Genomic DNA, 112,305 nt, shown 5'->3' with positions numbered 1-112,305 from the left:
TCGGCGCCGTGACGCAGGACGTCCTGACGGAGGCGGCCGGCCGCAAGGCCTGGCGGGACCTGGCCGCCGTGCGCCACCCCGACGACCCCTACGACAACGAGAAGGGCTCGGGCCTCGGGCGGCGCATCCTCTTCCAGCGGGTGCCCGAGGCCAAGACGGCGAAGAACCGGCTGCACATCGACCTCCACCCGGGCACCGGACGGCTGGAGGCGGAGGTGGCCCGGCTGGAAGGGCTCGGCGCGACGGTGCTGCGGCGGATAGCGGAGCCCTCCGGCACCTGGGTCACCATGGCCGACCCGGAGGGGAACGAGTTCGACGTCGAGTAGCCCGCCGGCCCTCCGGGCCTGCGGCACCCGCCTTGACGGCGGGGGCGGCGCGGTGACAACATCTCCATGCGTACGCAACTAATGCATACGCAAGGAGATGACGGGGTGTCGGACTCAGAGCGGACCTTCCTGTTCCTGGTGGGAAGCAGCCGCGCCGACGGCAACACCGAGACGTTGGCGCGGCACGCCGCCGAGCAGCTTCCGCCCGCGGTGGACCGGCGCTGGCTGCGGCTGAAGGACCTGCCGCTGCCGCTCTTCGAGGACCTCAGGCACGACGGCGACGGCCGCTATCCCGCACCGTCGGGGCACGCCGCCACACTCCTGGAGGCCACCTTGGCGGCCACCGACATCGTGGTGGTCTCCCCCCTGTACTGGTACAGCGTCTCGACCAGCACCAAGCTCTACCTGGACCACTGGTCGGGCTGGATGCGGGTGCCGGGGCTGGACTTCCTGGAGCGGATGCGCGGCAAGACCCTGTGGTCGGTGACCGTGCACGGCGGCCAGGACCCGGCGACCGCCGCCCCGCTGGTGGGGACGCTGCGCCACACGGCCGACTACGCAGGGATGCGCTGGGGCGGGGCGCTGCTGGGCTACGGCACCCGGCCGGGTGACGTGCTGCGGGACACGGCGGCCCTGGGCCGGGCCAAGACCTTCTTCGGCTGACCGGCGGCGGTCAGGCCGTGATGTCGCGGGTGGTGAAGCGGGCCCAGGCCGCGGAGCCGAACACGGCGACGTAGAGCGCCTGGAGCTGGAAGTTGCTGCGCATCTCGTCCCAGTAGACGGGGTCGCGGACCAGGTCGGCGAAGCTCAGCCAGTAGTGGGGGAAGAGGTAGGGCTGCACGGCGTGCAGTTGGGGGATGGTGTCGACGATCTGCACGGTGATCAGCAGGCCCACGGTGGTGGCCATGGCGGCGATGCCGCTGTCGGTGAGCGTGGAGATGAACAAGCCCAGCGCGGCGATGCCGGTGAGCGAGGCGGCCACGACCACGGCGACCAGCAGGGCGCGCAACAGCCCCTCGGAGAAGGGGACCGTCGTGCCCGACAGCAGGGTGACGTCGCCGAGCGGGAAGAGCAAGGCGCCGGTCACCAGTGCCGAAACGGCCACGACGAGGGTGCCGATCAGGCAGAAGGCCAGGACGGAGGCGTATTTGGAGACCAGCAGACGGGTGCGCCCGGCCGGGGCCACCAGCAGATAGCGCAGGGTGCCCGCGTTGGCCTCGCCGGCGACGGCGTCACCGGCCACGACACCGATCGCCATGGGGAGGAAGAAGGGCAGCGTCGCGGCGAGCGAGGCGAAGACCAGGAAGAGACCGTTGTTGGTGATCAGCGCGACGAAGGCCGGGCCGTCACCGCCCCCGCCGCCGGCCGAGCCGCCGTCACCGGTCTCGATCCGCACCGCGATCCCGATGAGCACCGGGACCCCGGCCAGGACGGCCAGCAGCGCCAGGGTGCGCCAGCGGCGCAGCACGGTCACCAGTTCGCTGCGGAACAGCCCTAGCGAGCGGATCGGCCACACCGACCTGGTCAGGGTGTCAGCCTGCGACATCGAAGCCCTCTCCGGTCAGTGCGACGAACGCGTCCTCCAGTGACGCCCGTTCGACGCCGAAGCCGCGGACGCGGACCCCGGCGGCGACCAGTGCGGCGTTGAGGTCGGCCAGTTCGGGGAGTGCCGCGGGGTCCTGCGGCAGTTCCCCGGTGACCCGGTCGCCGTCGGCGGCCAGGCCGGTGACCCCCTGCTCCTTCAGGACGCGCACCGCCTCGGCGGGGTCGGGGGTGGTGACCACCAGGCGTCCGGCGGAGGAGAGCGCCTCCACCGGGCCCTGGGTGATCAGCCGGCCGCGGGACATCACGGCGGCGTGGGTGCAGACCTGTTCGATCTCGTCGAGGAGGTGGGAGGAGAGGAAGACCGTGGTGCCGTCCGCCGCCAGCTCGCGGACGAGCGAGCGGATCTCCCGCATGCCCTGCGGGTCCAGGCCGTTGGTGGGCTCGTCCAGCACCAGCAGGTCGCGGGGCCGCAGCAGGGCGGCGGCCAGGCCGAGCCGCTGCTTCATGCCGAGGGAGTAGGCGCGCGCCTTCTTGCCCGCGGCGGCGGCCAGGCCGACCCTCTCCAGGGCCGCGTCGACCCGGTCCCCGCGGGTGCGGGGACCGGCGGTCGGATCGGCCGCGTCGAAGCGCAGCAGGTTGTCACGGCCGGAGAGGAAGCCGTACAGGGCGGGGCCCTCGATCAGCGCGCCCACGCGCGGCAGGACGCTGCGCACCGCGCGCGGCATGGGCTCGCCGAGTACCCGCGCCGTGCCTGAGGTCGGGGCGATGAGCCCCATGAGCATGCGGATCGTCGTCGTCTTCCCGGAGCCGTTGGGCCCCAGGAAGCCGAAGACGCTGCCCCGGGGGACGGCCAGGTCGAGGCCGTCGACGGCGAGCTGTCCACCGCGGTACCTCTTGGTGAGTCCGCTCGTGGAGATCGCGTGCTCACCGGTCTCGGCGGACGGCTCCCCCATCGGCGCTCCTTCGCTCTGTGCCGCTGCCTTGCTCCGTGCCCTACTCGGCGGCCGCGTCGGCGGCCTTGATCAGGGCGTCCTGGGTCACGGTGCCCACGTAGACCTTGCCGCTGTCGGTGATCAGGGCGTTCACCAGGCGGGTGCCGACCACCGTGCCGGTGCCGAACCCGCCCTTGACCTCCTTGCCGAAGGTGCCGAGCAGCCCCTGTCCGCCGAGGCCGGGGGCCTTGTCCCCGCCCTCGGACGGGCCGGCGTTCAGCGCCTCCTGAGGCAGCTTCAGCTCGGCGATCGAGTCCCAGCCCTTGCCGAGGACGCCAAGGCCCTCCAGGCCCTCCAAGCCGTCCAGGCCGCCGAGGTCACCGAACTCCTCGTGCGCCCCGCGCGCGTCCTGCCCGGCCTTCCCCTCGGCCTTCCCCTCGGCCTTCCCGTCCGCCTTCTCGCCGGCCTTCTCCGTCGTCACCTTCGCGCCCTTCGGCGGGGTGAAGTCGAAGACCGAGGCGGCGGGCCGGGAGAAGTCGACCTTGGTGAAGGCGACGTCGACGATGGCCTTGCCGCCGCCCCTCGGGGCGAGGGTGAACTTCAGCGGCACACCGGTGCCGGCGTCCACGCCGATCCGGATCGACCCGACCGTGGAGTCGGTGGCCTTGGGCCTGACCACCAGCTGGTAGGCGTCCCGCCCGGCGATGCGCGCGGTGCCGTCCACCGTGACGGTGGAGCTGTCGTCCGCCGCGTCGAGGATCTTCTTCGCGGCTTCCTGCGGGGTGGCCGGCCAGCCCTCGGGCAGTTCGCGGTCGCCCTTGGCCCGGTCCTCACCCTGCGCCTCCCGCGGGAGACCGGTGAGGTGGTAGGCCTGGTTGCTGCCGCTGTCGTAGGCCCAGACCTCGTCACCATTGTGGATGAGGCTGTACTCCGCGGCGTTCCGGACGATCGACACCTTCTGCTTCTGCGGGCCGTCGGCCGCGACGCGCAAGGTGTGGGAGCCGGCCAGCAGCTGGGTGAGCTGCTCCTTCGGGTCGGCCGAGGAGTCCCCGCGGCCGCCACCGCCACCGCCGAACGGCCCACCGGCGCCCGTGGCGCCGGTCAGCAGGGCCGGCAGGCCGAAGTCCGTGCTGATGCGGACCGAGCCGGAGATCGTCTGGGTGTCCGAGGCCGCGACCTTCGCGATCAGCTCCTCGGCCGTGATCCCGGGCAGATCCGGGCTGCCCGCGTTCGCGAGCGCCGGTACGAGCCCGATGGTCGCCGCGGCGACCCCCGCCGCCGCCACCGGGACCGCGTAACGTATCGCCTTGGTCCGCCGCCGGGGCTCCCGGTCGTCGTCCATGGGCTGGATGGGTGCCATTACGTCCCTACCTCCGTCGTCAACGGCGGGTTCCCGTCATCGTCGCACTCGTCCACCTCGGGCCATTGTCACCCGATCCGCCGTGTGGTGGTGCCTCTTATCCCATCAATCCGGCCACTCGGGCGCATCGCCCGCCGGGATCAACTCGGCGTACTCCTCTGGGATGACGATCCCTGACAACGGTTCAGGGCGGAAGGCACCCCTCGCCGCCGGTGACCGCGCGGGCGCCGGGGGGACGGCCGTCCGGGTCACCTCTGGGCCGACCGGGCCGAACTAGCCCGCGCGGTGCACCACGGCCTCGCAGAGCCCCTCCAGGGCCTGCTTGGCGGCACAGTCGGGGAGCGGCGCCAGCAGGGCCCGTGCCTCGTCTGCGTAGCGCACGGTGTCGCGCCGGGCCTGCTCCAGCGCCGGATGGGCGCGCATCAGCTCCAGCGCCTCGGCGTGCCGCCGGTCGTCCGTCAGATCGCCGTCCAGCAGTTCGCACAGCCGCAGGTCGTCCGCCGAGGCGAAACCGTTGGCCTTGGCCACGGCCGAACGCAGGTGCAGCACCGGCAGGGTCGGCACGCCCTCGCGCAGGTCCGTGCCCGGGGTCTTGCCGGACTCGTGCGAGTCGCTGGCGATGTCCAGCACGTCGTCGGCGAGCTGGAAGGCCGTGCCGACGCGCTCCCCGTACTGGGTGAGGATGTCGACGACGCTCTCGTCCGCGCCGGACATCATGGCGCCGAAGCGGCACGAGACGGCGATCAGCGAACTCGTCTTGCCGGCGATCACTTCCAGGTAGTGGTCGATCGGGTCGCGTCCGTCGCGCGGGCCGACGGTCTCCAGGATCTGTCCGGTGACCAGCCGCTCGAAGGCCTCGGCCTGGATGCGTACGGCCTCCGGCCCGAGGTCGGCCAGTATGTGCGAGGCCTTGGAGAACAGGAAGTCGCCGGTCAGCACGGCGACCGAGTTGTCCCAGCGGGCGTTGGCGCTCGGCACGCCGCGGCGCACCGCGGCCTCGTCCATGACGTCGTCGTGGTACAGCGTCGCCAGGTGCGTCAGCTCCACCACCACGGCCGACGGCACGATGCCGGGCGCGTGCGGGTCGCCGAACTGGGCGGCCAGCAGCGACAGCAGCGGACGGAACCGCTTCCCGCCCGCGTGCACGAGGTGGCGGGCCGCCTCCGTGATGAACGGCACATCGCTCTTGGTTGCCTCCAGGAGGCCTGCCTCGACGGCGGACAGCCCGGCGCGGACGGCGGACTCGAGGTCCTCGTCCATTACGCTCAGCCCGAAGGGCCCGACGACGGTCGTCACCTGGGATTCTCCTGTCGCTGAGATCACTTCTGCGGCTTGCGGCGTGGCGCTGCACTACACCTGGCAGAGTAACCGGTCGCCTCTCGATCACTGCGAGGGCATGGCCCCCGCGGGCCACTACGCCCGGTTTTGCCCGCGTGTACGGCAGGTCCTCTCCGGTGCCGCGCCCGGCCGCGGGGCCCCACCGCCGCCTCGCACACCCCCCGCACGGCACCCGGAGCGGGCTCCGCGAGGGGCCTGCGTCGCTGTTCCGCCTTCCCCGCGAGCCGCCCGCCATGCCGAGCCATGCCGAACGGCGCGGCCCCCGCCAAGTGCGGGGAGCCGCGCCGTGGATGGCCGCACGGGCCGGGCCGTGCGGTGGGGTCAGCGGACGAAGACGCCCGCCTGGCCGGCGAGGTCCAGGAAGTACTGGGGCGCGACACCCAGCACGAGGGTGACCGCCACGCCCAGTGCGATGGCCGTGGACGTCAGCGGCGAGGGCACGGCGACCGTGGGGCCGTCGGCCTTGGGCTCGCTGAAGAACATGAGCACGATGACCCGGATGTAGAAGAACGCCGCGATGGCGGACGAGATCACACCCACGATCACCAGTGGCACCGCCCCGCCCTGCGCGGCGGCGCTGAAGACCGCGAACTTCCCGGCGAAGCCGGACGTCAGCGGGATGCCGGCGAAGGCGAGCAGGAAGACCGCGAAGACCGCGGCCACCAGCGGGGAACGCCGTCCCAGGCCCGCCCAGCGCGACAGGTGCGTGGCCTCCCCGCCGGCGTCGCGCACCAGCGTGACGACGGCGAAGGCGCCCAGCGTCACGAAGGAGTACGCCGCCAGGTAGAAGAGCACCGAGGAGACGCCCTCCGGCGTGGCGGCGATGACACCGGCCAGGATGAAGCCGGCGTGCGCGATCGAGGAGTAGGCGAGCAGGCGCTTCACGTCGGTCTGGGTGACCGCGACGATCGCGCCGACCAGCATCGTGAGGATCGCGACGCCCCACAGCACCGGCCGCCAGTCCCAGCGCAGCTCCGGCAGGACCACGTAGAGCAGCCGCAGCAGCGCGCCGAAGGCGGCGACCTTGGTGGCCGCGGCCATGAAGCCGGTGACCGGGGTCGGAGCGCCCTCGTAGACGTCCGGCGTCCACATGTGGAACGGCACGGCGCCCACCTTGAACAGCAGGCCCATGCCGACCAGCGCGGCGCCGATCAGCAGCAGCGCGTCGTTGCCCGCGGAGTCGGCCAGCGCCGGGTTGAGCTTGGCGGTACCGTCCACGACCGACGCGATGCCGGAGTAGGAGACGGTGCCCGCGTAGCCGTACAGCAGGGCGATGCCGAACAGCAGGAAGGCGGAGGAGAAGGCGCCCAGCAGGAAGTACTTGACCGCCGCCTCCTGCGACATCGCACGCCGCCGCCGGGCGAGGGCGCAGAGCAGGTAGAGCGGGAGGGAGAAGACCTCCAGGGCCACGAAGAGCGTCAGCAGGTCGTTGGCCGCCGGGAAGATCAACATGCCGCCGACGGCGAACATCAGCAGCGGGAAGACCTCGGTGGTGGTGAAACCGGCCTTGACGGCGTTCTTCTCCTGGTCGCTGCCCGGCACCGCGGAGCCCTGCGCGGCGAAGGAGTCGACGTGCCGGCCGTGCGCCTTGGGGTCGAGCCGGCGCTCGGCGAAGGTGAACACCCCGACCAGGCCCACCAGCAGGATCGTGCCCTGCAGGAAGAGGGCCGGGCCGTCGACGGCGACCGCGCCCATGGCGGCGATGTGGGCCTTCGTCGTGGCGTAGCCGCCCGCCGCGAGCGCCACGACCGCGGCGAAGGCGGCGGCCATGCCGACGACCGCGAGGCCGACCTGCCCGGTGTAGCGCAGGCGCCGCGGCAGGAACGCCTCGATGAGGATGCCGAGGATGGCCACACCGAAGACGATCAGGACCGGAGCCAGCTGGGCGTACTCGATCTTCGGCGCGTTGATCTTGTCGGCGGCGAGCGGTGCCGCCGTTGTCCACAGGCTGTGGACAGCAACTGTGCTGCTCACTTGGATGCCTCCAGCGCCGGCTTGGGGTCGGTCTTGTGCACGTCGGAGAGCGTCTGCTGCACCGCCGGGTTGACGACGTCGGTGAGCGGCTTCGGGTACACCCCGAGCACGATCAGCAGCGCGATCAGCGGCGCCACGACGGCGAGTTCCCGGACCTTCAGATCGGGCATCCCCTGTACCTCGGCCTTCACCGGGCCGGTCATCGTCCGCTGGTACAGGACGAGGACGTACAGCGCGGCGAGGACGATGCCGGTGGTGGCGATGATCCCGACGGCCGGGTAGCGGCTGAACGTCCCGACGAGGACGAGGAACTCGCTGACGAAGGGGGCGAGCCCCGGCAGCGAGAGGGTGGCCAGACCGCCGATCAGGAAGGTGCCGGCCAGCACCGGGGCCACCTTCTGCACCCCGCCGTAGGACGCGATGAGACGGGAGCCGCGACGGGAGATCAGGAAGCCCGCGACCAGCATCAGCGCGGCGGTGGAGATGCCGTGGTTGACCATGTACAGCGTCGCCCCGCCCTGACCCTGGGAGGTCATCGCGAAGATGCCCAGGATGATGAAGCCGAAGTGGGAGATCGACGCGTACGCGACCAGCCGCTTGATGTCGCGCTGGCCGACGGCGACCAGGGCGCCGTAGACGATGCTGATCAGCGCCAGCACCAGGATCACCGGCGTCGCCCACTTGCTGGCCTCGGGGAAGAGCTGGAGGCAGAAGCGGAGCATCGCGAAGGTGCCGACCTTGTCGACGACCGCGGTGATGAGCACCGCGACCGGCGCCGTGGCCTCGCCCATGGCGTTGGGCAGCCAGGTGTGCAGCGGGAACAGCGGGGCCTTCACCGCGAACGCGAAGAAGAAGCCGAGGAACAGGGCGCGTTCCGCGGTGGCGGACATGTCCAGCTTCCCGGCCGCCCGGGCCTGCAGGATCTCCTGGAGGGAGAAGGTGCCCTGGCCGAGCTGGTCGGCGGTGACGGCGTAGAGCCCGATGACCGCGGCCAGCATGATGAGCCCGCCGGCCAGGTTGTAGAGCAGGAACTTCACCGCCGCGTAGGAGCGCTGACGGGCCGCCTCCTCCTCGCCGTGCTCGTGGGCACGGTCCCCGAAGCCGCCGATGAGGAAGTACATCGGGATGAGCATGGCCTCGAAGAAGATGTAGAAGAGGAAGACGTCCGTGGCCTCGAAGGAGATGATCACCATCGCCTCGACCAGCAGGATCAGCGCGAAGAAGCCCTGGGTGGGCCGCCAGCGGCGGTTGGGGTTCTTCTCCTCCAGAGGGTCGGCGTCGTGCCAGCCCGCGGCGATGACGAACGGGACGAGCAACGCGGTCAGCCCGATGAGCGCGACGGCGATGCCGTCCACGCCGAGTTCGTAGCGGACCCCGAAGTCGGCGATCCACGCGTGGGACTCGCCGAGCTGGTACCGGGCCCCGCCCGGGTCGAAGCGGACGAACACGATCGCGGCCAGCACGAGCGTCGCCAGTGAGACGGCCAGCGCCAGCCACTTGGCGGCCTCGCGCCGCGCCGCCGGCACGGCGGCGGTGGCGATCGCGCCGAGCGCCGGCAGGCCGGCGGTCAGGGTGAGCAGGGGGAAGGACATCAGGCAACACCCCTCATCAGCAGCGTCGCGGCGACCAGCACCGCGGTGCCCGCCAGCATCGACACGGCGTAGCTGCGCACATAACCGTTCTGGAGGCGGCGCATCCGGCCGGAGAGGCCGCCGACGGCGGCCGCGGTGCCGTTGACGACGCCGTCCACACCCTTGTGGTCCACGTAGACCAGACCGCGGGTGAGGTACTCGCCGGGCAGCACCAGGGCGACGTGGTTGAAGTCGTCCTGGAGCAGGTCGCGCCGGGCGGCGCGGGTGAGCCAGCTGCCGCGCGGGGCGACGGACGGCACCGGGCGGCGTCCGTACACGGCCCAGGCCAGGGCGACGCCGAGCACCATCACCACCATCGTGGCGCCGGTGACGGCGGCCGCGCCGATCGGCGGGTGGCCCTCCTCGTGACCGGTGACCGGCTCCAGCCACTTCACGAAGGCCTCGTTCCAGCTGAACAGGAAGCCCGCGAAGACCGAGCCGAAGGCCAGGACGACCATGGGGATCGTCATCGACTTCGGCGACTCGTGCGGGTGCGGCTCGTGGCCGTCCGCGTCCTGCTGCCAGCGCTTCTCGCCGAAGAAGGTCATCAGCATCACGCGGGTCATGTAGAACGCGGTGATCGCCGCGCCCAGCAGGGCCGCGCCGCCGAGGATCCAGCCCTCGGTGCCGCCCTTGGCGAAGGCGGCCTCGATGATCTTGTCCTTGGAGAAGAAGCCGGACAGTCCCGGGAAGCCGATGATCGCCAGGTAGCCGAGACCGAAGGTGACGAAGGTGACCGGCATGTACTTCCGCAGGGCCCCGTACTTGCGCATGTCCACCTCGTCGTTCATGCCGTGCATGACCGATCCGGCGCCGAGGAAGAGCCCGGCCTTGAAGAAGCCGTGGGTGACCAGGTGCATGATCGCGAAGACGTAGCCGATCGGGCCGAGGCCGGCGGCCATCACCATGTAGCCGATCTGCGACATCGTCGAGCCGGCCAGCGCCTTCTTGATGTCGTCCTTGGCGCAACCGACGATCGCACCGAAGAGCAGCGTGACCGCGCCGACCGTCACCACGGCCACCTGCGCGGTGGGCGCGGCGTTGAAGATCACGCCGGAGCGGGTGATCAGGTAGACGCCGGCGGTCACCATCGTCGCCGCGTGGATCAGGGCCGAGACCGGGGTCGGGCCCTCCATCGCGTCGCCGAGCCAGGACTGCAGCGGAACCTGGGCCGACTTGCCGCAGGCGGCGAGCAGCAGCATCAGGCCGATGCCGGTCAGGACGCCCTCGCCCGCCTTGTCCACCTGGCCGAAGAGCGGCTCGAAGGTGAAGGTGCCGAAGGTGGTGAACAGCAGCATGATCGCGATCGACAGGCCGACGTCACCGACGCGGTTGACGATGAAGGCCTTCTTGGCCGCGGTCGCCGCGCTGGGCTTGTGCTGCCAGAAGCCGATCAGCAGGTACGAGGCCAGGCCCACGCCCTCCCAGCCGACGTACAGCAGCAGGTAGTTGTCGGCGAGGACCAGCAGGAGCATCGCCGCGAGGAAGAGGTTGAGGTAGCCGAAGAAGCGGCGGCGCCGCTCGTCGTGCTCCATGTAGCCGATCGAGTAGATGTGGATGAGCGTGCCCACACCGGTGATCAGCAGGGCGAAGGTCATCGACAGCTGGTCCAGCTGGAAGGCCACGTCCGCGTGGAAGCCGCCGACGGAGATCCAGGTGAAGGCGGTCGAGTGCAGCGCGCGGTCCTCGCCGCCGCGGCCCAGCATGTCGAAGAAGAGCACCGCCGCGCCGACGAAGGACGCCCCCGCGAGCGTGGTGCCGATCCAGTGGCCCGTGCGGTCCAGCCTCCGTCCGCCGGTGAGCAGCACGCCGGCGCCCAGCAGCGGCAGGAGGACGAGCCATCCGATCAAGTAGTCCACTTTCGCTACCCCTTAGAGCTTCATCAGGCTGGCGTCGTCGACCGAGGCCGAGTGGCGGGAGCGGAAGATCGTCACGATGATCGCCAGGCCCACGACCACCTCGGCGGCGGCGACGACCATCGTGAAGAAGGCGATGATCTGGCCGTCGAGGTTGCCGTGCATGCGGGAGAAGGTGACGAACGCCAGGTTGGCGGCGTTCAGCATCAGCTCGACGCACATGAAGACGACGATCGCGTTGCGCCGGATCAGCACCCCGGCCGCGCCGATGGTGAACAGCAGCGCCGACAGGTACAGGTAGTTGACCGGATTCACTTCGACGCCTCCTCGGAGCGCTGTTCCAGCTCGGCGACCTTGGCGACCGCCTCCGCGGACACGTCCCGGTACTGGCCGCGGCCGCGCAGCGTCGGGCTGACGCTGAGCTCCGAGACCGTGCCGTCCGGCAGCAGGCCGGGGACGTCGACCGCGTTGTTGCGGGCGTAGACGCCGGGCGCGGGGAGCGGGGTGATCTGCTTGCCCTCGCGCACGCGCCGCTCGGCGAGTTCGCGCTGGGTGGCACGGGCCTCGGTGCGCTCGCGGTGGGTGAGGACCATCGCGCCGATCGCGGCGGTGATGAGCAGCGCGCCGGTGATCTCGAAGGCCCACACGTACTTGGTGAAGATCAGCGAGGCGAGTCCCTCGACGTTGCCGCCCGCGTTGGCCTGGCCGAGCCCCTGGAAGTTCTTGATCGAGGCGTTGGCGATGCCGGCGATCAGCAGCACGCCGAAGCCGAGGCCGGCTCCGGCGGCCAGCCAGCGCTGCCCCTTCAGCGTCTCCTTGAGCGAGTCGGCGGCGGTGATGCCGACCAGCATGACGACGAAGAGGAAGAGCATCATGATCGCGCCGGTGTAGACGACGATCTGGACGACGCCGAGGAAGTACGCGCCCTGGGCCAGGTAGAAGACCGCCAGGACGATCATCGTCCCGGCCAGCGACAGTGCGCTGTGCACGGCCTTCTTCATCAGCACGGTCGAGAGCGCGCCGAGCACCGCGACGGTGCCGAGCACCCAGAACTGGACCGCCTCCCCGGTGGAGGTGGTGTACGCGGCCAGCGTGGTCACGTCGTTCATGCCTCGCCTCCCGTCCCGGCCGGAGCGGCGCCGCCCGTCGCGGGGACCTCGGTGCCCGCCGTGCCGTCGCCGTCCCGCTCGCCCTCCACCGTCTCGTCCGGCTTCTCGCCCATGGAGACCGCGACCTGACGCTCGGTCCCGGGGGCCGCGTGCGTCACCGCGCCGCGGTAGTAGTCGCCCTCGTCCATGCCGGGGAAGATCGCGTGGGGGCTGTCGACCATGCCCTCCTCCAGGCCCGCGAGCAGCTGCTCCTTGGTGAAGATCAGCGACTCGCGGCTGCTGTCGGCGAGCTCGTACTCGTTGGTCATGGTCAGCGCCCGCGTCGGGCAGGCCTCGATGCACAGCCCGCACAGGATGCAGCGGGCGTAGTTGATCTGGTAGACGCGGCCGTAGCGCTCACCCGGCGAGTAGCGCTCCTCGTCGGTGTTGTCGGCGCCCTCGACGTAGATCGCGTCGGCCGGGCAGGCCCAGGCGCACAGCTCGCAGCCCACGCACTTCTCCAGCCCGTCCGGGTGGCGGTTGAGCTGGTGGCGGCCGTGGAACCGCGGCGCGGTCGGCTTCTTCTCCTCGGGGTACTGCTCGGTCAGCCGCTTCTTGAACATGGCCTTGAAGGTCACGCCGAAGCCCGCGACCGGGCCCAGGAACTCAGGCATCGTCGGCCTCCTTGCCTACGAGTTGACGCTCCGCGCGGGACGGCCGCCGCGGGACGGGCGGCAGCTCCTGGCCGGGCAGCGGCGGCACGGGGTACCCGCCCGCCATGGGATCGAACGGCTCCTGCGGCCCGGCCTGTTCGGCCGCCTCCTTCGCCTTCTCGCCGCGGTCGCGGAAGACGTCGAAGACCAGCGAGACCAGGAGCAGCAGGACGATCCCTCCGCCGACGTAGAGCACGATCGACTGGAAGTCGTAGTTCTCGTTGCGCAGCGCCCGGACGGTGGCGACCAGCATCAGCCACACCATCGAGACCGGGATCAGGACCTTCCAGCCCAGCTTCATCAACTGGTCGTAGCGGACGCGGGGCAGCGTGCCGCGCAGCCAGATGAAGAAGAAGAGCAGCAACTGCACCTTCACCACGAACCACAGCAGCGGCCACCAGCCGTGGTTGGCGCCCTCCCAGAAGGTGCTGATGGGCCAGGGGGCCCGCCAGCCGCCCAGGAAGAGGGTGGTCGCCACCGCCGAGACGGTCACCATGTTCACGTACTCGGCGAGCATGAAGAGCGCGAACTTGATCGACGAGTACTCGGTGTTGAAGCCGCCGACCAGGTCGCCCTCGGACTCGGGCATGTCGAAGGGGGCACGGTTGGTCTCGCCGACCATCGTGCCGATGTAGATGATGAAGGAGACCGGCAGCAGCAGGACGTACCAGCGGTCCTCCTGCTGGGCGACGATCTGCGAGGTCGACATCGAGCCGGAGTAGAGGAAGACCGACGCGAAGGCGACGCCCATCGCGATCTCGTACGAGATCATCTGCGCGCAGGAGCGCAAACCCCCGAGCAGCGGGTACGTCGAGCCGGACGACCAGCCGGCCAGCACGATGCCGTAGATGCCGACGGAGGCGGTGGCCAGGATGTAGAGGACGCCGATCGGGAGGTCGGTGAGCTGCATCGGCGTACGGTGACCGAAGATCGAGATCTCGTTGCCCGCCGGGCCGAAGGGGATCACCGCGACCGCCATGAAGGCCGGGATGGCCGCCACGATCGGCGCCAGCACGTAGACGACCTTGTCGGCCTTCTTGACGATGAGGTCTTCCTTGAGCATCAGCTTGATGCCGTCGGCGAGCGACTGGAGCATGCCCCAGGGGCCGTGCCGGTTGGGGCCGATGCGCAGCTGCATCCACGCGACGACCTTGCGCTCCCACACGATGGAGAAGAGCACGGTCACCATCAGGAACGCGAAGCAGAAGACCGCCTTGATGGCGATCAGCCACCACGGGTCCCGCCCGAACATGGACAGGTCCTCGGCGGCGAGGGTCGTCAGTCCCGTCACGGGGTCACCTCCGGTGCGGCAGCGGCGTCCACGGCGGCCGGGGCGATCCGGACGACCTGGCCCGGCAGGGCGCCGGTGTCCGAGGCGACTCCCCCGCCGGCCGAGTTGAGGGGCACCCACACGACCCGGTCGGCCATCGCCGTCACCTGCAGCGGCAGCCGGACCGAGCCCAGCGGGCCGGTCACCTCCATCAGCTCGCCCTCGGCGACGCCGATCTCCTGCGCGGTCGTCGCCGACAGGCGCGCGACCGCCGGGTGGCGGGTGCCCGCGAGGGCGTCGTCACCCTGTTGCAGCAGGCCCCGGTCGAGCAGCAGCCGGTGGCCCGCGAGGACCGCCTCGCCGCTGCCGGGCTTCGGCAGCTGGTGGCCGGTCTCCTGCGGAGCCTCGGCGCGCGGGCCCTCGTACGGGGCGAGCCGGGACAGCTCGGCGCGGGCCGAGCGGACGTCGGCGAGGCCCAGGGAGACGTCCATGGCGTCGGCCAGCATGGTCAGCACCCGGGCGTCCGGGTACTGGTGGCGCTGGACCTGCTGGGCCGGCTTGATCGCGGCCTCGAAGAGCCGTACCCGGCCTTCCCAGTTGAGGAAGGTGCCGGCCTTCTCGGCGACCGCGGCGACCGGCAGGACGACGTCGGCGCGGTCGGTGACCTCGCCGGGTCGCTGCTCCAGGCTGACCACGAAGCCCGCCGCGTCCAGGGCCGCGCGGGCCCGGGCCGGGTCGGGCAGGTCGGCCGGCTCGACGCCGCCGACCAGCAGCGCTCCGAGCTCGCCGCTCGCGGCCGCCTCCAGGATCCGGCCGGTGTCGCGGCCGTGGCGGGACGGGAGCGTGGTCACGCCCCAGACCTCGGCGACCTCGTCGCGGGCCCGCGGGTCGGCGACCGGACGGCCGCCGGGCAGCAGCCCGGGCAGGGCACCCGCCTCGACGGCACCGCGCTCGCCCGCGCGGCGCGGGATCCACGCCAGCCGGGCCCCGGACGCCTGGGCGAACCGCACGACCGCGGTCAGCGCGCCGGGGACGGCCGCCAGCCGCTCGCCGACCAGGACGACCGCGCCCTCGGCGCGCAGCGCCTCGTGGGCGGTCAGGCCGTTGCCGTCCAGGCCGACGCCACTGGCCAGGGCGTCCAGCCACTCGGTCTCGGTGCCGGGCGCGGCGGGCAGCAGGGTGCCGCCCGCCTTCTCCAGCCCGCGCGTGGCGAACGGCGCCAGCGCGAAGGTGCGCTGCTTGTGCCCCCGCCAGGCCTTGCGCAGCCGCAAGAAGACGCCGGGCGCCTCCTCCTCGGCCTCCAGTCCGGCCAGCAGGACGGCGGGGGCCTTCTCCAGCAGGGTGTAGGTGACGCCGTCGCCGGACAGGTCCCGGCCGCGGCCGGCCACGACGGCCGCCAGGAAGTCGGCCTCCTCCGCGGAGTGGGCGCGGGCCCGGAAGTCGACGTCGTTGGTGTCGAGGGCGACGCGGGCGAACTTGGCGTAGGCGTACGCGTCCTCGACGGTGAGCCGGCCACCGGTCAGCACGCCGGTGCGGCCGCGGGCCGCCGCGAGTCCGCGGGCCGCGGCCTCCAGGGCCTCGGGCCAGCTCGTGGGCTCCAGTTCACCGCTGTCGGCGTTGCGGACCAGCGGGGTGGTGAGCCGCTCCGGGCGCTGCGCGTAGCGGAAGCCGAAGCGGCCCTTGTCGCAGATCCACTCCTCGTTGACCTCGGGGTCGTCCTGCGCGAGCCGGCGCATGACCTTGCCGCGCCGGTGGTCGGTGCGGGTGGCGCAGCCCCCCGCACAGTGCTCGCACACGCTCGGCGAGGAGACCAGGTCGAAGGGCCGGGACCGGAAGCGGTAGGCCGCCGAGGTCAGGGCGCCGACCGGGCAGATCTGGATGGTGTTGCCGGAGAAGTACGACTGGAAGGGGTCGCCCTCACCGATGCCGACCTGCTGCAGCGCTCCGCGCTCCACCAGCTCGATCATCGGGTCGCCGGCGATCTGCTGCGAGAAGCGGGTGCAGCGCGCGCACAGCACGCAGCGCTCGCGGTCCAGCAGCACCTGGGTGGAGATCGGGACCGGCTTCTCGTAGGTCCGCTTGCGGCCCTCGAAGCGGGTGTCGGACTGACCGGCGGACATCGCCTGGTTCTGCAGCGGGCACTCGCCGCCCTTGTCGCAGACGGGGCAGTCCAGCGGGTGGTTGATGAGCAGCAGCTCCATCACCCCGCGCTGGGCCTTGTCCGCGACCTCGGAGGTGAGCTGGGTCCTGACGACCATCCCGTCGGTGCAGGTGATGGTGCAGGACGCCATCGGCTTGCGCTGGCCCTCGACCTCGACGATGCACTGGCGGCAGGCGCCCGCGGGGTCGAGGAGGGGGTGGTCGCAGAAGCGCGGGATCTCGATGCCGATCAGTTCGGCGGCACGGATCACCAGGGTGCCCTTCGGCACGGAGATCTCGACACCGTCGATGCTGACGGACACCAGGTCCTCGGGCGGCACCGCCGCCTCACCGGAGGCGGCGTTGGTCGTGACGGTCACGCGTTCACCTCCAGGTGAGACTTGTCGGCCCAGACCGTGGACTTGGACGGGTCGAAGGGGCAGCCGCGGCCCTCCAGGTGCTCCACGTACTCGTCGCGGAAGTACTGGAGGGAGGAGAAGATCGGGCTGGCCGCTCCGTCGCCGAGGGCGCAGAAGGACTTGCCGTTGATGTTGTCGGCGATGTCGGCGAGCTTGTCGAGGTCCGCCAGGGTCCCCTTGCCGGCCTCGATGTCCCGCAGCAACTGGACGAGCCAGTAGGTGCCCTCGCGGCAGGGGGTGCACTTGCCGCAGGACTCGTGGGCGTAGAACTCGGTCCAGCGCGTGACGGCCCGCACCACGCAGGTCGTCTCGTCGAAGCACTGCAGCGCCTTGGTGCCGAGCATGGAGCCCGCGGCGCCGACGCCCTCGTAGTCCAGCGGGACGTCGAGGTGCTCGTCGGTGAACATCGGCGTCGAGGAGCCGCCCGGGGTCCAGAACTTCAGCCGGTGGCCGGGCCGCATGCCGCCGCTGAGGTTCAGCAGCTGGCGCAGCGTGACGCCCAGCGGGGCCTCGTACTGGCCGGGGTTGGCGACGTGGCCGCTGAGCGAGTACAGCGTGAAGCCCGGGGACTTCTCGCTGCCCATCGAACGGAACCAGTCCTTGCCCTTGAGCAGGATCGACGGCACCGAGGCGATGGACTCGACGTTGTTGACCACCGTCGGGCAGGCGTACAGGCCCTCGACCGCCGGGAAGGGCGGGCGCAGCCGGGGCTGGCCGCGCCGTCCCTCCAGGGAGTCCAGCAGCGCGGTCTCCTCACCGCAGATGTACGCGCCGGCGCCGGCGTGCACGGTCAGCTCCAGGTCGAAGCCGCTGCCGAGGATGTCCTTGCCGAGGAGACCGGCCTCGTACGCCTCGGCGACCGCGTGGTGCAGCCGCCGCAGCACGGGGACGACCTCGCCGCGCAGGTAGATGAAGGCGTGGTTGGAGCGGATCGCGTGGCAGGCGATCACCATGCCCTCGATGAGGGAGTGCGGGTTGGCGAAGAGCAGCGGGATGTCCTTGCAGGTGCCGGGCTCCGACTCGTCCGCGTTGACGACGAGGTAGTGCGGCTTGCCGTCGCCCTGCGGGATGAACTGCCACTTCATCCCGGTGGGGAAGCCCGCGCCGCCGCGGCCGCGCAGGCCGGACTCCTTGACGAGGGCGATCACGTCGTCCGGGGGCAGGGCCAGCGCCTTGCGCAGGCCCTCGTAGCCCTCGTGGCGGCGGTACGTGTCGAGGGTCCAGGACTGCGGATCGTCCCAGAAGGCCGAGAGAACGGGTGACAGCACCTTCTCCGCCGAGTCGACCATGGTCACCGGTCCTCCTCACCTTCCGTCGGACGCTCCTGCGTGACGGGTCCCGCCGGGTGCTCCGGGTCGGAGACCGCGGAGTCCAACGGAGCGTCGTGGGAGCTGGGATGGGCCGGGGGCGTCTCGTCCTGCGGCGGGGCGGAGGTCTGCCGGGGCACGCCGGCCCCGGTGCCCGGCAGCGACTCGCCCCGGGCGAGCCGCAGGCCCGCCAGCGAGGCGGGGCCGGCGCCGCCGGTCGCCTCGACGGCGCCGGGGCGCTCGTCGGGGAACCCGGCCAGGATCCGGGACGTCTCCTTGTACGTGCACAGCGGAGCGCCGCGAGTGGGTTCGACGGTGCGGCCGGCGCGGAGGTCGTCGACGAGCCGCTTGGCCGAGGCGGGGTCCTGGTTGTCGAAGAACTCCCAGTTGACCATCACCACGGGGGCGAAGTCGCACGCCGCGTTGCACTCGATGTGCTCCAGCGTGATCTTGCCGTCCTCGGTGGTCTCGCCGTTCCCGACGCCGAGGTGCTGCTTGAGCTCGTCGAAGATCGCGTCGCCGCCCATGACCGCGCACAGGGTGTTGGTGCAGACCCCGACCTGGTACTCGCCGGAGGGCCCCCGCCGGTACATCGAGTAGAAGGTGGCCACCGCGGTGACCTCGGCCGTGGTCAGCCCCAGCTGTTCGGCGCAGAAGCGCACCCCGGTGCGGGAGACGTAGCCCTCCTGCGCCTGCACCAGGTGCAGCAGCGGCAGCAGGGCGCTGCGGCTGCCGGGGTAGCGCGCGATGACCTTCGCCGCGTCCGCGTCCAGTTGTTGCCGTACGTCGGCCGGGTAGTCCGGCGCGGGCATCGCGGGGATGCCGAGTGATACCTCAGTCACCGGTCGACGCCTCCCATCACGGGGTCGATGGACGCCACCGCGACGATGACGTCGGCGACCTGGCCGCCCTCGCACATCGCCGCCATGGTCTGCAGGTTGGTGAAGGACGGATCGCGGAAGTGGACGCGGAAGGGGCGGGTGCCCCCGTCGCTGACCACGTGGACGCCGAGTTCGCCCTTGGACGACTCGACGGCGACGTACGCCTGGCCGGCCGGGACCCGGAAGCCCTCGGTCACCAGCTTGAAGTGGTGGATCAGGGCCTCCATGGAGGTGCCCATGATCTTCTTGATGTGGTCGAGCGAGTTGCCGAGCCCGTCCGGGCCGAGCGCGAGCTGCGCGGGCCAGGCGATCTTCTTGTCGGCGACCATGACCGGGCCGGGCTGCAGCCGGTCCAGGCACTGCTCGACGATGTCCAGCGACTGCCGCATCTCCTCCAGGCGGAGCAGGAACCGCCCGTAGGAGTCGCAGGTGTCGACGGTCGGCACCTCGAACTCGTAGTTCTCGTAGCCGCAGTACGGCTGCGACTTGCGCAGGTCGTGCGGCAGGCCCGTGGAGCGCAGGATCGGGCCCGTGGCGCCGAGCGCCATGCAGCCGGCCAGGTCCAGGTAGCCCACGTCCTGCATGCGGGCCTTGAAGATCGGGTTGCCGGTGGCGAGCTTGTCGTACTCGGGGAGGTTCTTGCGGAACTTCTTCACGAACTCGCGGACCTGGTCCACGGCGCCGGGCGGCAGGTCCTGGGCGAGGCCGCCGGGGCGGATGTACGCGTGGTTCATCCGCAGGCCGGTGATCAGCTCGAAGACGTCCAGGATCATCTCGCGGTCACGGAAACCGTAGATCATGATCGTGGTGGCGCCGAGCTCCATGCCGCCGGTGGCGATGGCCACCAGGTGCGAGGAGATGCGGTTGAGCTCCATCAGCATCACGCGGATGACCGAGGCGCGGTCCGGGACCGCGTCGGTGATGCCGAGCAGCTTCTCCACCGCCAGGCAGTACGCCGTCTCGTTGAAGAACGGCGTGAGGTAGTCCATGCGCGTCACGAACGTGGACCCCTGGGTCCAGGTCCGGAACTCCATGTTCTTCTCGATGCCGGTGTGGAGGTAGCCGATGCCGCAGCGGGCCTCGGTGACCGTCTCGCCGTCGATCTCGAGGATCAGCCGGAGCACACCGTGGGTCGACGGGTGCTGCGGGCCCATGTTGACGACGATGCGCTCGTCGTCGGCCTTGCCGACGGTCTCGGACAGCTCGTCCCAGTCGCCGCCGGTGACCGTGAAGACCCGGCCCTCGGTGGTCTCCCGCTCCGATGCCTGCCGGGGTGCGTGGTGGGTGCTCACGAGTACGACCTCCGCTGGTCCGGAGCAGGGATCTGGGCGCCCTTGTACTCGACGGGGATGCCGCCGAGGGGGTAGTCCTTGCGCTGCGGGTGGCCCTGCCAGTCGTCCGGCATCATGATCCGCATCAGTGCGGGGTGGCCGTCGAAGACGATCCCGAAGAAGTCGTAGGTCTCGCGCTCGTGCCAGTCGTTGGTCGGGTAGACCTCGACGAGCGACGGGACGTGCCGGTCCGCGTCGGAGACGCTCACCTCCACCCGGATCAGCCGGTTGTGGGTGATCGAGCGCAGGTGGTAGACGGCGTGCAGCTCGCGGCCCTTGTCCTCGGGGAAGTGGACGCCGCTCACGCCCGTGCAGAGCTCGAAGCGCAGCGCTGGGTCGTCGCGCAGGGTCCTGGCCACCAGCGGGAGGTGCTCGCGTGCGACGTGGAAGGTGATCTCGCCGCGGTCCACGACGACCTTCTCGATCGCGTTGTCCGGGACGAGCCCCTGCTCCTCGAGGGCACCCTCGAGCTCGTCGGCGACGTCGTCGAACCAGCCGCCGTACGGCCGGCTCGCCGCCCCGGGCAGTCGCACGGTGCGCACCAGGCCGCCGTACCCGGAGGTGTCGCCGCCGTTGCGGGCACCGAACATGCCGCGCTGGACGCGGATCGCCTCCCCGTGGTCGCCGCGCTGACCGGGCAGCCCGGCCGCGTTGACGTCCTTGTCCGGGTTCGGGGTGTCCGGGGAATCCGTCATCGGAGGAGCCCCTTCATCTCAATCGTCGGCAGCGCCTTCAGCGCCGCTTCCTCCGCCTCGCGCGCGGCCTCTTCGCGGTTCACGCCGAGCTTGCTGTGCTGGATCTTCTGGTGGAGCTTGAGAATCGCGTCCATCAGCATTTCGGGACGGGGCGGACATCCAGGGAGATAAATGTCAACAGGCACCACATGGTCAACACCCTGCACAATGGCGTAGTTGTTGAACATCCCGCCGCTCGATGCGCAGACCCCCATCGAGATCACCCACTTGGGGTTCGGCATCTGGTCGTAGACCTGGCGCAGGACGGGGGCCATCTTCTGGCTCACCCGGCCGGCCACGATCATCAGGTCCGCCTGGCGCGGGGACCCGCGGAAGACCTCCATGCCGAAACGGGCCAGGTCGTACCGCCCGGCCCCGGTCGTCATCATCTCGATGGCGCAGCACGCGAGGCCGAACGTGGCCGGGAAGACCGAGGCCTTCCGGACCCAGCCGGCCGCCGCCTCGACGGAGGTGAGCAGGAAGCCGCTCGGCAACTTCTCTTCAATACCCATGGCTATTCTCCGCCCCTAGTCCCATTCCAGGCCGCCGCGACGCCAGACGTAGGCGTAGGCGACGAAGACGGTGAGCACGAAGAGGAGCATCTCGACGAGCCCGAAGACCCCGAGGGCGTCGAACGTGACGGCCCAGGGGTAAAGGAAGACGATCTCGATGTCGAAGACGATGAAGAGCATCGCCGTCAGGTAGTACTTGATCGGGAAACGGCCGCCCCCGGCTGGCTGCGGAGTCGGCTCGATGCCGCACTCATATGCCTCCAACTTGGCCCGGTTGTACCGTTTCGGGCCGATGATGGAGGCCATGACCACGGAGAAGATCGCGAAGCCGGCCCCGAGGCCGCCCAGCACGAGGATGGGCGCGTAGGCATTCACGTCCCCGCTCCTTCCAGTCGACGATGACTGATGACGGACCGTGCCCGGACGTGCGCCCCGCGCCACCTAGATCCTCTCCATGTGAGGCAGTTCACAAGCCCAGACTGCCCGCATCCTATGCCTCCTGGTCTGTGATCTGCGACACGGGGTTCACTCTGACCTTTGTGATCTCCGACACCAGTCGAACGATCATGAACGGGGATGAGCGGTGATCTTCTCACTCAGTAATCCCAAACGATCACCAGAAGTCACATTTTCCTGCGTTTCCGCTGGTAAACAGGGGTGCCGCACTATCAGGCGCCGACGATCGAAGGCAAATTGGAGCTGGACCGGGGGACGTGATAGCGCCCCGCCACTCCTGCGGGTGAGCCGCGGAACACCCCGCTGACGGCGGCCGGAGGCACGTGAACGCGCGCACGAGGATTTGGACTTGAATGTCCCGAACATCCTGAATAAGGAAGATCGAAAAAGGGACAATACCACTGCTCGACAGCCAACTGTGGCGCATCACACTTTTGTTGAACGGAACCGACCGGGCCTGATACCCAAGTCTTCATGTCCCTTCAGACCTCGCATATACGCCGCCGGCGACGCGCCGCGCAGAGCCCCAACTGGGTGCGCCGCGCAGGAGTCGCCGGCGGCGTCATCGGAACGCTCGCCCTGACCGGAATGTCGTCTTCGGCGAACGCCGAGCCCTCGGCCGCCGACCCGGCGACCACGGGGAGCATCCCCGTCATCCCCGCCCTCTCCACCACCGCCACCGCCGCGGAGGCCGCTGACGCCATCGACGAGACCGTCGTCGAGCAGCAGCTGGACGCCGCCCGTGCGGAGGCCCGCACCGAGGCCATGAAGGCCGCCCAGAAGAAGAAGGCCGCCGCCGACGCGCGCGACCGCGCCGCGGCCAAGGCCGCCAAGGCCGCCAAGGCGCGCGAGACCGCGACCGCGTCGCGCTCCGCGGGACGCACCGCGCTGGCCTCCTCCTCCAACGCGACGGGCAGCGTCGCCTCCGTCATAGGCTTCCTGAAGGCCCAGGTCGGCAAGCCGTACGTCTACGGCGCCACGGGCCCCAGCGCGTACGACTGCTCCGGTCTCACCCAGGCCGCCTTCCGCACCATCGGCGTCGACCTCCCGCGCACCTCGCAGGCGCAGTCGACCTTCGGCACCCAGATCTCCGTGAGCGCGGTCCAGCCGGGCGACCTCGTCTTCTGGGGCGGAGTCGGCTCCGCCTACCACGTGGCCGTCTACATCGGCGGCGGGCAGTACCTGGACGCGGCGAACCCGAGCAAGGGCGTCGTCATCCAGCAGATGTCCAACTACATGCCGACGTCCGCCGTACGCGTGCTCTGATCACGCGCCCCGTCCCCACGGAGGCCGCCGGCCCGCACCGGGCCGGCGGCCTCCTCCGTTCCGCCCCCGTGCGGTCCTCCGCGCCCCGGACAGGACCCACGCACCTGTGCGCCGGGCCACCCGGCGCCCTCCTCCCCCGCCGCCGCGAGGGGGAGCCGCCGCACCGCGCCCCGCGGCAGGCGGCCGCAAACGAAAGTCCGGCCCCGCCGCAAGGAGACGTACCGCACACGGGGCCGGACGACCGGGGAGCCCCGGACGGGGCTCACGGGCCGGAGCCCGGCTCCGCCGTGGCGGGGGACCGGGCTCCGGACGCCGGGTTCATCGACGGTGGCAGTCACGGCCCCCGCTGTGCCAGACCCTGACCCATTGGCCCGGCGTGCGGACCCACTTGACGCGGCCGTGGCTGGACACCCGCACCAGGCGTCCGGGACGGTACTCCAGCTTCCAGGAACCCTGCCCGATCGAGCACTGCCCCTGCCGGTCGCCCCGCCGGTCGTCGTCGCGCCGGCCGTCACCCCGGCGGTCGTCGTCGCGGCGGTCGTCGCCCCGCCGGTCGTCACCCCGCCGGTCATCGCCCTGTCGGTCGCCCGGGCGGTGGTCCGTGGGGGCCGCCGAGGCCGGGCCGGCGGCGAGCACGCCCCCTCCGGCGAGCAGGACCGATGCGGCCGCGGCGGCCAGGACCTGGTTTATGCGCGTGCTCATGACTGCACCCTTCTCTTGATCACGGATCCCCGAGCAGTGATCAAAAGTATGAGCACAACGCCTCAAATCCCGCATTTCGGGCGCGAGCTGACTCCGGGGCAGACCCATCTGACATCGATGTCAACGACATCGATGTCAAAGGATCGGCGACCTGCCCGGCCCACGCCCCTTCCCGCCGACCGGCGCCAACCGGGCCCGGCTACGGAGGAGTTCGCCGGTCCCTCCCGGCGGGCCGCTGCGCCGGGAGGGACGACGGGCGTCATGACGCGGGGAGTTCGCCCCGGGGGCGGGCCGGTGCCCGGTCAGCCCAGGCGGGCGTCGAGCGCTTCGAGGTCGTCGACGAACCACGTGCGGTCGCCGCGGTTGCACTCGCGGACCAGGTCGCGAAAGGCCGTACTGGCCGCGGTGTACGCCGAGACGTCACCCACGACGGCGAGCCGGATGCGGTAGTTGACGAACTTCTGCAGGATCTCCCCCGCCAGCCCGGTGCGCAGGGTGAAGAACCGCTCGTCGAACCGGCCGACGGGCACGGCCACCACCTCCGCCCGGGAGAAGGCGGATCCGATCACGTCGAGCGCGTCCTGGACGCCGGAGATCCTCGCGCCCTCCTCGCCGCAGACGAGGACGGGCACGCCCCCTCGCTCGGTCACCACGTCAGCCACGGCCCGCCTCCGGGTCCTCGGTGTGCTCCTCCGGGAACATGTCGTTCTCCCCTCCCAGGACGCCGTCGACGGTGCGCAGGACGTCCGCCGTCGCCGCGGTGCCGCCGAGCACCACGACCTTCAGCCGCGAGCGCTCGTCGTCGTACGCCGTCCGGACCCGGGCCAACTCGTGGGGGTCCCGCGCCATCTGGGCACCGGCCACGAGCAGGGTGCTCAGACGCTCCGCCGCGGCCGCCCCGATGCCGTCGACCTCGACGATGGCCGAGACCTCCACCCGGTGCCGGGCGGCGGCGGCCGGCGCACCGGTGAGGGCGTCCAGGTCGGCCCGGGCGACGCGGTACTGCTTGCCGATGCGCACGGCCTTCAGCCGGCCGTCGCGGATGTAGCCGCGGACCGTGCGCACGTGCAGGCCGAGCCGGTCCGCGACCTGCTCGACGGACAACCACTCCCTCTCCATGAGTACGCATCCTACCCTGTGAAGGTAACGATAGGGATGTTTGCATACCCCCCTCACGATGTGACGGCAGCAAAAAGCCGCGCCGGCCCGTGCAGCACGGGCCGGCGCGGCAAGCGGTTGCCGGGGCGTCAGGAGCGCGGCGCCACCTTCGACAGACCGTTGATCACACGGTCCATCGCGTCGCCGCCCGACGGGTCGGTGAGGTTCGCCAGCAGCTTCAGCGTGAAGCGCATCAGCATCGGGTGCGTCAGGCCGCGCTGGGTCGCCAGTTTCATGACCTTCGGGTTGCCGATCAGCTTCACGAAGGCCCGGCCGAGCGTGTAGTAGCCGCCGTAGGTGTCCTTGAGGATCCGCGGGTACGACTGGAGCGCCAGCTCCCGCTGGGCCGCGGTGCCGCGCGCGTGCGCCTGGACGATGACGTCGGCGGCGATCTGGCCGGACTCCATCGCGTAGGCGATGCCCTCGCCGTTGAACGGGTTGACCAGGCCGCCCGCGTCGCCGACCAGCAGCAGGCCCTTGGTGTAGTGCGGCTGGCGGTTGAAGGCCATCGGGAGCGCCGCGCCGCGGATCGGCCCGGTCATGTTCTCCTCGGTGTAGCCCCACTCCTCGGGCATCGAGGCGCACCAGGCCTTCAGCACCTCACGCCAGTCCAGCTCCTTGAAGGAGGCGGAGGTGTTGAGGACGCCCAGGCCCACGTTGGAGGTGCCGTCGCCCATGCCGAAGATCCAGCCGTAGCCGGGCAGCAGCCGCGGGTCGCCCGGGACGCGCCGGTCCCACAGCTCCAGCCAGGACTCCAGGTAGTCGTCGTCGTGCCGCGGCGAGGTGAAGTACGTGCGGACGGCCACACCCATCGGGCGGTCCTCACGGCGGTGCAGGCCCATCTGGAGGGAGAGCCGGGTGGAGTTGCCGTCCGCGGCGACCACCAGCGGCGCGTGGAAGGTGACCGGGGTCTTCTCCTCGCCCAGCTTGGCCTCGACGCCCGTGATGCGGCCGGTGCGCTCGTCCCGGATCGGGGCGCCCACGTTGCAGCGCTCGTACAGCCGGGCGCCGGCCTTCTGCGCCTGGCCGGCGAGGAGTTCGTCGAAGTCCTCGCGCTTGCGCACGAGCCCGTAGTCGGGGAACGAGGCCAGGTCCGGCCAGTCCAGCTGCAGCCGGACCCCGCCGCCGATGATGCGCAGGCCCTTGTTGCGCAGCCAGCCGGCCTCCTCGGAGATGTCGATGCCCATCGCGACCAGTTGCTTGGTCGCCCGGGGCGTCAGGCCGTCGCCGCACACCTTCTCGCGCGGGAAGGCGGTCTTCTCCAGCAGCAGGACGTCGAGTCCCGCCTTCGCCAGGTAGTAGGCCGTCGTCGAACCGGCGGGCCCGGCACCCACGACGATCACATCGGCGCTGCGTTCCGAAGCGGCGGTCTCGGTCACGGTGCTCCTCGCTGCTCTGGGCTGGTGCGGGCCTGTCTGCGACCGGCCGGCGGCGGCCGGACCGGACCCGTGCAGTCTATGTGGCCGCTTTCGCGCGGGCCGGGCGCCCCGGCTTAGAGGCCGCGCGGCCTCTCAACGCACCGCGCGGTGCAGTGCCACGATGCCGCCCGACAGGTTGCGCCACGCGACCTTCGACCAGCCGGCCTTCTGCAGTCGCGCGGCGAGGCCGGGCTGGTCGGGCCAGGCCCTGATGGACTCGGCGAGGTAGACGTACGCGTCGGGGTTGCTGCTGACCGCGCGGGCGACCGGCGGCAGCGCCCGCATCAGGTACTCGGTGTAGACCGTGCGGAACGGCGCCCAGGTGGGGTGGCTGAACTCGCAGATGACGACCCGGCCGCCGGGACGGGTGACCCGTAGCATCTCGCGCAGCGCGGCGTCGGTGTCGTGGACGTTGCGCAGCGCGAAGGAGATCGTGACGGCGTCGAAGACCCCGTCGGCGAACGGCAGCCTGGTCGCGTCGCCCGCGGTGAGCGGGAGGAAGGGGTGGCGGCGCTTGCCCTCCCGCAGCATGCCCAGGGAGAAGTCGCAGGGCACCACGTGGGCGCCCGCCTCGGCGAAGGGCAGCGAGGAGGTGCCCGTGCCGGCGCCGAGGTCCAGCACGCGCTCGCCGGGACGGACGGCGAGGGCCTGTGCGACGACCTTGCGCCAGCGGCGGTCCTGGCCGAGCGACAGCACGTCGTTGGTCAGGTCGTAGTTGGCCGCGACGTCGTCGAACATCGCGGCGACTTCGTGCGGCTGCTTGTCCAGGGAGGCTCGGGTCACGCCCCCCATTCTTCACCCGGCGGCCCCGCGTCCCGCGCAGGGGCCCTGGCTACCGCCACGGGAGGCCGGGCCGGCGGGTGGGCCGGTCAGGCCCTGCGGTGCAGGAGCCGGCCGCCGACGACGGTGGCGAGGCAGGCGCCCTGCCCGTCGAAGACGGCGAAGTCCGCCCGGACGCCCGGTTCCAGGGGCGGGGCCTGGCGGGCCGGCAGCAGCCCGCTGCGGTCCAGGGCGGAGCGCAGCGCGGGGTCGGCCGGGGCGGTGGCGACGGCGGTGACCCCGCGCAGCAGCAGTGCGTGCACGCGTTCGCGCGGGGTGGGCGCCTGCGGGAGCCCGCCCTCGTGGGTCAGGCCCGGACGCAGCGCTCCCGGCCAGCTCCGGACACGGGCGCCCGGGTGGGCCGCCCGTAGCGCGTCGAGCGGGCCGACGGCGGCCACGAGGCCGCCGTCCACCAGCAGGGCCGTGCCGTCGGTCCCGGAATGGATCGTCAGCATCGGCGGCGTCAGGAGGTGCTGAGCAGCTTCAGCTCCGGGTGCGCCGTGCCGCCCTCGATGGCGGTCGACGACAGGTGGGAGACGACGTGGTCGTCGACCGGGTCGTTCGCCGGGTCGTCGTGGACGACGAGGTGCTCGTAGGTGGTGGCGCGCTGGGCGGGGACCCGGCCGGCGGCGCGGATCAGGTGGATCAGCTCCATCCGGTTGGAGCGGTGCTTGGCGCCGGCCGAGGAGACCACGTTCTCCTCCAGCATCACCGAGCCGAGGTCGTCGGCGCCGTAGTGCAGCGACAGCTGGCCGACCTCCTTGCCGGTGGTGAGCCAGGAGCCCTGGATGTGGGCGACGTTGTCCAGGAAGATCCGCGCGATGGCGATCATCCGCAGGTACTCGAAGAGCGTGGCCTGCGTGCGGCCCTTCAAGTGGTTGTTCTCCGGCTGGTAGGTGTACGGGATGAAGGCGCGGAAGCCGCCCGTACGGTCCTGGACGTCACGGATCATGCGCAGGTGCTCGATGCGCTCGGCGTTGGTCTCGCCGGTGCCCATGAGCATCGTGGAGGTCGACTCGACGCCGAGGTTGTGCGCGGTCTCCATGATCTCCAGCCAGCGCTCGCCGCTCTCCTTCAGCGGGGCGATCGCCTTGCGCGGCCGGGCCGGCAGCAGTTCGGCGCCGGCGCCCGCGAAGGAGTCCAGGCCCGCGGCGTGGATGCGGGTGATGGCCTCCTCCACCGGCACCTTGGAGATGCGGGCCATGTGCTCGACCTCGGAGGCGCCGAGGGAGTGGATGACCAGCTGCGGGAAGGCCTGCTTGATGGCGCTGAAGTGCTTCTCGTAGTACTCGACGCCGTAGTCGGGGTGGTGGCCGCCCTGGAACATGATCTGGGTGCCGCCGAGTTCGACGGTCTCCGCGCAGCGGCGCAGGATGTCGTCGAGGTCGCGGGTCCAGCCCTTGGCGGTGTCCTTGGGCGCGGCGTAGAAGGCGCAGAACTTGCACGCCGTCACGCAGACGTTGGTGTAGTTGATGTTGCGCTCGATGATGTACGTCGCGATGTGCTCGGTGCCGGCGTAGCGGCGGCGGCGTACGGCGTCGGCGGCGGCGCCGAGGGCGTGCAGGGGCGCGGAGCGGTAGAGGTCGAGCGCCTCCTCGGGCGTGATGCGGCCGCCGTCGGCCGCACGGTCGAGGACGGACTGCAGGTCGGCGTTCTCGCTCACCGGGGCATCCCTTCCGGGGGTCGTGACGGACGCGCCCAGCCTACGCCAGGGGGTCAGCCGCCCTGCTTCCTGAGGTCCCCTTCCGGCTGACCGGCCAGGGAGTCGCCCGAGCGGTAGTGCAGCGAGCCGTCCGCGTTGAGCGTGAACCGCTCGTCCGCCGAGCCGTCCGAGCAGACCCCGGGATGCGGGTTGGTGCCGCCGCTGGTGTCGAGCACGACGCTCTTGCGGGTGGCCTCGGCGAGCTTCCAGTCGCCGCTGCAGTCGTAGGACTGGCCGAGCAGGTCCAGCACGCTCTTGTCGCGCCCGACGACCGCGCCGACCTTGCCCTCGCGGAGGGTGATCTCCATCGTCCCCGGCACGCCGTGGGCGGTGACGGTGTCGCCCTTCCACGTGCCGACGAAGCCCTTGGGGAGTGCGTCCAGCCGCGGTTCCGAGGCCGGCGGCGAGGACGGCGACGTGGCCGAGGAGGTGGCCGAGGTCGCCGTCGGGGACCCGGAGCCCGCGCTCCGCGAGGGGGTGCGCTCACCGCCCTTGGCCTGGTCCGCGTCGTCGCCGAGCCCCGGCAGCACGAGTGCCAGGGTCACGGCGGCCGCGACCAGCAGGATCCCCGTCGCGGCCAGCGCGGCGGCGCGGCCGCGCCGCCGGACGGGGGCGGGGGTGGGCGGGGGCGTGGCGGCGAACGGCGGCGCGTCCTGGGGCTCGGTCAGCGAGGGCGGCGGGCCGAACGACCCGTACGAGGGGTGCGAGCCGTACGAGCCGTAACCGCCGCCCGGCCCCCCGGCGGTTACGGCCGGAACGCCACCGACCGGGCCGTTCGCACCCGGGGGCGGGGTCGGTTCGAGGTCGAGCAGCTCCACGGCCTGCCGCCCCAGTCGCTCCGTCAGCGGGGACGGCAGCCAGCCGGCCCGCACCAGCGAGGCGGCGTCGCCGCCGGCCGTCAGCAGTTCGGCGAGCCGGCGGGGCGTCGGGCGCACCGAGGGGTCCTTGGCGAGGCAGGACTCCGCGATCCGGCGCAACTCATCGGGCATGCCGTCGAGTTCGGGCTCCTCATGGGCGACCTTGTAGAGCAGGACGGCCGCGCTGTCCCCGGTGAAGGGGCCGCGGCCGGTCGCGGCGAAGGCCAGCACCGCCCCGAGGGCGAAGATGTCGGCTGCGGGGCCGGTGGGTCTGCCCGTGACCTGCTCGGGCGCCATGTAGCCGGGCGAGCCGACGACGACCCCCTTGCTGGTCAGGGCGGCCGTGGCGTCCATGGCGCGGGCGATGCCGAAGTCGATCAGCACGGGACCGTCGAGCGAGAGCAGCACGTTGGACGGTTTGATGTCGCGATGCACCAGCCCCCGTTCGTGCACGGCCTCCAGCGCCTCGGCGAGTCCGGCGCCCAGCGCCCGTACGCCCTGCGGCGACAGCGGCCCGAAGGTGGCGACCGCCTCGGACAGGGCGGGACCGGCGACGTAGCGGGTGGCCACCCACGGCACCGGCGAGTCGGTGTCGGCGTCGAGGACCGGCGCGCTCCACGCACCGCCGACCCGGCGCGCCGCGTCGACCTCGCGCTGGAACCGGGTGCGGAACTCCAGGTCGTCCGCGAGCTCCGAGCGCACCACCTTCACGGCCACCGTCCGGCCACCGGGGCTGCGCCCCAGGTAGACCCGGCCCATCCCGCCGGCCCCCAGCCGGCCGAGGAGGCGGTACGGGCCGATCGCCGGGGGGTCGTTCGCTTGCAGGGGCTGCATCTGCGCGCCTCTCGCCGGTGCGGAAGGTCAGTGGAGTTGTACCCGTGGCCGCCGTGGTCACCCCAGCCGGGGCCGTCGCCGATCGTAGTGGGCCCGCGGGCCGGGCCCGGGCCGGCGGCGGGCTGCCGCCGGCCGTGCGGATCAGCCCCCGGCGCCCAGCAGTTCGACGCGCGCCTGCGCCGGGAAGCCCACCCGGCGGGCGAACTCGGCGATGCCGGTGAGCTGCTCGGGGCCGAGCGAGAAGTCCAGGGTGGTGAAGTAGCGCTGCAGGGTGCCGGCGTCGAAGGCCTCCCAGCGGGCGGCCTGTTCGGCGACCTTCTCCACCTCCTCCATGCTCAGGTCGCGGGAGGCGAGGAAGGCCTGGTGCACCTCGTGCACCACGGCGGGAAGCGCCTCCAGGTAGTCGCGGCGGGCGGCCCAGACGGCGAAGACGAAGGGCAGGCCGGTCCACTCCTTCCACATCAGCCCGAGGTCGTGGACCTCCAGGCCGAGCCGCGGCGCGTCGTGCAGCGAGGCGCGCAGCGCCGCGTCGCCGATCAGGACGGCCGCCTCGGCCTCCTGCATCATCAGCGAGAGGTCGGGCGGGCACGTGTAGTACTCGGGTTCGACCCCGTACTGCTCGGCGAGCAGCAGCTGGGCCAGGCGGACCGAGGTGCGGCTGGTGGAGCCGAGGGCGACCCGGGAGCCGTCCAGCGCGCCCAGCGGCACCTGGCTCACGATCACGCAGGACATCACCGGCCCGTCGCAGCCGACGGCGATGTCCGGGAGCGCGATCAGCTCGTCGGCGTTCCGGAGGTACTCCATGAGGGTGATCGGGCCGACGTCCAGGTCCCCGGAGACGAGCTGGGCGCTGAGCTTCTCGGGCGTGTCCTTGGTCAGCTCCAGGTCGAGCAGGGCACCCGTTCGGGCGAGCCCCCAGTAAAGGGGCACGCAGTTCAGGAACTGGATGTGCCCGACGCGGGGCCGGGCCCGGCGCACACCACCGGCGGAGGGAAGGGGCGCAGATTTGTCCACATCAGGAGGCTAGACCCCCGCCCCCGGGATCTTGCGGCGGGTACCGGCCTCCCACGCCGGGCCACCCGATTCCGGCACCGCGTCCACGCCGCATTCGCGCGTCCCGCGGCACGGCCGAAAACCGATCTTGTCGCTCTTCCCCGCCGCAGATGCTCCGTGCTACTGTCGTCGCAAGTTGCAGTTTGGTTTCCCTTGCAGTACAGAGCCTGCGGAGCATGTGACCGCGGGCTTTTGTAGTTTTCAGACTTCTTGCAGTGCGCAGGGCAGGTTCTGGAGCAGGGCAACCCTTTGGCCCAAGGAGGGCTTATGGCTACCGGAACCGTCAAGTGGTTCAACGCCGAGAAGGGCTTCGGCTTCATCGCCCAGGACGGCGGCGGCCCCGATGTCTTCGTCCACTACTCGGCGATCAACGCCTCCGGCTTCCGTTCGCTGGAGGAGAACCAGGCGGTGACCTTCGACGTCACGCAGGGTCCGAAGGGCCCGCAGGCCGAGAACGTCTCCCCCGCCTGATCGCGGACTGACACGTAGTACCCAACGAGCAGTACCCAAGGAGCCCCGCACGGTCGTGCGGGGCTCCTGCCTTTGCGGGGCCCCGGTCAGGACGTGGCGTAAAGCGCCTCGATCTCCTGTGCGAATTCGGCGGCGACGACCGCCCGGCGCAGTTCCATGAACGCGGTGGGACGGTCCGGCCGCTCCGCGAATTCGACGGGGAGGGCGGTGTAACGGCGTAGGAACTCGGCGCGGTAAACGGTGGAATGCGCGTCGTCCACGGCGGACACCGGGGCGCCCGGGCGGGCCCCGGTCCTGTGGCGCATCCGCTTCCGGCGCTCCAGCCGGGGCCGTTACGGCTGTTACTTCCGGTAACCTCATGTGTGGGTACATCTACCTCCGCGTGAGGAGAAGGCCGACGGGCCACCGGTCGTCCGCCGGGCGCCTGACCCCGACCGCCGACCGACCGCCCACCGACCCGTGCGGGAACCCACGATGCCCCTGCTCCTCACCCTCGTCCGAGGCGTACTGACCGGCCTCGGCAAGCACCCGGCCGCCGACGCGCCGCTGCCCGCCGGCCACGTGACGGCGCCGGGCGTCCGGGTGGACCCCCGGCGGCTCGCCGCGTACGCCGAGGTGTGCGGCTTCCCCCCTGCGGAACGGCTCCCGCTGACCTACCCGCACGTCCTCGGCTTCCCGCTCGCCGCCCGGCTGATGGCCCGGCGGAGCTTCCCGCTGCCGTTGCTCGGCCTCGTGCACACGTGGATCGAGATCGTCCAGCGGCGCCCGCTGCTGCCCGGCGACCGCCCCGACCTCACCGTGCACGCCGAGGAGTTGCGCGCCCACCGGCGGGGCGTGGAGGTCGTGCTCGTCACCGAGGCGTCCGTCGGCGGGGAGGTCGTCTGGCGCGACCGCAGCGGCTACCTCGCACGGACCCGCACGGGCGGTACGGGGGGCGGGGCCCCGGGCGGCGGCGCCACCGCGGCCGCCGAGGGGGCGGAACTGCCCAGCGTGGCGCAGTGGCAGCTCCCCGCCGGCCTCGGGCGCCGGCACGCCGCCGTGTCGGGCGACTGGAACCCGATCCACGTCCATCCGCTGACCGCGCGGCCGCTCGGCTTCCCCCGCGCCATCGCCCACGGGATGTGGACCGTCGCGCGCTGCGCCGCCGAGGCCGTCCCCGAGGACGCCGGAACGGTCACCCTGCGGGCCGAGTTCAAGGCCCCCGTCCTGCTGCCCGCCACCGTCACCTACGCGGCGTCGGCCCCGGACCCCTCCCGTCCGGGCAAGGGAAGGAGCTTCGCCGTCCGCTCCGGGGACCGGATCCATCTCACCGGGACCGTCGGACCCTAGGGTCCGGGCGCGGGCGCGGGTGCGTGGGACGGCGGCCTCACGCGAGGCGTCCGCCTCGGCCGCGAAGGGCTCGCCGGTGGTGCGCGCCTGACGGCAGGGGACGGCCCAGCCGTCGGGGTGGCCGGCGGTGCGCGCACCGGCCCCCGGGTGTGTCAGCCGCGCTGCGCCGCCGCACGCGAGGCGTCGTCCGCCTCGTCCTCCTGGGAGGCGCTGGCGGCGAGGTTGGCCTTCGTGCGCTCCACGCGCGCGGCGACCTGCACGGAGGCCTCCTCGCGCACCCCGCGCAGCACGACGAAGCTGAGCGGCGCGCTGATCACCAGCGCGAGCAGCATCACCCACAGCAGGTTGGAGTCGCCGAGCCCGGCGGGCAGCACGTGGACGTAGACCAGGCCCCAGATCGCCAGGAAGCAGGCCGCGAACAGGCCGAGACGCATCAGGGAGTAGCGCAGCATGGGGCTCGGCTTCCAGCTCACGGTCGTAGCCACTTCCTTCGTTCCCTCGTTCCGGCCTGCGGGAGGTACCGGACGTACCCGTATCAGTGAAGCACGGGCCCCTGAGGGTCAGGTCAGCGGGAGCCACATCGTGATGTCGTCACGGTCGTCACCTGCGGCGACACGTATCGCCGCGGGGACACGCCCGACCTCCTTGTAGCCGGCCGAGGCGTAGAAGCGCTCCAGACCCATGCCGCCGCGGCAGGTGAGCTTCAGCCCCTCCAGTCCGAGGTCGCGGGCGGACCGCTCCGCCGCCTGCAGCAACTCCGCGCCGTTCCCGCGGCCCTGCAGGGACGGGTCGACCATCACGGTGTACAGCCAGGCCCAGTGCCTCATCAGGCGGTGGGTGTTGAAGGTGAGGAAGGTCGAGGCGGCCAGCCGGTCGCCGTCGAAACCGGCGACCATGTGCGCCCTGCCCCCGGACAGTGCCGCGTAGTGCCGTTCCGCCTCGAGGGCCACGTCGGCCCGGGCCACGGGTGCGACGAAGCCGACGGCGCCGCCCGCGTTGGAGACGTCGGTCCACAGGGAGACGAGCTGTTCCCGCAGTTCGGGGGTGAGCTCGGGGTCGAGGGTGAAGCGCAGTGCCATGGCGCACACCCTAGGCATCGAGGCTGACACCGATCGACGGGCGTCCGGCCGCCGGACGACATCAGGGTGAAGGGGAGGCCTCGAAGCCCCCGGGTACGCCCCGGGGGCCGGGAAATGTGCGCTGGGCGTGCGCCGTCGCACGACGGCGCACGCCCGGGCTCACAGACGCATCGGCTGCGGCGACTCGCGGCGCGCCGCGTCGGGACCCGGGTACTCACGGATGATCTCGTAGCGGGTGTTGCGCTCCACCGGACGGAAGCCCGCGTCCTGGATGAGCTCCAGCAGGTCGTCGCGGGTGAGCTTGTTGGGCGTCCCGTAGTTGTCGGCGTCGTGCGTGATCTTGTACTCGACGACCGAGCCGTCCATGTCGTCCGCGCCGTGCTGCAGCGCGAGCTGGGCGGTCTGCACGCCGTGCATGACCCAGAACACCTTCACGTGCGGCACGTTGTCGAACAGCAGCCGGGAGACCGCGAAGGTCTTCAGCGCCTCGGCGCCGCTGGCCATCGTGGTGCGCGCCTGGAGGGTGTTGCGGACCTTGCCGTCCTTGAGGTCCACGAAGTCGTGCTGGTAGCGCAGCGGGATGAAGACCTGGAAGCCCCCGGTCTCGTCCTGCAGCTCGCGCAGCCGCAGCACGTGGTCCACCCGGTGCCGGGGCTCCTCGATGTGCCCGTACAGCATGGTGCACGGGGTCTTGAGGCCCTTCTCGTGCGCCAGCCGGTGGATGCGCGACCAGTCCTCCCAGTGGGTGCGGTGGTCGACGATGTGCTGCCGCACCTCCCAGTCGAAGATCTCGGCGCCGCCGCCGGTCAGCGACTCCAGGCCCGCCTCGATGAGCTCGTCCAGGATCTCGCTCGCGCTCATCCCGGAGATCGTCTCGAAGTGGTGGATCTCGGTGGCGGTGAAGGCCTTCAGGGAGACGTCCGGCAGCGCCTCCTTGAGCGCCTTCAGCGAGCGCGGGTAGTAGCGCCACGGCAGCGTCGGGTGGAGGCCGTTGACGATGTGGAGCTCGGTGAGGTTCTCGCCCTCCATCTCCTTCGCCAGCCGGACGGCCTCCTCGATGCGCATCGTGTAGGCGTCCTTCTCCCCCGGCTTGCGCTGGAAGGAGCAGTACGCGCAGGAGGCGGTGCAGACGTTGGTCATGTTGAGGTGACGGTTGACGTTGAAGTGGACGACGTCACCGTTCTTCCGCGTCCGCACGTGGTGGGCGAGACCGCCCAGCCAGGCCAGATCGTCGGACTCGTAGAGGGCGATGCCGTCCTCGCGGGTCAGCCGCTCACCCGCGTAGACCTTCTCCTCCAGCTCGCGCTTGAGCCCCGCGTCCATCGCCCGCCTCGCCTTCACCATCCGTAAACGACCGTCCGACCTTACGCCTAGATGCTCTCGGGGAGTTCCCCGACCCGGTTCTCCCACTTCGTGGAGAGCACGATGGTAGTGCGGGTCCGGGCGACGCCCTTGGTGCCGGACAGCCGGCGGATGGTGTGCTCCAGGCCGTCGACGTCGGGGACGCGCACCTTGAGCATGTACGAGTCGTCGCCGGCGATGAACCAGCAGTCCTCGATCTCGTCCAGGTCGCGCAGCCGGGTCGCCACGTCCTCGTGGTCGGCGGCGTCGCTGAGCTGCAGGCCCACCAGCGCGGTGACCCCGAGGCCCAGTGCCGCGGGGCGGATCGTGGCGCGGTAGCCGGTGATGACACCGGCCTGCTCCAGCCGGTTGATCCGGTCGGTGACGCTCGGTCCGGACAGGCCCACCAGCCGGCCCAGCTCGGCGTACGAGGCCCGGCCGTTCTCACGGAGGGCCTGGATGAGCTGCCTGTCCACCGCGTCCATCAGACTGGACCCCTTCATTCGTGCCGCGACTGCGCTGTCAGGACAAGAATCTAAGGCATGAACGGGGATGTGCCCTGCGCATCAATCCGCGGCAGCCCCGTCGACCCCGGCCCCGGCGGCCCCCAGCTCGCCCTCCCAGCGGCGGTACAGCTTGTGCGGCACCCGTACGGCGTCCAGCGCGCGGCCGGCGACGAAGTCGACCAGGTCCTGGATGTCCCTGGCCCCGGCGTAGAAGGCGGGCGAGGCCGGCAGCACCACGGCGCCCGCCTCGTCCAGCGCGACCAGGTGCCTCAGGGTCTGCCCGCCCAGCGGCGTCTCCCGTACCGCGACCACCAGCGGACGGCGCTCCTTCAGGGTGACGCTCGCCACCCGCTGCAGCAGGTCCTTGGAGAGCCCGAGGGCGACGCCCGCCACGCAGGCGGTGCTCGCCGGCACGATCAGCATCCCCTTGACCGGGTACGAACCCGAGCTCGGCCCGGCCGCGAGGTCCCCGGCGGACCAGTACCGCACCCGGCTCAGATCGGTCTCGAACCGGTCCGGGGTGCCGTCCGCGCCGCGGGCCAGCCAGCGGGCCAGGTCCTCGCGCCAGTGGGCGTCCCGGAAAGGCGCCCCGGTCTCGTCCAGGACGGTGAGCCGGGCGGCCCGGCTGACCACCAGGTCCACGGCCTCGCCGGCGTGCAGCAGCGCCCGCAGCACCGCCGCGGCGTACGGCGTCCCGGAAGCCCCGGAGACCCCGACCACCCACGGTGTCCCGCGCTCGCTGTCGTCCATGCCGCGAGCCTATCCGGCCACCCGTGGCACGACCCCGGCCGGTCCGGCCGGGCGAATGGACGAGTGGGCCCGGGAACCGCCACGGACGCCGTCGTCGTTGTCTACCGTGAGGGGAGCCCGGCCGGACCGGCGGGCGGTCCACCACCACGAGGGGGGCCTGTGGCGTACGAACCCATCGCCGGCCATGACGCCGGTGACGCCCGGCGGCGCGTCCGCGGCGACGCCGCTCCGGGAGAGCGGGCGAAGACGGCCGCGGCGATCATGTTCATCTGGGTGGGGCTGCTCTGGCTGATCGAGTGCGTGGACGTGATGACCCATCACGCGCTCGACACCTTCGGGATCGTGCCGCGGCAGATCGGCGAACTGCGCGACATCATCCCCGCCGCGTTCATCCACTTCGGCTTCGACCACGTCGCCGCCAACAGCCTGCCGCTGCTGGTGCTGGGCTTCCTCGCGGCGCTGCGCGGCACGACCCGCCTGCTGAGCGTGGTGTTCGTCATCGTCATGGCGAGCGGCGGCGGCGTCTGGCTGGTGGCGCCGCCGCACACCAACACCGCCGGCGCCTCCGGCATCGTCTTCGGCCTGTTCGGGTACCTGCTGGTGCGCGGCTTCGTCGACCGGCGCCTCATCGACATCGCGGTCGGGCTGGTCGTCGCGGTGGCGTACGGCTCGATCCTGTGGGGTGTCCTGCCGACCGCGCAGGGGGTCTCCTGGCAGGGCCACCTGTTCGGCCTCCTCGGCGGCGTCGTGGGCGCCTTCCTCTTCCGGGACCGCCCCGCCGACGGGCTGATCAGATGAGGCCGTAGGATCCGGGGACCAAACGACGGGGGCGGTTCTCCATGACCGATTTCAGCAAGCACGACGACGTACCGCCGCGGGACACCGTGCCGCCCGTGCCGCCCGTGCCACCGCAGCCGGGTCCGGCGCAGGGGCCCCACGCCATGCCGTCGCCGCCCCCGCCGTACCCGCCGCCCGCACCGCCGCAGCCCCCGTACGGCTACGGCTACGGCCACGCCCGGGGGCCGCTGCCGTTCCCGCCCCCGCCGCTGCGGCCGCCCACCACGCCGGCCATGTGGGCCCACCTGGGCGCGCTGCTCACCGTGGTGGCGGGCAGCAGCATGTGCTGCCTGGGCTGGGCGCTGGCCTGGGTGACCCCGCTGGTCATCCGCTCCAACGAGCGCAACAAGCACGACCCCTTCATCCGGCACCACGCCGCGCAGGGGATCAACTACGGCATCACCGCGGCCATCGCGGGCCTCCTGGGCATCGTCGGCTACGCCGGCGGCCTCGCCTCCGTGGCCGCGTACGACCACGGCGGACCGGTCTGGCTGCCCTTCGTGGGCTTCGGCCTGATGGCCCTGGCCGCGCTGCACCTCCTGACCGGGGTGATCTTCTGCATCATCGGCAGCACCAAGGCCAACAGCGGCCAGTGGTGGAGCTACCCGAAGTTCGTCGCCCTGCCCTTCGTGCGCCGCTGACCCGGCGCGACCGCGCCGGGCGCGGGGGCGTCACACCCCCAGGCCGCGCACCGCGAGGTCGAGCAGGGCGCACAGGAACAGCGCCATCCCGATGAAGCCGTTGACCGTGAAGAACGCCCGGTTGAGCCTGCTGAGGTCGCCGGGCTTCACGATGCTGTGCTCGTAGACGAAGGCACCGCCCACGATCAGCATGCCGACCCACCAGAAGGCCCCGGCGCCGACCGCCAGTCCGTACCAGACGAGCAGCACGGTCGTCACCACGTGGCTCACCCGCGCCCCGTACAGCGCGCCGTCGACGCCGAAGCGGGCCGGCACCGAGCGCACCCCGTGGGCGCGGTCGGCGGCGACGTCCTGGCAGGCGAAGATCAGGTCGAAGCCGCCGATCCACACGCCCACCGCGAGGCCGAGGACCACGGCGTCCCACGACCAGGAGCCGGTGACCGCGAGCCAGGCGCCGACCGGGCCCATGGCCTGGGCGAGGCCGAGGATGGCGTGCGGGTAGTCCGTGAACCGCTTGCCGTACGGGTAGACCACCATCGGGACCACCGCGATCGGCGCCAGCGCCAGGCACAGCGGGTTGAGCAGCGCGGCGGCGCCCAGGAAGAACACCACGGCGATCAGCGCGCCGGTCCACGCCGAGCGCACGGACACGGCTCCGGTGACCAGTTCGCGTCCCGCGGTGCGCGGGTTGCGGGCGTCGATCTCGCGGTCGATGATCCGGTTGCACGCCATCGCGAAGGTGCGCAGGCCCACCATGGCGACGGTGATCAGGAAGAGCTGCCACCAGTGGACGGACCGGTCCTGCGCGAACATCGCGCTGAGCGCGGCGATGTAGGCGAAGGGCAGGGCGAAGACCGAGTGCTCGATCATCACCAGCCGCAGGAACGCCCGGACCTTGCCGTCCGGGCGCGGGGAGGGTCCGAAGAGATCCGGAGTCGCGGATTCGGCGCTCACAGGCCGTACTCCTTCCAGCGGCGGTCGACCTTCGCGGCGGTCTCCGGGTCGGAGAGCACCATCTCGGGCCAGCCGCCGTCGCGGGTGTAGCCCTCCTCGGGCAGCTTCCGGGTCGCGTCGATGCCTGCCTTGCCGCCCCAGAACTGCTGGTAGGAGGAGTGGTCGAGGTGGTCCACGGGACCTTCGACCACCGACAGGTCACGGGCGTAGTCGGTGTTGCCCAGCGCCCGCCAGGCGACCTCGTGCAGGTCGTGCACGTCGCAGTCGGCGTCGACCACGACGATCAGCTTGGTCAGCGACATCATGTGCGCGCCCCAGATGGCGTGCATGACCTTCTGGGCGTGCTTCGGGTACTTCTTGTCGATCGAGACGATCGCGCAGTTGTGGAAGCCGCCCGCCTCCGGCAGGTGGTAGTCCACGATGTCCGGCACGATCACCTTCAGCAGCGGGAGGAAGAACCGCTCGGTGGCCCGGCCCAGCGGGCCGTCCTCGGTCGGCGGCCGGCCCACCACGATGGACTGCAGCAGCGGCCGGCGGCGCATTGTCACGCAGTCGATGGTCAGCGCCGGGAAGGGCTCCTGCGGGGTGTAGAAGCCCGTGTGGTCGCCGAACGGCCCCTCGGGCAGCATCTTCCCGGGCTCCAGCCAGCCCTCCAGGACCACCTCCGCCTGGGCGGGCACCTGCAGCGGCACCGTCTTGCAGTCGACCATCTCGATGCGCCTGCCCCCGACGAAGCCGGCGAGGAGGTACTCGTCGATGTCGCCCGGCAGCGGCGCGGTGGAGGCGTACGTCACGGCGGGCGGACAGCCGAACGCGATGGCCACCGGGAGCCGTTCGCCGCGCCGCTGGGCCACCTGGTAGTGGTTGCGGCTGTCCTTGTGGATCTGCCAGTGCATGCCGATGGTGCGGCGGTCGTGCCGCTGCAGCCGGTACAGGCCCAGGTTGCGGACGCCGGTCCCGGGGTCCTTGGTGTGCGTCAGGCCGAGGTTGAAGAAGGAGCCGCCGTCCTCGGGCCAGGTGAACAGGGCCGGCAGCGCGTCCAGGTCGACGTCGTCGCCGGTGAGGACGACCTCCTGGACGGGGGCGTCCTTCACCTTCTTCGGCGGTACGTGCGTCATCCCGGCGAGCTTGCCGAAGGCCTCGCGCACGCCGACGAAACCGTGCGGCAGCTCCGGCTTGAGCAGCCCGCCGATGCGGTCGCCGATGTCGGCGTAGGACTTCAGGCCGAGCGCCTTCAGCAGCCGGCGGTCGGTGCCGTAGACGTTCATCGCCAGGGGCATCGAGGAGCCCTTGACGTTCTCGAACAGCAGCGCCGGGCCGCCCGCCTTGTTGACGCGGTCGACGATCTCACCGACCTCCAGGTACGGGTCGACCTCTGCCGTGACGCGCTTGAGGTCCCCCTCCTTCTCCAGGGCCCTCAGCAGCGAGCGAAGATCGTCGTAAGCCATGCGGTCCAGTATCCGGCACGCACTACCCTGGACCCGTCACCGGGGCCCTGCCGCGCCCCGCCGTCGCTGCCTGGGGGGCACTCCCGCGATGATCCGGTACATCCCGTTCCTGCTGGTGCTGGCGTTGTGGATCTACGCCTTCATCGACTGCCTCAACACGCCCGAGGAGCAGGTCCGCGGCCTCCCCAAGGTCGTGTGGGTCATCGTCATCCTGCTCTTCGGCGAGGTGCTGATCGGGCCGATCGCCTGGTTGGTGGCCGGCAAGCACCGCACCGCCCCGGCCGGCGGCAGCACGCCCGCCGAGTGGCACCGCAACCACCGCACGCAGTGGGTCGCCCCTGACGACAACCCGGAGTTCCTGCACTCGCTGCGCGAGGAGAACAAGAAGGACGAGCAGCTGCTGAAGAGCTGGGAGGCCGACCTGCGCCGCCGCGAGGAGGAGCTGCGGCAGCGCGAGAACGGCCCCGCCGACGGCCAGGACAACCAGCCCCGCGGCTGATCCTGCGGGACACTGGGCGTCATGGACGACGCGCAGGCGATGCTGGCGACCGCCGTCGCCGAGGCCCGGGCGGGCCTCGCGGAGGGCGGGATCCCCATCGGGGCGGCCCTGTACGCTCCGGACGGCCGCACGGTGCTGGGCCGCGGCCGCAACCGCCGTGTGCAGGACGGAGATCCGTCGATGCACGGCGAGACGGCGGCCTTCCGGGCCGCCGGACGGCAGCGCACCTACCGCGGGACGACGATGGTGACCACCCTGTCGCCGTGCTGGTACTGCAGCGGCCTGGTCCGGCAGTTCGGGATCTCCCGGGTCGTCATCGGCGAGGCCCGCACCTTCCACGGCGGCCACGACTGGCTGGCCGAGCACGGCGTGGAGATCGTCCTGCTGGACGACCCGGAGTGCGTGGCCCTGATGACGGAGTTCGTCGCGGCCCGCCCCGAGCTGTGGAACGAGGACATCGGCGCATGATCCCCACCATCGACCTCGGGCCCTGGCTCACCGGCGACGCCGCCGCCCGCGCCCGCGTCGCCGCCACCGTCGACGAGGCGCTGTGCTCGGCCGGCTTCCTGCTGGTCACCGGGCACGGCGTCGACCCGGGACTGCGCGCGGCGATCCGGGAGGCCGCCCGCGGCTTCTTCCGGCTGCCGGCCGCCGTCAAGGAGCCGTACGCGGTACGGGTCGGGGGCCGCGGCTGGCTGGGCCCGGGCGCGGAGGCCAACGGCTACGCGGAGGGCACGGCCACCCCGCCGGACCTGAAGGAGTCCTGGTCGTTCGCCGCCGAGGAGCCGACCGGTGACCCGGCCGTGGACGCCGAGTGGTTCCTGCCGAACCTCTGGCCGGCCGAGGCGCCGCGGCTGCGACCGCTGGTGGACGCGTACGTGACGCACATGCGCGGTCTCTCCGACCACCTGCTGGAGCTGCTGGCCGCCGCCCTGGGCGGGCCCGGGGACCTCTTCACCCGGCACACCCGCCACCCCACCTGGGGCTTCAACATCAACTGGTACCCGGGCACCGACGTGGTCGGACCGCCCGAGCCGGGCCAGTTCAGGATCGGCCCGCACACCGACTTCGGCACGGTCACCGTGCTCGACCGGCAGCGGGGCAAGGGCGGCCTCCAGGTGCACACCGACGGGGACGGCTGGCAGGACGCCCCCTGGGAGCCGGACTCCTTCACCGTCAACATCGGCGACCTGATGGCCCGCTGGACCGGCGACCGCTGGCGTTCCGGGCGGCACCGCGTGCTGCCCCCGCCGGCCGACGCGCCGGCGGAGGAGCTGATGTCGCTGGTGTGGTTCTACGAGTGCGACCCCGGCACCCGCGTCACGCCGCTGCCCGCGCCCGTCGGCAGGCACGCGTACGAGCCCGTGGACTCGCACGCGTACCTGCGGGCGAAGCTGGACGCCATCGGCCTGGGCTGAACCCCGGCAGGGGCGGGACGACGGGGCTCAGACGCCGGCGTAGGAGTGCTTGCCGGTGATGAAGATGTTCACGCCGTAGTAGTTGAACAGGAAGCAGGCGAAGGCGAGCAGCGCCAGGTAGGCGGCCTTGCGGCCCTTCCAGCCGGCGGTGGCGCGGGCGTGCAGGTAGGCCGCGTAGACCACCCAGGTGATGAAGGACCAGGTCTCCTTGGGGTCCCAGCCCCAGTAGCGGCCCCAGGCCGCCTCGGCCCAGATCGCGCCGGCGATGATCGTGAACGTCCACAGCGGGAAGACCATGGCGTTCACGCGGTACGCGAACTTGTCCAGGCTCGCGGCCGACGGCAGGCGGTACATGATGTTCGCCCAGGTGCCCTCGGCGGTGCCCGACGCCGCGAGGCCGGTCTCGTAGCGGTCGCGGAAGAGGTAGAGCACGTTCGCCACCGCGCCCAGGTAGAGCACCGCGCCGGAGATGATGGCGCAGGAGACGTGGATCCACAGCCAGTAGGAGTGCAGCGCCGGGACCAGCTGGTCGCTGTCGGTGTAGAGGACCGAGACGGCGAGGCCGAGGTCGAGCAGGACCGTGGTGGTCAGGAAGAGCCCGATCCAGCGGACCTTCTTGCCCAGCAGGAGCAGCACCAGGTAGGCGGTGACCGCCGTGGCGCCGAAGGTGGTGGAGAACTCGTACATGTTGCCCCAGGGGGCGCGCTGCACCGAGAAGGCGCGCGCCGCCACGGCGGCCACGTGCATTGCCCAGGCCAGCACGGTCAGGGACACCGCGATGCGGCCGTAGAGGTCGCCCTGCTCGGTGTCGCCGGCCGCGCCGGGGCCGTCGGCGAAGCCGCGGTCACTGGCGGAGGCCCGGGTGACGACCTTGGGACGCGCCAGGGTGGCGGTGCCGCCGCCCTGCTTCACGGTCACGGTGACCGCGGGCGCGGACCCGGCGGCGCCGGGGGCGAGCGCGGCGGAGGTCTTGGCGACCTTGCTGCGGCTGCCGAAGACCCATTCCGCGATGTGGGCGAGGAAGGCCAGCGTGTAGACCGCCATCGCCGAGTAGATCAGGTAGTTGCTGAGGTGGGCGACGTTCTCGTTGACCGCGGCAGCGATGGTCACGCGCGCGCTCCTTCGTCATCGGGCAGGGGTTCTTCTGAGGGTTCGGGGTCCGCTTCGGGCAGCGGCGGGGCCGTGGCCGTGAGGTCGGCGGCGAGCTCGCCGAGCTCGTCGGCGATCCGCGCCGACTCGCTGCGGCCGAGCCCGGCCAGCTCGACGACGGTGACACCGTCCGCGCCGCGCACCGCCCGCACCCAGACCCGGCGGCGCTGGATGAACAGCGATCCGGCCAGGCCGAGGATGGCGGCGACGGCACTCACCAGCGCCCAGCCGTTGCCGACCTGGTGGGAGACCTGGAAGGTGGCCCAGGTCTTGACGCCGTCGAAGGTGAGCGAGCCGTCGCCGTCGGGCAGCGCGAGCGTCTCCCCCGGCTTCATCGCCTTGCTCACGATCCGGCCGTCGGCGTCCTTGAACTGCTTCATCTTGTCGGTGTCGAGCTGGTACACATTCTGCGGCAGGCCGGCGTCCACGCCCAGGTCGCCGTGGTAGGCGGTGAGGATCAGCGCCGGGTAGTCCAGGGCAGGGAAGGACGAGTGCGGGCCCTGCTGCGCGTTCAGCGCGAAGGTCGGGGTGAACAGCCCCTGGAAGCCGTACTGGGTCTTCCTGTCGGCGTGGTCGCGGACGTCCATCGCCTTGATCACGCCGACCGAGGTCTGGTTGCCGTCCTGCGGCAGGAATGGCACCGGGCCCTGGAAGACGACGTTGCCCTGACCGTCCTTGACGGTGACGACGGGCGCGTAGCCGTGGCCGATCAGGTAGACCTTGGAGCTGCCGACCTCCAGCGGCTCGTTGACCTCGATCGCGGACTTCGTCTGCTTGCCGCCCGGGCTCGTCCAGTAGCGGATGTTGGCGCGGAAGGTGCGCGGGGTGCCCTTCTGCGGGCCGCTGCGCGCGTACGAGGCGTTGAAGCCGTCCAGCTTGAAGCCGAAGGTGTCCAGGTCGTCGGCGTCGTAGAAGGTGCCCGGCTTGAAGTCGTCGTACTGGGTGAGCGTGTTGTTGAAGCCGTCGCCCTCGACGATCAGCTTGCCGCCCTCGGCCTTGAACAGCCCGCCCACCGCGAAGGAGATCAGCAGCCCGAACAGCGCGATGTGGAAGACCAGGTTGCCGGCCTCGCGCAGGAAGCCCTTCTCCGACGCGACCGCCGTACCGGTGACCTGGGTGCGGAAGCGGCGGCCGCGGAGGGCGCGCCGGGCGGCGGCGAGCACCGCGTCCGGCTCGGCCTCGGTGCGCCAGGTCGCGTACGCCGGGAGCCGGGTGAGGTTGCGCGGGGCGGCCGGCGGCTTGGCGCGCAGCTGGCCGACGAACTGCCAGCTGCGCGGGACGATGCAGCCCGCGAGCGAGACGAACAGCAGGATGTAGATCGCCGAGAACCACACCGAGCTGTAGACGTTGAACAGCCCGAGCTTCTCGTAGAGCGGCGCCAGGGTGGTGTGGGCGTCCTTGAAGGTCTGCGCCTTGATCTCGTCGACGCTCGTCTGCGGCACCAGCGAACCGGGGACGGCGGCCAGCGACAGCAGGAAGAGCAGGACCAGCGCCACCCGCATCGAGGTGAGCTGGCGCCAGGTCCAGCGCGTCCAGCCCCACACCTCGCGTCCGGTCCAGGCGAGTCCGCCGGCCGTACCCGGCCCGCGGACGCCGCCGAAGGAGCCGGGCACGACCTGGCCGAGGTCCTCGACGGGCGCGGTCGACAGCTGTGCGCCGGCCGCGCCGAGGTCGGCACCGGCGTCCGCCGCCGCGTCGGGGGGTGCCCCCGCGGTGTCTTTGGAGCTCATGGATCAGATCCCTGGAGTGAAGCCGGACGACCAGATCTGCATCTGGTAGACGATGTGGTCCCACACGCCGGTGACGAGCAGCAGGCCGACAGCGACGAGCATGCCACCGCCGAGGCGCATCACCCACACGTAGTGGCGCTTGACCCAGCCGAAGGCGCCGAGCGCGCGGCGGAAGGCGATGGCGGCCAGTATGAACGGCAGGCCGAGGCCGAGGCAGTAGACGGCGGTGAGCAGCGCCCCGCGGCCGGCACTGGCCTCGTTGAAGGCGAGGAAGTTGACGGCGCTCAGCGTCGGTCCCAGGCACGGCGTCCAGCCGATGCCGAAGAGCACGCCGAGCAGCGGCGCACCCGCCAGGCCCATCGCGGGCTTGCGGTGGAAGCGGAGTTCGCGCTGGGTGATGCCGCCGACCACCCCCATGAAGGCGAGCCCCAGGACGATGGTGAGCGCGCCGAGCACCCTGGTGATGACCGTCTTGTGCACCAGCAGCGTCGTGCCGAAGTTGCCGAACAGCGCGCCGCCGGAGACGAAGACGGCGGTGAAGCCGAGGACGAACAGCGACGCGCCCACGAACATCCGGCCGCGCCGGGCCTCGGCCAGGTCTGTGCCGGTGACACCGGTCACGTACGACAGGTAACCGGGGACGAGGGGCAGCACGCACGGGGAGAAGAACGAGACCAGGCCGCCGAGGAGCGCGACCGGCACGGCGGCGAGCAGGGCGCCGTTCACCACGGTCTGGTTGGCACCGGCGGCGAGTACGCTCACGTCACTTCTCCGCGATCACCGGGTCGAGGACCTCGTGCAGTTCGTCGGCGCTGAGCTCCTTCAGCGCGCGCACCGCGATCTTCCCCTGACGGTCGATGATCAGCGTGGAGGGAATGGCCTGCGGGTTGACGCTGCCCTTGGGGAAGCGCAGCACCAGGTCGCCGGACGGGTCGTAGAAGCTCGGGAAGGGGATGTCGAATTCCTTCTCGAAGGCCTTGGCCTGTGCGGTCTGCAGGTCCCGGGTGTTGATGCCGATGAACTGCACGCCCTGCGACCCGGTCTCCTTGGCCACCTTGGCCAGGTGCGGCGCCTCGGCCCGGCAAGGCGGGCACCACGAGCCCCAGATGTTGAGGACGACGACCTTGCCCTTGTGGTCGGCGAGGCTGAGCGGGGCTCCTTCGACGGACTTCCCGCTCAGCTCCGGCGCGGCCACCCGGTGGCCCGGCTTGACCGTGGAGATCTCACCGGTGCCGCCGACGTAGTTCGTTCCGGGGCCGGTGCCGTCGGAGGACGCGGTGGAGGTCGAGCAGGCCGTGACGGCCAGCGCGAACGCGGCTGCCCCGGCCAGTGCCGCGGCACCGTGGAGCGGACGGCGTCGGAGGGCGCGCGTAGGACTCATGTGAAAAGTTTCGCATGAGGCCGGGAGCGATCTCGCGCACCCCCGACAGCTTTGCCGAAAGCGGCAAATGCCCCAAGTAAGCGACGGTTAATCGCGGCTCCGGGTCTGGTGCGCGAACTCGTCCACCAGGGCGTCCTGGAAGGCCTTGAGGTCGCCGGGCCTGCGGCTGGTGACCAGGACGTTGGGGCCGTCGCAGTCGACCACGACCTCCTGGTCGATCCAGGTGCCGCCGGCGTTGGTGACGTCGGTGCACACGCTGGGCCAGGAGGTGAGGGTACGTCCGTGCACGACGCCGGCCTCCACCAGCAGCCACGGCGCGTGGCAGATCGCCGCGACGGGGCGGCCCTCGGTGAAGAAGTCCCTGGTGAAGCCGACGGCGTCCGCGTCGAGCCGCAGGAGGTCGGGGCCCGCGACGCCGCCGGGGAGCACCAGCGCGTCGAAGTCCGCGGCGACCACCTCCCCGAGCGTGTCGTCGACGGGGAAGGTGCCGGCCCGGTCGAGGTGGTCGAAGGCCTGGACGCGGCCGTGGCGGGTGGAGACCAGCCGGGGCGTCCCGCCCGCCTCGCGGACGGCCTCCCAGGGGCCGGCGAGTTCGCTCTGCTCGACGCCCTCCGACGCCACCAGGAACGCGATCTTCCTCCCCTGCAGGGACGCGTGCATGGCCTGTGACCTCCTCGGCTCGGTCCTCGGGGACGTTCCCGTTCACCGGCTCGCCTGCCCGCCACCCCCAGGACGAAACGGGCGGATCGGTCTAGGAGGGGGAGGAAGAGGAGGAGGGCGTGGAGGAGGGCGTGGTGGAGGGGGACACGGAGGAACGTTCCTGCGCGAGGAAGCGGCGCCAGCCGCCCGCGGGGCGCTGCCCCGGGCCGAGGGTGCGCAGCTTCGCCAGCACCGCCGGGTCCTGCGCGTCCAGCCAGTCCACGAACTGTCGGAACGACACCAGGCGCACGTCCCGGTGGTCGGCCATCCGCCGCAGCGCGTCCTCGACGGCGTCCATGTATATCCCGCCGTTCCACTGTTCGAAGTGGTTGCCGATGAACAGCGGCGCGCGGTTGGTCTCGTACGCCCGGCGGAAGCCCCCCAGGTAGGCGTCGCGGGCCTGCCGCCGCCAGGCCGGGTAGTGGGCGGGGTTGCCGCGCGTGGAGTTCACCGACTGGTTGGCCAGCATGTTGTAGTCCATCGACAGCACCTCGAAGGAGCGGCCGGGGAAGGGCACCGCCTGCAGCGGCAGGTCCCACAGCCCGTGGCTCTTGCCCGGCCACACCTGCAGGCCGCCCGGCCCGCTGGCGTCGTACCGCCAGCCCAGGCGGGCGGCGGTGGGCAGCAGCGAACGCTGGCCCAGCAGGCAGGGCGTACGGCCGCCGATCAGCTCCTTGCGGTAGTCGAAGGGCAGCGGGGGCAGGTCGGTGAAGCCGGTGTGGGTGCGCCAGTTCTCCACGAAGCCGACGGCCTGTTCGATCTCGCTGCGCCAGTCGGCCGGGCTCCAGCGTCCAACCGAGCCCGCTCCCGCGCAGAAGTGGCCGTTGAAGTGCGTGCCGATCTCATGGCCCTCCAGCCAGGCCAGCCGCAACTGCTGCAGGGTGGCGCGGACGTGGGCGTCGGTGAGGTAGCCGATGTCGGAGGCGCCGACGGGATTGCGCGGCGGCTTGTAGAGCCTCTTCTTCGACTCGGGGAGCAGGTAGACGCCGGAGAGGAAGAAGGTCATCGTCGCCCCGTGCTCGCCCGCGAGCTTGCGGAACCGTTCGAAGAGCCCGTTGTCCAGCTCGCCCGCCCCGTCCCAGGAGAAGATCACGAACTGCGGTGGCGTCTGGCCGGGTTCCAGGCGCTCCGCGGCGGGCTGATGGGGCTGCGGCCCGGTGTCGGCCGTCGAGCCGTCGCCGATCGTCCGCACCGACGGGGACGGGGAGGGCCGCCCCTGCGGGCCGCCGGCGGACGGGGAGGGCGACACCGACGGCCCCTGGCCGACGTGCCGGCCGCCGGGGCCCTCCCCGGCGCAGCCCGCCAGCCCGACGGCGGCCGCTCCGGCCGCCAGGCCCAGTACCCCTCGTCGGCTGATCTCCCGCATTCCGCGCCCCAATCCCCGTGCGTCGCCCCCGCTCACCGCGCTAGATGCCGTGCGCGCACGGCGGGTTCCTTCGCGGGGTGCACGAATTCACCGGGCGGGGCACCGGATCGGGCCACGCGGCGGCGGCCGTCACGGAGCGTGCCGGAGGGCACCGGTCCGCGTGACCGGTGCCCTCCGGAACCGGCGGGAGGCGGTCGTCAGGCGCCGAAGCCCTTGCTGCCGCCCTTGACCGGCTTCGCCCCGGCCAGCAGATGCGCCGGGACCAGGTCGCGGGCGGGCTCGGTGTAGCCGACGGAGACGATCCGGTCGTCCTCGAACGTGAAGGACGTCAGGCTCGCCAGGGTGCACTGCCGCTTGCGCGGGTCGTGCCACAGGCGCCGCTGCTCCACGGCGCTGCGCACGATCCAGATCGGCAGCTGGTGGCTCACGCACACCGCCTCGTGGCCGCGTGCCGCGTCCCGGGCCGCCTCCAGCGCGGCCGTCATGCGCACGACCTGGTCCGCGTACGGCTCGCCCCAGCTCGGCCGGAACGGGTTGACCAGGTGCTTCCAGTTGGCGGGGCGCTTGAGCGCGCCGTCGCCGACGCCGAAGGTCTTGCCCTGGAAGACGTTGTCCGCCTCGATCAGCCGCCCGTCGCTCGCGACGTCCAGGCCGAGGACGGCGCCGATCGGCGCCGCGGTCTCCTGGGCGCGCTCCAGGGGGGACGCGACGACGTGGGTGATGTCACGGCCCGCGAGGTGCTCGGCGACCCGGTCGGCCATCTTCCGGCCCAGGTCGGACAGGTGGTAGCCGGGCAGGCGCCCGTAGAGCACGCCGCTGGGGTTCTCCACCTCGCCGTGCCGCATCAGGTGGACGACGGTGATCTCGCTCATGCGGTGGCCTCCGCTGCGGCGCGGGCGGCGGCCGGCAGGGCGGCCGCGATCCGCTCGATGGCGGCGCCGTCGTGCGCCGACGACACGAACCAGGACTCGAAGGCCGAGGGCGGCAGGTACACGCCCTGGGCGAGCATCGCGTGGAAGAAGGCCGTGAAGCGGAACGCCTCCTGCTGCCTGGCCTCGTCGTAGTTCGTCACCCGGTCCCCGGTGAAGAACACCGAGAACATGTTGCCCGCGGTCTGCAGGGTGTGCGTCACACCCTCCTTGGAGAGCGCGGCGGTCACCAGGCCCGAGACCTCGGCGGCGACGGAGTCCACCGCCCCGTACACCGCGTCGTCCAGCAACCGCAGCTGGGCCAGGCCCGCGGCGGTGGCCACCGGGTTACCGGAGAGCGTGCCCGCCTGGTAGACCGGGCCCGCGGGCGCGAGGTGCGCCATCACGTCGGCACGGCCGCCGAAGGCCGCGGCGGGGAAGCCGCCGCCCATCACCTTGCCGAAGGTCATCAGGTCGGGGCGGACGCCGTCGATGCCGTACCAGCCGGACCTCGACACGCGGAAACCGGTCATGACCTCGTCGGAGACGTACAGCGCGCCGTTCTCCCGGCAGAGGTCCGCCAGGCCCTGGTTGAAGCCCTCGGCCGGCGGCACGACGCCCATGTTGCCGGGCGACGCCTCGGTGATCACGCAGGCGATCTCACCGGGGTGGGCGGCGAACGCGGCCCGTACGGCCCCCAGGTCGTTGTAGGGGAGCACGATCGTGTCCCCGGCCTGCGCGCCCGTCACCCCGGGGGTGTCGGGCAACCCGAAAGTGGCAACCCCGGAACCCGCGGCGGCCAGCAGGGCGTCCACATGACCGTGGTAACACCCCGCGAACTTGATCACCTTGGCCCGGCCCGTGAACCCGCGTGCCAGCCGGATCGCCGACATCGTGGCCTCGGTGCCGGAGGAGACCAGCCGCACCTGCTCCACCGGCGCGACGCGCGCCACGATCTCCTCGGCCAGTTCCACCTCGCCCTCACCGGGCGTGCCGAAGGACGTACCCCGCGCAACCGCCGCCTGCACGGCGGCGATCACCTCGGGGTGGGCGTGGCCGAGGATCATCGGCCCCCACGAGCAGACGAGGTCGACGTATTCGCGACCATCCGCGTCCTTCAGGTAAGGACCCGTTCCGGACACCATGAACCGGGGCGTACCGCCCACGGCACGAAAGGCGCGTACCGGGCTGTTCACCCCACCAGGGGTCACGGCGGCTGCTCGATCGAACAAGGTCTGAGAAACTGGCGCTTCGTAGGCGTACGGATAGCTCACAAGCACATGCTCTCAAATGCCGGGCGTTGCGCGACGAGGTATCGACCGTGCATCTGAGACGATGATCGGGTTGCGCGGTTGGGTCTGCGGATGGTCGGGTAGTGGAATGCAGCGCGGTGGCGAACGCGGTGACGTGGGCGGCGGGGCGGACGACCCCGACGCGGAGCACGCCCGCCCCACCGGTCGGCGCCGCCGGCCGCCGAAAGAGCGCGACAGGGCCGTTGAGAAAAGCGGGAGCAGGGGTGGCCGAGTGGGGGTGACCTACAAGTACTTCGGCGCACCCGATGGTGCGACCGCCGCGCGGGTCCCCATCTCGATGCGACCCGAGGAACTCGGCGGCGACGAGCTGGGCCAGGGGATGTACACCAAGGTCAAGCCGGAGACCATGGCCGCCATGGTGCTGACCGGCATCGAGGGCATACCCCCGGCCAAGGTCCCGCCGCTGGAACTCGTCGTGCTCCACCCCGACTACGCCGTCGTCAAGCTGCCCCACTCCGTCGTCGAGCCGTTGCGCAAGGCCGACGAGGAGGCTCTCGGCGCCGCCGCCTTCATCTGGTCCACCGTCCCCGACCGCCGCGGGCCGCGGGACGCGTTCGTGATCTACACGATGCTGCACGAGTGGCAGGACTTCGCCCAGCGCTGTCACGAGAGCGGGCACCAGCTGTACTGCCTGGTGTGGCCGTGACGGGCGCCGGGCGGGTGCGGATTCACTGACGGTTACAGCACCACCACGACGACGCCGTTGTCGTAGCCGTAACCTCCGTAGCCGTAGCCTCCGTAGCCTCCATAACCGCCGTAGCCGCCGTAGCCGCCGTAGCCACAGCCGTCGTGGAGGTGATGGCCGTAACGCCATCCGTAACCCCAGTCGCCGTAGCCCCAGCAGCCGTCCCCGTGGGTGACGACGGACTGGTGCGAGGCGGGGGCAGCCTGTTGCGGCGCTGCGCCGGCCGCGCCGGCTCCGACGAGGGCGAGGATCGGTGCCGCGAGTGCCGCTGCGGCGATCCGGCGGATGGTCGTGCTCGTGACGCGCATGGTCGTTCCCTTCGACATGCGGAACGTGGGCGCCGGTCGTGGGGGACCCGGCGCGGGTCGCACCGGCCGGTGCGCGTGGCACGGGTGCGACGGGGGGTGCGTCCGGGCCTCGGGTGCGGACGCACCATCACAGACGTGAAATGTCGGACGGGATGCGGCTCACAGGAGCATCCCCTGACATGAACCTTAAGTTCCATTACTCCCCGCAGTCAATACATAGGGTGAAATCCCCTAATTTCGGACTCGATTCATGCGGTGGGAACTTCTCCGGTCACGAAGGGTGACGAAACCGGTGACGGCCCGTCGTCCGCCGGTCACACGAGGCGCCCGTACAACCGGGGTTGATCGGGGCGGATCGGGCATCAACCCGGTACGCGGGGCGGTTCGCCGCCCTCCCCTGTGCCCTTCGCGCGGACGGAGACGAGCATGAGCGAGACCCACGAGATGCGGCTGGCGGGGACGAGGAGCTCCGGCGCCGAGGAGTGGTACTGCCCGGTCTGCCGACGGCGGATCCTGCTGCGGTGGCCGCCCCACTACGAACTCCTGGTCCTCGAACGCGGTGACGAGAGCGTCGCGCACGCGGGCGGCATGGGCGGGGTGTCGCTCACCGGCGCCGAACTCACCGGCCCCCCGCAGCCGTTGGCCGGGCCGCCCGGTCCTCCGGGCCCGGAGGACCGGCGCTGGCTGCGGGAGATCGGTGTCGAGTGGGACGAGGACACGGACTCGGCCGCGTGACGCGGTGGTACGTCACACGGTGAGCACGAGCCCGTCCACCGTGGCCGCCAGCGCGCTGGGACGGTGCCCGCCGGGTTCGCGCAGGCTCACCGCGATCCCCAGACGGTGGGTGCCCGGCGGCAGGCCGGGCAGCGACAGCCGTACGACCGGATCGCCCGCCCGCAGCACGCCCCGGTCGTCCGCCAGCACGCGACGGCCCTCGCCGCCGGGCTCGCGGTGACGGCCGCGTAGTACGCGAAGCACGCCCCGGGACCGGTGGCCGGGGGCAGGGCCAGCGTGACGTCCAGCGTGAACGGCACCCCCGGCCGTACGGCGCCGCCCGCGACCGCCAGCAGCGGCTCGGCCAGCAGCGTGACCGGCGGGGCGACGCCGGCACGGGGACCACCGTCGTCCCCGCCCCCGCCCCCGGTCCCGGTCGCCCGTCCGGGTCCGGGGACGGGATCGGGAACGGAACCAGGACCGGGACCGGCCGGGCGGCCCAGGACGCAGGCGAGCAGCGCCCCGGCGTCCCACTCCGGCCAGTGCCGGGTCTCCCCGGTGCGCACCCTGCGGATCTCCGTCGCCCGGATCCGCCCCCGGTCCAGCCGGACCCGCAGCACGAAGCTCTCGTACCCGGCGTCCGCCGACTCCGCCTCCGGCGCCGGCCCCGGCGGCGGGACCGCCGAGGCCAGCTCCGCGGCGTCCTTGCGCCACTGCTCGACCCGGATCGCGGAGACAACGCGCAGGTCGCGCACCGCGGCGATCACCTCGTCCGTGGACGCGGCCGACAGCTCGGCGTACGTACGGATCCCGGCGGCGGCCAGCAGGCGCGCGGTGGTCGCACCGACGCCGTCGATCCGGGTCAGCTCGTCCTCGTTCACGGCCCCTCGACGACCTCGATCACCGGCAGCGTGGTGAAGGCGCCCATGCCCCGGGCACCGGGGAACTGGACCATCGCCGAGACCTGGTAGAGCCCGGGCCGCAGCGTTCCGGCCGGGAGGACGACGTGGGTGTCGGCGCCGCTGTACACCGTCTTCGCGGGCGCCGGCCGTGTGACCAGGCGCCCGTCCACCGAGCGCGTGACGTCGCTGGTTCCGGAGAGCGAGGCGAAGGCGTAGGTCACCCTGAAGGGCGTGTCGTGCAGCAACGGCAACGTCACGCCGCCGACCTCGAAGGTCACGCTGACCGTGATCGGCAGGGACGCGGTGAGGACCAGGCCGGACGGGATGGCGTCGTTGTCCGTCACCTGGATGTCGCGCGCGTCGAGGCCGAGGACGGGGTTCCCCAGTTCGGGCTGTGCGGTCATGTTCTCTCCCCTGCGAGGTGGGCGCCGGCGCGGCGGCGGGTCGCCGCCGCGCTCGGCGTCCGTTCTTCCGCACCGCGCTTAACCGGCCGCCGTGCCGTCGCTTAACCCGGCAGCCGCGACGCGATAAGCGCGGGCGCGCCGCTCACACCGGCAGGTCGTCGCGCAGCCGTTGGTGGAGCTCGACGGTCTCGCGCTGCGGCGGCACGCCGAGGTCCTCGCGCAGCGTCCGCACGCAGGCCCGGAACTGGAGGATGGCCAGGTGCGGTTGGCCGATCCGGCTCAGGCAGCGCATCAGCCGTCGGTGCGCGGTCTCCCGGCACGGGTCCAACGCGACCAGGCGACGGCAGAGTTCGGCGCACGGGGCGTAGCGGCCCGCGGTGAAGTGCAGTTCGCTCAGCCGGGCGAGGGCGTCGAGGTGGGCCAGCCGCAGCCGCTCCCGGTGCAGGACGGTCCACTCCTCGTACGGCGACTCGGCGAGGAACTCGCCCCGGTAGAGGGCGAGCGCCCGCTCGTACTCCTCGGCCGCGCCGGTGCGGTCGCCCCGGTCCTCCGCCTCCCGGGCGGTGCGCAGCAGCAGGTCGAACTCGTCGCAGTCCAGCCAGAGGCCGAGCCCGGGACCGAGCCGGTAGGCACCGCAGCGGAAGACGACCACGGGTTCACCGGTCGCGGTGCCCAGCGTCTGGCGCAGTTGGTGCATCGCGACTCCGAGGCTGTTGCGCGCCGCCCCGGGGGCCGAGTCCGGCCAGAAGGCGTCCATCAGCGTCTCCCGGTGCGGCCAGGGGTCGCGGTGGGTGAGCAGGAAGGCGAGCAGGGAACGGGTGCGGTGGCCGTGCCAGCCCTCGGCCGGAACGCCGTCGACGCTGACGCTGAGCGAGCCGAGCAGGCCCACCGCCAGCAGCGGCGCGGCGGGGCGGACCGGTGGCGGCGCGGGCCGTTCCGGTGCGCGCGGGCCGCGGCGGAAGCGCGCCCACAGCCGGGCGCCCCCGGCGTCGGCTCCGGAAGGGCCGGCGGGCGCGGCGGCGCCGGAAGGGCCGGCCTGCCGGAACCAGCCGTCCGCGGCCTCCCGGTCGCCGGCGAGCAGCGCCAGCCGGCCCTGCTGCCACTGCGCGGCGCGCAACAGCGCCCGCAGCCCCGCCGAGGCCGCCAGCATCGCGGCGGTACGTGCGTGGACCGCGGCGGTCGCGAGGTCCCCCGCGTCCGCGGCGGCGTCGCTCGCGCCGAGCAGTTCCCCGCACAGCCGCTCGGGCGGCACTCCGGGCAGTGGCGGCTGCGGTGCGGGCGGCTGGCTGTGGCTCGGCATGACGCTTCCCCCTGAGGCTCCTGCCTGGCGCCCCTCACTCAAGGACGCCGGTCCCGGCCTGTCAATCGGCGCCCGGGGCACCGGCGGGCCCGGCGGGGCCCACGGTGACGCCGGCGACGGCCGGTGGCCGCCGGGACGCCGCCGCGCCGGTCCGCGCACGCCCTCCCGCCCGGGCCGGTCGTACGACGGGCCGAGCCCCGGGCCCGCCGTCTGCGGTACGTCCCGCCCGTGTGGGGCTGCGATCGCCGCGCGGGCGGAGCCCGGACATACTGGACTACCGGCACCAAGAAGGGCATGACCGACCCGGAGGCACCACGATGCCCGTGTACGAGATGCGCGCCGAGTACGACACCGAGGACGGCGGCCCTGCCGACGGAAGCCCGCTGAGGGCGTGGCACATGGTGGAGGACGGCGCCGCGACGGGGCTGTGCGGGCGGGAGCTCTCCCCCGCCGCGGCCGTGCAGGCGGAGGACGTGTGGGGGACGCCGGCGGCGCAGCCCTTCTGCCACAGTTGCGGCGCGCTGTATCTGCGTCATACCGCTTGAGGCGGCGGAGCATAGCCGCCCGAACGCTTGTCCCGCATGCGGAACCCCGAAATTCCGGAGCGGGTGGAATCATGTGCGGATGCTGCTCACCGAGATCGACGCCGTCAATTGGAATGCCATTCCCACGCCGCGGCCACGCCCTCGGACCGCCGACGCCCAGGACGGGGCGCGGGCCGAACGGCCCGACCCCGCGGCCGGGCTGAGGGCACTGGCCGCGGCCCGCGACCTCGATGGCGTCGCCTCCGCCGTGGCGGCCCTGACCAGCAGTTCCCTGCTGCGCGGACGCACCGGCGAGGTGCTCCCCGGTGCCGTGGTCGCGGCCCCCTTCCTGCTGGACATCGCCGAGCAGGGCCATCCGCACGCACGGGAGTCGGCGGTCGTCCTCCTCGACGGCGCGATGCGGTCCGCGCCGCTCGCCGATTTCAGCCGCTTCCGCACGACGGCCGGACATGACGCCCCGTTGTGCTGCGCGATAGCCGAACTCGTCCGTGCCCGCCGGGATTCCCTGGCGGAATGCGGGAGGTCCGGGAAATACCTCCTCAAAGCGAGCGACGCCCATTGGCGCTTCGACATCCGTGAGGCCTCGGGCGCGTCGGGCGCGTCGGGCGAGATCGTCGCCCTCGGCATCCTGCAGGGCGGGCTGCCCGCGCCGTCCTCCGGCGGCGAACTCCACCACGACGGCTCGGTGACCGCGGTCGGCGCCGTGGGCGTCGAGTGCCCTCCCGTGGACGCCACCGCCGAGGCGTGCCTGCGCCTGTCCGGCCTGGCGGCGGACGCCGCGGACGGCGGCGGGCTGGCGGGCGCCGTGCTCTACCCGGCGGCGTGCGGCGGCCATGGGCGCTGAGCCCGCCACCGGCTGGGAGCCGGGCGCCCCGGGGGTGCTGCGGCTGCCGTCGGGGCGGCTGGTGCGTGGACGGGGGCTGCGGAAGCCGCTGCCGGCCGGTCCCGTCCCCGTGTTCGGGCTGTACCTGCTGGGCCACGAACCCCCGGCGGTGGCCTGGGAGGGCCGCTGGGTGCGCTGGCCGGACTTCCGGCTGCCAGCGGACCGTGCGGACGCCGCCCAGGCGCTGCGCGCGGCGTGGCGGCGTGCTGCGGACGAGCGGGTGGAGGTCGCCTGCGGCGGCGGACTCGGCCGTACGGGGACGGCCCTGGCGTGCCTGGCGGTGCTGGACGGGGTGCCGTCCGGTGAGGCCGTCGCCTACGTCCGGGAGCACTACGCCCGGCGCGCGGTGGAGACGCCCTGGCAGCGCCGCTACGTGTCCCGCTTCGCCTGAAGGTGCGGGGCGTACGCCCTGACCGCCCCCTTGAGCTGCCGCAACGAGGGGTTGACCAGGGGCCGCCCCGCCACGGTGACGGTCGGCACGGTCTCGTTCCCGTCCGCCACGGAGCGCACGAAGGCGGCGGCGTCCGGATCGCGCCGGATGTCGACCGTGGTGTGGCGCAGCCGCGTGAACAGCAGTTGCGCCCGCAGCTTCATGCAGAACGGGCAGCCCGGCCGCCGGTGGACGCCGATCCCGCCCCGTCCGTGTGCGCGTCGCTCATGCTCCCCCGATCGGCAGGCGTGGCAGCCGCGTCCCGTGCAGCCACGGGTGGAAGACCAGCGCCTCCAGCTGCCGGTCGGTGTGCTCCTGGGCCAGGGCGGTGAACTGCCCGGTGGTCACGGTGCCATGGCGGTGGGCGGCGGTCCAGGCCCGCAGCAGCCGGAAGAACGCCGGGTCGCCCATGACCGTGCGCAGCGCGTGCAGGGTGAGGGCGCCGCGCTTGTACACCCGGTCGTCGAACATGTTCCGGGCACCGGGGTCGGCCAGCCGCAGGTCCTGGGGCTGGGCGGCGAGCCTGGCGTGGGCGCGGGCCGCGTTGCGGGCGGCGGGCGCCTCGCCGCAGGACTCGGCCCACAGCCATTCGGCGTACGCGGCGAAGCCCTCGTTGAGCCAGATGTGCCGCCAGTCGGCGAGGGCGAGGCTGTTGCCGAACCACTGGTGGGCGAGTTCGTGGGCGACGAGGCGTTCGAAGCCGCGGCGGCCGTCCAGGTGGTTGCTGCCGAAGACGGACAGCCCGTGCGCCTCGACCGGGACCTCCAGCTCCTCGTCGGTCACGACGACCGCGTACTCGCCGAAGGGGTAGGGCCCGAAGAGCTCGCCGAACACCTCCATCATCCGCGGCTGGCGCCCGAAGTCGTGGTCGAAGTCGGCGGTCAGGCGCGGCGGGACGGCGGCCGGCTGGGGTACGGCACCGCCGAGGTGGTCGATGAGCTCGTACTGGCCGATCTGCACGGTCGCCAGGTACGGCGGCATCGGCCGCGGCTGGTCGTACACCCAGGTCGTCGTGGAGGCGCCCACCCGGTACGACTCCAGGCTGCCGTTGGCGACGACCGTGTACGGCGAGGGCGCGGTCACCGTGATCCGGTAGCCCGCCCGGTCGCCGAGGTGGTCGTTGCAGGGGAACCAGGAGGGCGCGCCGATCGGCTGGCTGGCAACGAGCGCGCCGTCCTCCAGCTGCTCCCAGCCCAGCTCCCCCCAGTCGCGGGAACGGACGGGCCTCGGGTTGCCCACGTAGCGGACCTCGACCGCGAACGGGCCCTCGGGCAGCGCCTTCGCGGGCTTGATGCGGAGCTTCCCCGCGCGGTGCGTGTAGCGGGCGGGGCGCCCGTCGACGAGGACCCGGTCGAGACGGAAGGCTCCGAGGTCCAGGCTGAACGCGGAAAGGGCCCGGTCCGCCAGCGCGGAGATCCGGGCCCGGCCCGAGAGGCGGTTGGCCGCCGGGCGGTACTCCAGTTCCAGGTCGTAGTGGGTGACCCGGTAGCCGCCGTTGCCGTGCTCGGGGAAGTAGGTGTCCGCGGACACCTCCGGCCCGGGCGTGGCGGGGACGGCGGCCCCGCCACGCACGCGCTTGCCGTTGCTCACCCTGTGCGGGCCCCCTCTGTGTGCCAGGCGGAGATCGGGTTGCCGAGCCAGCGGGTGCCCTCGGGCACGCTCTCGCCCCGCATGACCAGCGAGGCGGGACCGATCGCGCTCCGGGCCCCGACCGTGGCCCCGGGCAGCACGATGCCGTGCGGGCCGAGGCTCGCGCCCTCCCCGAGTACGACCTCGTCCATCCGCAGGATCCGATCGTGGAACAAGTGTGTCTGTACCACGCAGCCGCGGCCGACGGTCGCGCCGTCCCCGACCCGGACCAGGTCCGCCTCCGGCAGCCAGTACGTCTCGCACCATACGCCGCGTCCGATCCGCGCCCCCAGGCACCTCAGCCACACGTTCATCAGCGGGGTGCCGCCGACCGCGCCGACGAGCCACGGCACGGCCAGCACCTCGACGAAGGTGTCGGCCAGTTCGTTGCGCCACACGAACGAGCTCCACAGCGGCCGTTCACCCGTCCGCACCCGCCCGACCAGCAGCCACTTCATCACCACGGCCACCGCGCAGGCGACCGCACCGGCGCCCGCGAGCAGCGCCCCGCCGGCGGCGAGCGCCACGGGCGCCCCGTACCGGTCGGCCACCGCCGCGTACCCGGCGAGCACCAGCACCACCAGCGCGACCGCGCACATCACGGGGACGACCCGGCACAGCTCGACGGCCGCGCGGGCCAGCACGAGCCGCCGGGGCGGTGCGAAGGTGCGGCTGCGGTCGCCCGTCTCGGGGACGCGCGGCAGCTTCATCGGCGGCATGCCGAGATAGGAGCTGCCCGCCTTGGCGCCCTTGGGCGTCGACGAGAGCACGCCGACCAGGCCGTTCTTCGGCACCGAGCGGCCGGGGGCGGTCATGCCGGAGTTGCCGAGGAAGGCCTTCTTGCCGATCCGGGCCTCCGCGATGCGCATCAGGCCGCCGCCGAGCTCGTAGCTGCCCACCATGGTGTCGTCGGCGAGGAAGGCCCCGTCGCCGACGGTGGTCATCGTCGGCAGCGCCAGCACGGTGGACGCCTCGACGTGGCGGCCGACCTTCATGCCGAGCGCCCGCAGCCACACCGGCGTCAGCAGGCTGGCGTAGAGCGGGAACAGGTGCGCGCGGGCCCGGTCCATGAGCCGGGCCGTCGTCCAGGCCTGCCAGGCGACACGGCCGTGCACGGGGTGGTGGCCCTCGCGCAGCCCGATGCCCAGCAGCCGCACCCCGGCCAGCACCAGCAGCGCGTACGTCAGCAGCCAGGCGAGCGTGGCCAGGGGCACGGCCGCGAGCGCGGCGGGCAGCGGCGCGGCGTCGGCGCCGCGCAGGAACCGGGCCAGCACCAGCAGGGCGGGCAGCGCCGACACCGCGGGCAGCAGGTCCAGGGCGAAGGCGGTCGCCTCGTACGCCGCCGACCAGCGCAGCCGTCTCGGCGGCCGGGAGTCGGAACTGCGGTGCGGGGCCTTGCCGGTGCGGACGGCGGGCACGCCGCCCCAGCGCTGCCCGGCCCGGACGGCGCCCACGACCGCGGAACCGGGGGCGATCTCGGCGCGCTTGCCGATCCGGGCGCCGGGCAGCAGGGTGCTGCGGGAGCCGACCGTGGCGCCCGCCCCGACGCGGATCTTGCCGATGTGCAGCAGGTCGCGGTCGAGCCAGTGCCCGGACAGGTCGACCTCGGGCTCCACGGCGCTGCCCTTGCCGAGCTTGAGCATGCCGGTGACCGGCGGCGGGGAGTGCAGGTCTGCGCCGTCGCCGACCTTGGCGCCCAGCGCGCGGGCGTAGTGGCTCAGCCAGGCACCGGTGAGGTTGCCGGCGCCGCTGACCTGCGCGAGGCGTTCGGCGGTCCACAGACGCAGGTGCACCGCCCCGCCGCGCGGATAGGTGCCCGGGCGCACCCCGCGCAGCAGCAGCCGGGCGCCGCCAGCGGAGACGGCGACCCGTCCGGCGGGGCTGATGAGCAGCGCCCAGCCGGCCAGCACCCACCACCAGGAGACGGCCGGGACCCACGGGAACGGGCCGAGGAGGCGCAGCGCGTTGCCGATCGCGGCCGCCACGACGCCCCAGCGCAGTCCGGCCAGGACGAACAGCGGGAGCATCAGCGCCAGCTGGACCGCGGCGGCGCGCCGGGGCACCGGCCGTACGGGGCGCGCGGCGGCGCGGCGGGCGTCGGCCTCGTCCAGGCGGGCGGCGAGCGCCCCGAGGGTGGGGTGCTGGTAGACGTCGCCGACCGCGGCCGCGGGGTAGCGGGTGCGCAGCTGCGAGACGAGGCGGGCGGCGGTCAGGCTGCCGCCGCCGAGTGCGAAGAAGTCGGCGTCCGGCCCGGTCACCGGCGCGCCGAGGAGCTCGCCCCACAGGCCGGCGAGCAGGCCCTCGGTGCCGCCCAGTTCCGCGGCGGGCGCGTCGAGCCCGGGCAGCGGCCAGGGCAGCGCGTCCCGGTCGACCTTGCCCGAGGTCCGGGTGGGCAGGGTGTCCACGACGGCGAGCAGCGGGACGAGGGCGGCCGGCAGCGCCTCGCGGAGCCGGGCGAGCGCGTCGGCCTGGTCGAAGTCACCGGTCACCGCGACGTAGCCGACCAGGATCTGGTTGCCGCCCTTGGTGGTGCGGACGGCGGCGGCCGCGCCGGCGACGGCGGGCAGCGCCTGCAGCGCGGCGTCGATCTCGCCCAGTTCGATGCGGCGGCCGCCGAGCTTGACCTGCTCGTCGGCGCGGCCGACGAAGACCAGGCCCTCCGCGTCCGCGCGGACCAGGTCGCCGCTGCGGTAGGCGCGGTCCCAGTCGAGGGCGGGCAGCGGCGCGTACTTCTCGGTGTCCTTGGCGGGGTCCAGGTAGCGGGCGAGGCCGACCCCGCCGATGACCAGCTCGCCGGTCGCGCCCATGGGCAGCGGTTCGCCGTGGGCGTCCACGACGGCCAGTTCCCAGCCGTCCAGGGGCAGTCCGATGCGGACCGGGCCCTCGCCGGTGAGCTGGGCGGCGCAGGCGACGACGGTGGCCTCGGTCGGGCCGTAGGTGTTCCACACCTCGCGCCCCTCGACGGCCATCCGTTCGGCCAGTTCCGGCGGGCAGGCCTCACCGCCGAAGATCAGCAGGCGGACGTCGTCCAGCGCCTCGACGGGCCACAGCGCGGCCAGCGTGGGCACGGTGGAGACGACCGTGATCCCCTGCTCGACGAGCCAGGGGCCGAGGTCCAGCCCGGTGCGGACGAGGGAGCGCGGCGCGGGCACCAGACAGGCGCCGTGCCGCCACGCCAGCCACATCTCCTCGCAGGAGGCGTCGAAGGCCACCGAGAGCCCGGCCAGCACCCGGTCGCCGGGTCCCAGCGGCTCCTCGGCGAGGAAGAGCCGGGCCTCGGCGTCCACGAACGCGGCGGCCGAACGGTGGGTGACGGCGACGCCCTTGGGCTTGCCGGTGGAACCGGAGGTGAAGATGATCCATGCGTCGTCGTCCGGCCCGGGACGGCGGCCGACGGTGCCGCGGGGCTCGGCGCACGGGGTGATCGTGAGGTGCTCGCCGATGACGGCGCACACCTCCGCCTCGGAGAAGACCAGCCGGGCGCGTTCCTCGGGGTCCTCGGCGTCGACCGGCACATAGGCGGCGCCCGCGGAGAGCACGGCGAGGACCGCCACGTACAGGTCGGCGGTGCCCGAGGGCACCCGTACGCCCACCCGGTCGCCGGCGCCGATGCCGGACTCCGCCAGACGGCGGCGCAGGCGCTCGGTCGCGGCGGCCAGGGCCCGGTAGCTCAGCGTCGTGGTGCCGTCGTCGACGGCGGGTGCGGTGGGGTGCGCCCGGGCGGTGGCGGCCAGGACCCCGAGCAGGGTGCGCCCGGGGGCGGCGTCGCCGGCCCGGAAGACCGCCCGCGCGGGGCACAGGACGCCGGAGGTGCCGGCGACACCGGCGGGCGCGGGGTCCTCGAGGAGCGGGAAGGGCGATTCGACGAGGGTCATACGGTGCTCCCCGGCTCGGACGAGCCGGGGGTCGGTGGTGCCGTTGCGGACACGCCGGGCACCTTGTTCCGGTCGCTCACGGCCAGAGACAGACGCATGTCAAACCCTCCAAAAACTCAGGACCACTGCGGCGCCGGAGCCCCTCGCCCGGCCGGCCGGGGACCACGGTGTCCCGGCGCGCGGGACCGTCCCCGCGACTGGCGCACGCCCGGCATCCCCGTACCGCGCCCGTCCTGACCGGACGGCCCGCGGTCCGGGTCCTTCACCCGGCGTCACAAATGGCGAACAGGGAGTTTACCGGTGCTTAATCCCCGCAGCCCGCCGAAAGGGGGGCACGTGGCCGCTCTCACAGTCGTGCCGGGCCCGGCGGGGCGTCGCCGCCACCTCCTTCCCACGGCCGATCCGACGGTCCCCACGCCGTTCACCGGCCCTCGCCCGGCGGTCGGGGCGGCGCGCGTACGCCGCCCGTGGCGTCCTCGGCCGACGCCGTCCGACCGGCGAGAAGCGGGATCACCGCATGTGACGCACGCCACAGACCTGACGGACCCCAGCTTGGCACGGGCCGCCTCTGCCTGCTGGTGGGGCGGGACCTCCGCTCCCTACTGGACCACGGCAGGGACGGGAACATCGGCTTCACGGCGCATCCGGGTGACGTCACGCAGAACGGCCGGGCCGGGGTCCGGACGGCCGGTGCGTTGATCGCCCGTCCGTCACATCGCGTTGACGGACGGGCGCTTCCGGGCAGCTCCGGCGTGCCCGCGATCGCTCCCCGCGCGATGCCGGGCAGAGTCGGTCCCGCCTGGCGGTCCCGCGGTGCGCGCTCCTACCCTCGGCAGCTCGGAAACCAGGGGGTGAGGACCGATGCCTGCCGCGGATGTGCGGGTCGTGCCGGTGCAGCGGATGCGGCCCGGCGACCACGCGTTCGTCAGTTACGACGGCGACGACACACGCTGGGACGTCCTGGCCGCGTTCGCACGGCTCGGGCTGGCGGCCGGCGAGCGGGTCATGGTCTTCGCCGCCCCCGGCGTGCCGGACCGGGAGGTGCTCGCCCACCTGGGTCCGGCCGACGACGCCGGGCGGCCCGGGGACGCCGACGCACGGGTGGAGTCGGCGCACCGGCGCGGGCAGCTCGTGCTGAGCAGCATGCGCGAGCTGATCCGTCCGGACCCCGCGTTCACGGCGGTGCGGCAGCAGGGCCGGCTCGCCGAGGAGACGGACCGCGCGGTCCGCGACGGGTACGCGGGCCTGCGCGCGTACATCGACATGCACTGGGTGCGCGACATGGGCGCGCCCATCGACGCGATGGTGCACCGCGAGACCCACGCCGACCACCTCTTCACCGGACGGCCGTACGCGGAGATCTGCGCCTACGACCGCCGGTGGTTCACCGGGGACGTGCTCGACGCGATGGCGCAGGCCCACCCGCGCAACCTGCTGACCCGGCTCGGCGCGCTGTACGCGACGCACACCGAGGGCCTGCTGCGGCTGCTCGGCGAGGCCGACCTCAGCACGCGGGAACGGTTCCACGGCGTGGTCGAGGACGCGCTGCGGCGGACCGCGGAGGGCGGGCGGCTCGTCCTGGCCCTGCGCGACCTGCACTTCCTCGGCGTCGGCTGCGCGATGGAACTCCTGACGCTGGTGGTCGCCGCGGGGGAGCGGGGGGTGCGGGTGGAGATCCGCTGCTCGGCCTTCCACCTGACGCTGCTGCGCACCCTGGGCGCGGCGTCCCTGCCGGGGCTGACACTGATCGAGGTGAGCGGCTGATGCTGGAGGAGCTGCACGAACCCTCCGCCGGCGATCCGGCCGCCGGGGGCTGCTGGCTGGAACGCGACTTCACGGAGGGCGAGCTGCCCCGACTGCGGGTACTGGCCGAGGAGTTCGCGATGTGGGCGGGGCTTCCGGCGGCACGCCGCGGCGAATTCGTCCTCGCGGTGAACGAGGTGGCCTCCAACGCGATCACCCACGGCGGCGGCCGCGGCCGCCTGATGCTGCGCCGTACCGACGGCGAGGTGCAGGCCCGGATCACCGACGCCGGCCCCGGCTTCAGCGCCGCCGTCATCCCCGAGCTGCTGCCCGGCCTCGACTCCCGCTGCGGGCGCGGCCTGTGGCTCGCCCGCCTGGTCACCGACCACCTCACCATCGCCACGGGCCCGGTCGGCGCGGTCGTCACCCTCGCGATCCGCCTCCACTGAGCGGGCGGCGCCCGGGCCAGGGCCAGGCGGCTCGGGCGCAGCGCCGTTGCCCAAGTACAACCTGTGGCGGCGCCGTTGAGTGCGCACCCAAGCCACCCCGGTCACGTCGCCGCGCCCACCCTGCGGTCCGCACCCGGGCTCACGGCAGGGCCGGGAGCGTGCCCTCACCGGGGAGGTGGATCCAGCCCTCGACGGCGGCCGCGTGGATCTCCTGCGGGCCGGCGGGACCGCGGGTGAGTCCGCGCTGGACGGCCCGTGCGGCGAGGGCGGCGACCAGTGCGTCGAAGGCGTGCTCGCTGCCGTCGTACGCGGCGCGTTCGGCCGGGCCGCACCGCAGCCAGGGGGCGGCCGCGCGGAGTTCGGCCGTCGAGCGCTCGGGACCGAGGCCCCATCGTCTGCGGGACGCCGCCGGATACACCTCGGCGATCCGACCGGAGCCGTCACGGGCGACCGGGTGGTCGCGGGCGGCGAGTTCGTCGGCGAGGTGGGCCCAGCGGGCGGCGGTGGCGCCCAGCCGGTCGAAGGCGACGGACAGCGGCCACCGGCCGCCGAGTTCCCCGTGGGTCAGGACGTCGGTGCGGCGGTGGCGCAGGGTCGCCCGGTACGCGGAGGCGTCGGTGCCCCGCCCGGGCCACGGCGTGCCCGCCGCATGCGCGGCGACGGCCTCGACGAACGGGATCGGCCAGCCGAAGGGGCAGTCCACCCCGGCCCGTTCCCCCGGCTCCAGTCCGCACAGCAGGTCGGTGAGCACGTCGTCGGCGCACCCCAGCAGCGGCGGGGAGACGACGGCCGTGCCGTCACCGGGCCAGGTGACGACCGCGACCGCGGTCGTCCTGGGGCTCGCGGCCAGGTCGATCCCGAGGGTGCGCACGGTCCCATCATCCCCGCCGCGCGGCGGGCGCGGCGGGGGCGCCGCTGAACGTTCCCGTGCCGAGGTGCGTATCCCCTGGCGTACCGCACTGCAGCCGATGGTGAGGACCGGCCGATGAACGCTCAGAGCAACGTCCCCTTCCAGGGCCTTCAAGCGCTCCCCGACGGCGAGGCGGAACTGCCGCTCGTCGTGCACCTGCGGTGGGAGGACCTCGCGGCGCTGGGCCGTGAGGCGAGCCGGCTGGCGGTGCGGCTGCAGCGGCCGGTGAGCCTCGACGAGGCGGCCGGGCACCATCTGCGGACCCGTTTCGGGGTGAGCCACGCGCCCGACAAGGACGAGCACCCGAAGACCGAGGCGAGCCGTGCGGTCACCGCGGCGGTGCCCTCCTCCGCCGCCCCGATGGCGATCGCGCCGGGTGCCGCGCAGCAGTCCGGCGGCGCCCACGCGGCTCCCACCCACGCGGCCCCCGCGCACGCGTCGGCCCACACATCCGCGCACACCTCGGCCCACACATCCGCGCACACCCCCGCGCACACCTCCGCCCCGGCGTCCGGCACCGGGCTCATGCCGGGCCAGCAGCCCGAGCACCCGGGCAGGATGGCGCCGCTCGGTGGCCGCAACGTCGTGGAGCAGCCCACGACCGCCGCCGGGTAGCTCCCCACTCCCCCGGCAACCGCTCAACCGCTCAACCACCCAACCGCTCACATCGCCGCGAGCGCGCGCCCGACGTCCCGCAGATGGGCGCGGAGCGCGGCCGGGGTGTCCTCGTCGAGGACGACGGGGAGCCCGGCCAGCGCCACGAGGTCGTGCGTGATCAGGTCCGGCGAGTCCGCGCCGAAGGTCACGCGGCAGCGGCCCTCGTCCAGCGGCGTCACCCGCCCGGGCAGCGGCGCCGGGAGGCGGGCCAGCACCTCGGCGGCCGGGGCGCCGACCGTGGCCGCGGCCGTGAAGCGGTAGGGGGCGGCGGTCAGCGTCGCGGCGAGGTACGCGGCGGGGTCGGTACCTGGGCCGCCGGGCAGGTCGCGCGGGGTGAAGCGGCGGTGGACGGGGGCGGGGCCGGTGAGCCGGTCCAGCCGGAACACCCGCCAGCCCGCGCGGTCGGTGTCGTAGGCGATGACGTACCAGCGCCCGTACGCGGTCGCGAGGCTGTGCGGCTCGGCACGGCGCCGCTGCGGGACGGCGGCGGCGCGGCCGCGGTAGTCGAAGGTCACCACCTCGTGGTCGCGGCACGCGGCGGCGAGGACGGCCAGTGCGTCCGGATCGGCCTCCGGGACGGGCTGCCCGACCGGGACGCGGACGGTGGCCGCGCCGACGGCGGCGACCCGGGCCCGCAGCCGCGCGGGCAGCACCTGCTCCAGCTTGGCCAGGGCGCGTACCGACGTCTCCTCGATGCCCGCCACACCACCGCCCGCGGCGGCCGTGCGCAGTCCGACGGCGATCGCCACCGCCTCGTCGTCGTCCAGCAGCAGGGGCGGCAGGTCGCGGCCGGAGGCCAGGCGGTAGCCACCGGCCGTTCCCGTGGTGCCGTGCACGGGGTAGCCCAGTTCGCGCAGCCGGTCGACGTCCCGGCGCACGGTGCGGCCGGTCACGCCCAGCCGGCCGGCGAGCTCGGCGCCGGACCAAGTGCGGCGGCTCTGCAGCAGCGAGAGCAGCCGCAGCATCCGGGCGGGCATCGTCGGGCGGTCCGTCGTCATGCGCCGAGATTTCCACAGCCTGGGGACAGGATGTGTCCTCAAGCGCTCCTAGCGTCGTCCCCATGAGGACGAACACGCACGAGGACACCCTGATCACCCCGGACGACGCGGACTACGACGCCGAGCGCTCCGGTTTCCAGACCGCCCGTCTCCACCGCCCGGACCTGATCGTGGCCGCCCGGACCGCCGAGGACGTCCGGGCTGCGGTGGTCCACGCGGCGGCCCGCGCGCTGCCGGTCGCCGTCCAGGCCACCGGGCACGGCCTGTCCGTGGCCGCCGACCGGGGTGTGCTGATCAGCACCCGCCGCATGCGCGCGGTCCGGGTGGACCCGGTGGCGGGCACCGCGTACGTCGGGGCGGGTGCCCGCTGGGCGGACGTCGTCGCGGCAGCCGCGCCCTTCGGGCTGGCGCCGCCGAGCGGCTCCTCGCCGGACGTGGGCGCGGTCGGCTACACCCTCGGCGGCGGACTGGGCCTGACGGCGCGCCAGTACGGCTGGGCCTGCGACCACGTACGGACCTTCGACGTCGTCACGGCGGACGGCCTGGCCCGGCACGTCACCGCCCGGACCGAGCCGGAACTCTCGTGGGCGCTGCGCGGCGCCGGCCACGGCCTCGCCGTGGTCACGGGGATGGAGATCGGGCTGCTGCCCGTGCCGGCGCTGTACGGCGGGCAGTTGGTCTTCCCGGCGGGGGCGACGGAGGAGGCGCTGGAGGCGTACCTGCGCTGGACCCGGGAGGTGCCCGAGGAGCTGACGTCCTCGGTGGCCCTGGTCCCGGCCGGGCCCGGGGGACGGCACCTCGCCTCGGTGCGGATCGCCTTCAACGGCCCGGCGGCGGAGGGCGAACGCCTGGTGGCGCCGCTGCGCGCGACCGGGCCGCGTACGACCGACGACCTGCGGCCCGTGCCGTACACCGAGTCGGGCGCCATCCACCGCGACCCGCCGCGGCCGCACGCCTACGCCGCCGACAACGCCGTACTGCGCGACGTCGACGCGGCCGCCCTGCGCCGGGTCCTCGCGGCGGCCGCCGGCACCGTCGTCGACCTGCGCCACCTCGGGGGCGCCCTGTCCCGGCCGCCCGCCGTGCCGGGCGCGACCGGCCACCGCGACGGGCGGTTCCTGCTGCGGGTGATCTCGGCGGCAGCGCCGGAGATGGAGCCGGTCCGGGCGGTGCAGCGCCGCGTCCTGGCCGAGGTGGCCGACCGGACGGCCGGGCGCTGCCTGACCTTCGTCTACGGCGACGGGGCGGGGGCCACCCCCGCCCAGTTCCGTTCCGGCCACCCTGCGCCGGACGCCGAACGCCTCGCCCGCCTGAAGGCGGCCCTCGACCCCGGCGACCTCTTCCGCTTCAACCGCGGGGTGCGGCCGGGAGGCTAGCCCGCCAGGCTGTATCCGAACGCCGTGTAGGTGCGCGCCGGAAGCCCCACCTTGGCCGGGCCGAAGCTGGTCGAGGCCGTCGTCGAATAGAGCGTGGACGCGGCACCCGGGAGGAACCAGGCGGCACCCTCGGGGTCGTTCTCCCCGTCGGCGACGACGGTGAGGTCGGCACGGCCGTCGCGGTTCACGTCGGAGGCCAGGAGGCGGTGGCCGAAGGCGTCGTTCATCTCCGTCGCGCCGGGCACACCGGGGCTGTCCTGCGTGAGGAACACCGACCGGGCCGTGGTGACGCCGGAGGCCGTACCCCGGAGCAGGGTGACCGCCCCGGCCCACGTCCGGACGTCGACGGCGTCGCCGAAGGACTCGCCCGGCGCGCCGACCGCGAGGTCCCCGTACCCGTCCTTGTCGTAGTCGCCGATCGCGAGGGCCTGGCCGAAGCGGTCCCCGGTCTCGGAGGAGTCCGGGACCCCCGCGGAGTTCTGCGTGAGCGTGACGCGCCGGGTGGTGCTCGGACCGGACGACGTGCCGTAGACGACGTCGATCCTGCCGCCGGTGGAGGCCGAGGGCTCGGCGGCCGGGTCCTCGGGGTTGCCGAGCGCGATGTCGCCGTAGCCGTCCTTGTTCAGGTCGCCGATCGCCGCCGTCCCGGCAGGCCGCAGGGTCGCCGCCTTGGTGATGCCGGAGGCGGTGCCCCGGTAGTAGACGGCGGAGCCGAGCTGGTAGCGATTGGCCTTGCTGCCGGTGGCCACGAGGTCGGCCCTGTTGTCGCCGTCGACCCGGCCCGCGGTGAGGGCGGGCCGGTCGATGCCCGGGGCGTACTCGGACGCCTTGCCGGTGCTGCCCGACTTGGCGAACGGGCCGCGGATCAGCCGGATCCGCCAGGAGGCTTCGCCCGTGCGGCCCTGCGTCGAGACCGCCAGGTCCGGCTTGCCGTCACCGGTGAAGTCGGCGGCCGCGAGGCCCATGCCGAAGTAGCTTCCGGCGTACGACAGCGGGTTCTTCACCGTCGTGCCGCCGGACAGGCCGCTCTTGGAGCCCCAGACGATGACGACCGTGCCCGCGTCCGGGTAACTGCCGACCTTCTCGCGCGGGGCGCCGACCACGAGGTCGCTGTAGCCGTCGCGGTTGAGGTCTGCGGCGGCGACCTGGTCGCCGAACTCGTCGTCCGCCTCCGCCGCGCCGGGGACGCCCGCGGTGTTCTGGCTGATCACCTGGTGCTTGGCGGGGTTCAGCCCGCTCGCCGTCCCGTAGACCACGGCGACCTGACCGGCCCAGAGCTTCCCGCTCACCTTGGCGGCGGGAGCGGCGACGGCGACGTCCCGGTAGCCGTCGCCGTTGAAGTCGCCCGCGAGGCCGGAGGGGGCGGCGGAGGCGGGGGAGGCGAGGGCGAACGGGGCGAGGCCCGCGGCGAGCAGGGTGGCCAGCGCCGCGGCGCCGCGCAGGGGGTGCTTCACTTACGTGTCTCCAAGCAGGGGGACGGGGTCGGGCGGGAGCCCGGGACCCGGGTACCGCGGTGAGGAGACCCACGGGGGCCCGCCGGGGTTGTACTGGGCCGTGTCGTCACATGAGCTCCCCCAGCTACCGCTGGGAGGTGCCCCCACCGCCCGGCGGGCGGGCCCAGCGGCTCCCCAGCTCCGCCGGAAGGTGCCCCCAGGTGCGGTGCATCGCACGGCGGAGGATCGTCCTCGTAGTGGGCTACTCGGACGATTCGACAACTCCCCCTGGCCGAAGGCTGGGGGAGTGCCGCGGGGCGGGGGCACTTCCGGCCGAAGGTTGGGGGAGGGACTTTGACGACACGGCCTAGCCCCGCCGTACGGCCCGGAGCTCCGCGACCCAGCGGCCGAGGACGTCGCGGACGTGGTCGGCGTGGTCGGCGGGATAGCCCCGCGGGCCGCACTCGACGACCAGGATGAGGCCGAGGTAGACGCGGTAGAGGGCCAGCCGGTGCAGCGTCGCGGGCCCGAAGTCCAGGGTGCCGCCCGCCTGGTGGTAGCCGGCGACGAGGTCGCTGCCGGGGCCGGCGTCGCCGCCGAGGGCCAGGGAGACCAGTTCGGCCACCGGGTCGCCCCAGAAGGCCCGCTCGTGGTCGATGAGCCCGGTGACGGCGGAGCCGTCGTCGGCGACGAAGACGTTGCCGGGCCACAGGTCGAAGTGGACCAGCCGCGGCTCGGTCACCTCCGCCAGGACGTCCGCGCCCTCCGCGACGAGCGCGCGGACCTCGTCGGGGGCGACGCCGAGCGGGGTGCTCCAGCGCACGGCCTCCTCCAGCATCGCCTCGACCATGGCGCCGAATGCCGTCGGCCAGTCCGCCGCAGACAGCCCGGCCTCGGGGGCCGGGTAGCCGTACCGGCCGTCCTCCGGGGCGAGCGTGTGCAGCCGCGCCACGATCCGGCCCAGTTCACGGCGCAGCGCGGCCTGACGGTCCGCGGGGAGGCGGTCCGCCGCCTTGTCCCAGGGGGTGCCGGGAAGGACCGACAGCGTCATGAAGTCCGGTGCCGCGTGCAGCAGTTCCGGCAGCGGCACATCGCCGAGGGCGGCCATCCGCCGGTGCGCCATGACCTCGGTGGCCATGATGCCGCGCTCGTAGCGCAGCACCAGGGCGTCCGGCGGTGGGGCGATCTTCACCACCGCCGGACGCCCGTCGTCGAGCCGCACCCGGTAGGCGGCGTTGAACCAGCCGTCCGTGAGCTCGGCCTCCACACTGCAGCCGAGGCCCGCCGACTCCCGCAGCAGGGCGGCCAGTTGTCCGGCGGTGAGGGCGCGCTTGGTCAGGCTCTTCATGTCCCCGCATGCTATGAGAGCGCTCCCACGGTGTCACCGGTCGTGCGCGGGCCGGTCCGTCACGGCACCCGTTCCGACGTCGGCGCGTCCACGGTGCGCCCGAGATTTTCGGGGGCGCGCGGCTACACCCGTCACGCCCGGTACCGCAACCCCTACGCGCCTGGTCTGTTCCCGGGCCACTTTCATATGGCAATCTCATCTTCGCGTCGTACGCTCAGGCCCCACGTCCCCCACGCTCACCTCCTCAGCCCCAGGTTCCTCAGGATCGACGAAGAGAAGACCGCCGTGGCGTCCCTGCCCCTCACCCTGGCGGCTCGTCTGCTGCCCACCGCCATACTCGCCATCGTCGGCTGGACGATGGCCTCCTCGTCCCACGAGGACCCCGGCCGCACGTCGGCGAACGGATCCCGGACCGGCTCCACCGCGCCGTCCGGGTCGGACTCCGGCGCGGGTTCGGACTCCGGTTCCGGATCGGGCTCCGGTTCGGACGGCTCCAAAGACGCGCCCGCCACGTACTCCAAGCCTCCCGCGCCGTGCACCGCGATCAAGACCGCGACCATCAAGAAGCTGGTCCCCGAGGCCAAGACGACGGGCAAGCAACTCTCCCTCACGGACCCCTCGCACCGCACGGGCTGCTCGTGGAACGCCCTCAAGGGCTTCGACTACCGCTGGCTCGACGTGACCTTCGAGGTGTCCACGACCGGTGGCGGCCAGGACGGCGAGGCGGGGGCGAAGGCCTCCTACAAGCGCCTGAAGAAGGCGACCCCGGCGTCCGGGATCGGTGACGAGGCCTCCGTGTCCGTGGAGCTGACGACCGAGGACAAGCAGCAGACGCGCGAGGCGGTCGTGGTGTTCCGCAAGGGCAACGCGGTCGTGACCGTCACCTACAACGGCAGCGACTTCGAGAACAAGAAGGCGCCGGACGAGTCCGAGGTCCGCGACGGCGCCCTGGCGGTGGCCAAGGACGCGCTCGCCGGGCTCGGCCCGGGCACCAACGTCGAGGGCGACCAGAGCGCCTGAGCCGGAACCGGGCGGGCCGCGGGCGGCCCGGGGCAGCCCGGGACGGTCCGGTTCAGTCCTCCGTGGCGGGCACCACGTCGCGTGGCGGGCGGCCGTCGAGGAAGTCCACGACGTTGCGGACGGCGGCGCGCGCGATCCGGGCCACCGTGTCCCCGGTGGCGCCGCCCGCGTGCGGGGACAGGACGACGTTGGGCGCGTGGAGCAGCCGCATCCCGGCCGGCGGCGGTTCGGGGTCGAAGACGTCGAGCCCGGCACCGGCCAGCCGCCCGGCCTCCAGCGCGTCGGCGAGCGCGTCCTGGTCGACGACCGCGCCCCGCGCGGTGTTGACCACGAAGGCGGTGGGCTTGAGCAGCGCCAGCCGTCGCACGTCGAGCAGATGCCGGGTCGCGTCGGTCAGCGGGACGTGGACGGACACGTAGTCGGCGGTCGCCAGCAAGTCCTCCAGCGGGAGGCGGCGGGCCCCGAGCAGCTGCTCGGTCGCGGCCGGTACGGGCCCGCGCGAGGTGTAGCGGACGGTCATCCCGAAGGCGGCGGCCCGCCGGGCCACGGCCTGCCCGATCGCCCCGAGGCCGATCACGCCGAGGACCCTGCCGTCCAGCCCGGTCAGTGACCGCTGCAGGCGGGGCAGCGGCCATTCGCCGCGGGACAGCGCGTCGTGCGCGGGGACGATCCGCTTGGCGAGCGCGAGCATGAGTGCGAAGGCCTGCTCGGCGACGCTCTGCGTCTCGGCCCCGCTGGAGCCGATGGTGCACACGGGCACCCCGCGGGCGCGGGCGGCGGCGACGTCCACGTGCTCGTGGCCGTGGCCGGTGCACTGGACCAGTTCCAGGGCGGACGCGCGGGCGAGGTGCCCGGCCGCCACGGGGCCCAGCGCGGTCATGATCACGTGGGCCGCGGCCAGGGCGGCCGGGTCCTCGTCGGCGGACTCGACGACGGTCACGGCGGCCCGGCCCTCGAAGAGCCCGGCCATGGCGGCACCGACGCGGCGGCCCCCGACGTGCGGCGCGATGACCGCCAGGACGTTCTTCGGCTCCATGCGTCGTCACTCCTTCGTTCGCGGATACGTCCGCGGGTCGGTCCGCGGGGGTCAGGGCGCCGCGGCGGTCAGGTACCGCTGGACGGTGGGCGCCAGCCAGGCCACGACCTCCTCGCGCGGCATCGCCACGGCCGGCGGGAAGCGGAGCACGTACCGGCTGACGGCCATGCCGAGGATCTGCGATGCCACCAGCACGGCGCGCTCCGTGGCACGGCCGGGCTCCGGGTCCGGGCACACCGCGGCGGCGACCGGTGCGAGCTGCCGCTGCAGGATCGACCGCATCCGCTCGGCGCCGGCCGGGTTGGTGACGCCGACGCGCAGCAGTGCGGTCAGCGTCTCGTCCTCCTCCCAGCGCTCCAGGAAGTGCGCGACGAGGACGGCCCCGACGTCCTCGGTCGCGACCGCGGACACGTCCGGCATGCGCAGGTCGAACTCGGAGGCGGCGGCGAAGAGCCCCTCCTTGTTGCCGTAGTAGCGCATGACCATCGAGGGGTCGATGGCCGCGTCCTTGGCGATGGCACGGATGGTCGCCCGCTCGTAGCCGTCGGCGGCGAAGCGGTCGCGGGCCGCGGCGAGGATCGCCGCGCGGGTGGCGTCGGAACGGCGGGGGGCGGGGGACGTCGTGGTCATGCCCACAACTGTAGGCCAACGGCTGTTGACATCGCCAGAGCGGCGGGGCTACGTTTGCCAACAAGTGTTGGCCCACAAGCGTTGGCACCCGAGGGGACCGCCATGACCACCGAGAACCGCACCGACGCCACCCGCACCGCCACCCGCACCGCCACCCGCACCGCCACCGGGGAGCGCCCGGCCGGGGTCCTGGTCGTGGGCGCGGGCCCCACCGGCCTGCTGCTCGCCGGGGACCTGGCCACCGCCGGCGTCCCCGTCACCGTCCTGGAGCGCCGCGGCCCGGGGCACGGCAACCTGAGCCGGGCCTTCGGCGTCCACGCCCGCACCCTCGAACTCCTCGACGCCCGCGGCCTCGCCGACGAGCTGGTCGCCACCGGCCACCGGCTGCGCGGGCTGCGGCTCTTCCGCCGGCTCTCGCTGGACCTGGCGGAGCTGCCCTCCCGCTTCCCGTACCTGCTGATCACCCCCCAGTACGAGGTCGAGCGGCTGCTGGAGCGCCGGGCCCGCGCCGCGGGCGCGCGCTTCGAGCACGGCGCCGAGGTCCTCGCGGTCCGCCAGGACGACGAGGGCGTCGCCCTCGACGTCCGCACCGCGGACGGCGCCGTCACCACCCGGCGCGCCGCTTACGCCGTCGGCACCGACGGCCACCGCAGCGCCGTCCGGACCGCCCTGGGCCTGCCCTTCCCCGGCCGGTCCGTCATCCGGTCGATCGTGCTCGCCGACGTCCGGCTCGCCGTACCGCCCGCAGAGATGCTGACCGTGGGCGGCACGGGCGACGCCTTCGCCTTCCTCGCGCCCTTCGGCGACGGCTGGTACCGCGTGATGTGCTGGGACCGCACCGGCGAGCGGCCCGACGGCGACCCTGTCGGCCTCGACGAGGTCCGCGCCGTCACGCGCCGCGCCCTGGGCACCGACCACGGCATGGGCGAGGCCCGCTGGCTCTCCCGCTTCCACAGCGACGAACGCCAGGTGCCCGTCTACCGCGCCGGCCGCGTACTGCTCGCCGGCGACGCGGCGCACGTCCACTCCCCCGCGGGCGGCCAGGGGATGAACACCGGCCTGCAGGACGCCGCCAACCTCGGCTGGAAGCTCGCCGCCGTGGTCCGCGGCCACGCGACCGACGCCCTGCTCGACACCTACCAGGCCGAACGGCACCCGGTGGGCGCGACGGTGCTGCGCAGCAGCGGCGGCATCATCCGGCTCGCCATGGCCCACAACGCCCTCCAGCGGACCTTCCGCGACCTGGTCTCCCTGGCCGTGGGCCACCTCCCGCCGCTGCGCCGCAGGGCCCTGGGCGCGATCACCGGCATCGGCATCGCCTACCCCGCCCCGCGCGGCGCCCACCCCCTGACCGGCGGGCGCGCCCCCGACCTGCCGCTGCGGGAGGGCCGGCTGTACGAGGTCCTGCGCGCCGGCCGCTTCGTGCTCGTCGCCCCCGAGGGCGCGGCGGCCGGACCCGCCGACGCGCGCGCCGTCCACGTCACCCGTACGGACGGGGGCCGCACCACGCTGCTCGTCCGCCCCGACGGCTACGTCGCCTGGGCAGCCGACGGCGCCGCCGGCGGCGGCCACGCCGCCGCCCTCACCGCGTGGGCCGGGGAGGCAGGACACATGTCCCGGCCGGCCGCGGGCATCCGCAGCTGACGGCCGCCGGGCACGGCACGGGAGGCTGCGGGCACCGGCGGCAGGAAGCCGGTGTTCCGGCTGTGGTTCACCCGGCGGACCGCCCTGAGAACGCTCGGCACCACCGCGCCTATGCTGCAAGCGTAGGCGGGCACTTGCCCCTCCCGACCTCCCGACCTCCCGACCGGCGAAAGGCAGCACGACCATGAGCCCCCGTACCGCAGTCGTGACCGGCGCGAGCAGCGGCATCGGTGCCGCCACCGCCCGCAGGCTGGCCGAAGCCGGCTACCACGTCGTGCTCACCGCCCGCCGCGCCGACCGCCTGGAGGCGCTCGCCAAGGAGATCACCGCCGCGGGCCACTCGGCCGCCGCCGTGGCCCTCGACGTCACCGACCGCGGCGCCGTCGACGCACTCGCCGCCTCGCTGGACCGGGTGGACGTCCTGTTCGCCAACGCCGGCGGTGCCCTCGGCGCGGACCCGGTGGCCACCGCCGACCCCGAGGAGTGGCGCACGATGTACGAGGTCAACGTCCTCGGCGTGCTCCACACCGTCCAGGCGTTCCTGCCCGGGCTGATCGCCTCCGGCGACGGCACCGTGGTCGTGCTCTCCTCCACTGCCGCCTTCACGCCGTACGAGGGCGGCGGCGGATACGTCGCGGCCAAGCACGGCACTCACGCCCTCGCCGGCACGCTCCGCCTGGAGCTGCTCGGTGAGCCGGTCCGCGTGATCGAGATCGCCCCCGGCATGGTGATGAGCGAGGGCTTCGCCCTCACCCGCTTCCACGGCGACGAGGAGAAGGCCGCCGCCGTCTACGCGGGGGTGGCCGAGCCCCTCACCTCCGAGGACATCGCCGACACGGTCACCTGGGCGGTCACCCGCCCGTCCCACGTCAACGTCGACCTGCTGGTCGTCCGCCCCCGTGCCCAGGCCGCCCAGCACCGGGTGCACCGGGAGCCGTAGCCGCCCAGCGGGCGCGTCACCGCTGCGCCCACCGTCGCCGTACGACCGGCGGCGGGTCCGGCGGCCGCGCACGGCCCCGGACCCGCCCGCCCGGGCTCAACCTTTGACGCAGACGACCTGCTTGAGCTTCGCGACGACCTCCACGAGGTCCCGCTGCTGCTCGATCACCTTCTCGATCGGCTTGTACGCGCCCGGGATCTCGTCCACCACGCCCGAGTCCTTGCGGCACTCGACGCCCTTGGTCTGCTCCTCCAGGTCCCGCGTGGAGAACCGCTTCTTCGCCGCGTTGCGGCTCATCTTGCGGCCCGCGCCGTGCGAGGCGGAGTTGAAGGCGTCGGTGTTGCCGAGCCCGCGGACGATGTACGAACCCGTGCCCATGGAGCCCGGGATGATGCCGTGATCGCCGCTGCCCGCCCTGATCGCGCCCTTGCGGGTGACGAGCAGGTCCATGCCGTCGTAGCGCTCCTCCGCCACGTAGTTGTGGTGGCAGGAGATGACCGCGTCGAAGGTGACCCCGGCCTTGCGGAACTCGCGCCGCAGCACCTCCTGGAACAGGGCCATCATGATCGCGCGGTTGCGCTTCGCGTAGTCCTGGGCCCAGAACAGGTCGCGCCGGTAGGCCGCCATCTGCGGGGTGTCCGCGATGAAGACGGCCAGGTCGCGGTCGACCAGGCCCTGGTTGTGCGGCAGTTTCTGGGCCTCGCCGATGTGGTGCTCGGCGAGTTCCTTGCCGATGTTCCGCGAACCGGAGTGCAGCATCAGCCAGACCGCGCCCTCCTCGTCGAGGCAGACCTCGATGAAGTGGTTGCCGGAGCCGAGCGTGCCCATCTGCTTCGTCGCGCGCTCGTACCGGAACCTGACGGGCTCGGCCAGGTCGTCGAAGCCGTCCCAGAAGCGGTCCCAGCCGGCCGCGGGCAGGCCGTACAGCCGGGCGGGGTCGACGGCCTCGTCGTGCATGCCGCGACCGACCGGGATCGCCTGCTCGATCTTGGAGCGGAGCCGCGAGAGGTCACCGGGCAGGTCGTTCGCCGTCAGGGAGGTCCGCACCGCGCTCATGCCGCAGCCGATGTCCACGCCGACCGCGGCCGGGCAGACCGCGCCGTGCATCGCGATCACCGAGCCCACCGTGGCGCCCTTGCCGTAGTGGACGTCCGGCATGACGGCGAGTCCCTTGATCCACGGCAGCGAGGAGACGTTGCGCAGCTGCTGCATGGCGACGCCCTCGACCGCGGCCGGGTCGGTCCACATGCGGATCGGTACCTGCACTCCGGGCACTTCGGTGTACGACATCTCGTTCCCCCCTGGGTCGGACGGTGGAATCCATCAAGGCAACACAAACAACACGTCTTAATGGAAAGCGAAATAAAGGGCGAAGTCAGCCATACAGCCCCATGATCCGGCGACGGCCGCAGCGCGTGCGGTAGACATTGTGTCTACCCGTCGCCCACCCCCGCCAAGGGATTTACGCGGGCGCGGGACCGACCGCCGGAGGAAGGGGCCACCTCAGTGCAGCCAACGGGAGACCGCGTCCACCGGATCCGGGGCCTGCTGGCCGCGGCGTGCACGACGGCGCTCGCCGTCGCCGCACTGGCCGGGTGCAGCGGGTCGGGCGGCTCCGGGGACGGCGCACGCAACGGCGACACCGCGGACGGCAGGCAGTCCACCCCGGCGGCCCCGCCCGGCCGCTACCGGGTGCTGCCCGAGCCGTGCGGTTCGGTCGCCGCGGACACCCTCGGGAAGTTCGTCCCGGACGCGGACGACGACGCGGGCGAGGCGACCGTGACGTTCGACACGGACCGCAAGGTGGGCTGCAGGTGGACCGGCCGCACCGACCTCGGCAACCGCTACCTCCGGATCGACCTCGAGCGCGTCGTGTCGTACGACACATCCGTCAGCGACGAGAGCCAGGCCACGGCGGACTACGACACCCGGGCCGCGGAGGCCCACATCCCGGCCGCCACGGCGCCGGCCGACGCCGTCGCGTCCGCGTCGGCCACCGCGGGTCAGCCCAGCTCGGAGGGCGGGAGCCCGGCGGTTCCGGAGGCCCCTTCGCCGTCCGTGACGGCCACCGGCGAGACCGCCCCGCGCACCCTGGACGACCTCGGCGACGGGGCCTTCCTCGACGACGTCCTCAAGGACCAGGGCCCCGGACTCCACCGCGACGTCACCGTCGTCTTCCGCATGGCGAACGTCCTGGTCACCGTCGAACTCTCGCAGTGGTCAACGGACAAATCGGTCGAACCGCCCAGCGAGGAGCTGCAGCTGGGGGCCCGCCAGGTCGCGGCGGAGCTCGCAGATCAACTCGACGAATGAGGCGAAGCGCGTAGTCTGGCCGTTTGCGCCATGACATGACACGCACCGAAATGAGCGAAGGACCCATGCACCGATCAGCCCCGCACCTCGCCCGCCTGCTCGTCGGCGCGGCCGTGCCGGTGATGCTCGTCGCCGGCTGCTCCTCCGGCTCGGACTCGTCGAAGGACGACGCGCAGAAGGCGGCCGCATCCGCCCCCGCGTCGAAGTCCGCGTCACCGTCGCCCAGCGCCGTCGCCGCCAGGTACGCCGAACTCCCCGACCCGTGCCGGGTCATCGGCGCGAAAACCGTCAAGTCCCTGGTTCCGAAGGCCAAGAAGCCCGCGGGCACCCCCGCGCACTCGGCCGAGCGCGACGAGCGCGGCGGCTGCTCCTGGAACGGCCTGGACGGCTACCAGTACCGCTGGCTGGACGTCTCGCTCCAGCGCTACGACGCGGTGGCGGGCCTCGGCTCGGCCGAGGAGCAGGCGAAGGAGCGCTACGCCGAGCAGGTCGCCGAGGCCGGCAAGGCGAAGGGCGCAAAGAGCACGCCGGTCACGGTGGACGGCGTGTGGGACGCGGGCACCGCGGTCACCTCGTCGGTCAAGAAGGACAAGGAGGAGTACCGGGACGTCACGGTCGTCGCCCGCACCGGGAACGCCGTGCTGGTGCTCACCTACAACGGCGCGGGCCTCGAGGACGCGAAGACCCCGGCCGAGTCCGGTCTGAAGACCGGCGCGCTCAAGGCGGCCAAGGAGGCGGCCGCCGCGGTCGCGGCGGCGAACGCGTAACAACTGCGGGATCCGCTGTACCGATTCACCACGTTTGGGCAACCTGCCCGTTGCCCCGTGTGGCAGGCTGGGCAGGCCAGTTTCCGAGCCTGGGAGGGTCGCGGGTGTCCGCGATACGCATGAACCGGACGCACCGGATCCTGATCGGTGTGGTCGTCACGGGCGCCGTGGTCATCGCCGCGATCGGCTTCGCGGGCTCGTACGCGGCCGTGCGCGAGCTGGCGCTGCGCAAGGGATTCGGCTGGTTCGCCAACGTCTTCCCGGTCGGCATCGACGCCGGGATCGTGGTCCTGCTCGCGCTCGACCTGCTGCTGACCTGGCTGCGCATCCCGTTCCCGCTGCTGCGCCAGACGGCGTGGCTGCTGACGGCGGCGACGATCGCCTTCAACGGCGCGGCGGCCTGGCCCGACCCGCTCGGCGTCGGGATGCACGGCATCATCCCGATCCTCTTCGTCGTCTCGGTGGAGGCGGCCCGGCACGCGATCGGCCGGGTCGCCGACATCACCGCCGACAAGCACATGGAGTCGGTCCGGCTCGCGCGCTGGCTGCTGGCGCCGTTCGCGACCTTCCGCCTCTGGCGGCGCATGAAGCTGTGGGAGCTGCGCAGCTACGACGAGGTCATCCGGGTCGAGCAGGAACGTCTCGTCTACCGGGCCCGGCTGCGCGCCCGCTACGGCCGCGCCTGGCGCCGCAAGGCCCCGGTCGAGGCCCTGATGCCGCTGAAGCTCGCCCGGTACGGGGTGCCGATGGAGCAGACCGCCGCCATCGGCCTCGCCGCGGCGGGCATCGAGCTGCCGGCCCCGGCCGTCGCCGCGCTGCCCGCCCCGGAGGCCGCACCGGCACCCGAACCGGCACCCGCGCCCGCACCCGAGGAGCCCGCCCCGGCCCCGGCACCGGCCCCCGAACCGGTCCGTGCCGACCCGCAGGTCCCGTACCGGGCCCCCGCTCCCGCGCCGGAACCGGCACCCGAGCCGTACCAGGCACCGGAGCCGTACCAGGCGCCCGCGGTCGACCCGGTCACCGCCCCGATCACCGCCCCGGTCGGCGCCGGAAACCGCCGCCGCGCCCTCGCCGACGGCAACGGCGTGATCCCCACGCCCCGCAGCGAGTTCGCGCCGGAGCCCGACCCGGACTACTACCCCGAGCCGGAGCCGGAGCCCGTCACGGAGGACACCTCCCGCGAGGAGATATACGACCGCGCCTTCCGGGCCTACCACCAGCAGTTCGGCAACTTCCCCAACGCCCGCCAGTTCGGCCTGATCCTGCAGGACCGGTACGGCATCTCCAGCCCCAACGGCGGCCCCCTCAGCGAGAGCACGCTGCGCCCCTACGTCCGCGACCTGCGCCGCCGCCTCGAACTCGACGGCCAGTACGCGTCGTAGCCCCTCAGCCGACGGCCGTGGCCGTGGCCGTGACCAGCGAGGCGACCACGTCGGACGCCGACAGCAGCCGCACCTTCGCCGCGTCGAGGGCCGCCGGGTGCAGCGCGAACACCTCGCCGCCCTCGGGCAGGGCGACGTCGCCGCGCAGCAGGTACGCCAGCCGGGCCGCCTCCGGTACGGCGCCGTCCGCCGGGTCGCCGGACGCGGTCCCGATCCGCGCGGCGAACTCCGCCGCGGACTCGGCCTCCCGGCGCCGGTACGCGGTCGTGGAACCGTCCGCGTACCGCATCAGGACCGTCGCGGCGCGCGCCGCGGCCTGCCAGACGGCCAGTTCACCCAGCCCCACGCGGGCCCCGGAGGCGAACGAAGTGGTGAGGGCCTTGCCGAGCGCGGCGAGGTCGTCGCCGTGCCGCGCCACGCAGTGGCCGGTGCCGGTGACGCCCTTGACCACGTCGAGCCACCGCATCGTGCGGGCCGCCACGTCGATCACCAGCGGCACGCTCGCGCGGGCCCGTCCGGTCAGGTCGTAGCGCTGCTCCACGGCGCGGGCGTCAAAGACCGGCCCGGCGTCCCCGGGCGCGTCGCGCGCCATGAGCCCGGCGAAGCCCTCCGCCAGGTCCTCGAAGGGGACGTTGTTGTACGAGAAGACCACCGCGACCAGGTGGCGGACCCCGGCGTCCGCCAGCTTGTCCAGGTCGAGGTCGACGAACTCGCTCGCGCCCCGCGGTGCCGGGGCGCTGGTGAGGTCGCCGGAGTGCACGGCGGCGTCCTCCGCGAACCGCAGGCGCGTGTAGTCGCAGTGGCCGACCGGGTTCCACTCCGCGTCGAACAGGGCGGTGGACAGGTCGAGATCGGTCCGCCCGGACCGCTCGCTCTCCATCCAGTGCAGGAACAGCCGGACCGTCCTCCCGTCCGGCACGGGCAGCTCGCTGCCGCGCGGCAGGGTCACCAGGGCGCGTGAGGCGGTGCGCTCGGTGAACGGCGCGATCAGGCCGCCCAGGCCCGCGTCCACGACGGCAACGTCGACCGCCTCCCGCTCCGCGGCCCGCCGCAGCACCTCGGCGTGGAGGACGGCCACGGCCTTCCCGACGACGGGGGCCGCGATCGGCAGCCGGTCGTCGTCCGCCAGGTGCGCCTTGGCGCTGCCGCCCTTCGGGAAGAACACCCGGGTGCCGTCCGCGTGCGGACGGCTGCGGAGGGCGCCGAGCGCGGACAGCAGCACCGCGGGCGACACCCGGGGCACCGCCGACTCCAGCGCCGACAGCACGACGTCCGCCTCCGCGGCCTCGGACAGCCGCAGCAGGTGGTCGAGCCGGCGTACGAACTCGCCCGGCCGCTGGGCCAGCAGCGCGACCGCCGCCGGTACGTCCATGGCGTCCAGAGCGGCCTCGACCCGGCCCGCCCAGCCGTGCACCCGCACCGTCGTCCCACTCGCGTCGATCCGCGGCGCGCCGTCGGCCGCCGTCCGCAGGGTCGCGGTCAGCGCGTCGCCGTCCGCGAGCCGGGTGTCGCGCAGCGCCGCGACGGCCAGCGCCGCCCGCGGGAATCGGCCCGCGTGCTCGAAGGGGTGCAGGAGCTCCGCGGCCCGCAGCCAGGCGTGCCGGTGCCGGCGCATGTCCTGTGCGACCAGGTCCGGAGCGAGCCCGTCGAGCACCCCGAGCAGGGCGCGCCGCAGCGGCCTCGGCACCGCGCCGAAGCGCGGCAGGTCGACCAGGCCGGGGTCACCGCCCGAGCGCACGGCGAGCAGCCGCAGCACGTCCGTCGCGGTGTCGACGCGGGCCGTGACGGCCGGGAGGCTCGTCGCGTACGCGGCGGGATCGGCCAGCAGCCAGGCCAGCACCCGGGCCTTGGTCTCCCGGCCCGGGATCTGCTCAGGCAGCCACACCAGGGCGGCCCGGTCGCGGGTCTCCAGCAGGGCCGTGAGGTCGTCGGCGTCCTGCGGGCCGAGGGCGCCGGTACGGGCGAGGAGCCCGCGGATCTCCCCCGTGGCGTCCGCGTCCCGGGCGGCGAGGTCGCCGCCGTACTGCAGCACGCGCAGCCGCTCGGGCAGCGCGCGTCGCAGCCCGCCGAAGCGCCGCGGCCGGCGCGGTCGCAGGAAGGGGTCGTCCACCTCGATCCGGCGGTGGCAGATGGGGCACGCGGAGAAGTCCGCGCCGTCGAAGCAGGAGCGGCACACCAGGTGCGCGCAGGGCGAGACCGCGTGGACGGTGCCCTCCGTGCCGCACAGCACGCAGGGCTGCTCCGGGTGCTGGAAGAGCAGGGTGAGGACACGGTCGACGTAGAAGGCGAAGGTGTCCCGCGGCGTGCTGGTGGGGAAGTCGCGGAACAGCGGCTCGTGGGGCCGGTCGGCGCCGAGCGCCTGGTCGACGTCGGCCAGCAGGGCCCGCCCGGCCGCGGTCAGCGCGGCCTCGCTCCGCTCGGTGAGCGCGGCCCGCAGCGCGGGCGCCATCAGGTAACCGCGGTCGAGGAGGTCCGCTTCCAGCAGCGCCACGCCCGCGACGGCGTCGAACGACGGCTCCGCCCGGGCGGCCGGCAGGTAGACGGCTCCGCGCCGGGAGAGCAGTACGGCCGCGGGCGTGCGCGGAGCGGTAGAGGTGGCTGCGGTCGTGGCCGTGGACATCCTTGTCTCCCCCTGGTCGATGTGCCGGGGCGGGAAGTGGGCGCGCTGAAATCCATCGCGGAACGCGACTTCGCAGAAGAAGGAAGCACGCCCGGGAGCCGCCCCGGGACCCGGTCCCGTGCCCGGTCCCCATGTCCGGGCCGGTGAGCCGGTTTGCGTGGGCGGGGCGGGAAGCCGGTGCACTGGTTCAGGGAAAGTGAGAGAAGGAAGCACACCGTGAGCCGCCCCGCGCCCGATGACCATAGCGCGCGCCGCTCACCGCCGCGTTCGAATATTCGCCGTCGCATCTGAGTCCGGCTCAGCTCGCCGCGAGCAGCTCCCGCACGCGGTCCTGACCCACCGCCAGCAGCAGCGTGGGCAGCCGTGGCCCGGTGTCCCGGCCGACCAGCAGCTGGTAGAGCAGGGCGAAGAAGGACCGCTGGGCGACCTTCATCTCCGGCGTCGGCTTGGCGTCGGGCGCGAAGCCGGCCTGCACCTTCGGCACGCCGTAGACCAAGGTGGTCAGCCCGTCCAGCGACCAGTGCTCGGGCAGCCCGTCCACCAGCAGCTTCAGCGCCTCCCGCTCCTCGCCGGACAGCGCCGCCAGGGCCTCCGCGTCGGGCTCGGTACGCACCCGGGTGCGGGCCTCGGGCTCGACGTGGGTGTTCACCCAGCGCTCGGCGCAGTCCAGTCGCGGCCGGGCCTCGTCCAGGGAGGCCAGCGGCTGCTCCTGGTCGAAGTCGCGCAGGATGCGCAGCGTCTGCTCCTCGTCCCCGGTCGTGATGTCCACGACCGAGGCGAGGGTGCGGTAGGGCAGCTTGTGCGGGGTGGTGGGCAGCTCACCGCTCGCGGTCCGCGCGGCCCGCGAGTGCACCGCGAGGTCCACCGGGGCCGCCGTGCCCTCGGCGACCTTGCGCTCCAGCGCGTCCCACTCGTCGTAGGTGCGGGAGATCTCGTCGCCGAAGGAGATGTTGAACGCCTGGTTCGGCCGGCGGCGGGCGTACAGCCAGCGCAGCAGCTGCGGCTCCATGATCTGCAGGGCGTCGGCCGCGATCGGCACACCGCCCTTGGAGCTGGACATCTTGGCCATGCCGCTGATGCCGACGAAGGCGTACATCGGGCCGATGGGCGGCTCGGCGCCGAAGATCTCGCGGACGAGCTGCTGACCGACCATCCACGAGGAGCCGGGCGACTGGTGGTCCACGCCGGAGGGCTCGAAGTCCACGCCCTTGAAGGCCCAGCGCATCGGCCAGTCGACCTTCCAGACCAGCTTGCCGCGGTCGAACTCGCTCAGCCGCACCGTCTCGCGGTTGCCGCAGGCCTGGCACTCGTAGGTGAGGTCGGTGGTGTCGTCGTCGTAGGCGACGACCGTGGTCAGGTCCTTGTCGCAGGCCGAGCAGTACGGCTTGTACGGGAAGTACTCGGGGGCCTGCGCGAGCGAGGCCTCCTCGTCGTCCTGCTCCTCGCCGCCCTTCTTCTTCGTCCGGTAGCGACCGAGCACCTCGTCGATCCGCCGGCGCTCGCGCATCGCGTGCAGGATCTGCTCGCGGTAGGTGCCGGAGGTGTACTCGACGGTCTGGCTGATCTCGGTGACCTCGACGCCCAGCGCCGCCAGCGCCTCGCGGAACGGGGCCTTGAAGTGGTCCGACCACGTCTCGTACGGGCTGCCCTCGGGCGCCGGCACGGAGGTCAGCGGCTTGCCGATGTGCTCGGCGTAGGACGGGTCGTAGCCGGCCGGCACCTTGCGGTAACGGTCGAAGTCGTCCCAGGACAGGATGTGCTCGCACGGCACGCCGCGCCGCTTGATCTCGTCGGCGACCAGGTGCGGGACCATGATCTCGCGCAGGTTGCCGAGGTGGATCGGCCCGGAGGGGCTGATCCCGGAGGCGACGACGATTTTCTTGCCCGGAGCCCGCCGCTCGGCTTCCGCGATGACGTCGTCCGCGAAGCGGGCGACCCAGTCGGCCTCGGTGCTCTGAGCCACTGTCTCGACTTCCTTCCACCTGTGCAGCGGGTAGCGCGGTACCCGGCAATTGTCCCAGAGAAAAATGAGTGGTAGCGCGTGGGATACTGAGGGTTGATCTCCGATCCCTCTCAGGAAGCACCCATCCCATGGCCTCGGTCAACTCGCTTTCCGCCTCGATCCAGCAGCGCGTCGCTGACGCCCTCGGTGCCGACCCGCTGCTGCGACGTAGCGACCGGGCCGACTTCCAGGCCAACGGTGTGCTGGGCCTCGCCAAGCGGAACAAGGCGAACCCGCGCGAGCTGGCCGCCGAGGTCGTGGCCGCCCTCCCGGCGGACGACGGGCTGATCTCCTCCGTCGAGGTCTCCGGCCCCGGCTTCCTCAACATCACCGTCGCCGACTCCGCGATCACCCGGACGCTCGCCGCCCGGGCCGCCGACGACCGGCTCGGCGTGCCCGCGAAGGCCGCGCCCGGCGTCACGGTGATCGACTACGCGCAGCCGAACGTGGCCAAGGAGATGCACGTCGGCCACCTGCGGTCCTCCGTGATCGGCGACGCGCTCGTCAAGATCCTGGAGTTCGAGGGCGAGACGGTGGTCCGCCGCCACCACATCGGCGACTGGGGCACCCAGTTCGGCATGCTCATCCAGTACCTGGTGGAGCACCCGCACGAGCTGGACCACGACGCGGCCGACCCGGGCGAGGAGGCCGGCGAGGCCTCCATGTCGCGCCTCAACCGGCTCTACAAGGACTCGCGGGCCGTCTTCGACGCCGACGACGACTTCAAGACCCGGTCGCGCAAGCGGGTCGTGGACCTGCAGGCGGGCGAGCCGGAGACGCTGGCGATGTGGCAGCGGTTCGTGGACGAGTCGAAGATCTACTTCAACTCGGTCTACGACAAGCTCGACATCGAGATCCGCGACGAGGACGTCGTCGGCGAGTCCGGCTACAACGACATGCTCGTCGAGACCTGCGAGCTGCTGGAGAAGTCCGGCGTCGCCGTGCGCTCCAACGGCGCGCTGTGCGTGTTCTTCGACGACGTCAAGGGCAAGGACGGCGAGCCGGTCCCGCTCATCGTGCAGAAGGCCGACGGCGGCTTCGGCTACGCCGCGACCGACCTGTCCGCGATCCGCAACCGCACCGCGGACCTGCACGCGGACACCCTCCTGTACGTCGTGGACTTCCGGCAGGCCCTCCACTTCAAGATGGTCTTCGAGACGGCCAGGCGGGCCGGCTGGCTGACCGACGAGGTCAAGGCGCTCCACATCCCGTTCGGCGCGCTGCTCGGCAAGGACGGCAAGCCGTACAAGACCCGGTCCGGCGAGTCGTTCCGCCTGGTGGACCTGCTGGACGAGGCCGTGGAGCGGGCCGCGACCGTCATCCGGGAGAAGTCCGCGGAGCTGACGGACGCGGAGGTCGCCGACCGGGCCAAGGAGGTCGGCATCGGCGCGATCAAGTACGCCGACCTGTCGACCTCGCTCGGCCGGGACTACGTCTTCGACCTGGACCGGATGGTCTCGCTCAACGGCGACACCAGCGTGTACCTGCAGTACGCGTACGCCCGTATCCAGTCGATCCTGCGGAAGGCGGGCGACGCGAAGCCGGCCGCCCACCCCGAGCTGCCGCTGGCCCCGGCCGAGCGGGCGCTCGGCCTGCTGCTGGACGAGTTCGCGGAGACCCTGGCAGCCGTGTCGGAGACGTACGAGCCGCACAAGTTGGCCTCGTACCTCTACGCGCTGGCCTCGGCGTTCACGACCTTCTACGACCAGTGCCCGGTCGTGAAGCCCGAGCCGGCTCCCGACGTCAAGGAGAACCGCCTCTTCCTCTGCGACCTGACCGCCCGCACCCTGAGCCAGGGGATGGCGCTGCTCGGCATCCGCACGCCCGAGCGCCTCTGACGCGCCCCGCGTCCGTACGACGGCGGCCCCGGCGGGAGTCGACACTCCCCCGGGGCCGCCGTTGTCAGTGGGCACCCCTACATTCACGCCCATGGCGATGCTCCCCAACCAGCTCCCGAAGCTCGCGCAGGACCCGGCCGGCCGGTCCCTGGGCCTCGACCTCCCGCCCGGCACGCTCGTCGACGCCACGAGCGACGGCCGGTGGCCCGAACCGCTGCTCTGGCACGCGGAGGAGACCGCCGGGCCCGGCTCCTGGGAACGGCTGCTCCCCGCGCGCATGACGGCGGGACTGCACCCGGTGCTGCTCTCCATGGACGCGGCGCGGCCGGCCACGGCGGAACTGGACCCGGGGATGATGTCCTACCCGGGCGACCACGACGCCGAAGAGGTGCTGGCCGACTTCTGGGGCCATGAGGACGAGGACGACGCGGAGGACGCGGCCCCCGACGAGGACGCGGCGGACCTGGTCGCCCCGTTCGGCCGGGCGTGGCCCGGCCTCGCCCCGGCGCGGGAGTTCGAGGCCGACCCGGACGTCAGGGCGGCCGAGGTCGCCGCGACCCTGGTCGAGACGGGGTGGTTCAAGGACCCCCGAGCGGCCCTCGTCCCCGCCCGGCGCAGCGCCGACGTCCCCGCGGCCATCGGCTGGACGGGGCCGTGCAACCACGAGAACGACGTGGCCCGGCTCTGTTCGGTGCTGCGCTCCTGGGAGGAGCGCTTCGGCGTGCGCGTCGTGGCCCTCGCCTTCGACGTGCTCGTGCTGTCGGTGGCCGCGCCGCCGGCCACCGTGCGGGAGGCCGAGGCCGTGGCCGCCGAGCACTTCGCCTTCTGCCCGGACAACGTCACCCAGGGCAGCGGCTCGCTCCGCGCGTACGCCGAGTCCCTGGTGGGCGTGCCCACCTGGTCCTTCTGGTGGGACTAGACGGATCCCCTGCCGGGCCCGAGGTACGGGTGTCCTTCCCCGCGGTGGAAGGACACCCCCGAGACGACCCGGTCAGTACCGCTCAGCGGTGGAAGTGCCAGCGGTGGTCGTGACGGTGGTGGCGGTGGTGCCAACGGGGGTGGTGCCGGTGGTGGCGGTGGTACCAGCGGCCGTCACGCCCCCGGTCACGGCGGTACTCGCCGCCCCGGCCGCGGTCACCGTAGCGCCGGTACTCGCCGCCCCGGCCGCGGTCGCCGTCGTGCCGGTACTCGCCGCCCCGGTCGTTTGTCGCCTGGGTCGTCTGCGACACCGCCGCCGGTGGCGGCGCTGCGGCGCTGGCGGCACCGGCCCCGCCCAGAAGGACGGCGGCCGCGACGCCCAGCGCGGCGGCGAATCGGGGAATCCGCATCGCGGTTCTCCTTTCACGGCGGAGGCCCTTGTGCCTCCGCCTGCTGTGGACTTGCTGTGAATTTGCCACCCACATCGGCCGTTAAGTCCGAATCGCACCCAAAGCCACTTGATGTAATGAAATGCCGCACGGCCTGGAACCACGCCGTCCGCTTCCGCGTCCTGCGCGCGATCATCTGAAGGCACCACGCCCGAGCAGGCGGGAAGAGCGCCGCCACCCCTCCTTCGGCAGGTGACCGCCCCGGCTGCAGACCCGGCCGAGCATGATCACTCCTCTGCCGCCGATCACGCCCCGACCGGACCCGAACGGCACGGGCACCGCGGCACGTTGCCTCACCTGCCGAACGGCGGCACCGGCGATGCACACGGGGAAACGACCCGCTTGCCGAGGAGTGACAGCGGGTCAGGTGGGGCGTCCCGGCGCCTTGTCGCCGATCGCGGCCCTGGCCGGACTCGCCTGCCCGGCGCGGCTGTTCACCGGGAGCGGCGCCCGGTGCGCGGAAACGGCTCCGACGGCGGCCGATGGGCCGCCGTCGGAGCCGTCAGAGCCGTCGGAGCCGTCAGAGCTGGGCGGCCACCTCGGTCGCCCAGTAGGTGAGGATCAGCTGGGCGCCCGCGCGGCGGATGCCGGTCAGGGCCTCCATGATCGCCCGGTCGCGGTCGATCCAGCCGCGCTCGGCGGCCGCCTCGACCATCGCGTACTCGCCGCTGACCTGGTACGCCGCCACCGGCACGTCCACCGACTCGGCGACCTTCGCCACCACGTCCAGGTACGGCAGTCCGGGCTTCACCATGACCATGTCGGCGCCCTCGGCGACGTCCAGCGCCAGTTCGCGCAGCGACTCCCGCAGGTTCGCCGGGTCCTGCTGATAGGTCTTGCGGTCGCCCTTGAGCGAGGATCCGACGGCCTCCCGGAACGGCCCGTAGAACGCCGACGCGTACTTCGCCGTGTACGCCAGCACCGACACGTCCTGGTGCCCGGCGGCGTCCAGGGCACCCCGGATCACGCCGACCTGACCGTCCATCATGCCGCTGGGGCCGACGACGTGGACGCCGGCGTCCGCCTGGACCCGGGCCATCTCCGCGTACCGCTCCAGCGTCGCGTCGTTGTCCACCCGGCCCTCGGCGTCCAGCACGCCGCAGTGGCCGTGGTCGACGTGCTCGTCCAGGCAGAGGTCGGACATGACCACCAGGGCGTCGCCGACCTCGGCGACCACGTCGCGGATCGCCACCTGCAGGATCCCGTCCGGGTCCGTGCCGGGCGTTCCCACGGCGTCCTTCTTCTCGTCCAGCGGCACGCCGTAGAGCATGATCCCGCCCACGCCCGCCTCGGCCGCCTCCACGGCGGCCTTGCGGAGGGTGTCACGGGTGTGCTGGACGACGCCCGGCATGGCGGAGATCGGCACCGGCGCGTCGATGCCCTCGCGGACGAAAGCCGGGAGGATCAGCTCGGCGGGGTGCAGCCGGGTCTCCGCGACGAGGCGGCGCATCGCGGGCGTCGTGCGCAGCCGGCGGGGCCTCGTACCGGGGAACTGACCGTATCCGCTTCCGTTTCCGCTCATCACCGCGCCGCGCCTTTCTCCGTCCCGGGCCGTTTCCGCGTTCCACGGTACGCCCGTGTGCGCCGTGCTCATGCCGACCCGGTGTCGGCCCCGGAACGCGACGGCCCCCGGCTCCCAGGAGGGAGCCGGGGGCACGGAGAACACGGCCGGGTCCGGTCAGACGCGGGCCCTGCGCCGGGACCCGGGACGGCGCTCGCTGGGACGCGTCACGGGGTCGCCAGCGGCGATCGCCGCCTCGCGCCGCCGGACCCCGAAGTCCGCCAGCGCCTGCGCGAGCGCGTGGACAGACGGCTCCGGGGCCATCACGTCCACCCGCAGCCCGTGCTCCTCCGCGGTCTTCGCGGTGGCCGGGCCGATGCAGGCGATCACGGTCACGTTGTGCGGCTTGCCCGCGATGCCGACCAGGTTCCGCACCGTGCTGCTCGAGGTGAACAGCACCGCGTCGAACCCGCCGCCCTTGATCGCCTCACGGGTCTCCGCCGGCGGCGGCGACGCCCGCACGGTCCGGTAGGCGGTGACGTCGTCGACCTCCCAGCCGAGCTCCACGAGGCCCGCCACGAGGGTCTCCGTCGCGATGTCGGCGCGCGGCAGGAAGACCCGGTCGATCGGGTCGAAGACGGGGTCGTAGGGCGGCCAGTCCTCCAGCAGGCCCGCGGCGGACTGCTCGCCGCTGGGCACCAGGTCAGGCTTCACGCCGAAGTCCACCAGCGCCCGGGCGGTCTGCTCGCCCACCGCCGCGACCTTGATCCCGGCGAAGGCACGCGCGTCGAGCCCGTACTCCTCGAACTTCTCGCGGACGGCCTTGACCGCGTTCACCGAGGTGAAGGCGATCCACTCGTACCGTCCGGTGACCAGGCCCTTGACCGCGCGCTCCATCTGCTGCGGCGTACGGGGCGGCTCCACCGCGATGGTGGGCACCTCGTGCGGCACGGCACCGTAGGAGCGCAACTGGTCGGAGAGGGACGCGGACTGCTCCTTGGTGCGCGGGACGAGCACCTTCCAGCCGAACAGCGGCTTGGTCTCGAACCACGAGAGCAGGTCGCGCCGCGTGGTCGGCTCGCCGACCACGGCTATCGCCGCGATCGGGCCCTCCGGGGTGGGCAGCGCCTTCGTCGCCTTCAGCTCGGCCGCGATCGTCGACAGGGTCGCCGACCAGGTGCGCTGCCGGGTCGTCGTACCGGCGACGGTCACGGTCAGCGGGGTGTCCGGCTTGCGGCCCCCCGAGACCAGCTCCGCCGCGTTGGCGGCGACGGTCTGCAGGGTGGTGGAGACGACCAGGGTCGCGTCGCTCGTGCCCACCTCGCTCCAGCACCGTCCGGACGCGGTCGCGGCGTCCACGAACCGCACGTCGCCGCTGAGCGGCACGCCGGCGTACGCGGGCACGCCCACGGCCGCGGCCACGCCCGGGACGACCTCGAAGGGGATGCCCGCCTGCGCGCAGGCGAGCATCTCGGTGGCGGCCGCGGAGTCGAGTCCGGGATCGCCGGCGATCGCACGGACGACCCGCTTGCCGGTGCGCGCGGAGGCCATGAAAAGCTTGGCCGCGGCGGCCGAAGGGCTCAACTCCCCCTCGGCGTCGCCCGGCTGCGCCGTGTCCACGCCCGGCCGGGCATGGGTCCGTACGACGTCCAGCACGTGCTGGTCGCCGACCAGGACGTCGGCGTGGGCGAGCGCCTCGACGGCGCGCAGGGTCAGCAGCCCGGGGTCACCGGGCCCGGCACCGAGGAAGGTGACGTGCCCGTGGGCGGAACGCGGCGTACCCGTGCCCGCGGTCCCGGTGTGGCCCGCGGTTCCCGCGGTACCCGTCCTGCCTGCCGGTCCTGCCGGCCCGGCCGCGGTGGCGTCTGCGGTCGTGTTGGTCGCTGCGGCGGCGGTGGGGCTCAAAGTTCGCGCTCCCCCATAAGACCGGCCGTACCCTTGGCGAGCATCTCGGTGGCGAGCTCGTGGCCGAGGGCCACGGCTTCGTCCCGGGAGGCGGGGGTCGGACCGGTGATGGACATCTGCACCAGCGAGGAGCCGTCGGTGGTCCCGACGACACCGCGCAGGCGCAGCTCGGTGATCTGCCCGTCCACGACGGGGTCGGCCAGCGCGCCCACGGGCGCGGAGCAGCCGGCCTCGAGGGCGGCGAGCAGTGCGCGCTCGGCGGTCACGGCGGCCCGGGTGAACGGGTCGTCGAGCTCGGCGAGCACGCCGGCGAGCCCTGCGTCGTCCGCAGAGCACTCGACGGCCAGCGCCCCCTGTCCGGGAGCGGGCAGCACGACGTCGCAGGAGATCAGCTCGGTGGCCTCCGCGAGGCGGCCCAGCCGGCTGAGTCCGGCGGCGGCGAGCACGACGGCGTCGAGGTCGCCTGAGGCAACATATCCGATGCGCGTGTCCACGTTGCCGCGGATCGGCACGGTCTCCACGCGCACCCCCATCGAGCGGGCCCAGGCGTTCAGCTGCGCCATGCGGCGCGGCGAGCCGGTGCCGATGCGGGCGCCCCGGGGGGAGGCGGCCAGCTGCTCGAAGGTGAGGCCGTCGCGCGCGATCAGCGCGTCGCGCGGGTCCTCACGCAGGGGGACCGCGGCGAGGGTGAGGCCCTCGGGGTCGGCGGTCGGGAGGTCCTTGAGGGAGTGGACGGCGAAGTCGATCTCGCCGCGCAGCAGCGCGTCGCGCAGGGCGGAGACGAAGACGCCGGTACCGCCGATCTGCGCCAGGTGCTCACGCGAGACGTCGCCGTAGGTGGTGATCTCCACCAGCTCCACGTCGCGGCCGGTGATCCGGCGGACCTGTTCGGCCACCATGCCGGACTGCGCCAGCGCCAGCGCGCTGCGCCGGGTTCCCAGTTTCAGTGCGGTTGGGCTCGTCATGCCCGCCCTCGATTCGAGTCACTCGTTGCTGAAGCAGCCGACACCGCCGGCGGGACGGCCGCGGAGGGGATCACCGGCGTGCCCGGTGAGTCGGCCCTGCTGACCGCGGCGACCGCCTGGGGGTCCAGGTCGAAGAGTTCACGCAGCGCGTCGGCGTACCCGGCGCCACCGGGCTCGCCGGCGAGCTGCTTGACCCGCACAGTAGGCGCGTGCAGGAGTTTGTCGACGACGCGGCGCACGGTCTGGGTGACCTCCGCGCGCTGCCGTTCGTCCAGGTCGGGGAGGCGGCCGTCGAGACGCGCCAGCTCGGTGGCGACCAGGTCGGCGGCCATGGCGCGCAGGGCGACGACGGTCGGCGTGATGTGCGCGGCACGCTGGGCGGCGCCGAAGGCGGCCACCTCAGCGGAAACGATCTTTCGCACCTCGTCGACGTCGGCGGCCATCGGGGCGTCGGCAGCGGCCGCGGCGATGGTCTCCAGGTCGGTGACGTGGGCGCCGTCCAGGGAGTGCACCAGCGGGTCGATGTCGCGCGGCAGGGCGAGGTCGAGCATCCCGATGGGCGCGACGGGCTCGCCGCCGGAGCGCAGGGCCCGGGAGAGCGTGGCGCGGGCGACGGTGTCGGCGGTGAGCACCAGGCCGGTCGCCCCGGTGCAGGACACGACGATGTCGGCGTACGACAGCTCGCCGGCCAGGTCCTCCATGGACGCGGCGCGGCCGCCGACGCTCTCGGCGAGGCGCTCGGCGCGCTCCTGCGTGCGGTTGACGACCACGATCTCGCCCGCCCCCGCGCGGGCGAGGGTGGCCGCGGCGAGCGAGCTCATCGAGCCGGCGCCGACGACCAGGGCGCGCTTGCCCTTGCCCCACTCCTCGAAGGGGACGCCGCCGACGGCCTCGGCCATCTGCTCCAGGCCGAAGGTGACCAGCGACTGCCCGGCCCGGTCGATCCCGGTCTCGGAGTGCGCACGCTTGCCGACCCGCAGCGCCTGCTGGAACAGGTCGTTCAGGGACCGGCCCGCGGTGTGCAGCTCCTGGCCGAGCCCCAGGGTCTCCTTGATCTGACCGAGGATCTGGCCCTCGCCGACGACCATGGAGTCCAGGCCGCAGGCGACCGAGAACAGGTGGTGGACGGCCCGGTCCTCGTAGTGCACGTACAGGTGCGGGGTCAACTCGTCGAGACCGACCCCGCTGTGCCGCGCCAGCAGCGTGGACAGCTCGGCGACACCGGCGTGGAACTTGTCGACGTCCGCGTACAGCTCGATGCGGTTGCAGGTGGACAGCACCGCGGCCTCACCGGCGGGCTCGGCGGCCATGACGTCCAGCAGCAGCTTGCCCTTGGTGTCCTCACCGAGCGCCGCGCGCTCCAGGACGCTGACGGGGGCGGTGCGGTGGCTCAGTCCGACGACGAGGAGGCTCATGCCGGCATCACGGCGGGGACGTCCCCGTCAGGTCCCGGACGGCGGCCGCCGTCGCGGGCCGCCTTGGCCGCCACCGGGGGCGCCGCGAGGCTGCCCTCCAGCTCCTCGCCGGCCTTCCGCTGCTCGTGGAAGGCGAGGATCTGCAGCTCGATGGAGAGGTCGACCTTGCGGACGTCGACCCCGTCGGGGACGGTCAGCACGGTCGGGGCGAAGTTGAGGATCGAGGTGACCCCGGCGCCCACCAGGCGGTCGCAGACTTCCTGGGCGGCCCCGGCCGGCGTGGTGATCACGCCGATGGACACCTGGTTGTCGTGGACGATGCCCTCCAGCTCGTCCGCGTGCCGCACGGGCAGCCCGGCGATGAGCCGTCCCGTGAGCTGGACGTCCGCGTCGATGAGCGCGGCGATGCGGAAACCCCGGGAGGCGAAGCCGCCGTACCCGGCGAGCGCGGCCCCGAGGTTTCCCATGCCGACGATGACGACCGGCCAGTCCTGGGTGAGGCCCAGCTCGCGGGAGATCTGGTACACGAGGTACTCGACGTCGTAGCCGACCCCGCGGGTTCCGTACGAACCGAGGTAGGAGAAGTCCTTGCGCAGTTTGGCCGAGTTCACCCCGGCGGCGGCCGCGAGCTCCTCCGAGGACACGGTGGGCACCGATCGCTCGGACAACGCGGTCAGGGCCCGCAGGTACAGCGGGAGCCTGGCGACGGTGGCCTCGGGAATCCCTCGGCTGCGGGTCGCCGGTCGGTGAGTTCGGCCAGTTGCCACGATGCTCCTGCGGGTAGAGCTGGGCTGCGAGCGGCACCCGTCATTGGGACCGCCCCGTGCACGCCAGGCTATGTCTTTGTGAACGCGTGCACAAAGATGGTGTCCGATTTGCCCGGGGGAAGTGACCGGCATCACGCACCCCCATTACGGACATAAGAAACCTTCTGCTGCGACGGAACGTTCCACGCGGGCGCCCGGTCCGCACCCCGGCGCCCCACCCACAGCGCGTCCGCTCCGGCCAACTGCGGCCACTCGACCACCGCCGCGCGCGCCAGCGCCTTCTCGGTCTGCGCGGGTCCACCCGGGTGGTCCGGGACGTAGGAGGCGAAGAGCCGGGCCGTCGTACGGGCGTCGCCCAGCGCGGTGTGCGCGGTCCAGCCGGTCAGTCCGGCCGCCTCGGCGCACGCCAGCAGGCTCAGCCCGCCCGGGGCGGCCTCCCGCAGCGCGGCCATCCGCATGGTGCACAGTTCGGGGACGACGGGGAACTCCACGCCGAGCCGGGCGTACTCCGCCGCCAGGAACGCGCGGTCGCAGCCGACGTTGTGCCCCACCAGCACCCGCCCGCGCAGCAGCCCCAGCAGCCTCGGGGCGATCTGCCCGAACAGGGGTGCGCCGACCGCCTCGACGTGGCGGGGCTCGATGCCGTGGATGTGGGTGGGGCCGACCGGCCCCTCGGGGTCGACGAGGGTCGAGAACTCGCCCTCGTGCCCGAATTCGCTGTCGAGGAGCACCACGGCCAGCTCGACCACCCGGTGGCGCCGCGAACTGGAACCGGTGGCCTCCAGATCGACCACGGCGAAGCCGCCGCGCGCCTGAAGTCTGCCCGGGAGCACGCAGTCACCATCCTTACTCACGCACCCCCGCACTACACAAAACGCCTTGATGGTAATCGAGCACCCGCGTCCAGAGGAACACGCGCAAATCGCCCACCTGTCGCAACAGGGCCCTCAGGCGCCCAGCCCGCGCCGCAACCGGCCCTCGTCGACACGCCAGAAGGTGTGCTGTTCCCCGTCGATGAGGACGACCGGGATCTGCTCCCAGTACCGGTCGTGCAGCTCCTCGTCGCGCGTGATGTCCCTCTCCTCGAAGCGCGCGCCCAGGTCGTCGACGACCCTGCGGATCACCGTCCGCGCGTCGTCGCACAGGTGGCAGCCGGGCTTGGCGATCAGCGTCACCGTCCGATCCGCCGGGTTTCTCCGGGCATTGCGGGCATCGCGTCCGAACAGAGGGCTCATGCCGGCCATTCTGCCTCCGTCAACTCCCGACCCGCGGTAACACCCTCGTCGCGAGGAGTTCATTCACCTGCTCCATCGGTGCACCGGAGTTGCCCAACGGACTGGCTATGCTCGCCCCATGGCCGCTCTGCGATGGCTCACCCCCCGTAAGCGCTCCGCCACCGCGCGCAGCGTGCTGGCCGGCGAGGCCGCGGCGGAGGCCGCGCTCGCGGCACCCGTGGAGAAGAAGGACGACCGGGCGGGCGTCCCCGCGTTCCCCGTGGTCGGCGATCCGCACGCGGCCGCCTTCTTCGACCTGGACAACACCGTGATGCAGGGCGCCGCGATCTTCCACTTCGGGCGCGGCCTGTACAAGCGGAAGTTCTTCCAGAGCCGTGACCTCGCGCGCTTCGCGTGGCAGCAGGCGTACTTCCGGATCGCCGGGTCCGAGGACCCCGAGCACATGCAGGAGGTGCGGGAGAGCGCGCTCTCGATCATCAAGGGGCACCGCGTCGAGGAACTCATGTCCATCGGCGAGGAGATCTACGACGAGTACATGGCGGACAAGATCTGGCCCGGCACCCGCGCGCTCGCCCAGGCCCACCTCGACGCCGGACAGCGGGTCTGGCTGGTGACGGCCGCCCCGGTGGAGACGGCCACGATCATCGCCCGCAGGCTCGGCCTCACCGGCGCCCTCGGCACCGTCGCCGAGCACGTCGACGGCCTCTACACCGGCCGGCTGGTCGGCGAGCCGCTGCACGGCCCCTCCAAGGCCGAGGCGGTCAAGGCGCTCGCCGCCGCGGAGGGACTCGAACTCTCGCGCTGCGCCGCGTACAGCGATTCGTCGAACGACATCCCGATGCTGTCGCTCGTCGGACATCCATATGCGATCAATCCCGATACGCGGCTGCGCAAACACGCGCGCGAAAAGGGCTGGCGGCTGCGCGATTACCGCACCGGCCGCAAGGCGGTGAAGATCGGCATCCCGGCGGCCGCAGGCGTGGGCGCCGTGGCGGGCGGCGCGGCCGCCGCGATGGCCCTGCAACGCCGCCGCCGCTAGGGACGCGGGCGACACGCCCGGGTCACCCTCTGGCGCCCCGTCAGTTCACGGTGAGCCACACAGCCACAACACGCTCTCCACGCGAGCATTTCACGACGCTATGTGGTCAACACTGTTTCGGTGTTCGATAATTGATCGATCACCATTCCGCCAGAGAGTGGGCGGAACCGACGATTTCAGCAACTCGGTGTAGCGTCGCCTGTACGAAGCGTTATTCTCCTCAGACGCAAGCCGGTACCCACACGTCCCTACGACGGGTGAACGGTTCCGTACTGCACGTGATGGAAGTTCTGCCTCTGGGAGTCCCGTGTACCCACACACCGGGGTTGACGCCTCTGGCCTGGCTACGCTGCGCGCACTGGTGGCCGAGCACCTGCTGCGCGTCGTCCCCGCGCACGCCGTGCTCGTCCCCGCACTCGCCACGGCGGCAGCGCCCGCCGGCCGCGCCTACGCGCTGGCCGACGGCCGGGCCACGGTCGGCAGACGGTCCCGCAGCACCCAGCAGGCCGACCGGTCCACGGGCGCCACCCCGCGCCGGCCGGCGGCCGACAGTGACAGCGGACGCATGATGGACCTGGTCGAGCGCGCCCAAGCCGGCGAGACCGAGGCCTTCGGGCGCCTCTACGACCACTACTCGGACACCGTCTACCGCTACATCTACTACCGCGTCGGGGGCAAGGCCACCGCCGAGGACCTGACCAGCGAGACCTTCCTGCGCGCCCTGCGTCGCATCGGCACCTTCACCTGGCAGGGGCGTGACTTCGGCGCGTGGCTGGTCACCATCGCGCGCAACCTGGTGGCCGACCACTTCAAGTCCAGCCGCTTCCGGCTGGAGGTGACCACCGGGGAGATGCTCGACGCCAACGAGGTCGAGCCCAGCCCGGAGGACTGCGTCCTGGAGGCGCTGTCCAACGAGTCGCTGCTCAGGGCCGTCCGCAAGCTCAACCCCCAGCAGCAGGAGTGCGTGACGCTGCGCTTCCTGCAGGGGCTCTCGGTCGCCGAGACGGCCCGCATCATGGGCAAGAACGAGGGCGCGATCAAGACCTTGCAGTACCGCGCCGTACGGACCCTCGCCCGGCTCCTCCCCGACGACGCGCGATAGCGCAATGGATGGATCTTCATCTTGCGACTGCCTCCACGGTCCGATCATCATGACTGCGTAACCCAACTCGGGCGGCACTCGTTGCATCACATGCGGACCCCCCAATGCCGTGCTCTGCCCGCTTCCGATCACTCGATCGGGTGGAAAGGCTCAAGGTGCACAACCTTGAAGGCACTACGGGGAGTCGAGGTGGATGACGAGAGGAGGTGCCGCCCGTGATCGCGAATCCAACGGCGCACCGGCGGGCTAACGCCTTCGCCGACGCCCTCGAGGGCGAAGGCCCCCAGACGGGTGCCGGCGTACAGCACGGCGCCCACGCCGCGGACCGGCATGCGGATCCGGGCCAGGGCACGTTCCTGGCCCTGGCGGACGCCCTGCGGGACGTACCGCGACCGACGCTGGACCCGGAGACCAAGACCGTCCAGCGTGCCCAGTTGATCGCCGCCATGGAGGCCGCGCTCGCCGACGGCACCCTGACGGTTCCCGTACAACGCGACGGCGGCCGGGGCGCGCACCGCGCCGACGGCCGCGGTCTCGGCAAGCTGAAGCCGCGCTCCGCGTGGTCGCGCAGGCTCGCCGCCGGCGGCCTCTCCGTCGGTGTGGCGGCCGGCGCCCTCGGCGGCGTCGCCGCCGCGAGCACGGACGCGCTGCCCGGCGACACCCTCTACGGCCTCAAACGGGGCATGGAGGACATGCGCCTCAACCTCGCCGACGACGACGCCGACCGCGGCAAGGTCTACCTCGACCTCGCCTCCACCCGGCTCCAGGAGGCGCGCCGCCTCATGGAACGCGGCCGGGGCGGCGAGCTCGACGACGAGTCGGTGGGCGAGATCCGCAGGGCGCTGTCGGGGATGCAGCAGGAGGCCTCCGAGGGCCACCGGCTGCTCGCCGCCGCGTACCGCAAGGACGGTTCGCTGCAGCCGATCGAGACGCTCTCCGCGTTCTCCAGCAGCCACCGCAAGGGCTGGACCGAGCTGCGCGGCAAGCTCCCCTCCCGGCTCGACGACGTGGGCAACAAGGTCACCTCCGTCTTCGACGCCATAGAGGACGAAGTGGCCCCGCTGCAGAGGCTGTTGCCGCCCTCCACCGGCTCCGGCCACGGTGACGGCCGCGGCGTCCCGGGCAGCGGCGACCGCTCCGCGAGCGGCACCCGCGGGCCCTCGCCCTCGGTCAGCGGCTCCGCGAGCGGGTCCGCCGACGAGCGCGGAGACGACAAGGCCAGCCCTTCGGCGTCGCGCAGTTCGGACAGCGGCCTCATCGGCGGCACCGGCGATCTGCTCGACCCCACGCCGACCGGCAGCACCTCGGGCGGCGACGGCACCCAGCCGTCGGTCACCCTCCCGCCGCTGCTGCCCGGGCTGCTCCCGGGCCTCGGGCTCAGCGCCGAGGACGACCGGGGCGACTGAGCGGGGACCTCACGGCGGTGGGCCGGGGCGCCATGCCCCGGCCCACCGCCGTGTCCGGCTCCTGCGGGCCGGACACACGGCCCGAAGCCTCAGAAGAAGACCGAGCGGCGCTGCACCAGCAGCTTGTAGAGGGTGTGCTGGATGGTCTCGCGTACCTGGTCGGTCAGGTTGAAGACCAGCATCGGGTCCTCGGCCGCCTCCGGCGCGTAGCCGTCCGTAGGGATCGGCTCGCCGAACTGGATCGTCCACTTCGTCGGCAGCGGCACCATGCCCAGCGGCCCCAGCCACGGGAACGTCGGCGTCACCGGGAAGTACGGGAAGCCCAGCAGCCGGGCCACCGTCTTGGCGTTGCCGACCATCGGGTAGATCTCCTCCGCGCCCACGATCGAGCACGGGACGATCGGCACCCCTGTCTTGAGCGCGGTCGCGACGAAGCCGCCCCGCCCGAAGCGCTGCAGCTTGTAGCGCTCCGAGAAGGGCTTCCCGAGCCCCTTGAAGCCCTCGGGCATCACGCCGACCACCTCGCCGCGTTCGAGCAGCAGCTGGGCGTCCTCCGCGCAGGCGAGGGTGTGCCCGGCCTTGCGGGCCAGCTCGTTGACGAGCGGCAGCACGAACACCAGGTCCGCCGCCAGCAGTCGCAGGTGCCGCCCCGCGGGATGGTGGTCGTGGACGGCGACCTGCATCATCAGCCCGTCCATCGGCAGCGTCCCGGAGTGGTTGGCCACCACGAGGGCACCGCCCTCGGCCGGGATGTTCTCGATGCCCTTCACCTCGACCCGGAAGTACGACTCGTACAGCGGCCGGAGCAGCGACATCAGGACCTGGTCGGTGAGCTCCTCGTCGTAGCCGAAGTCGTCGACCTCGTAGTCGCCGGTGATCCGGCGGCGCAGGAAGGCCAGCCCGTGCGCCACCCGGCGCTCCCAGGGCCCGCCCAGCAGCCGGTCCGCGGCCGAGCCGAGCGCGGCGACCAGCGGGCCGCCCGGTGTGCCGGGGTGCCGCTCAGCGCCCTCCGCCGCCGCCTGCGCGCCCTCGGACGCCTCACCGGCACCATCGGTGCCGGGGGTGTCCGCGGAGGCCGTCACGGCGTCCTGGACGGCGTCGGGCTCCGCGGCGACGCGCACGGCCCGCTCCTCCACCGGCAGCGCGGCCACCGCGTTCCCGGTGTCGCCGCCCGCCTTTCCGCGGGCCGCGGCCCGCCCGCGCGACCGCGGCGCCCCCCTCCGCGTCCGGGTGTCCTCGTCGAACGGGATGACCTTGGCGTCCGCCATGGTGCGGTTCCTCCTCGCAGCATTGCTCACGAGCTCAGTCCTCGGGGGCCGCCCGCGGGGACCAGCGCGGCGAGCCGGTCGACGGCCTCGGCGAGCCGGTCCGGCGGCAGCAGGCCGGGGCCGTGGCTGCGGGCGAAGTCGCCGAAGGTCTCGGCGGTGGTGTACTTCGGGGTGAAGCCGAGCGTCTCGCGCATCTGCGTGGTGTCCACGACCCTGCCGTGGGTGAGCAGCCGGATCTGCTCGCGCGAGAAGTCGGTGACGCCGGCGGTGCGCAGCATCTGCCCCACCCAGGTGACGGCGGGCAGCAGCACCGGCACCGTGGGCTTCCCCAGCCGTCGCGCGGTCTGCGACAGCAGGAGCACTCCGTCACCTGCGATGTTGAACGTGCCGCTGTTGATCGTCCCGTTGCGCTCGTCGCGCAGGGCCAGCATCAGGACGTCGACGACGTCGTCCTCGTGCACGAACTGCAGCCGCGGGTCGTAGCCGAGCACGGTCGGCAGCACCGGCAGCGCGAAGTACTCGGCGAGCGGGGTGTCGGCCCGCGGGCCGAGGATGTTGGCGAACCGCAGAACCGATACGGCAACGTCCGGGCGACGCCGTGCGAAGCCGCGTACGTATCCCTCGACTTCCACCGCGTCCTTCGCGAAGCCGCCGCTGGGCAGCGACTTGGGCGGCATGGACTCGGTGAAGACCGCCGGGTCACGGGGCGCCGAGCCGTACACGCTCGTCGTGGACTTCACCACCAGGCGGCGCACCGTCGGGGCCTTCTGGCAGGCGCCCAGCAGCTGCATCGTGCCGATGACGTTGGTCTCCTTGACCGCGGTCCGGCTGCTGCGGCCGGGCAGCGTGCCGCTGACGTCCATGTGGACCACCGTGTCCACCGAGTGCTCCGCCAGCACCTTCGCGATCATCGGGTGCCTGATGTCGGCACGGACGAACTCCGCGCCGCCCAGATGGTGCGGGGGCGGCATCGTGTCGACCCCGATCACCCGGTCGACGTCGGGGTCGCGCATCACGCGTCGTACCAGCCGGCCGCCGAGCCGGCGGGCGACTCCGGTCACGAGCACCACTTTGCCCAAGATCAGCGCCTTCCCTCGCACCGCATGTACGCACCGTATCGGTTCGATGTTGCGCCGTGATGACGCCCGAACGTACGAGCACCGTCAAGGAGGGCCCGGCCGGCGGTCCCCCCGGGAACGCGACTGCCCTCCCGCCCCCACGGTCCGTGGGGGCGGGAGGGCAGTGAAGTGCGACGCGTAGCTCGCTTACTTCTTGTTGCGACGCTGCACACGCGTACGCTTCAGCAGCTTGCGGTGCTTCTTCTTGGCCATACGCTTGCGCCGCTTCTTGATGACAGAGCCCACGACTACCCTCGCTTCGTTTTCACTCGGTGCGGGGCGTCCGAGCCCACACGACCTACGTCGGCACAGCCTACCCGTCCGCAAGCGCCGAGTAGAAACCGAGGCGGTCGTCAGGCAGTTTCCCCCACCCCCACGTAGGACTCCCGAAGATAGTCATGGACGGCCTGCTCCGGCACCCGGAAGGACCTCCCCACCCGGATCGCCGGCAGATGACCGCTGTGCACCAGCCGGTACACGGTCATCTTGGACACTCGCATCACCGCGGCGACCTCTGCCACGGTCAGGAACACGACCTCGTTGAGAGGCCTCTCGCTTGAAGCCATGACACACCTGAACCTTCCGCACATGACGGGCACCGGCTTCCCCTCCGGTGACTCCCTCTCGCACGTGCGCTCCTCCCCAGATTAGGTGCGGGTGATGCAAGTGGGGAAGAGGAGTAGCGATCGGTTGACTACTGTGACAGACACGCTCGATTGAGTACATAGCGCGTAAGCGGTCGGTAGTAATCGGACCGCACAGCGTCATCAAGCGGAACCACGACCGAAACCCTGCCCTCCGCCTCGGCGACGAAGACCGCGGGGTCGTCCGCATCGGCCAGCCCGATGGCCTCGATGCCCAGCTGACCTGCTCCGCAGACCCAGCCGTGGTCTCCCACCACGAGGCTCGGCAGCAGTCCCCCGCGTCCTGTCGCACCGGCCAGCGCGGCCCGAACCGGGAGCGGGGAGTGCGTGTGTACCGCCGGCGCACCACGGGCGCCCTCACCCGGCGCATCCCGGACCGTCGCGACGCCCCCTACGTACCAGAGGTTGTACGTGCGTAGGCCGAATTGCGTCGCCATGTCGATACATCGGCCATGCGATGGGGTGAGGACGGGACATCCCGCCGCCGACAGCCCGGCCGCCAATCCGGCGTAGAAGCCGAGCAGCCGATGCGGGTGACCAGTACCGATGAGGACGGGCTCCCTGCGCCCCGCGGCCTCCTTCAGCCGGCCGGCGAAGGCCTCGAGCCCCGCGAGCGTGCGGTCCGGGTCGATCACATCCTGCCCGGAAGTGTGCCCCGGGTCAGGCGAAACCCCACATCGGTCGGCCATCAACCGCAGGAGGCCGGACTGCGTCCAAGCCCGCGCCGGCTCCAGCCCCAGCGTCTGCCGCGGATCACCCGCGGCGAACAGCCGATAGCTGCGCAGGCTCTTCTCCCGCGGTGTCGTCACGACCCCCGCGATCCCCGCCCCCACCAGATGCGCCCGCAGCGCGGCAACAGTCACCACGCGCCGATGGTGGCCTCCCCCGCCTTCCTCACGTGCCGGAACGGCCCGGACGTCACTCCCGAGGGGCGGCCGTTCGGGTCGGCGTGCCCGGCGAAACCCTCCGTACAATGCGGACATAGCGCGCGACAGTGACGGGAGGACCCCCGTGGCCGACACCTCCGCCGACGCGGGCGAGTTCGACTACGTCGTGGTGGGGGCGGGATCCGCGGGGTGCGTGCTCGCCGCCCGCCTCTCCGAGGACGACGCGGCCCGCGTGCTGCTCCTGGAGGCCGGCGGGGCGGCCCACCCTCCGGAGGTCTCCGTCCCCGCGGCCTGGCCCGGCCTGCTCGGCACCCCCCTGGACTGGGCGGACCGCACCGTGCCGCAGACCGGGACCGGCCTTGCCGTGCCGTGGCCCCGAGGCCGCGGCCTGGGCGGCAGCTCGGTCATCGACGCCATGAACTTCCTGCGCGGCCACCGCTCCGGCTACGACGCCTGGGCCGCCGAGGGCGCGCAGGGCTGGGGCTGGGACGACCTGCTGCCCTGCTTCCGCCGCAGTGAGGACCTCACCGGCGTCCCGGGCCGCGACCCGGAACTGCGCGGCATGGAAGGACCCCTGCGGGTCGGCCCCGCCACCGACCGTCACCCCGTCGCCCGGGACTTCCTGCGCGCAGCCGTCGACGCCGGCCACCCCGAGGCGGGCGACCTCGCCGGCGGCCTGGAGGAGGGGTTCGGCTGGGGCGACCTCAGCATCGCCGACGGCGTACGCCAGGACGCCGCCACGGCCTACCTGCGCCCGGCACGGCACCGGCCGGGCCTGCACGTGCTGACCGGGGCCCTGGCGCACCGGGTCCTCCTGGCCGGCGACCGCTGCACCGGCGTGGAGTACGCCGTGGACGGCGGACTGCGCACCGCCCGCTGCTCCCCGTCGGGGCAGGTGGTCCTGGCCGCGGGCGCGGTCGGCACCCCGCAACTGCTCATGCTCTCCGGCATCGGCCCCCGCAACCACCTGCGCCACTGGGGCATCCCCACCGCCGTGCACCTGCCCGGCGTCGGCTCCCACCTGCTGGACCACGTGGTCTGCGGCGTCGTCGTACGGGCCCCCCGCCCCGTCCCGCCGGGCGCCAACAACCACGGCGAGGTCCAGGGCCTGATCCGCACCCGGCCCGACGCACCGGGCCCCGACGTGCAGTTGCAGGTCGTCGACGTCCCGATCCGCGAGGAGAGCCTGCCCGGACCGGCCGTCGGCGAAGGCTGGACGATCATGGTCGCCCTCATGGCGCCGTACGGCCACGGAACGGTCCGGCTCTCCACCACCGCCCCCGGCGCCCCACCGCTCATCGACCCCCGCTACTACGCCGACATCCGCGACCTCGACACCATGGTGCGGGGCCTGGACGCGGCCCGGGAGATCGCCGCCGGCCCCGCGCTGGCGGACTGGTACGGCGAGGAGGTCCTCCCCGGCCCGGACACCACCGGCGGCACCGAGCTGCGCGCCTACCTCGGCCGCAACCTGCGCTCCTACAACCACTACGCGGGCACCTGCCGCATCGGCACCGACGCGTACGCCGTCGTCGACCCCGCCCTGCGGGTGCGCGGTGTCGACGGCCTGCGCGTGGCCGACGCCTCGGTGATGCCGGCCCCGGTCTCGGCCAACACCAACGCCACGGTCTACGCCATCGCCGAACGTGCGGCGGAACTGCTGCGGGCCGGCGCCTGACCACTCCTCGCCGGGCCCGGCCGTGCCCGGGGCCTGGCCGGGTACACCTAGGGCAGCAGCCCGTGCAGCGGGAAGACCGCCCGCCGGGTCGCCAGGATCGCCTGGTCCAGCCGGTCCGCCGGGTCGTACCCCGCGTCGTGGAACCCGGTGAACGCCGCGTCCCGGCCGTCCGTCATCCGCAGCGGCCCCATCTGCCGCGTCCTGCGGTACACCTCCGCCCGCCACTCCTCGGGCGTCGCCGCCTCCGGCGCGACCGGCTGCCCGGCGGCGATGCCCACCAGGTGCGTCCACGTCCGGGGCACCACGTCGACCACCGCGTAACCGCCCCCGCCCAGGGCGACCCAGCGGCCCTCGGCGTGCTCGTGCGCTAGGGCGTGCAGCGCCTCCGCCACCGCCCGCTGCGCGTCCAGGCTCACCGCGAGATGCGCCAGCGGGTCCTCGAAGTGCGTGTCCGCGCCGTGCTGGGTCACCAGCACCTGCGGCCGGAAGGCCGCGAGCAGCTCCGGGACGACCGCGTCGAACGCCCTCAGCCAGCCCTCGTCCCCGGTGCCGGCCGGCAGCGCCACGTTCACCGCGCCGCCCTGCGCCTCCGGGCCGCCGGTCTCCTCCGGCCAGCCGGTCTGCGGGAAGAGCGTGCGCGGGTGCTCGTGCAGCGAAATCGTCAGCACGCGCGGGTCGTCCCAGAAGGCCGTCTGGACGCCGTCCCCGTGGTGCACGTCCACGTCCACGTACGCGACGCGCTCCGCGCCCAGCTCCAGCAGCCGGGCGACGGCCAGCGCGGCGTCGTTGTAGACGCAGAACCCGGAGGCCATCCCGGGCATCGCGTGGTGCAGCCCGCCCGCGAAGTTCACCGCGTGCGTCACCTCGCCGCGCCACACCGCCTCGGCCGCCCCCACCGACTGGCCCGCGATCAGCGCCGAGACCTCGTGCATGCCCTCGAACGCCGGGGTGTCCTCGGTGCCGAGGCCGTACGCCAGTTCCGTCATGCCCTTGGGGTCGGCGGAGGCGCGGCGCACCGCCGCCACGTACTCCGCGTCGTGCACCAGGCGCAGCGTCGAATCGCCGGCCGCGGGGGCCGCGGCCACGGTCACCGCCCGGTCCAGACCGAAGGCCCGGACCAGCCCCATGGTCAGTGCGAGCCGCACCGGGTCCATCGGGTGGCCGCGACCGAAGTCATAGCCCGTTACCTGCTCGTCCCACATCAGCTGTGCGCGGCCGCTCATGGTCGACACCGTATCGGGCGGGCTCCGCCCCGAACGAGCGGGCGTACAGCAGCGTCGCCGTCACCAGCAGCATCGGGACCAGCATCGCCCCCCGGTAGCTCCACGCGTCGCCCAGCGCGCCCACCAGGGGCGAACCGACCAGGAAACCCACGTAGTTGAAGATGTTCAGCCGGGCGATCGCCGTGTCCGACGCCCCCGGGAAGAGCCGCCCGGCGGCCGCGAACGTCTGCGGCACGATCACGCACAGCCCCAGGCCCAGCAGCGTGAACCCCGCCATCCCCACCCACGCGCCCGGCGCGGCCGCGACCACCGCGAAGCCCGCCGCCGCCACCAGCGCGCCCGCGCGCACCACCGCCGCCGCCCCAAACCGCCGCACCCCGAAGTCGCCGACCGCACGGCCCAGGAGCGTGGTGACCATGTAGACGTTGTACGGGACCGTCGCCAACTGCTCGGAGCTGCCGAGCACGTCCTGCAGGTACTTCGCGCTCCAGTTGGAGACGGTGGAGTCCCCGATGTACGCGAAGGCCATCACCATGCAGAGCGGGAGCAGCAGCCGCATCGTCACCGCGGTCGCGGCCGGCGAGGCCACCGCGTCCTGCCCGTCCGGGACATCGGCCTTCTGGTCGACGTACCAGCGACTGCCCACCAGCGTCAGCGGGATCAGCACCGCGACCACCGGCCCGTAGAGCACCGCCAACGACAGGTGCCAGTGCGCCCCCGCCCAGGCCAGCGACGCCCCCAGAATGCCGCCGAAGCTGTACGCGGCGTGGAAGCCCAGCATGATGCTGCGCCCGTACGCGCGCTGCAGGCTCACCCCGAGCATGTTCATGGACGCGTCCAGGGCGCCGACGCATATCCCGAAGACGGCCAGCGCCGTCGCCAGCTGCCACAACGCGTCCCCTGCGCCGGCGCCCAGCAGCGCCAGGCACACCACGGGCTGCACCCAGCGCAGCACCACGCTCGGCCGCACCCGCTTGACCAGGTGCTCGGTGACGACGCTGCCCACGCCCGCCAGGACGGGCACCGCGGCCAGGAACACGGGCAGCAGCGCGTCACTGATGCCGTAACGGTCCTGCAGCGCCGGGATCCGGGTCACCAGCAGCGCGAACGCCGCCCCCTGCGCGAAGAAACTGACGGCCAACGAGGCCCGTCCGTGGCGCAATCCGCCGTCGATGCCGTCCATGAGCGTGCAGCGTAGGGCCGCGGGCTACGGACGGGTAGGTCGATCACACGAACAGTTTCGCGGGCAGCTCCGCCATGTCCGCGAACAACTCCCGCGCCCCGGCGCCCGCTCCCGCCAGCTTCTCCGCCGGCGTCATCGCCGTGAAGCCGTACGCGTCCATCCCGGCCGCCACCGCGGCCTGCACCCCGAGCGGACTGTCCTCCACCACGGCGCACCGCTCCGGCGCCACGCCCATCGTGCGCGCCGCGTGCAGGAACAGGTCGGGTGCCGGCTTCCCGCGCCCGACGTCCTGGGCGCTGAAGATCCGCTCCTCGTCGAAGTACCCGTACAGTCCGGTCTTCTTCAGCGCCACCCGGATCCGCTCGTGGCTGCCCGAGGACGCGACGCAGTACGCCACCCCGTCCGCCGCCAGTTTCCCCAGCACGGTCGCCACGCCCGGTACCGGTTCCAGTTGACGCCGGAAGCCCTCGAAGACCCGTGCGTAGTACGTGGCGTCGAAGTCCTCCGGCAGCCGCTGCCCCGTGCGCTCGGCAACGAGGTCGTGGACGCGGTGCATCGCGGAGCCCATGTAGTCGCGGACGGACTCCTCGTACGTGGTGGGGTGGCCCAACTCCGTCAGCAGGCCCGCCAGGATGCGGTTGGCGATCGGCTCGCTGTCCACGAGCACGCCGTCGTTGTCGAAGATGACCAGGTCGTAGCGCACCGCCCCACTGTAGTCGGGCACCGGATCCGGCCGGCCCGGCACGTTTTCGGGGACAACGCAAAAAAGCCTCAGCCCCCGAGTCGAAACTCAGGGGCTGAGGCTAATAATTGTTCGGCGGCGTCCTACTCTCCCACAGGGTCCCCCCTGCAGTACCATCGGCGCTGAAAGGCTTAGCTTCCGGGTTCGGAATGTAACCGGGCGTTTCCCTAACGCTATAACCACCGAAACACTATGAAACTGTCGAACCAACGGTTCGTTGTTTCAGAACTACACAGTGGACGCGAGCAACCTATGGACAAGCCCTCGGCTTATTAGTACCGGTCAGCTCCACCCATTACTGGGCTTCCACATCCGGCCTATCAACCCAGTCGTCTACTGGGAGCCTTAACCCCTCAAGGGGGTGGGAGTCCTCATCTCGAAGCAGGCTTCCCGCTTAGATGCTTTCAGCGGTTATCCCTCCCGAACGTAGCCAACCAGCCATGCCCTTGGCAGGACAACTGGCACACCAGAGGTTCGTCCGTCCCGGTCCTCTCGTACTAGGGACAGCCCTTCTCAAGACTCCTACGCGCACAGCGGATAGGGACCGAACTGTCTCACGACGTTCTAAACCCAGCTCGCGTACCGCTTTAATGGGCGAACAGCCCAACCCTTGGGACCGACTCCAGCCCCAGGATGCGACGAGCCGACATCGAGGTGCCAAACCATCCCGTCGATATGGACTCTTGGGGAAGATCAGCCTGTTATCCCCGGGGTACCTTTTATCCGTTGAGCGACGGCGCTTCCACAAGCCACCGCCGGATCACTAGTCCCTACTTTCGTACCTGCTCGACCCGTCAGTCTCACAGTCAAGCTCCCTTGTGCACTTACACTCAACACCTGATTGCCAACCAGGCTGAGGGAACCTTTGGGCGCCTCCGTTACTCTTTAGGAGGCAACCGCCCCAGTTAAACTACCCACCAGACACTGTCCCTGATCCGGATCACGGACCGAGGTTAGACATCCAGCACGACCAGAGTGGTATTTCAACGACGACTCCACAATGGCTGGCGCCACTGCTTCAAAGTCTCCCACCTATCCTACACAAGCCGAACCGAACACCAATATCAAGCTGTAGTAAAGGTCCCGGGGTCTTTCCGTCCTGCTGCGCGAAACGAGCATCTTTACTCGTAGTGCAATTTCACCGGGCCTGTGGTTGAGACAGTCGAGAAGTCGTTACGCCATTCGTGCAGGTCGGAACTTACCCGACAAGGAATTTCGCTACCTTAGGATGGTTATAGTTACCACCGCCGTTTACTGGCGCTTAAGTTCTCAGCTTCGCCCCACCGAAATGGAGCTAACCGGTCCCCTTAACGTTCCAGCACCGGGCAGGCGTCAGTCCGTATACATCGCCTTACGGCTTCGCACGGACCTGTGTTTTTAGTAAACAGTCGCTTCTCGCTGGTCTCTGCGGCCACCACCAGCTCAGGGAGCAAGTCCCCTCACCAGCAATGGCCCCCCTTCTCCCGAAGTTACGGGGGCATTTTGCCGAGTTCCTTAACCACAGTTCACCCGAACGCCTCGGTATTCTCTACCTGACCACCTGAGTCGGTTTAGGGTACGGGCCGCCATGAAACTCGCTAGAGGCTTTTCTCGACAGCATAGGATCATCCACTTCACCACAATCGGCTCGGCATCAGGTCTCAGCCTCATGAGTGGCGGATTTGCCTACCACTCGGCCTACACCCTTACCCCGGGACAACCACCGCCCGGGCTGGACTACCTTCCTGCGTCACCCCATCGCTCACCTACTACTGGATAGGTTCAGCGGCTCCACCACTCCCCATCACTCCGAAGAGATCAAGGGCGGCTTCACGGCCTTAGCATCACCAGATTCAGCGCTGGCGCTTCAAAGCGGGTACCGGAATATCAACCGGTTGTCCATCGACTACGCCTGTCGGCCTCGCCTTAGGTCCCGACTTACCCTGGGCAGATCAGCTTGACCCAGGAACCCTTAGTCAATCGGCGCAAGAGTTTCCCACTCTTGTATCGCTACTCATGCCTGCATTCTCACTCGTGAACCGTCCACGACTCCCTTACAGGGCCGCTTCACCCGGCACACGACGCTCCCCTACCCATCACAGCCTCCGTTGGGAGTATTGCTGCAATGACACGACTTCGGCGGTACGCTTGAGCCCCGCTACATTGTCGGCGCGGAATCACTTGACCAGTGAGCTATTACGCACTCTTTCAAGGGTGGCTGCTTCTAAGCCAACCTCCTGGTTGTCTGTGCGACTCCACATCCTTTCCCACTTAGCGTACGCTTAGGGGCCTTAGTCGATGCTCTGGGCTGTTTCCCTCTCGACCACGGAGCTTATCCCCCGCAGTCTCACTGCCGCGCTCTCACTTACCGGCATTCGGAGTTTGGCTAAGGTCAGTAACCCGGTAGGGCCCATCGCCTATCCAGTGCTCTACCTCCGGCAAGAAACACACGACGCTGCACCTAAATGCATTTCGGGGAGAACCAGCTATCACGGAGTTTGATTGGCCTTTCACCCCTAACCACAGGTCATCCCCCAGGTTTTCAACCCTGGTGGGTTCGGTCCTCCACGCGGTCTTACCCACGCTTCAACCTGCCCATGGCTAGATCACTCCGCTTCGGGTCTTGGGCGTGCGACTGAGTCGCCCTATTCGGACTCGCT

106 protein-coding genes and 2 rRNA genes (2 of these 108 running past the window's edge) are annotated in these 112,305 nt (G+C 72.5%); 31 read left to right on the top strand and 77 right to left on the bottom strand.

Annotated features, from left to right (window positions below; genetic code table 11):
- Both AC1VWI_RS25545 and AC1VWI_RS25540 read left to right on the top strand, forming a co-directional pair.
- Positions 1-326: the 3' portion of a VOC family protein gene (locus AC1VWI_RS25545; protein WP_499513349.1), read on the top strand. The gene continues 124 nt to the left of window position 1, outside the view; only the last 326 of its 450 coding nucleotides appear in the window; the start codon falls outside the window, past its left edge; it ends in the stop codon at positions 324-326.
- A 105-nt stretch (positions 327-431) separates the two neighbouring features.
- Positions 432-989, top strand: coding sequence for a flavodoxin family protein (locus AC1VWI_RS25540; RefSeq protein ID WP_499513348.1), 558 nt, complete (start codon positions 432-434; stop codon positions 987-989).
- Between the two features lie 10 nt (positions 990-999).
- On the opposite strand, the gene AC1VWI_RS25535 is transcribed toward AC1VWI_RS25540, so the two are convergent.
- The 18 genes from AC1VWI_RS25535 to AC1VWI_RS25450 form a co-directional block, all read right to left on the bottom strand.
- Positions 1,000-1,872 (bottom strand): ABC transporter permease, encoded by an 873-nt coding sequence (locus AC1VWI_RS25535; protein ID WP_499513347.1) that lies wholly within the window; start codon positions 1,870-1,872, stop codon positions 1,000-1,002.
- Positions 1,859-2,824, bottom strand: coding sequence for an ABC transporter ATP-binding protein (locus AC1VWI_RS25530; RefSeq protein ID WP_499513346.1), 966 nt, complete (start codon positions 2,822-2,824; stop codon positions 1,859-1,861). The genes AC1VWI_RS25535 and AC1VWI_RS25530 overlap by 14 nt, the downstream gene beginning before the upstream one ends.
- A 40-nt stretch (positions 2,825-2,864) precedes the next feature.
- On the bottom strand, positions 2,865-4,163 hold the full coding sequence (locus tag AC1VWI_RS25525) for a LolA family protein (RefSeq protein ID WP_499513345.1): 1,299 nt from the start codon (positions 4,161-4,163) through the stop codon (positions 2,865-2,867).
- A 273-nt stretch (positions 4,164-4,436) separates the two neighbouring features.
- Entirely contained in the window at positions 4,437-5,423 is a 987-nt protein-coding gene (locus AC1VWI_RS25520) for a polyprenyl synthetase family protein (RefSeq protein ID WP_499516912.1), read from the bottom strand.
- A 399-nt stretch (positions 5,424-5,822) separates the two neighbouring features.
- A complete protein-coding gene (nuoN, locus tag AC1VWI_RS25515; protein WP_499513344.1) occupies positions 5,823-7,475 on the bottom strand; it encodes an NADH-quinone oxidoreductase subunit NuoN in 1,653 nt (550 codons plus the stop codon).
- Positions 7,472-9,067: an NADH-quinone oxidoreductase subunit M gene (locus tag AC1VWI_RS25510; RefSeq protein WP_499513343.1), complete on the bottom strand. Its 1,596-nt coding sequence runs from the start codon at positions 9,065-9,067 to the stop codon at positions 7,472-7,474. The genes nuoN and AC1VWI_RS25510 overlap by 4 nt, the downstream gene beginning before the upstream one ends.
- Positions 9,067-10,965 (bottom strand): NADH-quinone oxidoreductase subunit L, encoded by a 1,899-nt coding sequence (nuoL, locus tag AC1VWI_RS25505; protein WP_499513342.1) that lies wholly within the window; start codon positions 10,963-10,965, stop codon positions 9,067-9,069. The genes AC1VWI_RS25510 and nuoL overlap by 1 nt, the downstream gene beginning before the upstream one ends.
- 12 nt (positions 10,966-10,977) lie before the next feature.
- Positions 10,978-11,277 carry an NADH-quinone oxidoreductase subunit NuoK gene (gene nuoK, locus AC1VWI_RS25500; RefSeq protein ID WP_499513341.1) on the bottom strand — a complete coding sequence of 100 codons (300 nt, stop codon included), beginning with the start codon at positions 11,275-11,277 and terminating at the stop codon, positions 10,978-10,980.
- Positions 11,274-12,071: an NADH-quinone oxidoreductase subunit J gene (locus tag AC1VWI_RS25495; RefSeq protein ID WP_499513340.1), complete on the bottom strand. Its 798-nt coding sequence runs from the start codon at positions 12,069-12,071 to the stop codon at positions 11,274-11,276. Before AC1VWI_RS25495 ends, nuoK begins: the two co-directional genes overlap by 4 nt.
- Positions 12,068-12,724 (bottom strand): NADH-quinone oxidoreductase subunit NuoI, encoded by a 657-nt coding sequence (nuoI, locus tag AC1VWI_RS25490; protein ID WP_499513339.1) that lies wholly within the window; start codon positions 12,722-12,724, stop codon positions 12,068-12,070. The genes AC1VWI_RS25495 and nuoI overlap by 4 nt, the downstream gene beginning before the upstream one ends.
- On the bottom strand, positions 12,717-14,015 hold the full coding sequence (gene nuoH, locus AC1VWI_RS25485; protein WP_499516911.1) for an NADH-quinone oxidoreductase subunit NuoH: 1,299 nt from the start codon (positions 14,013-14,015) through the stop codon (positions 12,717-12,719). The genes nuoI and nuoH overlap by 8 nt, the downstream gene beginning before the upstream one ends.
- A 35-nt stretch (positions 14,016-14,050) precedes the next feature.
- The gene (locus tag AC1VWI_RS25480; protein WP_499513338.1) at positions 14,051-16,552 is read right to left on the bottom strand and encodes an NADH-quinone oxidoreductase subunit G; all 2,502 of its coding nucleotides are present in this window, start codon (positions 16,550-16,552) and stop codon (positions 14,051-14,053) included.
- Positions 16,549-17,880: an NADH-quinone oxidoreductase subunit NuoF gene (nuoF, locus tag AC1VWI_RS25475; protein WP_499516910.1), complete on the bottom strand. Its 1,332-nt coding sequence runs from the start codon at positions 17,878-17,880 to the stop codon at positions 16,549-16,551. The genes AC1VWI_RS25480 and nuoF overlap by 4 nt, the downstream gene beginning before the upstream one ends.
- A 2-nt stretch (positions 17,881-17,882) precedes the next feature.
- Positions 17,883-18,710, bottom strand: a complete 828-nt coding sequence (gene nuoE / locus AC1VWI_RS25470) for an NADH-quinone oxidoreductase subunit NuoE (RefSeq protein WP_499516909.1) — start codon at positions 18,708-18,710, stop codon at positions 17,883-17,885.
- Positions 18,711-18,736: 26 nt separating this feature from the next.
- Entirely contained in the window at positions 18,737-20,071 is a 1,335-nt protein-coding gene (locus tag AC1VWI_RS25465) for an NADH-quinone oxidoreductase subunit D (RefSeq protein WP_499513337.1), read from the bottom strand.
- Positions 20,068-20,805 carry an NADH-quinone oxidoreductase subunit C gene (locus AC1VWI_RS25460; RefSeq protein ID WP_499513336.1) on the bottom strand — a complete coding sequence of 246 codons (738 nt, stop codon included), beginning with the start codon at positions 20,803-20,805 and terminating at the stop codon, positions 20,068-20,070. The genes AC1VWI_RS25465 and AC1VWI_RS25460 overlap by 4 nt, the downstream gene beginning before the upstream one ends.
- On the bottom strand, positions 20,802-21,356 hold the full coding sequence (locus tag AC1VWI_RS25455; protein ID WP_018558792.1) for a NuoB/complex I 20 kDa subunit family protein: 555 nt from the start codon (positions 21,354-21,356) through the stop codon (positions 20,802-20,804). Before AC1VWI_RS25455 ends, AC1VWI_RS25460 begins: the two co-directional genes overlap by 4 nt.
- A gap of 15 nt (positions 21,357-21,371) precedes the next feature.
- On the bottom strand, positions 21,372-21,731 hold the full coding sequence (locus tag AC1VWI_RS25450) for an NADH-quinone oxidoreductase subunit A (protein WP_089226370.1): 360 nt from the start codon (positions 21,729-21,731) through the stop codon (positions 21,372-21,374).
- A 555-nt stretch (positions 21,732-22,286) separates the two neighbouring features.
- Between AC1VWI_RS25450 and AC1VWI_RS25445 the strand changes: the two genes are divergently transcribed.
- On the top strand, positions 22,287-23,078 hold the full coding sequence (locus AC1VWI_RS25445) for a C40 family peptidase (protein ID WP_499513335.1): 792 nt from the start codon (positions 22,287-22,289) through the stop codon (positions 23,076-23,078).
- 318 nt (positions 23,079-23,396) lie between these two features.
- On the opposite strand, the gene AC1VWI_RS25440 is transcribed toward AC1VWI_RS25445, so the two are convergent.
- The 9 genes from AC1VWI_RS25440 to AC1VWI_RS25400 all read right to left on the bottom strand — a co-directional run bounded on the left by AC1VWI_RS25440 (position 23,397) and on the right by AC1VWI_RS25400 (position 31,582).
- Positions 23,397-23,780, bottom strand: coding sequence for a hypothetical protein (locus AC1VWI_RS25440; RefSeq protein WP_499513334.1), 384 nt, complete (start codon positions 23,778-23,780; stop codon positions 23,397-23,399).
- A gap of 302 nt (positions 23,781-24,082) precedes the next feature.
- Complete coding sequence (locus AC1VWI_RS25435; RefSeq protein WP_499513333.1) at positions 24,083-24,442, bottom strand: DUF4180 domain-containing protein; 360 nt, start codon at positions 24,440-24,442, stop codon at positions 24,083-24,085.
- The gene (locus AC1VWI_RS25430) at positions 24,435-24,899 is read right to left on the bottom strand and encodes a helix-turn-helix domain-containing protein (RefSeq protein WP_499513332.1); all 465 of its coding nucleotides are present in this window, start codon (positions 24,897-24,899) and stop codon (positions 24,435-24,437) included. The genes AC1VWI_RS25435 and AC1VWI_RS25430 overlap by 8 nt, the downstream gene beginning before the upstream one ends.
- Before the next feature lie 128 nt (positions 24,900-25,027).
- Positions 25,028-26,317 (bottom strand): geranylgeranyl reductase family protein, encoded by a 1,290-nt coding sequence (locus AC1VWI_RS25425; RefSeq protein ID WP_499513331.1) that lies wholly within the window; start codon positions 26,315-26,317, stop codon positions 25,028-25,030.
- 132 nt (positions 26,318-26,449) lie between these two features.
- Positions 26,450-27,139: a demethylmenaquinone methyltransferase gene (locus AC1VWI_RS25420; protein WP_499513330.1), complete on the bottom strand. Its 690-nt coding sequence runs from the start codon at positions 27,137-27,139 to the stop codon at positions 26,450-26,452.
- Positions 27,140-27,225: 86 nt separating this feature from the next.
- Positions 27,226-27,630: an imidazolonepropionase-like domain-containing protein gene (locus AC1VWI_RS25415; protein ID WP_499513329.1), complete on the bottom strand. Its 405-nt coding sequence runs from the start codon at positions 27,628-27,630 to the stop codon at positions 27,226-27,228.
- 8 nt (positions 27,631-27,638) lie between these two features.
- Entirely contained in the window at positions 27,639-28,838 is a 1,200-nt protein-coding gene (mqnC, locus tag AC1VWI_RS25410) for a cyclic dehypoxanthinyl futalosine synthase (RefSeq protein ID WP_499513328.1), read from the bottom strand.
- A gap of 53 nt (positions 28,839-28,891) precedes the next feature.
- Complete coding sequence (locus AC1VWI_RS25405; RefSeq protein ID WP_499513327.1) at positions 28,892-30,568, bottom strand: serine/threonine-protein kinase; 1,677 nt, start codon at positions 30,566-30,568, stop codon at positions 28,892-28,894.
- Positions 30,569-30,709: 141 nt separating this feature from the next.
- Positions 30,710-31,582, bottom strand: a complete 873-nt coding sequence (locus AC1VWI_RS25400; RefSeq protein WP_499513326.1) for a menaquinone biosynthetic enzyme MqnA/MqnD family protein — start codon at positions 31,580-31,582, stop codon at positions 30,710-30,712.
- Between the two features lie 306 nt (positions 31,583-31,888).
- On the opposite strand from AC1VWI_RS25400, the gene AC1VWI_RS25395 reads away from it, so the two are divergent.
- Positions 31,889-32,092: a cold-shock protein gene (locus tag AC1VWI_RS25395; protein WP_354796699.1), complete on the top strand. Its 204-nt coding sequence runs from the start codon at positions 31,889-31,891 to the stop codon at positions 32,090-32,092.
- Between the two features lie 86 nt (positions 32,093-32,178).
- Here the strand turns inward: AC1VWI_RS25395 and AC1VWI_RS25390 are convergent, their stop codons facing one another.
- The gene (locus tag AC1VWI_RS25390; RefSeq protein WP_499513325.1) at positions 32,179-32,352 is read right to left on the bottom strand and encodes a hypothetical protein; all 174 of its coding nucleotides are present in this window, start codon (positions 32,350-32,352) and stop codon (positions 32,179-32,181) included.
- A 214-nt stretch (positions 32,353-32,566) separates the two neighbouring features.
- Here AC1VWI_RS25390 and AC1VWI_RS25385 point away from each other — a divergent pair, with 214 nt between their 5' ends.
- On the top strand, positions 32,567-33,421 hold the full coding sequence (locus tag AC1VWI_RS25385; protein ID WP_499513324.1) for a MaoC family dehydratase: 855 nt from the start codon (positions 32,567-32,569) through the stop codon (positions 33,419-33,421).
- A gap of 152 nt (positions 33,422-33,573) precedes the next feature.
- Here AC1VWI_RS25385 and AC1VWI_RS25380 read toward each other — a convergent pair whose 3' ends face one another.
- From AC1VWI_RS25380 to AC1VWI_RS25360, 5 genes are all read right to left on the bottom strand, one after another.
- The gene (locus tag AC1VWI_RS25380; protein WP_499513323.1) at positions 33,574-33,906 is read right to left on the bottom strand and encodes a DUF4229 domain-containing protein; all 333 of its coding nucleotides are present in this window, start codon (positions 33,904-33,906) and stop codon (positions 33,574-33,576) included.
- Between the two features lie 75 nt (positions 33,907-33,981).
- On the bottom strand, positions 33,982-34,500 hold the full coding sequence (locus AC1VWI_RS25375) for a GNAT family N-acetyltransferase (RefSeq protein ID WP_499513322.1): 519 nt from the start codon (positions 34,498-34,500) through the stop codon (positions 33,982-33,984).
- Positions 34,501-34,659: 159 nt separating this feature from the next.
- A complete protein-coding gene (gene mqnE / locus AC1VWI_RS25370) occupies positions 34,660-35,823 on the bottom strand; it encodes an aminofutalosine synthase MqnE (RefSeq protein WP_499516908.1) in 1,164 nt (387 codons plus the stop codon).
- Positions 35,824-35,870: 47 nt separating this feature from the next.
- Complete coding sequence (locus AC1VWI_RS25365) at positions 35,871-36,326, bottom strand: Lrp/AsnC family transcriptional regulator (RefSeq protein ID WP_499513321.1); 456 nt, start codon at positions 36,324-36,326, stop codon at positions 35,871-35,873.
- 81 nt (positions 36,327-36,407) lie between these two features.
- A complete protein-coding gene (locus tag AC1VWI_RS25360; RefSeq protein WP_499513320.1) occupies positions 36,408-37,097 on the bottom strand; it encodes a UbiX family flavin prenyltransferase in 690 nt (229 codons plus the stop codon).
- A 261-nt stretch (positions 37,098-37,358) separates the two neighbouring features.
- Between AC1VWI_RS25360 and AC1VWI_RS25355 the strand changes: the two genes are divergently transcribed.
- Both AC1VWI_RS25355 and AC1VWI_RS25350 read left to right on the top strand, forming a co-directional pair.
- Complete coding sequence (locus tag AC1VWI_RS25355) at positions 37,359-37,895, top strand: rhomboid family intramembrane serine protease (protein ID WP_499516907.1); 537 nt, start codon at positions 37,359-37,361, stop codon at positions 37,893-37,895.
- 41 nt (positions 37,896-37,936) lie between these two features.
- Complete coding sequence (locus AC1VWI_RS25350; RefSeq protein WP_499513319.1) at positions 37,937-38,575, top strand: magnetosome magnetite crystal formation protein family; 639 nt, start codon at positions 37,937-37,939, stop codon at positions 38,573-38,575.
- Positions 38,576-38,605: 30 nt separating this feature from the next.
- Here the strand turns inward: AC1VWI_RS25350 and mqnP are convergent, their stop codons facing one another.
- Positions 38,606-39,529: a menaquinone biosynthesis prenyltransferase MqnP gene (gene mqnP, locus AC1VWI_RS25345; protein ID WP_499513318.1), complete on the bottom strand. Its 924-nt coding sequence runs from the start codon at positions 39,527-39,529 to the stop codon at positions 38,606-38,608.
- Entirely contained in the window at positions 39,526-40,977 is a 1,452-nt protein-coding gene (locus AC1VWI_RS25340; protein WP_499513317.1) for a menaquinone biosynthesis decarboxylase, read from the bottom strand. The genes mqnP and AC1VWI_RS25340 overlap by 4 nt, the downstream gene beginning before the upstream one ends.
- Positions 40,978-41,065: 88 nt before the next feature.
- On the opposite strand from AC1VWI_RS25340, the gene AC1VWI_RS25335 reads away from it, so the two are divergent.
- Genes AC1VWI_RS25335 through AC1VWI_RS25325 form a run of 3 tightly spaced genes read left to right on the top strand, consistent with a single transcriptional unit; the run spans position 41,066 to position 42,894 of the window.
- Complete coding sequence (locus tag AC1VWI_RS25335; protein WP_499513316.1) at positions 41,066-41,476, top strand: PLD nuclease N-terminal domain-containing protein; 411 nt, start codon at positions 41,066-41,068, stop codon at positions 41,474-41,476.
- A gap of 21 nt (positions 41,477-41,497) precedes the next feature.
- Positions 41,498-41,944, top strand: coding sequence for a nucleoside deaminase (locus AC1VWI_RS25330; RefSeq protein ID WP_499513315.1), 447 nt, complete (start codon positions 41,498-41,500; stop codon positions 41,942-41,944).
- Positions 41,941-42,894: an isopenicillin N synthase family dioxygenase gene (locus tag AC1VWI_RS25325; RefSeq protein WP_499513314.1), complete on the top strand. Its 954-nt coding sequence runs from the start codon at positions 41,941-41,943 to the stop codon at positions 42,892-42,894. The genes AC1VWI_RS25330 and AC1VWI_RS25325 overlap by 4 nt, the downstream gene beginning before the upstream one ends.
- Before the next feature lie 27 nt (positions 42,895-42,921).
- Here the strand turns inward: AC1VWI_RS25325 and ccsB are convergent, their stop codons facing one another.
- The 8 genes from ccsB to hemL all read right to left on the bottom strand — a co-directional run bounded on the left by ccsB (position 42,922) and on the right by hemL (position 51,401).
- Entirely contained in the window at positions 42,922-44,004 is a 1,083-nt protein-coding gene (gene ccsB / locus AC1VWI_RS25320) for a c-type cytochrome biogenesis protein CcsB (RefSeq protein ID WP_499513313.1), read from the bottom strand.
- A complete protein-coding gene (gene resB / locus AC1VWI_RS25315) occupies positions 44,001-45,773 on the bottom strand; it encodes a cytochrome c biogenesis protein ResB (protein WP_499513312.1) in 1,773 nt (590 codons plus the stop codon). Before resB ends, ccsB begins: the two co-directional genes overlap by 4 nt.
- 3 nt (positions 45,774-45,776) lie before the next feature.
- Positions 45,777-46,535, bottom strand: coding sequence for a cytochrome c biogenesis CcdA family protein (locus AC1VWI_RS25310; RefSeq protein ID WP_499513311.1), 759 nt, complete (start codon positions 46,533-46,535; stop codon positions 45,777-45,779).
- Between the two features lies 1 nt (position 46,536).
- Entirely contained in the window at positions 46,537-47,154 is a 618-nt protein-coding gene (locus AC1VWI_RS25305) for a TlpA family protein disulfide reductase (RefSeq protein ID WP_499513310.1), read from the bottom strand.
- An 87-nt stretch (positions 47,155-47,241) separates the two neighbouring features.
- Positions 47,242-47,814 carry a type 1 glutamine amidotransferase domain-containing protein gene (locus AC1VWI_RS25300; RefSeq protein WP_499513309.1) on the bottom strand — a complete coding sequence of 191 codons (573 nt, stop codon included), beginning with the start codon at positions 47,812-47,814 and terminating at the stop codon, positions 47,242-47,244.
- A 91-nt stretch (positions 47,815-47,905) separates the two neighbouring features.
- Positions 47,906-49,219 carry a polysaccharide deacetylase family protein gene (locus AC1VWI_RS25295; RefSeq protein ID WP_499513308.1) on the bottom strand — a complete coding sequence of 438 codons (1,314 nt, stop codon included), beginning with the start codon at positions 49,217-49,219 and terminating at the stop codon, positions 47,906-47,908.
- A 197-nt stretch (positions 49,220-49,416) separates the two neighbouring features.
- A complete protein-coding gene (locus tag AC1VWI_RS25290; protein WP_499513307.1) occupies positions 49,417-50,091 on the bottom strand; it encodes a histidine phosphatase family protein in 675 nt (224 codons plus the stop codon).
- Positions 50,088-51,401: a glutamate-1-semialdehyde 2,1-aminomutase gene (hemL, locus tag AC1VWI_RS25285; RefSeq protein WP_499513306.1), complete on the bottom strand. Its 1,314-nt coding sequence runs from the start codon at positions 51,399-51,401 to the stop codon at positions 50,088-50,090. The genes AC1VWI_RS25290 and hemL overlap by 4 nt, the downstream gene beginning before the upstream one ends.
- A 106-nt stretch (positions 51,402-51,507) precedes the next feature.
- Between hemL and AC1VWI_RS25280 the strand changes: the two genes are divergently transcribed.
- Complete coding sequence (locus AC1VWI_RS25280) at positions 51,508-52,086, top strand: hypothetical protein (RefSeq protein WP_499513305.1); 579 nt, start codon at positions 51,508-51,510, stop codon at positions 52,084-52,086.
- 32 nt (positions 52,087-52,118) lie between these two features.
- On the opposite strand, the gene AC1VWI_RS25275 is transcribed toward AC1VWI_RS25280, so the two are convergent.
- Complete coding sequence (locus AC1VWI_RS25275; RefSeq protein ID WP_499513304.1) at positions 52,119-52,433, bottom strand: hypothetical protein; 315 nt, start codon at positions 52,431-52,433, stop codon at positions 52,119-52,121.
- Between the two features lie 426 nt (positions 52,434-52,859).
- On the opposite strand from AC1VWI_RS25275, the gene AC1VWI_RS25270 reads away from it, so the two are divergent.
- The gene (locus tag AC1VWI_RS25270; protein ID WP_499513303.1) at positions 52,860-53,168 is read left to right on the top strand and encodes a hypothetical protein; all 309 of its coding nucleotides are present in this window, start codon (positions 52,860-52,862) and stop codon (positions 53,166-53,168) included.
- An 86-nt stretch (positions 53,169-53,254) separates the two neighbouring features.
- Here AC1VWI_RS25270 and AC1VWI_RS25265 read toward each other — a convergent pair whose 3' ends face one another.
- The 3 genes from AC1VWI_RS25265 to AC1VWI_RS25255 all read right to left on the bottom strand — a co-directional run bounded on the left by AC1VWI_RS25265 (position 53,255) and on the right by AC1VWI_RS25255 (position 55,753).
- Positions 53,255-54,028: a DUF4332 domain-containing protein gene (locus AC1VWI_RS25265; protein ID WP_499513302.1), complete on the bottom strand. Its 774-nt coding sequence runs from the start codon at positions 54,026-54,028 to the stop codon at positions 53,255-53,257.
- On the bottom strand, positions 54,025-54,453 hold the full coding sequence (locus AC1VWI_RS25260) for a hypothetical protein (protein ID WP_499513301.1): 429 nt from the start codon (positions 54,451-54,453) through the stop codon (positions 54,025-54,027). Before AC1VWI_RS25260 ends, AC1VWI_RS25265 begins: the two co-directional genes overlap by 4 nt.
- Before the next feature lie 142 nt (positions 54,454-54,595).
- Positions 54,596-55,753 carry an AfsR/SARP family transcriptional regulator gene (locus tag AC1VWI_RS25255; protein ID WP_499513300.1) on the bottom strand — a complete coding sequence of 386 codons (1,158 nt, stop codon included), beginning with the start codon at positions 55,751-55,753 and terminating at the stop codon, positions 54,596-54,598.
- Between the two features lie 317 nt (positions 55,754-56,070).
- Here AC1VWI_RS25255 and AC1VWI_RS25250 point away from each other — a divergent pair, with 317 nt between their 5' ends.
- From AC1VWI_RS25250 to AC1VWI_RS25240, 3 genes are all read left to right on the top strand, one after another.
- Positions 56,071-56,298, top strand: a complete 228-nt coding sequence (locus AC1VWI_RS25250) for a hypothetical protein (protein ID WP_499513299.1) — start codon at positions 56,071-56,073, stop codon at positions 56,296-56,298.
- Between the two features lie 79 nt (positions 56,299-56,377).
- On the top strand, positions 56,378-57,142 hold the full coding sequence (locus tag AC1VWI_RS25245) for a hypothetical protein (RefSeq protein ID WP_499513298.1): 765 nt from the start codon (positions 56,378-56,380) through the stop codon (positions 57,140-57,142).
- Positions 57,132-57,572 carry a protein-tyrosine phosphatase family protein gene (locus tag AC1VWI_RS25240; protein ID WP_499513297.1) on the top strand — a complete coding sequence of 147 codons (441 nt, stop codon included), beginning with the start codon at positions 57,132-57,134 and terminating at the stop codon, positions 57,570-57,572. Before AC1VWI_RS25245 ends, AC1VWI_RS25240 begins: the two co-directional genes overlap by 11 nt.
- Here the strand turns inward: AC1VWI_RS25240 and AC1VWI_RS25235 are convergent.
- The 3 genes from AC1VWI_RS25235 to AC1VWI_RS25225 all read right to left on the bottom strand — a co-directional run bounded on the left by AC1VWI_RS25235 (position 57,551) and on the right by AC1VWI_RS25225 (position 63,115).
- The gene (locus tag AC1VWI_RS25235) at positions 57,551-57,775 is read right to left on the bottom strand and encodes a thioredoxin domain-containing protein (RefSeq protein ID WP_499513296.1); all 225 of its coding nucleotides are present in this window, start codon (positions 57,773-57,775) and stop codon (positions 57,551-57,553) included. The genes AC1VWI_RS25240 and AC1VWI_RS25235 overlap by 22 nt on opposite strands.
- A gap of 61 nt (positions 57,776-57,836) precedes the next feature.
- A complete protein-coding gene (locus AC1VWI_RS25230) occupies positions 57,837-59,201 on the bottom strand; it encodes a M1 family metallopeptidase (protein WP_499513295.1) in 1,365 nt (454 codons plus the stop codon).
- On the bottom strand, positions 59,198-63,115 hold the full coding sequence (locus AC1VWI_RS25225; RefSeq protein ID WP_499513294.1) for a Pls/PosA family non-ribosomal peptide synthetase: 3,918 nt from the start codon (positions 63,113-63,115) through the stop codon (positions 59,198-59,200). The genes AC1VWI_RS25230 and AC1VWI_RS25225 overlap by 4 nt, the downstream gene beginning before the upstream one ends.
- A gap of 861 nt (positions 63,116-63,976) precedes the next feature.
- On the opposite strand from AC1VWI_RS25225, the gene AC1VWI_RS25220 reads away from it, so the two are divergent.
- A complete protein-coding gene (locus AC1VWI_RS25220) occupies positions 63,977-64,879 on the top strand; it encodes an MEDS domain-containing protein (RefSeq protein WP_499513293.1) in 903 nt (300 codons plus the stop codon).
- On the top strand, positions 64,879-65,307 hold the full coding sequence (locus AC1VWI_RS25215; RefSeq protein ID WP_499513292.1) for an ATP-binding protein: 429 nt from the start codon (positions 64,879-64,881) through the stop codon (positions 65,305-65,307). The genes AC1VWI_RS25220 and AC1VWI_RS25215 overlap by 1 nt, the downstream gene beginning before the upstream one ends.
- Before the next feature lie 139 nt (positions 65,308-65,446).
- On the opposite strand, the gene AC1VWI_RS25210 is transcribed toward AC1VWI_RS25215, so the two are convergent.
- Positions 65,447-66,178 carry a DUF429 domain-containing protein gene (locus AC1VWI_RS25210; RefSeq protein ID WP_499513291.1) on the bottom strand — a complete coding sequence of 244 codons (732 nt, stop codon included), beginning with the start codon at positions 66,176-66,178 and terminating at the stop codon, positions 65,447-65,449.
- A gap of 114 nt (positions 66,179-66,292) precedes the next feature.
- On the opposite strand from AC1VWI_RS25210, the gene AC1VWI_RS25205 reads away from it, so the two are divergent.
- A complete protein-coding gene (locus AC1VWI_RS25205; RefSeq protein ID WP_499513290.1) occupies positions 66,293-66,832 on the top strand; it encodes a hypothetical protein in 540 nt (179 codons plus the stop codon).
- A gap of 47 nt (positions 66,833-66,879) precedes the next feature.
- On the opposite strand, the gene AC1VWI_RS25200 is transcribed toward AC1VWI_RS25205, so the two are convergent.
- A complete protein-coding gene (locus AC1VWI_RS25200; protein WP_499513289.1) occupies positions 66,880-67,872 on the bottom strand; it encodes a helix-turn-helix transcriptional regulator in 993 nt (330 codons plus the stop codon).
- 62 nt (positions 67,873-67,934) lie between these two features.
- On the opposite strand from AC1VWI_RS25200, the gene AC1VWI_RS25195 reads away from it, so the two are divergent.
- Positions 67,935-69,248 (top strand): FAD-binding oxidoreductase, encoded by a 1,314-nt coding sequence (locus AC1VWI_RS25195; protein WP_499513288.1) that lies wholly within the window; start codon positions 67,935-67,937, stop codon positions 69,246-69,248.
- On the opposite strand, the gene AC1VWI_RS25190 is transcribed toward AC1VWI_RS25195, so the two are convergent.
- Entirely contained in the window at positions 69,245-70,702 is a 1,458-nt protein-coding gene (locus AC1VWI_RS25190; protein WP_499513287.1) for an FG-GAP and VCBS repeat-containing protein, read from the bottom strand. The two genes, AC1VWI_RS25195 and AC1VWI_RS25190, sit on opposite strands and share 4 nt — an antisense overlap.
- A gap of 346 nt (positions 70,703-71,048) precedes the next feature.
- Entirely contained in the window at positions 71,049-72,029 is a 981-nt protein-coding gene (locus tag AC1VWI_RS25185) for a phosphotransferase family protein (protein ID WP_499513286.1), read from the bottom strand.
- A gap of 285 nt (positions 72,030-72,314) precedes the next feature.
- Between AC1VWI_RS25185 and AC1VWI_RS25180 the strand changes: the two genes are divergently transcribed.
- Entirely contained in the window at positions 72,315-73,049 is a 735-nt protein-coding gene (locus AC1VWI_RS25180) for a hypothetical protein (RefSeq protein WP_499513285.1), read from the top strand.
- Positions 73,050-73,101: 52 nt separating this feature from the next.
- Here the strand turns inward: AC1VWI_RS25180 and AC1VWI_RS25175 are convergent, their stop codons facing one another.
- Together AC1VWI_RS25175 and AC1VWI_RS25170 are read right to left on the bottom strand one after the other, a co-directional pair.
- Positions 73,102-74,085, bottom strand: coding sequence for a 2-hydroxyacid dehydrogenase (locus tag AC1VWI_RS25175; RefSeq protein ID WP_499513284.1), 984 nt, complete (start codon positions 74,083-74,085; stop codon positions 73,102-73,104).
- 51 nt (positions 74,086-74,136) lie between these two features.
- Positions 74,137-74,715 carry a TetR/AcrR family transcriptional regulator gene (locus tag AC1VWI_RS25170; protein WP_499513283.1) on the bottom strand — a complete coding sequence of 193 codons (579 nt, stop codon included), beginning with the start codon at positions 74,713-74,715 and terminating at the stop codon, positions 74,137-74,139.
- Between the two features lie 102 nt (positions 74,716-74,817).
- Between AC1VWI_RS25170 and AC1VWI_RS25165 the strand changes: the two genes are divergently transcribed.
- On the top strand, positions 74,818-76,359 hold the full coding sequence (locus AC1VWI_RS25165; RefSeq protein WP_499513282.1) for an FAD-dependent oxidoreductase: 1,542 nt from the start codon (positions 74,818-74,820) through the stop codon (positions 76,357-76,359).
- A 184-nt stretch (positions 76,360-76,543) separates the two neighbouring features.
- Positions 76,544-77,299: an SDR family NAD(P)-dependent oxidoreductase gene (locus tag AC1VWI_RS25160; protein ID WP_499513281.1), complete on the top strand. Its 756-nt coding sequence runs from the start codon at positions 76,544-76,546 to the stop codon at positions 77,297-77,299.
- 96 nt (positions 77,300-77,395) lie between these two features.
- On the opposite strand, the gene AC1VWI_RS25155 is transcribed toward AC1VWI_RS25160, so the two are convergent.
- The gene (locus AC1VWI_RS25155; protein ID WP_499513280.1) at positions 77,396-78,589 is read right to left on the bottom strand and encodes an RtcB family protein; all 1,194 of its coding nucleotides are present in this window, start codon (positions 78,587-78,589) and stop codon (positions 77,396-77,398) included.
- A 216-nt stretch (positions 78,590-78,805) separates the two neighbouring features.
- On the opposite strand from AC1VWI_RS25155, the gene AC1VWI_RS25150 reads away from it, so the two are divergent.
- The 3 genes from AC1VWI_RS25150 (at position 78,806) to AC1VWI_RS25140 (ending at position 81,761) form a co-directional block, all read left to right on the top strand.
- Positions 78,806-79,612: a hypothetical protein gene (locus AC1VWI_RS25150; RefSeq protein ID WP_499513279.1), complete on the top strand. Its 807-nt coding sequence runs from the start codon at positions 78,806-78,808 to the stop codon at positions 79,610-79,612.
- A 65-nt stretch (positions 79,613-79,677) separates the two neighbouring features.
- Positions 79,678-80,379: a DUF3558 family protein gene (locus AC1VWI_RS25145; RefSeq protein ID WP_499513278.1), complete on the top strand. Its 702-nt coding sequence runs from the start codon at positions 79,678-79,680 to the stop codon at positions 80,377-80,379.
- Positions 80,380-80,498: 119 nt separating this feature from the next.
- Positions 80,499-81,761: a DUF2637 domain-containing protein gene (locus AC1VWI_RS25140; protein WP_499516906.1), complete on the top strand. Its 1,263-nt coding sequence runs from the start codon at positions 80,499-80,501 to the stop codon at positions 81,759-81,761.
- Positions 81,762-81,765: 4 nt separating this feature from the next.
- On the opposite strand, the gene AC1VWI_RS25135 is transcribed toward AC1VWI_RS25140, so the two are convergent.
- On the bottom strand, positions 81,766-84,381 hold the full coding sequence (locus AC1VWI_RS25135; RefSeq protein WP_499513277.1) for an MXAN_6230/SCO0854 family RING domain-containing protein: 2,616 nt from the start codon (positions 84,379-84,381) through the stop codon (positions 81,766-81,768).
- 298 nt (positions 84,382-84,679) lie between these two features.
- Positions 84,680-86,344, bottom strand: coding sequence for a lysine--tRNA ligase (gene lysS, locus AC1VWI_RS25130; RefSeq protein WP_499513276.1), 1,665 nt, complete (start codon positions 86,342-86,344; stop codon positions 84,680-84,682).
- 128 nt (positions 86,345-86,472) lie between these two features.
- Here lysS and argS point away from each other — a divergent pair, with 128 nt between their 5' ends.
- Positions 86,473-88,221 carry an arginine--tRNA ligase gene (gene argS / locus AC1VWI_RS25125; RefSeq protein WP_499513275.1) on the top strand — a complete coding sequence of 583 codons (1,749 nt, stop codon included), beginning with the start codon at positions 86,473-86,475 and terminating at the stop codon, positions 88,219-88,221.
- Positions 88,222-88,312: 91 nt separating this feature from the next.
- Positions 88,313-89,140 carry a DUF4253 domain-containing protein gene (locus tag AC1VWI_RS25120; protein WP_499513274.1) on the top strand — a complete coding sequence of 276 codons (828 nt, stop codon included), beginning with the start codon at positions 88,313-88,315 and terminating at the stop codon, positions 89,138-89,140.
- A gap of 82 nt (positions 89,141-89,222) precedes the next feature.
- On the opposite strand, the gene AC1VWI_RS25115 is transcribed toward AC1VWI_RS25120, so the two are convergent.
- From AC1VWI_RS25115 to AC1VWI_RS25080, 8 genes are all read right to left on the bottom strand, one after another.
- Complete coding sequence (locus AC1VWI_RS25115) at positions 89,223-89,549, bottom strand: hypothetical protein (protein ID WP_499513273.1); 327 nt, start codon at positions 89,547-89,549, stop codon at positions 89,223-89,225.
- 559 nt (positions 89,550-90,108) lie between these two features.
- Positions 90,109-91,110, bottom strand: coding sequence for a porphobilinogen synthase (gene hemB, locus AC1VWI_RS25110; protein ID WP_499513272.1), 1,002 nt, complete (start codon positions 91,108-91,110; stop codon positions 90,109-90,111).
- Between the two features lie 156 nt (positions 91,111-91,266).
- Complete coding sequence (locus tag AC1VWI_RS25105; protein ID WP_499513271.1) at positions 91,267-92,994, bottom strand: bifunctional uroporphyrinogen-III C-methyltransferase/uroporphyrinogen-III synthase; 1,728 nt, start codon at positions 92,992-92,994, stop codon at positions 91,267-91,269.
- Positions 92,991-93,959 (bottom strand): hydroxymethylbilane synthase, encoded by a 969-nt coding sequence (gene hemC / locus AC1VWI_RS25100; protein WP_499513270.1) that lies wholly within the window; start codon positions 93,957-93,959, stop codon positions 92,991-92,993. Before hemC ends, AC1VWI_RS25105 begins: the two co-directional genes overlap by 4 nt.
- On the bottom strand, positions 93,956-95,374 hold the full coding sequence (locus tag AC1VWI_RS25095) for a glutamyl-tRNA reductase (RefSeq protein WP_499513269.1): 1,419 nt from the start codon (positions 95,372-95,374) through the stop codon (positions 93,956-93,958). Before AC1VWI_RS25095 ends, hemC begins: the two co-directional genes overlap by 4 nt.
- On the bottom strand, positions 95,371-96,141 hold the full coding sequence (locus AC1VWI_RS25090) for a redox-sensing transcriptional repressor Rex (protein WP_499513268.1): 771 nt from the start codon (positions 96,139-96,141) through the stop codon (positions 95,371-95,373). Before AC1VWI_RS25090 ends, AC1VWI_RS25095 begins: the two co-directional genes overlap by 4 nt.
- A 131-nt stretch (positions 96,142-96,272) precedes the next feature.
- Positions 96,273-96,974 (bottom strand): 3'-5' exonuclease, encoded by a 702-nt coding sequence (locus tag AC1VWI_RS25085; RefSeq protein ID WP_499513267.1) that lies wholly within the window; start codon positions 96,972-96,974, stop codon positions 96,273-96,275.
- A 114-nt stretch (positions 96,975-97,088) separates the two neighbouring features.
- Positions 97,089-97,385 (bottom strand): glutaredoxin family protein, encoded by a 297-nt coding sequence (locus tag AC1VWI_RS25080; RefSeq protein ID WP_499513266.1) that lies wholly within the window; start codon positions 97,383-97,385, stop codon positions 97,089-97,091.
- A gap of 109 nt (positions 97,386-97,494) precedes the next feature.
- Between AC1VWI_RS25080 and AC1VWI_RS25075 the strand changes: the two genes are divergently transcribed.
- The 3 genes from AC1VWI_RS25075 (at position 97,495) to AC1VWI_RS25065 (ending at position 100,923) form a co-directional block, all read left to right on the top strand.
- Entirely contained in the window at positions 97,495-98,415 is a 921-nt protein-coding gene (locus AC1VWI_RS25075; protein ID WP_499513265.1) for an HAD family hydrolase, read from the top strand.
- Positions 98,416-98,722: 307 nt separating this feature from the next.
- Positions 98,723-99,517, top strand: a complete 795-nt coding sequence (locus AC1VWI_RS25070; RefSeq protein ID WP_499513264.1) for an ECF subfamily RNA polymerase sigma factor, BldN family — start codon at positions 98,723-98,725, stop codon at positions 99,515-99,517.
- A gap of 215 nt (positions 99,518-99,732) precedes the next feature.
- Positions 99,733-100,923 carry a DUF5667 domain-containing protein gene (locus tag AC1VWI_RS25065; protein ID WP_499513263.1) on the top strand — a complete coding sequence of 397 codons (1,191 nt, stop codon included), beginning with the start codon at positions 99,733-99,735 and terminating at the stop codon, positions 100,921-100,923.
- 89 nt (positions 100,924-101,012) lie between these two features.
- On the opposite strand, the gene AC1VWI_RS25060 is transcribed toward AC1VWI_RS25065, so the two are convergent.
- The 5 genes from AC1VWI_RS25060 to AC1VWI_RS25040 form a co-directional block, all read right to left on the bottom strand.
- Positions 101,013-102,191: a lysophospholipid acyltransferase family protein gene (locus AC1VWI_RS25060; RefSeq protein ID WP_499513262.1), complete on the bottom strand. Its 1,179-nt coding sequence runs from the start codon at positions 102,189-102,191 to the stop codon at positions 101,013-101,015.
- Positions 102,192-102,217: 26 nt separating this feature from the next.
- Positions 102,218-103,270 carry an NAD-dependent epimerase/dehydratase family protein gene (locus AC1VWI_RS25055; protein ID WP_499513261.1) on the bottom strand — a complete coding sequence of 351 codons (1,053 nt, stop codon included), beginning with the start codon at positions 103,268-103,270 and terminating at the stop codon, positions 102,218-102,220.
- 186 nt (positions 103,271-103,456) lie between these two features.
- A complete protein-coding gene (locus AC1VWI_RS25050; protein ID WP_003948845.1) occupies positions 103,457-103,555 on the bottom strand; it encodes a 30S ribosomal protein bS22 in 99 nt (32 codons plus the stop codon).
- A gap of 107 nt (positions 103,556-103,662) precedes the next feature.
- The gene (locus AC1VWI_RS25045; RefSeq protein WP_018558718.1) at positions 103,663-103,875 is read right to left on the bottom strand and encodes a helix-turn-helix domain-containing protein; all 213 of its coding nucleotides are present in this window, start codon (positions 103,873-103,875) and stop codon (positions 103,663-103,665) included.
- Positions 103,876-104,003: 128 nt separating this feature from the next.
- Positions 104,004-104,819 carry a phosphatase gene (locus AC1VWI_RS25040; protein WP_499513260.1) on the bottom strand — a complete coding sequence of 272 codons (816 nt, stop codon included), beginning with the start codon at positions 104,817-104,819 and terminating at the stop codon, positions 104,004-104,006.
- Positions 104,820-104,964: 145 nt separating this feature from the next.
- Between AC1VWI_RS25040 and AC1VWI_RS25035 the strand changes: the two genes are divergently transcribed.
- Positions 104,965-106,518, top strand: a complete 1,554-nt coding sequence (locus AC1VWI_RS25035) for a GMC family oxidoreductase (protein ID WP_499513259.1) — start codon at positions 104,965-104,967, stop codon at positions 106,516-106,518.
- A 47-nt stretch (positions 106,519-106,565) separates the two neighbouring features.
- On the opposite strand, the gene AC1VWI_RS25030 is transcribed toward AC1VWI_RS25035, so the two are convergent.
- From AC1VWI_RS25030 to AC1VWI_RS25010, 5 genes are all read right to left on the bottom strand, one after another.
- Positions 106,566-107,741 (bottom strand): acetoin utilization protein AcuC, encoded by a 1,176-nt coding sequence (locus tag AC1VWI_RS25030; RefSeq protein ID WP_499513258.1) that lies wholly within the window; start codon positions 107,739-107,741, stop codon positions 106,566-106,568.
- Positions 107,692-108,924, bottom strand: a complete 1,233-nt coding sequence (locus AC1VWI_RS25025; protein WP_499513257.1) for an MFS transporter — start codon at positions 108,922-108,924, stop codon at positions 107,692-107,694. The genes AC1VWI_RS25030 and AC1VWI_RS25025 overlap by 50 nt, the downstream gene beginning before the upstream one ends.
- Positions 108,925-108,967: 43 nt before the next feature.
- On the bottom strand, positions 108,968-109,627 hold the full coding sequence (locus AC1VWI_RS25020; RefSeq protein ID WP_499513256.1) for an HAD family hydrolase: 660 nt from the start codon (positions 109,625-109,627) through the stop codon (positions 108,968-108,970).
- Positions 109,628-109,736: 109 nt separating this feature from the next.
- Positions 109,737-109,853: ribosomal RNA gene (rrf, locus tag AC1VWI_RS25015) — 5S ribosomal RNA — on the bottom strand.
- Positions 109,854-109,918: 65 nt separating this feature from the next.
- Positions 109,919-112,305, bottom strand: a 23S ribosomal RNA gene (locus AC1VWI_RS25010) (it continues 734 nt past the right edge of the window).

This window comes from Streptomyces sp. TOM-9 (assembly GCF_056858595.1).
This window is presented reverse-complemented; position numbering and strand designations above follow the sequence as displayed.

Coding starts and splice junctions, on each gene's coding strand:
- AC1VWI_RS25535 (WP_499513347.1), bottom strand. CDS start 1,872: ATGTCGCAGGCTGACACCCTGACCAGGTCGGTGTGGCCGATCCGCTCG.
- AC1VWI_RS25530 (WP_499513346.1), bottom strand. CDS start 2,824: ATGGGGGAGCCGTCCGCCGAGACCGGTGAGCACGCGATCTCCACGAGC.
- AC1VWI_RS25525 (WP_499513345.1), bottom strand. CDS start 4,163: ATGGCACCCATCCAGCCCATGGACGACGACCGGGAGCCCCGGCGGCGG.
- AC1VWI_RS25520 (WP_499516912.1), bottom strand. CDS start 5,423: ATGGACGAGGACCTCGAGTCCGCCGTCCGCGCCGGGCTGTCCGCCGTC.
- AC1VWI_RS25510 (WP_499513343.1), bottom strand. CDS start 9,067: ATGTCCTTCCCCCTGCTCACCCTGACCGCCGGCCTGCCGGCGCTCGGC.
- AC1VWI_RS25495 (WP_499513340.1), bottom strand. CDS start 12,071: ATGAACGACGTGACCACGCTGGCCGCGTACACCACCTCCACCGGGGAG.
- nuoI (WP_499513339.1), bottom strand. CDS start 12,724: ATGCCTGAGTTCCTGGGCCCGGTCGCGGGCTTCGGCGTGACCTTCAAG.
- nuoH (WP_499516911.1), bottom strand. CDS start 14,015: ATGTTCGGGCGGGACCCGTGGTGGCTGATCGCCATCAAGGCGGTCTTC.
- nuoF (WP_499516910.1), bottom strand. CDS start 17,880: ATGGTCGACTCGGCGGAGAAGGTGCTGTCACCCGTTCTCTCGGCCTTC.
- nuoE (WP_499516909.1), bottom strand. CDS start 18,710: ATGCCCGCGCCGGACTACCCGGCCGACGTACGGCAACAACTGGACGCG.
- AC1VWI_RS25460 (WP_499513336.1), bottom strand. CDS start 20,805: ATGACGGATTCCCCGGACACCCCGAACCCGGACAAGGACGTCAACGCG.
- AC1VWI_RS25455 (WP_018558792.1), bottom strand. CDS start 21,356: ATGGGTATTGAAGAGAAGTTGCCGAGCGGCTTCCTGCTCACCTCCGTC.
- AC1VWI_RS25445 (WP_499513335.1), top strand. CDS start 22,287: ATGTCCCTTCAGACCTCGCATATACGCCGCCGGCGACGCGCCGCGCAG.
- AC1VWI_RS25440 (WP_499513334.1), bottom strand. CDS start 23,780: ATGAGCACGCGCATAAACCAGGTCCTGGCCGCCGCGGCCGCATCGGTC.
- AC1VWI_RS25430 (WP_499513332.1), bottom strand. CDS start 24,899: ATGGAGAGGGAGTGGTTGTCCGTCGAGCAGGTCGCGGACCGGCTCGGC.
- AC1VWI_RS25415 (WP_499513329.1), bottom strand. CDS start 27,630: ATGCTGACGATCCATTCCGGGACCGACGGCACGGCCCTGCTGGTGGAC.
- AC1VWI_RS25405 (WP_499513327.1), bottom strand. CDS start 30,568: ATGCAGCCCCTGCAAGCGAACGACCCCCCGGCGATCGGCCCGTACCGC.
- AC1VWI_RS25395 (WP_354796699.1), top strand. CDS start 31,889: ATGGCTACCGGAACCGTCAAGTGGTTCAACGCCGAGAAGGGCTTCGGC.
- AC1VWI_RS25385 (WP_499513324.1), top strand. CDS start 32,567: ATGCCCCTGCTCCTCACCCTCGTCCGAGGCGTACTGACCGGCCTCGGC.
- AC1VWI_RS25375 (WP_499513322.1), bottom strand. CDS start 34,500: ATGGCACTGCGCTTCACCCTCGACCCCGAGCTCACCCCCGAACTGCGG.
- mqnE (WP_499516908.1), bottom strand. CDS start 35,823: ATGGACGCGGGGCTCAAGCGCGAGCTGGAGGAGAAGGTCTACGCGGGT.
- AC1VWI_RS25365 (WP_499513321.1), bottom strand. CDS start 36,326: ATGGACGCGGTGGACAGGCAGCTCATCCAGGCCCTCCGTGAGAACGGC.
- AC1VWI_RS25360 (WP_499513320.1), bottom strand. CDS start 37,097: ATGGACGACAGCGAGCGCGGGACACCGTGGGTGGTCGGGGTCTCCGGG.
- AC1VWI_RS25355 (WP_499516907.1), top strand. CDS start 37,359: ATGTTCATCTGGGTGGGGCTGCTCTGGCTGATCGAGTGCGTGGACGTG.
- AC1VWI_RS25350 (WP_499513319.1), top strand. CDS start 37,937: ATGACCGATTTCAGCAAGCACGACGACGTACCGCCGCGGGACACCGTG.
- AC1VWI_RS25340 (WP_499513317.1), bottom strand. CDS start 40,977: ATGGCTTACGACGATCTTCGCTCGCTGCTGAGGGCCCTGGAGAAGGAG.
- AC1VWI_RS25335 (WP_499513316.1), top strand. CDS start 41,066: ATGATCCGGTACATCCCGTTCCTGCTGGTGCTGGCGTTGTGGATCTAC.
- AC1VWI_RS25330 (WP_499513315.1), top strand. CDS start 41,498: ATGGACGACGCGCAGGCGATGCTGGCGACCGCCGTCGCCGAGGCCCGG.
- AC1VWI_RS25325 (WP_499513314.1), top strand. CDS start 41,941: ATGATCCCCACCATCGACCTCGGGCCCTGGCTCACCGGCGACGCCGCC.
- resB (WP_499513312.1), bottom strand. CDS start 45,773: ATGAGCTCCAAAGACACCGCGGGGGCACCCCCCGACGCGGCGGCGGAC.
- AC1VWI_RS25305 (WP_499513310.1), bottom strand. CDS start 47,154: ATGAGTCCTACGCGCGCCCTCCGACGCCGTCCGCTCCACGGTGCCGCG.
- AC1VWI_RS25300 (WP_499513309.1), bottom strand. CDS start 47,814: ATGCACGCGTCCCTGCAGGGGAGGAAGATCGCGTTCCTGGTGGCGTCG.
- AC1VWI_RS25295 (WP_499513308.1), bottom strand. CDS start 49,219: ATGCGGGAGATCAGCCGACGAGGGGTACTGGGCCTGGCGGCCGGAGCG.
- AC1VWI_RS25290 (WP_499513307.1), bottom strand. CDS start 50,091: ATGAGCGAGATCACCGTCGTCCACCTGATGCGGCACGGCGAGGTGGAG.
- AC1VWI_RS25280 (WP_499513305.1), top strand. CDS start 51,508: ATGCAGCGCGGTGGCGAACGCGGTGACGTGGGCGGCGGGGCGGACGAC.
- AC1VWI_RS25275 (WP_499513304.1), bottom strand. CDS start 52,433: ATGCGCGTCACGAGCACGACCATCCGCCGGATCGCCGCAGCGGCACTC.
- AC1VWI_RS25270 (WP_499513303.1), top strand. CDS start 52,860: ATGAGCGAGACCCACGAGATGCGGCTGGCGGGGACGAGGAGCTCCGGC.
- AC1VWI_RS25260 (WP_499513301.1), bottom strand. CDS start 54,453: ATGACCGCACAGCCCGAACTGGGGAACCCCGTCCTCGGCCTCGACGCG.
- AC1VWI_RS25255 (WP_499513300.1), bottom strand. CDS start 55,753: ATGCCGAGCCACAGCCAGCCGCCCGCACCGCAGCCGCCACTGCCCGGA.
- AC1VWI_RS25250 (WP_499513299.1), top strand. CDS start 56,071: ATGCCCGTGTACGAGATGCGCGCCGAGTACGACACCGAGGACGGCGGC.
- AC1VWI_RS25245 (WP_499513298.1), top strand. CDS start 56,378: ATGCTGCTCACCGAGATCGACGCCGTCAATTGGAATGCCATTCCCACG.
- AC1VWI_RS25240 (WP_499513297.1), top strand. CDS start 57,132: ATGGGCGCTGAGCCCGCCACCGGCTGGGAGCCGGGCGCCCCGGGGGTG.
- AC1VWI_RS25235 (WP_499513296.1), bottom strand. CDS start 57,775: ATGAAGCTGCGGGCGCAACTGCTGTTCACGCGGCTGCGCCACACCACG.
- AC1VWI_RS25225 (WP_499513294.1), bottom strand. CDS start 63,115: ATGACCCTCGTCGAATCGCCCTTCCCGCTCCTCGAGGACCCCGCGCCC.
- AC1VWI_RS25220 (WP_499513293.1), top strand. CDS start 63,977: ATGCCTGCCGCGGATGTGCGGGTCGTGCCGGTGCAGCGGATGCGGCCC.
- AC1VWI_RS25215 (WP_499513292.1), top strand. CDS start 64,879: ATGCTGGAGGAGCTGCACGAACCCTCCGCCGGCGATCCGGCCGCCGGG.
- AC1VWI_RS25205 (WP_499513290.1), top strand. CDS start 66,293: ATGAACGCTCAGAGCAACGTCCCCTTCCAGGGCCTTCAAGCGCTCCCC.
- AC1VWI_RS25200 (WP_499513289.1), bottom strand. CDS start 67,872: ATGACGACGGACCGCCCGACGATGCCCGCCCGGATGCTGCGGCTGCTC.
- AC1VWI_RS25195 (WP_499513288.1), top strand. CDS start 67,935: ATGAGGACGAACACGCACGAGGACACCCTGATCACCCCGGACGACGCG.
- AC1VWI_RS25185 (WP_499513286.1), bottom strand. CDS start 72,029: ATGAAGAGCCTGACCAAGCGCGCCCTCACCGCCGGACAACTGGCCGCC.
- AC1VWI_RS25175 (WP_499513284.1), bottom strand. CDS start 74,085: ATGGAGCCGAAGAACGTCCTGGCGGTCATCGCGCCGCACGTCGGGGGC.
- AC1VWI_RS25170 (WP_499513283.1), bottom strand. CDS start 74,715: ATGACCACGACGTCCCCCGCCCCCCGCCGTTCCGACGCCACCCGCGCG.
- AC1VWI_RS25165 (WP_499513282.1), top strand. CDS start 74,818: ATGACCACCGAGAACCGCACCGACGCCACCCGCACCGCCACCCGCACC.
- AC1VWI_RS25160 (WP_499513281.1), top strand. CDS start 76,544: ATGAGCCCCCGTACCGCAGTCGTGACCGGCGCGAGCAGCGGCATCGGT.
- AC1VWI_RS25155 (WP_499513280.1), bottom strand. CDS start 78,589: ATGTCGTACACCGAAGTGCCCGGAGTGCAGGTACCGATCCGCATGTGG.
- AC1VWI_RS25145 (WP_499513278.1), top strand. CDS start 79,678: ATGCACCGATCAGCCCCGCACCTCGCCCGCCTGCTCGTCGGCGCGGCC.
- AC1VWI_RS25140 (WP_499516906.1), top strand. CDS start 80,499: ATGAACCGGACGCACCGGATCCTGATCGGTGTGGTCGTCACGGGCGCC.
- AC1VWI_RS25135 (WP_499513277.1), bottom strand. CDS start 84,381: ATGTCCACGGCCACGACCGCAGCCACCTCTACCGCTCCGCGCACGCCC.
- argS (WP_499513275.1), top strand. CDS start 86,473: ATGGCCTCGGTCAACTCGCTTTCCGCCTCGATCCAGCAGCGCGTCGCT.
- AC1VWI_RS25120 (WP_499513274.1), top strand. CDS start 88,313: ATGGCGATGCTCCCCAACCAGCTCCCGAAGCTCGCGCAGGACCCGGCC.
- AC1VWI_RS25115 (WP_499513273.1), bottom strand. CDS start 89,549: ATGCGGATTCCCCGATTCGCCGCCGCGCTGGGCGTCGCGGCCGCCGTC.
- hemB (WP_499513272.1), bottom strand. CDS start 91,110: ATGAGCGGAAACGGAAGCGGATACGGTCAGTTCCCCGGTACGAGGCCC.
- hemC (WP_499513270.1), bottom strand. CDS start 93,959: ATGACGAGCCCAACCGCACTGAAACTGGGAACCCGGCGCAGCGCGCTG.
- AC1VWI_RS25095 (WP_499513269.1), bottom strand. CDS start 95,374: ATGAGCCTCCTCGTCGTCGGACTGAGCCACCGCACCGCCCCCGTCAGC.
- AC1VWI_RS25080 (WP_499513266.1), bottom strand. CDS start 97,385: ATGGCCGGCATGAGCCCTCTGTTCGGACGCGATGCCCGCAATGCCCGG.
- AC1VWI_RS25075 (WP_499513265.1), top strand. CDS start 97,495: ATGGCCGCTCTGCGATGGCTCACCCCCCGTAAGCGCTCCGCCACCGCG.
- AC1VWI_RS25060 (WP_499513262.1), bottom strand. CDS start 102,191: ATGGCGGACGCCAAGGTCATCCCGTTCGACGAGGACACCCGGACGCGG.
- AC1VWI_RS25045 (WP_018558718.1), bottom strand. CDS start 103,875: ATGGCTTCAAGCGAGAGGCCTCTCAACGAGGTCGTGTTCCTGACCGTG.
- AC1VWI_RS25030 (WP_499513258.1), bottom strand. CDS start 107,741: ATGAGCGGCCGCGCACAGCTGATGTGGGACGAGCAGGTAACGGGCTAT.
- AC1VWI_RS25025 (WP_499513257.1), bottom strand. CDS start 108,924: ATGGACGGCATCGACGGCGGATTGCGCCACGGACGGGCCTCGTTGGCC.